This window comes from Ciceribacter lividus (assembly GCF_003337715.1).
Lineage (GTDB): Bacteria > Pseudomonadota > Alphaproteobacteria > Rhizobiales > Rhizobiaceae > Allorhizobium > Allorhizobium lividum.
Genome location: NZ_QPIX01000004.1, coordinates 1 through 113,894, shown reverse-complemented (window position 1 = coordinate 113,894; position 113,894 = coordinate 1). Strand labels below are relative to the sequence as shown.

Sequence of the window (113,894 nt, the reverse complement as noted above, 5' to 3'; positions counted from 1 at the left end):
CTTGCGCCGCGAGCGCCAGATCACGGTGCCGGAGCCGACGAGATCACCGTCGTGCCATCCGTCGAGCATCGGGCCACCGGAGAGCACAATCGCCGGAATATTGACGGTGGAAGCGGCCATCAGAGAGGACGGTGTGGTCTTGTCACAACCCGTCGTGAGGACGACCCCGTCAAGCGGATAACCATAGAGGATCTCGACGAGGCCGAGATAGGCGAGGTTGCGATCGAGCGCTGCCGTGGGCCGCTTGCAATTCTCGAACAGGGGGTGAGTCGGAAACTCGATCGGAATACCCCCGGCATCGCGAATGCCGTCGCGGACGCGGCGGGCAAGTTCGAGGTGGTGGCGATTGCAGGGATTGAGATCACTGCCGCTCTGGGCGATCCCGATGATCGGTTTTCCGGACCTCAGTTCCTCCGGCGTGATGCCGTAATTCATGAAGCGCTCGAGGTAGAGCGCCGTCATGTCGGCATGGTCCGGGTTGTCGAACCAATCCTGCGAGCGCAATCTGCGCCGTTCCTTCTTGTCCTCAGTCATGTCTTCTCACCTTATGCCTTGTGTCCGTTCAACCGTTCGAGGTGGAGAAGCAAGGCACTGTGATCCTGCTCTCCACCGCCGGCAGCGACGAATTCGGAAAACTCGCTTCGAACCCGCTCCGTCAGCGGCAGCTCGAGCGAATACTGGTCGGCCATCGACATGACCGCGTCGAGGTCCTTCAGCTGCAGCCGCGAGGGACCGCCTGGTTTGAAGTCGCGGGCGATCATCCGGGCACCGTGCAATTCCAGGATCCGGCTTTCGGCGAACCCTCCGCGTATTGCCTCTCGGAACCTCTCCCGGGAGGCCCCACCAGCCTCGACCAGCACCATCGCCTCGGCCACCGCGCCGATCGTGATCGCGACGATCTGCTGATTGGCGAGCTTGCAGATTTGCCCCGCACCGCTCGGACCGACATGGGTCACCCGACCGAGCGCGGCGAAGACGGCCGCGAGACGCTCAACGACTGCAGCATCCCCGCCGGCCATGATAGCCAAAGTGCCGGCTTCTGCTCCGACGACACCTCCAGAAACGGGTGCATCGAGATGGTGTATCCCGCGCGCCGCAAGCCGCGCCGCGTGGTCTTTCGCGATCGGCGGTGCGATCGAACTCGTGTCGACCAGAACGGTGCCGGGACGAAGGACGTCCGCACAACCGGACGTGAAGAGAACTTCCTCCACCGCCTTGCCGTCGCTCAACATCGTGAACACGACGTCGACGCCGCGCGCAGCATCCGCCGGCGTTGCAGCGACATCTGCGCCTGCCGAACGCAGCGCCTCCGCCTTGGACATGTCCCTGTTCCAGACCGTCACTTTGAAGCCGGCACCAAGCAGGCGCCGAGCCATCGGCGCGCCCATCAGGCCCGTACCGAGAAAAGCGATACTCGGAAGCCCATTGTGGCTGGTATCGATCACAGCTTTCCTACCATCTCGTCTTCGATGTGAACGCGAATGATCTCATCGAACGACTTTTCGGCGACAAAGCCAAGAGCCGTCGCACGCTTGGCCTCGAAGCCCGGCGCCCATCCGGCAACCATCTTCATGATCATCTCGTCCGGCTCACGTCGGATAAGCCGGACCGCCTTCTCGCCGGCAACTCGCCGGAGTGCCTCGATCTGCTCGCCGACGGTCGCACTCAGGCCCGGCATGGAGAGGTTCCGGCGGGGCCCGACCTTTTCGAGATCGATCGTGGCACCATGAACGAGGAATCCCACGGCCGAGCGCGGTGAAGCGTGCCAGTGGCGGACATCCTCGCTGACGGGCAGGACGGCCTCCTGTCCGGCCAGAGGCTCACGCAGAATGCTCGAAAAGAAGCCGGAGGCAGCCTTGTTCGGCTTTCCAGGCCGGATGCATATCGTCGGCAGCCGGATTCCGATTCCGTCAAAAAAGCCGCGACGGCTGTAGTCGGCCAGCAACAGCTCACAGATGGCTTTCTGCGTTCCGTAGCTGGTGAGCGGCGTCGAATGGAAGTCATCGGGAATGGGATAGGGCAAGGGCGCACCGAAGACGGCGATCGACGAGGTGAAGACGACACGCGGCCGATAGCCCTCATCGTTATTGGCCTCCCGAATCGCGTCGAACAGGTAACGGGTGCCGTCGAGATTGATACGATAGCCCTTGTCGAAGTCGAGTTCGGCCTCGCCGGAAACGATCGCCGCCAGATGGAAGATGACGTCAGGCCGCGCAGCTATGAGTCTTCCCGCCGCGCCGGGAGCCGACAGATCGGCGACCTCGGTTACGACCTTGCCGGCGTACCCGGCAGGGGCTTCCGGCGTCACTACGTCCGTCAAGGTCATTGCCTCGATCGGATGACCTCCGAGGCTGCCTGACTCAGCAAGACGGGCCGCGAGCTTGCGCCCAACCATTCCTGCTGCACCGATGATAAGAACGTGCATGAAGACTTCTCCCCCAGGGCGCACCAGATCGCGCATCAAATTATGTTGTAAGGTTGTCTGATAACCTTATATGGTCCGATTGAGAATAGACTATTTGCTCCGCTGAGCCATACCCGAAGATCATGAAGGCCCGAAAATGCACAGCTCCTATACCACTGCCGATCTGCAGGCTGCTCTCCGTGCCCGCATGGGCGATGCCGCGATCCTTACCGAGGCGGCGGAAATGTTGCCCTTTTGCCGCGACTGGCACGGCGACGTCACCAGCAATGCTGTTGCGGTGATACGACCCCGCTCGACTGCCGAGGTGTGCGAAGCGGTCCGCGCCTGTCTGGAATTGGGCCTTTCGATCGTTCCGCAAGGCGGCAATACCGGGCTTGTTCTCGGCGCGATCCCGGATCGACCGGAAAGTCAGGTGATCCTGAGTCTGGAGCGGATGAAGGCCGTGCGCTCCGTCGACCCCGACGACTTCTCTATGGTCGTCGAAGCCGGATGCATCCTTGCCGAGGCGAAAGAGATTGCTGCCTCGAAGGGCATGTTCTTTCCTCTTGCACTCGGAGCACAGGGCAGCTGCCGGATCGGCGGCAACGTCTCGACCAATGCCGGCGGCATAAACGTTCTGCGCTACGGGATGACGCGGGAGCTGGTGCTCGGCCTGGAGGTCGTGCTGCCGGATGGAACGGTCTTCGACGCCCTCTCCACGCTCAGGAAGGACAACCGCGGGATCGATCTCAAGCAATTGTTCATTGGCGCGGAAGGTACGCTCGGCATTGTCACCGCCGTCGCCGTCAAGCTGACGCCCTGTCCTGATAGTGTGGCCACCGCCCTTCTCGGGCTGAACTCGCTGGAAGACGTCATGCAACTGTATCGGCGTGCGCGCCGCGATTGCTGTGATCTCATGTCCGCCTTCGAATTCATGCCTCCCATTGCCTTCACGCTCGCCCGGGAGGCCATGCCCGATCTCGCAATGCCGATCGGCGGAGACTGCCCCGTCTATGTACTGATGGAAATTTCCGGCTCGGGCCTCGTCGACGTGGACGAATTGATGCAACGTTTCCTGGAGAATGTGCTGGAGGACGGACTGGTGATCGACGGCGTCGTCGCCGCTTCCGCCGCCCAGGCGCGCAACCTGTGGCTCTTCCGGGAGGGAATGAATGAAGGTCAGGCGAGACGTGGAATGCATTTACGCACGGATATCTCGGTGCAGCTATCGCGCCTTCCCGACTTCGTGAGGGAAGCCGAGGCTGCCGTCGCGGCCGCCGCACCGGATTGCATCTGCGTGTCATACGGCCATGTCGGCGATGGTAACGTGCATCTGAACGTTATGCCCCCATCGGGATTATCGGCGGCCGAACGATCGGTTCGCATCCACACAGCCAAGAAGGCGATCAACGCCGTGCTCGACCGCTATCACGGCAGCATCAGCGCGGAGCACGGCATCGGCCGGCTGAAGCGCGCCGACTTCGAGGAGCGGCTGCCCGATGTTCAGCGCCACCTGCTGACCGCGATCAAGAAGGCCATTGATCCGGCAATGGTCATGAATCCCAGATGCCAATTGAATTTGGGGGAATTATCGTAGAATAAGCGAGGATTGTTCGGGAGGCAGTGTTTTCCATGGCGATAGACTTCAGCCAGATCAGGCGAAGCGAGCATCTACCGGCGCGGATTGCGACCCATATCGCACGCGAGATCGGTGAGGGCCGCATCAAACCGGGCGACAAGCTGCCAACCGAACACATTCTGGCCAAGGCGTTCGGCGTCAGCCGATCGGTGGTGCGCGAGGCAATCGCGCAGCTGCGCAACGAAGGGCTCGTCGAAACACGGCAGGGCGTCGGCGCCTTCGTGAGGGATATGCATACGCGTCCGGCGATCCGGATCGAACAGGAAGAGCTCGTCGACCGCGAGAGTTTCCGCAGTCTCTTCCAGCTCCGCATGCCACTCGAGATCGAGGCCGCCGGCCTCGCCGCGGTTCACTATGATTCCGAGGATATGAAGCAACTCAACGCTGCGCTCGATCTGATGACCGGAGCCGAAAAATGGACCGAGCAAGGCATTCTCGCTGATCTTGCGTTCCATCGCGCCCTCGCCGCCGCGACCCACAACGAATACTTCCCCCTTTTCATCGGCTTTATCGCCGAGCGGATCAGCCATGCTATCAACGCGGCACGTGCAACGGCCGTGCTCGAGGAGATCGTCGAGGTGACGATTGCCGAACATGTGGTGATCCGCGACGCCGTCGCGCTGCGCGATCCGCTGAAGGCACGCGACGCCATGCGCCAACACCTGCTTGGTGCTGCATCCCGGCTCGATCTCACACTCGAGACCTTCTAGCGGACAGCAGCGGCAGCTTCCCGCAGCAGATCACGCAAGCTCCGCCGTTCTTGACCGTCGGACCGTGCCATGATCGGACCCGGCAACTTTCCCGCCCGGCGCTTCTTTCCACGCTGGACACGAGCAACACAGAGTAATAAAAGATCAGCGGTAATGTTGTCTGACATCCTGACAATACGGCAACGAACCGCTTCGGAGGGCGGTCCGGTGAAACGGGAAGCTGGGGAGGAACAAGAATGAACACTGATCGTATCCTTCATGCGGAGACCATCCTGCCGGAGGAGGCCGATGCTCTGCTGGTTGGTCGCGTTTGGTCGAATGCCGCCGGCGGCCCCTGTCCGGTCCTCGTCTCGAGCGGCCGAATTCTGGATCTGACGTCGCTGGCGGCCACAATGGTGTCACTGCTCGATATCGAGGATCTGGTCGCGAGATTGCGCGAGCCGAAGACCTTCCCCGACCTCGGATCGCTCGACGATTTTCTGTCCGGCCGTGAAGGGGCCCTGCTTGCCCCCGTCGACCTGCAGGCAATCAAGGCCGCCGGCGTAACCTTCGCAGACAGCATGCTGGAGCGGGTGATCGAGGAGCAGGCCAAAGGCGACCCGCTCCGCGCTCAGGAAATCCGCTCGCGCCTGGCTCCGGTTCTCGGAGACAGTCTGCGCGGTCTCGTCGCGGGTTCGCCGCAGGCTGCCAGCGTGAAAGCCCTGCTGCAGGAGATGGGTCTGTGGTCCCAGTATCTCGAGGTCGGTATCGGACCCGATGCCGAAATCTTCACCAAGGCACAGCCAATGTCCGCAGTTGGCTGCGGCGCACTTGTCGGCCTTCACCCGATCTCCTCCTGGAACAATCCGGAACCGGAAGTCGTTCTCGCCGTTCGGACCGACGGGCGGATCGTCGGTGCGACCCTCGGGAATGACGTCAACCTGCGCGATGTCGAGGGACGGTCGGCACTCCTGCTGGGGAAGGCCAAGGACAACAATGCCTCGTGTGCGATCGGGCCGTTCATCCGCCTGTTCGATCAGACCTTCACACTCGACGATCTGCGGCGGGTGAAGGTCTCGCTGAACGTGCGGGGCGAAGATGGTTTCGAGATGTCAGGTGAAAGTCCGATGGAGGCAATCAGCCGATCCCCCGAGAACCTGGTGTCCCAGATGCTGAACCGCAGCCATCAGTATCCGGATGGCGCAGTGCTCTTCCTCGGCACGATGTTCGCTCCTGTGAAGGACCGCCATGCCCCGGGCCTCGGGTTTACCCACGAAATCGGCGACCGCGTCGAGATTTCGACGCCGAAACTCGGTCGTTTGGTGAACTGGGTGGAACGCAGCGACGCCTGCCCGGAATGGACCTTCGGCACGACTGCCTTGATCCGCAATCTGGCCGCCCGTGGTCTTCTGGATAAGGTTTGAGGGCCATGCAGAAGATAATCGATACGTTCTACCGCTTCCTGGAAATGCTGCTGATCTTCTTTCTGTCAGCGATGGCGGTGATGGTCTTCGTCAACGTGGTCATGCGGTATGGTTTCAACTCCGGTCTTAACGTCTCTGACGAGCTCTCGCGCTATTTCTTCGTCTGGCTGACCTTCGTTGGCGCGGTGGTGGCATTTCGCGAACACGCCCATGTCGGCGTTGAGACCCTGGTCATGCTGTTCGGCCGCAAGGGCCGGATCATCTGCATGATCCTCTCGAACATCATCATTATCGCGGTATCGGCGATCTTCTTCTGGGGCACGTGGAAACAGGCGCCTATCAATGCCAGCATGACCTCGCCCGTAACCAAACTGCCGATGATCTGGGTCTACGGAATCGGCTTCTTCACCGGCGCCGGCGTCGTTCTGATCGCGCTCGAACGACTGTTCCGCCTGGTGACCGGCCGCGTCACCGAAGAAGAGATCGCCGCCTTTGCAGGCGAGAACACGTCCCTCGAGCATCTGTCGGAGCGCGCCTGATGACCTTGGTCGTGTTCATTGTCTCGCTGCTCGGCGCCATGGCGGTCGGCGTCCCGGTGGCCTTCGCATTGATGTTCTGCGGCGTCGTGCTGATGTGGTTCATGGGCATGTTCAACACCCAGATCATCGCCCAGAACATGATCGCCGGCGCGGACACCTTCACCCTGCTCGCCATCCCCTTCTTCATTCTCGCGGGCGAGCTGATGAATGCCGGCGGCCTGTCGCGGCGCATCATCGATTTTGCCATTGCCTGCGTCGGTCACATCCGCGGCGGTCTCGGCATTGTCGCGATCATGGCCGCAGTCATCATGGCCAGTATTTCGGGCTCCGCGGCCGCCGATACGGCAGCGCTCGCCGCCATCCTCATTCCGATGATGGCCAAGGCCGGCTACAACGTGCCGCGCTCCGCCGGCCTCATTGCCGCCGGCGGCGTCATCGCCCCGGTCATCCCGCCGTCGATGGCCTTCATCGTCTTCGGCGTCTCCGCCAACGTGTCGATCACCCAACTGTTCATGGCCGGTATCGTGCCGGGCCTGATGATGGGCAGCGCGCTGATCGCCACTTGGCTCATCGTGGTGCGCAAAGACAAGGTCGAGGCCCTGCCGCGCGCTCCGATGAAGGAACGTGTTCGTGCCACCGGCCGGGCACTCTGGGCGCTGGGCATGCCGGTCATCATTCTCGGAGGCATCAAGGCCGGCGTCGTTACCCCGACGGAAGCGGCCGTCGTCGCGGCAGCCTACGCCCTGTTCGTGGGCATGTTCATCTACCGGGAACTGTCACCCAGGGAACTACCGCATGTCATCCTTCAGGCAGCCAAGACGACAGCTGTCATCATGTTCCTGGTGTGCGCGGCGCTCGTCTCGGCATGGCTGATCACAGCGGCGAATATTCCCGCTGAAATTACTGGCTACATCGAGCCCCTCATCAACCGTCCGACCTTGTTGATGATCGTCATCATGCTCGTGGTACTGGTCGTCGGGACGGCGCTCGACCTGACCCCCACGATCCTGATCCTGACACCCGTGCTGATGCCGATCATCAAGCAGGCGGGGATCGACCCGGTCTATTTCGGCGTCCTGTTCATCATGAATACCTGCATCGGCCTGCTGACCCCGCCCGTTGGAGTGGTGCTGAACGTCGTCAGCGGCGTCGGCCGCGTGCCGCTCGGCAAGGTGACGGTGGGCGTAGCGCCCTTCCTGGTTGCGCAGGTCGCCGTTCTCTTCGCCCTGGTCCTGTTTCCGGATCTGGTCCTCGTACCTGCTCGCTGGCTGCACTGACAGCGACCTGAACCTGCAACTTCATCCAACTCAATGGGAGGAATCCATGAGAAATCTGCTGCTGACCACGACTGCCATCGTCTTTGCATGCTCTGCCGCCGTGCCGGCGTTCGCCGAATACAATGACCGCAATATTCGTGTTTCCAACGGGATCAATGCCGACCACCCGGTCGGCAACGGCGTCGAAGCGATGCAGAAGTGCCTCGACGAGAAGTCCGGCGGCAAGCTGAAGCTGACGGCCTTCTGGGGCGGCGCGCTCGGTGGCGATCTGCAGGCGACACAGGCGTTGCGTTCCGGCGTGCAGGAAGCGGTCGTGACCTCTTCGTCGCCCCTCGTCGGCATCGTTCCCGCGCTCGGCGTCTTCGATCTTCCGTTCCTCTTCACCAGCAACGAGGAAGCGGACGCCGTGATGGACGGCGAATTCGGCCAGTTCCTCAATGAAAAGCTCGAAGCGGCAGGCCTCGTGAACCTGGCGTACTGGGAGAACGGCTTCCGCAATCTTTCGAACTCAAAGAAGCCGGTGACCAAGTGGGAAGACCTGGAGGGCATGAAGGTCCGCGTCATGCAGAACGACATCTTCCTCGATACCTTCCAGAATTTCGGTGCCAATGCTACACCCATGGCGTTCGGCGAAGTCTTCTCCGCGCTCGAGACTAAGGCCATCGATGCACAGGAGAATCCGTACGTTACGATCGACACGTCGAAGTTCTACGAAGTGCAGAACTACGTCAGCGAGACCAAGCACGCCTACACGCCCTTCCTGTTCCTCTTCTCGAAGGCAATCTTTGATACCTACACGCCGGACGAGCAATCGGCCCTTCGCGAATGTGCGGTTGTTGGCCGCGACGTGGAGCGGAAGGTCATCCGCGAACTGAACCAGAAGTCACTCGAGAAGATCAAGACAGCCGGCGTCGAGGTCAACACACTGTCCCCCGAAGAGTATGCCCGCATGCTCGAGAAGTCGCAGGTCGTCTATGAAAAGCACAAGGACGAGATCGGCGCCGACGTCGTCGATCGTGTCCAGAGCATCCTGGCGGATATGCGCAAGAAGTAAGTAAGAACCTCCTCCCTGGAGTATGGACCCGCGTGAAGCCCTCGTTGAGGGTGCACGCGGGTTTTCTCATTCGGGGATAGCAGGAAGAACAGCGTCCCGCTTCTTGAGCTGTCGCTCGCGGAAGAAGATGAAGAGACCGGAGGCGACAATCAGCCCCGCGCCGATCATCATGCTCATACGGGGCACGTCGCCGAAGAACATCCATCCGAAAACAACAGCCCAGAGAAGCAGCGTATACTGAAGCGGCGCGACCGTCGCAGCGTCGGAGATCTTGAGGGCGCGATTGACGAGCATGTGCGCCGCCATGGCAACGATACCCAACAGGCCGAGCAAGAGAAGATCGCGAACCGAGGAGACCGGCGCCCAGTCGAATGGGGAGAATGCGAGACCGGCGAGGCCCGCGCCCACGATCTGGAAAAAGACGAGCGCACGGTCGCGAGTCTTGCGGAGGCCGCGCCCCGACAGCATCATGAACGCGAAGGCGGCGCTGCCGACGATCGAGATGAGTGCAGGCAGTGTGAACATCGCCCGTGATGGCTCCAGCGCGATGATGACGCCGAAGAAGCCGATCGCGATCGCGCTCCAGCGCCGCCATCCCACTTTCTCGCCCAGCAGTAGCGGCGAGGCCGCCGCGACATAGATCGGAGCGGCCAGCCAGTAGGTCATCACGTCGGCCAGCGGCAGATACATGACGGCGTAGTAGAAGCAGAGAATCTCGACGGTCGAGAAAACCACCCGAAGGATTTGCATGGATGGCCGCTCGATCTTCGACGGCGACGGGATGCCATCCTTCCAAAGGAAGGGCGAGAGGACGAGAAGAGCCGCAATGCTGCGGATAAGCACCACCTGACCAAGGCCATAGCTGGAGAGAAGCCACTTGCCCATGGCATCGTTCAGACCGAACAGAAGCATGCCGAGCAACATGACCAGGGGCCCGGCGATGGCAGGCATGCGGGTGGCGGACGAAAGGGTGGGGGGCGTTGACATTCTATCCTCTGCTGTGTCGGTGCCGGAACAGCGTTTCAGATACTCGCCGCATCTGATCGGCGGCGTGTGACTGTGAAGGCTCGGTCGAGCTCCGGGTGAAGCTCCGTTCCAAGTCCGGAACCGGGAGGAACGGTAATCATCCCGTTGCGGACCTCGGGAAGGGCAGTGACCAGATCCCGGTACCAGGTACGATAGAATGCTCGAACACTTTCCTGCACGAGCGCATTTGGTGCGTTGAGAGACAAATGCGTCGACGCGCACAACACCACCGGTCCCGTGCAGTCATGCGGGGCAACGGGCAGATGCCAGGCTTCCGCCATGGCAGCGATCTTGCGGGCTTCCGACAACCCGCCGCACCAGCTGACATCGAGCATGACGACACCCGCCGCGCCGGTTTCGAGAAGGTCGCGAAAGGCCCAGCGGGAGCCGAGCGTCTCCGAGGCCGAGATCGGTGCAGGCGACACGGCAGCATAGCGCGCCAGACTGGAGAGGCTATCCATCTTGATCGGATCCTCATGCCAGAACGTCTGAAAAGGCGTGAGCGCCTTCGCGATCTGGATCGCCGGCAGGAGCTGCCACATCGAATGGAATTCGACCATGATGTCCATCCGGTCGCCGACGGCCGCTCGGATCTTTTCGAAGGGTTTCAATGCCAGTTTCAGATCCGGCGCCGAGATGTACTGGCCGCGCATCTTCTCTGCAGCTGCATCGAACGGCCATATCTTCATGGCGGTAATTCCCTCCTCCAGCAGGGAGTGGGCAAGCTCGTCGGCGCGATGCAGGAAGCCGTTCAGATCGTCATAGTCGCGCCCCTCGGAAAGGCCGTAATTCACGGTCGTCTGCCCGGTCGTCTTCTTGATGTACTCGGTTCCGGCGCAGGTATTGTAGGTCCGGATCTCCCGTCTGGTGAAGCCGCCGAGCAACTGCGCGATCGGCTGACCTGTCGCCTTGCCGAATATATCCCAGAGCGCGATGTCGAAGGCGGAGTTGCCCCGCACCTCGGCGCCCGAGGAGCGAAAGCCGAGATACCCGACGAGATCTGCTGCAAGCCGGTCGATCTCCAGCGGGTCACGACCGATTACCCGGGGCGCAATGTACTCGTGCACATGGGCTTCGACTGTCCCGGCGCCGAAAAAAGTCTCGCCCAGACCGGTTATGCCCTCATCCGTATGCACCAGAAGCCAGAGAAGATTGGCGCGTTCGGCGACGCGCACGGTTTCGAGCGCCGTAATTCTCATAAGGTTTCCTCAGATCAATCCGGCAACCAGAAGGGCCTTTGTGCTGTCGTCGAAGTGCCGGTTCATCAGATCGACGGCCGCGTTTGGATCGCCAGCGGCAATGGCCTCCGCCAGTTCCACATGCAGGCGCGGCACGGCGCGGCGATCCTCGTCGCGTGCACGGCTGCGCCAGCCGATGGGCCAGGTTTCACGCATCACCTCGCGGAAGGCTCCGATGATCAGGGAAAAGACCGGATTGCGTGACGCCTGGGCGATTGCGAGATGGAACGCAATATCGTGTTCCATGACGGCGGAAGGCTGGTCGAAATCCCGCTCCATAGACCAGGCATGGTGCAGAATTTCGCGAGCCTCCGCGTCGGTACGGCGCAGCGACGCCAGTGCAACTGTGCGACCTTCGATAGTTCGGCGAGCATCATAGATGTGCTGTACCCCGATCTGATCGGTGATGACGCCATGCGCCATCATCATCGCCATCGTCTCGTCGTCGAGTTGCGCGACGGTCGGACGCTTCCCTGCTCCGAGATCGACCAGACGAAGGGCCGCAAGAGAGCGAAGCGCCTCTCGCACAACCGTACGGGAGACATGAAGTTCTCTGGTAAGCACGGATTCTGCCGGAAGGCGATCGCCGGGTTTCAATGCATTCTCACGGATGAATCGGGTGATCGCCGTCATCGCGACAGCAACAAAGTCACCGGACGATGCCGCAGCCGGTGGCAAGGTGATGTCTTGATCCAAGTGTGTCTCCTACGTTTTCCAAAACCTATAATACAGGTTTTGGAAAACGTAGCCCGCTTCGACAAAAAAGTCAGTGATTTCCGATTACGCTCTTCCTGGCGAGAATGGGGAATACGGCCAGTCCGTCCTCCTCACCACGGGGAAAGCCTCCGTCGCGGTGGCGTTTCTCGGCAGCCTTATAGCCAGCCGGACTGATTCCGATATATCGCTTGAACATGCGGGAGAAATAATAGAAGTCGGCATAGCCGACATATTCGGCAGCCTTCTTGACCGAGCCTCCGGCGGCAAGCACGCCCATCGCCCGCTCCATCCGCTTGAACTCCTGATATTTGTGCGGTGTCAGCCCGACCTGCCTGCGGAACTCTCGACGGAAGTAGTCCTGGTTGTAGCCGATGGAAGCAAGCGCGCTTTCGACTATACCGTCGTTCAGCGGATCGGCTGCGATCTGGCTCGCCGCCACCATCACACTGAGCGATAGCGCGTCGGGATTGTTGGCCGCGGCCTGCGACGGCCGGCGCCACCCCAGGAATGCGGCCTCGATGAATTCGATCAGCAAGACCATGAAGAGATGATGCTGCGCGAGGTTTGTCGAAGACGGAGGCGCCGTTTCCCGGTAGTGCCGCACGAGAGGCTCGAGCATCGACCAGTGTGGCATCTCTACAGAATGACGCAGATCCATCTGCGCGATTAGGTCCATTCGTCCGAAGACATCCAGCGTGAAATGTTGGGCGACACCGGTGTACAGATCGCTGGAAAGCGTTCGCCCGATGAACCGATTCCCGGCTTCGATCAGCATCGCCCTGCCGGGAGAAAGTATCACCTTCTCGCCGCCGATCTCGTATTCGGCAGTGCCCGTAAGGCAAATGACAAGGTCGTGCACGCTGTTGCACTTGTCGATCCTCCAAGTCGGCGAGTGCTGCATCTTGATCGTCGAGCGCGTCAACGTCAGGCTGAGCGCATTGACCGAAATTCCACCAAGAGCGTTGCCTTCGATTTTGTCCATCTTTTTGTCCGGAACCATCTATTCTCAGAGACGAAGCACCAGACAATAGTACCCGCATAGCCCTAAAACGCCATCTGATTCAGGCTGAAACATGGGAGGAGTGGGCAATATCGGGGAACTGCTGGGCATGGGAGCCGGTGCTTTCCCGATTTGGCTCGAACTGGCGATGTACAATACGGGATATCTGTTTTTCGGCACTGCGACCACCGCAGCATCCGCTGACTCTCTGATAATCGGAGCGGCACTATGAGCGGCGAACACCGCCTCATGGGCCTCCTCTACCTCGCGCCGTATATCGCGGGACTCCTCGTCTTCACCGCAATACCCTTTGCCGCCTCCTTCTATCTGAGCTTTACCAATTACAGCCTGATCGGAGAGCCGGCTTTTGTCGGGCTGAAAAACTACTGGAAGCTCTTCAGCGCGGATAGGACGTTCCAGAAGTCATTGAGTGTCACACTTTTCTATGTCTTCACGACTGTGCCGCTCAAATTGGCCTTCGCTCTCTTCATTGCCGTCATTCTCAACTACAAGCTGAGGTTCATAAACTTCTTCCGCACGGCCTTTTACGTTCCGTCGATCCTCGGCGGGTCGATTGCCGTGGCCGTCCTCTGGCGCTACATCTTCTCAGACGTCGGCTTGGCCAACATGGCCTTGCAGACCGTCGGACTGGAACCTGTCAACTGGTTCGGCGATCCGGAAAACGCGCTCTTCACGATCACGCTGCTACGGCTCTGGCAGTTCGGCTCGGCCATGGTGATTTTCCTGGCGGCCCTGCAAAGCATCGATCCGGCTCTCTACGAGGCGGCGGCAATCGACGGCGCAGGGCGCTGGAAGTCCTTCGTCCACATCACCCTCCCGCTCGTCACGCCTGTTATCTTCTTCAATCTGATCATGCAGATGGTCCAGGCCTTCCAGGAGTTCAACGGGCCTTACATCATCACGCAGGGCGGCCCCCTAAAGGCGACCTATCTGCTGCCGCTCTATATCTACGAAGAGGCCTTCAAGCGGTTCGAAATGGGCTATGCCTCGGCGATCGCCTGGGTGCTCTTCTCCATCATCATGGTCCTGGCGCTGATCGCCTTCTGGTCCTCACGCCACTGGGTCTATTACGCCGGCGACAAGAGGAGCTGACCATGGTCGAACACACGTTGCCCACAGTGATCGACCGTGACGCCGACCTGGAGCGGTCGACGGCACGGGAGAACCGCCGCCATACAGTCGTTGCGGCGCTGCGCTACGGTCTGCTTCTGATAGTCGGCCTGATAATGCTTTATCCGCTGATCTGGCTGGTCGGCGCCTCTTTCAAGACGAATTCGGAGATCTTCGCCAACCCGGGCTTCATCCCGCAATCCCCGACCGTCAGCGGCTACGTGGAAGGCTGGAAGACGTCGACACCATATACGTTCGGTCGCTTCTTCCTGAACACTTTCTGGATCGTGATTCCGAAGGTCATCGGGACGGCGCTCTCCTGTACGGCCGTCGCCTACGGCTTCGCGCGCTTCGAATTCCCCGGCAAAAAGACACTGTTCGCCTCGCTCATCGGGACCCTCCTGTTGCCGAACGTGGTCACCCGCATTCCACAGTACGTACTTTTTCGCGACCTCGGCTGGCTCGATACGTTCCTGCCGCTGTGGGTACCATCGGCCTTTGCCGGCGACGCGTTCTTCGTGTTCATGTTGGTACAGTTCCTGAGAGCGATTCCTCGCGACATGGAGGAGGCCGCGCGCGTGGACGGGGCGACCAGCTGGCAGACGCTGGTCTTCATCGTGGTTCCGTTGCTGGCTCCCGCCCTCGTGTCCGTCTGCCTCTTTCAGTTCATGTGGACGATGAACGACTTTCTGGGACCGCTCGTCTACGTCTCGTCAGTCGAGAAATATCCGATCTCGCTGGCACTCAAGCTGTCGATCGACACCACCGAAGCGTTCCAATGGAACCGCGTTCTGTCGATGTCCGTACTCGCGATCACGCCCGCCCTCGTGGTGTTCTTCCTCGCCCAGAAATACTTCATCCAAGGCATCTCGACCGGCGGCATCAAGGGGTAGGATATGGCCAGACTGGAACTCAGGAATCTTGAAAAAAACTATGGTGCGGTGAAAGCTGTGCACGGCATCAATCTCGCCGTCGAGGACGGCGAATTCATGGTTCTGGTCGGCCCCTCCGGCTGCGCCAAATCAACGACCCTACGCATGATAGCAGGGCTCGAACGGGTGACCGGCGGCGAAATCAGGATTGCCGACCAACTCATCAACGATAGACCACCGGGAGAGCGCGGGATCGCGATGGTCTTCCAGAACTATGCGCTTTACCCGCACATGCGTGTGCGCAGGAATCTTTCCTTCGGCCTGCGCCTCAAACGCCGCCCGCGGTCGGAAATTGAGGCGGCGACAAACGAGGTCTCAAACATTCTGGAGATCGGCGAACTGCTCGACCGACTACCGAAGCAGCTTTCCGGTGGACAGGCGCAACGTGTCGCCGTCGGGCGCGCGCTGATCAAGAAGCCACGCGTCTTCCTCTTCGACGAACCACTCTCCAATCTCGATGCGAAGCTGCGCGCCTCCATGCGGGTCCGGATCACCGACCTGCACAAGCAACTGAAGGCCGAGGGGGAACAATCGACGGCCGTCTACGTCACGCACGATCAGACGGAAGCCATGACCATGGGCGACCGCATCTGCGTGATGAAGGAAGGGCGGATCATGCAGGTCGCCGACCCGGTGAACCTGTACAACCACCCTGCCAACGCCTTCGTCGCTGGCTTCATCGGTTCGCCGGAAATGAACCTGGTTGACGCCGATCTCTCCAGCAACGGCGAACTCCGGATCGGAACCCAGACGATCAGGCTCGATGACAGCTTTCGTGGTCGGATCCGCGAGGGCGTGACGGAGGTGACATTCGGCATTCGCCCGCAGCATCTCGCGATCGTCAGACAAGACGAGCAGAATGCTCTCGCCGGTAAAGTCTCCCATATCGAGTTCATGGGGCACGAAATCTACGTCTACGCGGACGTCGAGGGACATGGGTTCATCGTTGCCACTCCCGCGGCGGGCTTCGACCGGCACCATCTCTCGGACGGGCGTATCCGGATCAGGTCACAAGCGGGTGCTGCCCATATCTTCGATCGGCTTACGGGCGAGAATATCTCACTGGCGAACCGGACGTGAACGCAACGACACTTCAGGGAGGAACGAGAATGAAACTGGTCCTGAACACGATCGCCGCACTACTCGCGGCAACAAGCCTGAACAGCCTTTCGGCGGCCGAACTGCGCATGTCGTGGTGGGGCGGAGACAGCCGCCACAAGGCGACACAGGAAGCTCTGAAGGTATGTGGCGAAAAGTACGGGCATACCATCGCGCCGGAGTTCACCGGCTGGGACGGACATCTTGAGAAAGTCACAACCCAGATCGCCGGCGGCACTGAGGCCGACATCATGCAGATCAACTGGCCGTGGTTGCCGTTGTTTTCGATCAACGGTGATGGCTTTGCGGACCTCAGGGAATATGCCGACATCATAGATCTCGGACAATGGACGGAGTCGGACCTTCAGGGCGGCACCATAAATGGGAAACTGAACGGACTTCCGGTGTCCACCACCGGCCGTGTCTTCCTGTTCAACACGACCACCTTCGAAAAGGTCGGCCTTCCCATACCCAAGACCTGGGACGACCTATTCGCCTCGGCCAAGGTGCTGAAGGAGAAGATCGGCCCCGACACCCATCCGATGAATGCCGTGAAGGAGACGGCCATCCTGCTCGTCTCCCTGCAGGCGACCCAGAACACCGGCAAGGACATGATCGATCCGGAAACCAAGAAGGTCGCTTGGAGCGAGGCCGAGCTGGCAGCCGCCATCGGCTTCTATGGCAGAATGGTCAGCGAAGGCGTCGTCATGTCACAGAAGGACCTCGCCGGCGAAGGCAATCTCAATCTCTTCGAGAGCCCCAAATGGGCCGATGGCCGGATCGCCGGCTCCTATGAATGGGACTCCACCTATTCGAAGTATGCCGATCCCCTGCAAGAGGGACAGAAACTCGTTCCGGTGCCGCATCTGAAAGATGCCGATGCCGTCAGCGAGGGGGTGTACCGCAAGCCGTCGATGGTATTTTCGATTTCCCGAAACTCGAAAGATCCGAAGGCGGCGGCGCAGATCCTGAACTGCCTTCTGAACGAACCAGAGGCCATCAAGATTCTCGGTACCAGCCGCGGGCTCCCGGCGAGCAAAATCGCCGCGGAAACGGTCGCCGGCTCGGTGGAGCCGGAACTCGCGACAGCACACAGGATCATCATGGCAGCTACGGGGCCGGCGGTCTCCCCGCTGAACGAGGATCCGAAAATCCGTAACATCTTCCTCGATACGCTGGAGGAATATTCCTACGGGCAGCTCGATTCCACAGCTGCAGCCAAACAGATCATCACCGGGATCGACGAAGTCCTTGCAGAGCTCTGATCCCGAACTCCGCGTGCCGCTTTCAAGGACGGCACGCCCCAACGGAACGACCCTAAATGCCCTCGATCGTGTTACTGGCCGCAACGGCCCGGACGGCCACCATCGCCGTCGAACCGACACTGTACCGCTACCATCTACCCCAACCGTTCGACTGGCGGCTCACGTTCGACAACGGGAAGACGGCGTCGGGCGGTGTCACGGAGACTATCGTCTTCACGCTCGTCGATCTTGAACCGAGCACCGGCTACGCTCTTACGATTGGCGACACGAGGTTCGCTTTCATGACGGAGGCCGAAAGCAAGCTGGTCTCGATCAGTGACTTCGGTGCCGAACCCGCCCGTGACGACAACACGGCATTCATACAGGCGGCTATTGATGCCTTGCCCCACGATGCCACGTTGCGCATCCCCCGCGGCACCTGGCTCAGCGGCCCGTTGTTCCTGAAGAGCCACATGACGCTTTTGCTAGAGGACGGCGCGGTGCTGTCGGCTCATTCCGACCGTTCCCAGTATCCTGTTCTGCCCGCGTATGACGATACCGGCCGCGTACTCGGGACCTGGGAAGGTGTGGCGGAGCAATGCTATGCAAGCCTGCTCACGGCACTTGGCTGCGAGAGACTGACGATCACGGGAGCCGGCGTCGTCGACGGCGGCGGCGACCGCGGCGACTGGTGGACCTGGGCGAAGGAGACGAGAAACGGCGCCCGCCGGCCTCGCACGATTTTCGTCTCCAACGGACGCGACATTCGCCTGACCGGTCTCACCGTGCGCAATTCGCCGTCCTGGACCATCCACCCGGTTCTTTGCCGAAACGTGCTCATGGCAGGTCTCGCGATCGAGAATGATCCAGATTCACCAAATACCGACGGACTCAACCCGGAATGCTGTCGAAATGTCACGCTCTCGGGCATTCGCTTTTCGGTCGGCGACGACTGCATCGCGATCAAAGCCGGAAAACGTGCCCCCCGAGGCGGGCTCGACCAGCCGTGCGAGAACATTCGCGTTCAGAACTGTCTGATGGAGCGCGGACATGGCGGCGTCGTCATCGGCAGCGAAATGAGCGGTTCGGTTCGTGACGTCATGATATCGCGTTGCGTCATGCAGCGCACCGATCGAGGTCTGCGAATCAAGACCCGCCGCGGGCGTGGTGGAGAAGTGCGCGCCGTTTGTCTCGAAGATTGCGAGATGGACCACGTCGCGACACCGATTGTCGTGAATGCGTTCTATTTCTGTGACCCCGACGGATGCTCCGATTGGGTACAATCGCGAGCCCCGCGGCCTGTTGACGAAGGCACACCGCATATTGCGGAAATCTCGGTTCGACGTCTTACCGCAACCAATACGCATATTGCCGCGGCCGCGCTCTACGGTTTGCCGGAAGCACCGATCAGGAATGTCTCGGTGAAGGACTTTGCCGTTACCTATGCACCCGACGCGGTCGCTGCGGTCCCCGTGATGGCCTGCGGGGTGAACCCCGTACGGCACGCCGGCATTCTGGCGGAGAACGCTGAATTCGGCGGTGTGCCGGACTTCACCGTTCTCGATCCCTGCCAAGCCGAGTGGCTCTGAGCAATGCTGAGCACTTATTTTGACAGCTATGCGCGCGATTACGCCTATTACAAGGGAGGAGCCTGGTGCTACGAGGACGGATGTCTCTATCGCGGACTGTCTGCGCTCCACGATGCGACCGGCGACGGACGCTGGCTTGATCATCTGGTTCGGCTGGTCAACGGCCAGATCGACCCCACGGGCGAAATACGCGGCTATGCCGCGGAAGAGTACAACATCGACAACCTGTTGCCGGGACGTGCGTTGCTTTACCTCGACCGGCACACGCACGATCCGCGCTACCGCGCCGCGACGGAACATCTCGCCATTCAGCTCGAAGAGCATCCGCGCATTGCCGTCGGATGCTACTGGCACAAATTGCGCTACCCGCATCAGGTCTGGCTCGATGGCCTCTACATGACGCTGCCGTTCAAGGTGGAGCTTGGCCGAGCGACAGACAGGCCAGCGCTTGTTGCCGACGCCACACGGCAGATGCTGACCGCACTCACGCTCACCTTTGACGAAAAAAGCCGTCTTTATCGTCACGGCTATGACGAACGCCGTCAGCAACCCTGGGCCGACAAAGATACCGGCCTTTCCCCGACGCATTGGGCACGCGCGATAGGCTGGATGGCGATGGCGCTGGTCGATCTCGTCGAATGCCTGCCAGCCGGTAGCGAGCGCGATACGCTCGCAAGCCACCTTCGCGAACTCTCGGTCCGTCTCAAGCAACTACGCACGCCGGACGGGCGATGGCTTCAGGTGATCGATCAGCCAGATCTTCCCGATAACTATGCCGAAAGCTCGGCAACGGCCATGTTCGCATATGCCTATCTCAAGGCGGCACGGTTGGGCGTGGCAGGTGTCGACCCGGAGATTGGACAAGCCGCGTTCCGGTCGCTGCAGGAAAACGCATTGCGTCCCGACGGAAAGGACCGGATTGTACTCTGGGATGTCTGCTGCGTGGCAGGACTGGGGGGGCTCGGAGGAGTCTATCGTGACGGAACACCCGCCTACTACCTGTCGGAACCCTTGCAGCCCGACGACGTGAAGGGCGTCGGACCGTTGATGATGGCTGAGGCCGAGCGCCTCCGCCTTTCGCAGGCGGCGCTCGCCGACAGACGATAGAGCCGACGACGTCGATCCCTCTGATCTGACCGCCTGCACCACTTCTCGCCAATCCGGGGCGATAGCAGAGACTTGGCGATCATGCGCGCATGCCAGCGAGAGAAACGCCGTTGTGTGAGCGGATGCGAGATGCCAGTATTTCCGCCGAGAGTGCCGACGCAGGACGTCCGGTAAATAGCTCGAGGAGGGGAATTTTGACAGTCAACGCCTTTCGAACCGCCGGGCACCATCTGCTGAACAGGTTTCTGTCCAATCTCGTGGCAGCTGCGATCCTCGTCATACCGGCGAACGCGTTCGGCGGGGCTTCGGACAAGTCGCTTGTCCTCGGCATGACAATCGAGCCGACGGGCCTTGATCCGACGATCGCAGCGCCAGTTGCGATCGGGCAAGTCACATGGCAGAACCTCTTCGAGGGCCTCGTCACCATCGACCAGGACGGCGACATCAAGCCGCAACTAGCAAAGAGTTGGAGCATCTCCTCTGATGGCCTTACCTATACCTTCAAGCTACAACGCGACGTAACCTTTCATGACGGCGAAGCATTCGATTCCGCGGTCGCCAAGGCGTCTCTGGAACGTGCCCGCGGTGCAGACTCGGTCAACCCGCAGAAGCGCTTCTTCGCGTCGATTGCAGGGATCGAAACGCCAGACGCAGAAACGCTCGTCCTCAAGCTCAGGGAACCTGCCGGGAGTCTGCTCTATTGGCTCGCATGGCCGTCATCGGTGATCGTGGGCACCAGGAGCGCGGAAAGCGACAAAACAACGCCGGTCGGGACAGGTCCCTTCCGATTCGTCCGGTGGGTGAAAGGCGACAAGGTCGAACTCGCTGCCAATCCGGATTACTGGAACAAGGAGGTATCGGTCGGACTTCAGAAAGTGACCTTCCGCTTCATATCCGACCCGCAGGCACAGGCGGCGGCACTGAAGTCCGGCGATGTCGACGCGTTTCCGGAGTTCGCCGCGCCGGAGCTCGTCGGAAGCTTCAAGGACGACCCGAACCTGACGACCGTCATCGGCAACACGGAACTCAAGGTCGTCGCAGGCATGAACAACGCGCGCAAGCCGTTCGACGACAAGCGAGTCCGCCAGGCCCTGATGATGGCAGTTGATCGCAAGACGCTGATCGATGGAGCATGGTCGGGCTTCGGAACTCCGATCGGCAGCCACTATACGCCCAATGATCGCGGGTTCGTCGACTTGACCGGCATCCATCCTTACGATCCCGAAAAGGCGAAGGCACTGCTGGCGGAAGCAGGCTATCCGGACGGCTTCACTTTTATGATGAAGGCACCGCAGATGGCCTATGCCAGCCGCAGTGCCGAGATAATGCAGGCCATGTTTGCGGAGATCGGAGTCACGATGACCATCGAGACAACCGAATTCCCGGCGAAGTGGGTGCAGGAGGTCTTCAAGAATGCGGACTATGATATAACGATCGTCGCTCATGCCGAGCCGACGGACATCGACATCTACGGTCGCGATTCCTACTACTTCAACTACAAGAATCCGATGCTGAACGACCTCATAAGGAAGGCCGAGCATACGGCTGACCCGGCAACGAGAGACGCGCTTTATGGCGAGGCTCAAAAGATCCTCGCGGAAGACGTACCGGCCCTCTATCTCTTCGTGATGCCGAAGCTCGGTGTCTGGAAAAAGAAGCTTGAAGGGCTTTGGGCGAACGAGCCTATCCCTTCAAACGTATTGACGAACGTCCATTGGAAAGAGTGAACGCCATCCCCGGCAGGACTGATGTCCGGCACTGCAGCACGGCCCGTTGCAGGGCCGGCGACGCAGCGGAGCGGCGACGGCGTTCGGCTACCTGCGAATGCGGGAGATATCTGCGATGATGGCCTTGCTGGCACGCCGCATGGCAGCCTTGTTCCTGACGCTTCTTGCCGTGTCGGCGCTTGTTTTTCTCGTCATGGACGTGCTGCCGGGCGATCCGGCAGCGATCATGCTCGGCACGTCGGCAAGCCCGGATACGCTTGCCGCCCTGCGTCATGAACTCGGGCTCAATCAGCCGCTCGTGTTTCGCTATTTTTCATGGATCGCGAATGCGCTTCATGGCGATTTCGGCACGTCATACGTCTATGGCGTTCCAGTCTCCCAGTTGCTTGTCGAACGTCTTGCAGTGACCCTTCCACTTACGGTCATAGCGGTGACGCTCTCCCTTGCGATCTCGGTGCCGCTCGGAACCCTCTCGGCGGCGCGGCACAATTCCGTGCTCGATCACGTCGTCGGCGTCATCTCGCAGCTCTTCATCGCCGTTCCGGGTTTCTGGGTCGCACTCCTGCTCATTCTTCTCTTCTCCGTCGGCCTTGGACTGATGCCGGCGGGCGGCTTCCCGGGATGGGAGAGCGGCTTCTGGGCGGCGCTGAAGTCGCTTGTCTTGCCGGCCGTCGCGCTCGCGCTGCCACAGGCCGGCGTCCTGACACGGGTAACCCGCTCGGCCGTGCTCGAAGTGCTGAACGAGGATTTCGTCCGCACCGCGCGGGCGAAGGGTCTGCCGCGAAGAGTTGCGCTCTGGCGGCATGCCGTTCCAAACGCCCTGATCCCCGTCGTCACGGTTCTCGGCCTGCAACTTACCTTCCTCATTGCCGGAGCGATCCTCGTCGAGAATGTCTTCAACCTCCCGGGGTTGGGCAGGCTCGCCTACCAATCGCTGATGCAGAGGGACATCCTCGTTATGCAGGATGTCGTCCTGTTGTTTGCCGGCCTCGTCGTCATCATGAGTTTCGTGGTCGATCTTTCCTATCTCTTCCTTGATCCACGATTGAGGCAGGTAAGCACATGACGTATCCTGGCGAGAGCGAGGCGGCGATGGCCGCTGAGCCGGCGACCCGCCGGCTGCCGGGACGAGGCGCGGGAGTTATTGCTGGCGGGGCTGTGACCAGCACTCTCGTCGCCGTCGCGCTGATCTCACTGGTCTGGACGCCGCTCCCCTCGGGCAAGATGCAGATCGCGCACAAGCTGCAGCCGCCGCTATCCTATGGTCTGCTCGGGACCGACCAATACGGGCGCGATGTCCTGTCCATGCTGATGGCCGGCGCATGGAACTCGCTGTCGATCGCTGCCGCGGCCGTCGCCCTCGGCGCGTCGATCGGGACTGTGATCGGGATGTTTGCCGCCGCCAGACGTGGTCTTCCGGACGCATTCGTCATGCGCGCGGCGGACGTGGTCTTTGCTGTTCCGCCGATCCTGTCGGCGATGATGCTCGGCGCGTTTCTCGGCGCGGGACGGACGACGGCGGTGATTGCCATCGCTGTGTTCATGGTCCCCGTCTTCGCACGTGTCGCCGCCGGTGCGGCACGGCAGATCTGGTCGCGCAACTATGTTCTTGCCGCACGCGGCGCAGGCAAGGGCGATTTGCGCATTACCATCGAGCATGTGTTTCCCAATATCGCGAGCCAGATCATCGTACACGCGACGATCCAGCTCGGTCTCGCAATCCTGACCGAGGCGGGTTTGAGCTTCCTCGGGCTCGGGACACCGCCGCCCGCGCCGACCTGGGGCCGCATGCTCGCCGATGCGCAGACCTATCTCGAAACCGCTCCATGGCTCGCCATTCTGCCCGGAAGTGCGATCGCCGCGGCCGTCCTTGGCTTCAACATGCTGGGCGATGGACTGCGCGACCTGTTCGATCCGCGGACCGAGGGCCGCCCATGAAGGGCGAAACTCTGCTTGCTGTCGACGGGTTGACCGTGTCGCTCCACGGAAGCGATGGCGCGGCATCCTCGATATTGCGCGACGTATCGTTCGACCTGCGCGAGGGCGAGACACTCGGAATTGTCGGAGAATCCGGCTCCGGAAAGTCTCTGCTTGCCCTTGCGATCATGGGCCTGCTGCCGACGACGGCCACGCCGGACGGTCGCATCACCTTCGAGCAACAGAACCTGCTGACGCTCTCGGACGACGAGATGTGCCATGTCCGCGGAAACAGGATCGGCATGATCTTCCAGGAGCCGGCAACCGCCCTCAATCCGGCGATGACGATCGGCGACCAGGTTGCGGAGGGGCTCGTCTGGCACAGGAGAATGAGCTGGCGGGCTGCCCGTGCCGAGGCACTCCGACTGCTCGACCGGGTGCGGATTCCGGATGCCCACCGCCGAGCAGGAACATATCCGCACGAAATGTCCGGCGGGCAGCGCCAGCGCGTCGGCATCGCGATCGCCCTCGCGCTGGAACCGGCCTTGCTCATCGCGGACGAACCCACGACGGCTTTGGACGTCACCGTGCAGGCGGAGATTCTCGACGTTCTCGATGAACTCGTCAGAGACCAGGGTATGGCTCTCATCTTCGTCAGCCACGATCTCGGCGTCGTCGCCAATACCTGCGAGCGCATGATCGTCATGTATGCAGGACGGATCATGGAGGAGGGAGCGACACGCGCGGTTCTCGCCGATCCGGCCAATCCGTACACACGCAGTCTTCTGCACGCCGTGCCGCGTCGTCTCGAAAGAGGACAGCGCCTCGCTACCATTCCGGGAGCGGCGCCGCACCTCACGCATCTTCCGCGCGGTTGCGCCTTTTCCGATCGTTGCCCGGAGCGTGAAGTGCGTTGCCGTGAGGTGGACCCGCCCTGGATCTCGCTGCCAGAGGGAAGAGGGAGCCGCTGCATCCATGACCCAAGCCGGGAAACGTCCCGATGAAAGCCCCGCTTCTCGACGTGCAAGAACTGACGCGTGACTACGTCTCACACACCGTGTTCTCGTCGCCACATCGCCATCGTGCACTCGACTCTGTGTCGATCCGTATGGAGCCCGCGAGCATTTTCGGCCTGGTCGGTGAATCCGGTTCCGGAAAATCGACGCTCGCGCGCATCGTTGCGGCGCTCGACCGGCCGACGTCCGGCAAGGTCATGTTCGACGGTGACGACCTTTTCGCACTACCCGCCCGGCAATTAATGCGCCGGCGTAGCGCGTTCCAGATGGTATTCCAGGACCCGTTCGGGTCCCTCGACCCACGCCAGAGGATAGGCAGGACCGTGGCCGAGCCGCTCCATGCCTTGCCGGCACATCTCGGTCGTCGGCAGATTGAGGACAGGGTAGCCGAAGTATTGGAGAGTGTCGGACTGTCCGTCGACCATACGCGCCGCTACCCGCATGAGTTTTCCGGTGGGCAACGCCAGCGCATCGCGATAGCTCGCGCACTGGTAACCGAGCCGAAGCTGGTCATCGCGGACGAGCCGGTCTCCGCGCTCGACCTCTCGGTTCAGGCTCAGATACTCAATCTCATTATGGATTTGCGCGAGCGCCGTGGCGTTGCATTCCTCTTCATCAGCCACAATCTTGCAGCAGTCGATTGCATCGCTGACACCGTGGGCGTGATGTACGGTGGCCGGATCGTGGAAACGGGACCGGCCGACGAGGTCTTTCGAACGCCGCTCCATCCATACTCGCAGGCCCTGGCGGCGGCCGAGCCGAGTGTCCAAGTGCAGCATCGGCAGAAGCCGCAGGTGCGGCTGCCGCGCAGAGTGCCGGCAGGAGAAAACGATTGCGCGTTTCGATCGAGGTGCCCGCTCGCCATCGAACGATGCGCGACGGAACGTCCGGAATTGCGTCCGGTATCAGCCGGACGCTCTGTCGCCTGCCATCGCCCGAGCCTCGACAGGACCTGATGCTGAACCGGCGGCATCCGCAATGGCAGGGGCCGCCAGCAGCCTGATCATCAGCCGGCAGCCTTCAGGCGGCCCTTCGCGACGAGACGTGCGCGGATCGATTCGACGTCTGCCCGCGGTGTCGCCGCAAACAGCGTCTTCGTATACTCATGCTGTGGGTCGGAGAACACTGCGTCGCGCGTGCCGTACTCGACGGCCTCACCGAAATACATCACCATGACCTCGTCAGCGATATAACGAACCACCGAAAGGTCGTGGCTGATGAAGACGTAGGTCAGCCCGAACTCGTCCTGCAGGTCGGCGAGCAGGTTCAGAACCTGAGCCTGGACCGAGAGATCGAGCGCCGACACCGGTTCGTCGAGCACCAGCAGCTTCGGATTGAGCATCAAGGCGCGGGCGATAGCGATGCGCTGGCGCTGGCCGCCGGAGAACATGTGCGGATACCGATTGTAGTGCTCCGGTCCGAGACCCACCTTGATCAGCATCTCGGTGGCGCGCTCCCGTCGCTCCGCTGCCGACATGCCGGTATTGATCTGCAGGGGTTCACCGAGGACGTCACCGATCTTCTGGCGCGGATTGAGCGATCCGTAGGGGTTCTGAAAGACGATTTGCACCTTCCGGCGCATCTCGGGGGTCAGATGCCCCGGACGGGTGTCGACCTTGTTTCCGTCGATAAGGAGTTCGCCCGAAGTCGGTTCGTCGATGAAGGTGAGGATGCGGGCGAGAGTCGACTTGCCGCACCCGCTTTCACCGACAATCGCCAGCGTCTTTCCGGCCTCCAGCGAGAAGGACACACCCTTCACGGCATGAACGATCTTCTCCGGTTTGAAGAGGCCGGTCGGCACATGATAGTCGCGCTTGATGTCGCGGATCTCGAGCATCGGCCTGGTCTTTTCCTGCGTGGCGCTCATGCGTCTTCTCCCGCGGCTTCCGCTCCGGTCATGAAGTCGGAGACCGTCGTCAGGCGGTCACCGGTTGCGTTTTCCGGCAGCGCGGACAGCAACGCTTTGGTGTAGTTGCTCTTCGGCGACTCGAAGAGCGACAGGACGTCGGCTTCTTCCATCTTCCGTCCCTTGTATTGGACAATTACCCGATCGGCCGTCTCCGCCACCACGCCCATGTCGTGGGTGATCATGATGAGGCCCATCCCGTTCTTCGCCTGCAGCGACATCAGGAGGTCGAGAATCTGCTTCTGGATGGTGACGTCGAGCGCTGTGGTCGGCTCGTCGGCGATCAGAAGCTTCGGATTACAGGCGATTGCCATGGCGATCATCACGCGCTGGCACTGACCACCGGACATCTGGTGCGGGAAATGGCCGAGCCGTTCTTCCGGATTGGGAAGGCCGACCTGGCGGAGAAGTTCCACCGCTCGCGTTCGGCGCGTCTTCCTGTCCATTCCCATATGCACGCGAAGAACTTCCTCGATCTGGAAGCCGACCGTGAAGCAGGGGTTGAGGCTTGCGACCGGCTCCTGGAAGATCATCGCGATGTCCTTGCCGATCAGCTCACGACGAGCGGCCGGCGAGAGATTCCGGATGTCGCGCCCCTCAAACAGCATGCGATCGGCAGTGATCTTCGCCGTCCATGGCAGAAGCCCCATCACCGCCAGCATGGAGACGGACTTCCCCGAGCCGGATTCACCGACGATCGCCAGCACTTCACCGGCATCGACCGAGAGCGAAACGCCATCGACGGCCTTGAACCACCCCGTCGCCGTTTCGAACTCGACCGTCAGATTCTGGATTTCGAGCAGGGCCATGTCACGACCTCTTCATCTTCGGATCGAGTGCATCGCGCAGGCCGTCGCCCATCAGGTTGATGGCCAGCACGGTGATGAGGATTGCAAGACCGGGGAAGGTGACGACCCACCAGGCCCGGAGGATAAATTCGCGCGCTTCGGCAAGCATCGTGCCCCATTCGGGGGCCGGCGGCTGGGCGCCCATGCCGAGGAAACCGAGTGCGGCCGCGTCAAGGATGGCGTTCGAAAACGACAACGTCGCCTGGACGATCAACGGCGCCATGCAGTTCGGCAGGATCGTCTTGAACATCAGGCGAAGCGGGCTCGCACCAGCGAGGCGGGCAGCTGTGACGTAGTCGCGCGTCTTTTCCGACATCACGGCTGCTCGTGTCAGGCGCACGAAGTGCGGCTGCAGGACGAGTGCGATGGCAATCATGCCGTTGGTCAGGCCTGGGCCAAGGATCGCGACGAGAACAAGTGCAAGCAGCAGCGACGGAAAGGCCAGGATGATGTCCATCAGGCGCATAATCGCCGTGTCGAGCCAGCCGCCGTAGTAGCCGGCGATGACCCCAATCGCGATGCCCGTCGTCAGCGACAGCGTGGTAACGAAGACGCCGATGAAGAGCGAATACTGCGAGCCGTAGATCAGGCGCGAAAGGATGTCGCGACCAACGGGATCGGTGCCGAGCGGATAGCTCCAGTTGCCGCCTTCGAGCCAAGCCGGGGGCAGCAGAACCGCGTCGCGATACTGCTCGAAGGGGGAATGCGGAGCGATGACGCCGGCAAAGACGGCGATCAGCACGAGAGCGACGAAAACGACAAGGCCGATGACTGCGCCGCGGTTTTCGGAAAAGTAGAACCAAAACTCGGCCAGCATCTGGCGGCGCAACTGAGCGCTCGAAATCGGCTGGCTGTTTGTTGTCTCTGCCATGGGATTTTATCCTTCTAGTGGCGGATGCGCGGGTTGATCAGGCCGTAGAGCAGATCGACGATCAGGTTCACGACCATGATGATGCCGGCGATCAGGAGGAGGCCTCCCTGGATGACCGGGTAGTCACGGCGGAAGACGCTGTCGACCATCCACTTGCCGATGCCCGGCCAGGAGAAGATCGTCTCGGTAAGGATGGCGCCGGCGAGCATCACGCCGATCTGGAGGCCGATCGTGGTGATGACCGGGATCATCGCGTTGCGCAGCGCATGCAGACCGACGACGCGCATCGGAGACAGACCCTTGGCCCGGGCGGTCCGGATGTAATCTTCCGACAGGACTTCGAGCATGGCGGAGCGCGTCTGACGGGCGATGACGGCGAGCGGAATGGTCGCCAGCACGATCGACGGCAGGACCAGATGGCTGACCGCCGAGGCGAAGGCGCCCTTCTGGCCCGACAGCAGGCTGTCGATCAACATGAAGCCGGTGACCGGCGGGAAGAAGAACATCAGCGAGATGCGACCGGATACCGGGGTCCATTGCAGGATACCGGAGAAGAGGATGATCAGTAGCAGGCCCCACCAGAAGATCGGCATGGAGTAACCGACGAGGGCGATGCCCATCATGGTCTGGTCGAAGAAGGAGCCGCGCTTGATGGCCGCGATGATGCCGGCCGGGACGCCGATCGCGATTGCGATCAGGATCGCACAGAGCGAAAGCTCGACGGTTGCCGGGAAGAGCGCGAAAAACTGGTCGATGATCGGGCTTTTCGACACGATCGAGGTGCCGAAATCACCCGTCAGCACGCCGCCGAGATAGTCGAAATACTGGACCACGATCGGCCGATCGAGGCCAAGCTGCGCACTGATCTGAGCGTGGCGTTCGGGCGACATGACACGCTCGCCAGAAAGCAGCGCGACGGGATCACCGGGAAGAAGCCGGATGAAGGCGAAGGCAATGATCGAGACGCCGATGAAGGTCGGGATCAAGACGGCGAGCCGTCGCAGGAGAAAGCCAAACATTTGTGAGACCCGTTGTTTTTTGAGAGGTCGAACCGCGGCCCCATGGCCGTCTCAGTTTGCCCGGACCGCTTCAGCGGAGCCTTCGAGCATGACGCGAGATCGATCCCGCATCAACGACAAACGCCGCGGGCCAAGGCCCGCGGCGAAACAGTGACGGTTCCGATTACTCGGCGATGTCGACGTTTTCGAAGGTGAAGTCGCCGAGCGGGCTCTGAACGAAGCCGGAGACTTCCTTGCGCATCGGAACGACCGAGAGCGAGTGGTCGATCGTGGCCCAAGGCGCTTCGCGCTTGAACACGAGCTGCGCTTCTTCGTAGAGCTTGGTGCGCTCAGCCTGGTCCGACGTGACCTTGGCTTTCTTCACCAGGGCGTTGAACTCTTCGTTGCACCACTGGGCACGGTTGTTGCCGCCGACGGCTTCGCAGCCGAGCAGGGTGTCGAGGAAGTTGTCCGGGTCGCCGTTGTCGCCGGTCCAGCCGAGCATGACGGCACCGTCACGATCCTTGGCCTTCGAACGGTCGAGGTATTCGGCCCATTCGTAGGACACGATCTCGACCTTCACGCCGATCTTGGCGAAGTCGTCCTGCATGATTTCAGCGGCGCGACGTGCGTTCAGCATGTAGGGACGCGAAACCGGCATCGCCCAGATCTTCATCGACAGATCCTTGACGCCGGCGGCTTCGAGTTCCTTCTTCGCCGCGTCGAGGTCGTAGGAGTCGTCCTGGGTGGCCTGGTTGTAGGACCACATCGTCGGCGGGATCGGATTCTTCGCCGGCGTTGCCATACCCTGGAAGACGGCATCAACGATGGCTTCCTTGTTGATCGCCTTGTTGAGCGCCTTGCGAACTTCGACCTTGTCGAACGGGGCCTGGGTCGTGTTGTAGGCGAGGTAGGCGACGTTCAGGCCTTCCTGCTCCATGACGGTGAGGGTCGGATCAGCCTTCATCGACTCGACATCGGCAGCGTTCGGGAACGGCATCAGGTGGCATTCGCCGGCCTTCAGCTTCTGATAGCGAACCGCAGCATCCGTGGTGATCGCGAAGACGAGGTCGTCGATCTTGGGTGCGCCACCCCAATAGTCGGCGTTCTTCTTGTAGCGGATGACGGCGTCCTGCTGGTAGCCGACGAAGACGAACGGTCCGGTTCCAACCGGCATCTGGTTCAGCTGTTCCTTCTTGCCTTCGGCTTCGAGCTTGTCGGCGTATTCCTTCGAAACGATCGAGGCGAAAGGCATCGCGAGATTGGCGATGAACGGTGCTTCCGGACGATTCAGGACGAACTTGACGGTCAGGTCATCGACCTTCTCGATTGACTTGATCAGTTCCGGGAAGCCCATGCCTGCAGCATACTCCCAGGAGGTACCTGCGACGTACTGGTTCCACGGATGGTCAGCCTTGATCTGGCGCTCCAGCGAGAAGATGACGTCGTCCGCGTTGAGATCACGCGACGGCGTGAAGAATTCGGTCGTGTGGAACTTCACGCCCGGACGCAGCTTGAAGGTGTACTCGGTGCCATCAGCGTTGACTTCGTAGCTTTCGGCCAGACCGGCCTCGGCTTCCGTCGTGCCCGGCTTGAACTCCATTAGGCGGCTGTAGACCGGATGGGCAGAGGCGTCGAAGGTGGTGCCGGCAGTATACATGCCGGGGTCGAAACCTTCCGGCGAACCTTCCGAACAGTAGACGAAGGTCTTGGCGCTCGCGGCGCCGGCGAAGAAAGTCGCCGAAAGCAGTGCAGCAGCGATACCCAGTTTATACTTCATAGTGTGTCTCCCAATTGAAGAGGGCCGGACCGCCGGCCCGGGTTGTTTCAACGGCTCGCGGTTCCGGCCGAAAGTTGGCCGCATTCTCCGAACTCTCTACACACACGCGTTCGCCACCTCGCCACGAGAAAACCCGAGGCGGTCCCTTTCACGATCGAAGCAAAACCGTTGGTCGGCTGCTCTGATCGAAGAAACTGAGAGGGGGAGAATTTTGTTCGGGTCGAGCCGATCGTCATTCGTGTTTTCTTGAATTGGCACGATTTTAGTATTTTTCTACCACCAAAGCGGTATGGGGCGCAGCATAACGATTACAAACCACTTGTCGAGCCAGTGACACGAACTTGCCCTAAAAATGTGTCTGAAAGGGCGAATGAGGCGTTTCTTGGCGATTTTGAGGTCGTTTTTTGGACGATACCGCCCGTTACAGGCCCGAAACTCGCTGGAGTCATGGGGCTGGCCTTCCCGATGCGGGTGTCCTAAGTCGTGTACCGGGAGATCGGGAATGTACACGCTTGAGAGCACAGAAACCTTTGAACAGGAAATCAAGAAAAGCCGGTTCCAGGCTGTCTCCGGTCCGGTCGCCACCGAGGCGGCGGCGAGGGATTTCATCGAAACCTGTTCAGAACACTCCGCCGGGCACAACTGCTGGGCATGGCGTATCGGCTCGATATACAGGTTCAGCGACGACGGTGAGCCGAGTGGAACGGCTGGAAGGCCGATTCTGCAAGCGATCGACGGACAGTCGCTGGACCATGTGGCTGTCGTCGTCAGTCGATGGTTCGGCGGCATCCTGCTCGGCAGCGGGGGTCTGATCCGCGCTTATGGTGGAACTGCAGCGACCTGCCTTCGAGCGGCGCAGAAAATCCTTGTCGTTCCGCGAGTACCCGCACAGGTGCGGGTCGGCTTTGCCGACCTGGCGCTCGTCAAGGCGCGCCTGCTTGCCGTGCCCAATCTCCGGATTGAAGAGGAGACCTTCACGGCTGAAGGTGCCGAACTCGCGCTCGCACTTCCGGCGCACGAAATCGCGGAGGTAAGCAGACTGGTTGCCGACCTTACAAGTGGCCGGTCGATGCTTCTCACATCGACCTAGGCAATAGCGGGCGCGACAACGCCGCTATTGCAGCAATCGGGCCATGCCTTCGCTCATGTGCCCCTCGCCTCCGACAACCGCCGCTTCTTCCGCCGAAAGCGGATCGCTCAGTCCGGTCGCAACCACCGAAACCCTGAACTTTCCGGCAAGGCTCTGGTCGAAGATCGCGCCGACGACGATGTTGGCGTCGTGGTAGACCTCATCGCGAATGCGGGTAGCGGCCTCGTCCACTTCGAACAGGGTCATGTCCGTTCCGCCGGAGATCGAGATCAACACGCCGCGGGCGCCCTTCATCGAGACTTCGTCGAGCAGCGGGTTCGATATTGCCGCCTCCGCCGCCTTCATCGCGCGAGCCTCCCCGGAGGCTTCGCCCGTTCCCATCATGGCGCGTCCCATGTCGCGCATCACCGTCTTGACGTCGGCGAAATCGAGATTGATCAGGCCCTCTTTGACGATCAGGTCCGTGATACATCCCACGCCGGAATAGAGCACCCGGTCAGCCATCGAGAAGGCGTCTGCAAAGGTCGTCTTGGCGTCTGCGACGCGGAAGAGATTCTGATTGGGAATGACGATGACGGTATCGGTGCTTTCCCTCAGGCGTTCGATGCCCTCTTCCGCAGCCTGCATGCGGCGCCGGCCCTCGAACGTGAAGGGCTTGGTGACGACCCCGACCGTCAGAATGCCCGCCCGACGTGCCGCTTCCGCGATCACGGGTGCAGCACCGGTTCCGGTGCCGCCGCCCATACCCGCCGTAACAAAGCACATATGCGTGCCGGCAAGGTGATCCATGATCTCGTCGATCGACTCCTCGGCTGCGGCACGGCCGACGTCGGGCAAGGATCCGGCTCCGAGCCCCTGAGTCACGGTCGCACCCAGCTGGATGATCCGTGCGGCCTTGGACATCGTCAACGCTTGGGCATCCGTATTGGCGACGATGAATTCCGCGCCCTCCAGCCCCTCGGCAATCATGTTGTTGACTGCGTTGCCGCCGCCGCCGCCGACACCGATGACCGCTATCTTGGGCCGCATTTCGGTAATCTCCGGTTTCCTGTTGTCCGTCATGCTCGTCTCCCGGAGCCGTTGAAGCCGCTCAGCGCGAGGCGCAGGCGGCTGGAATTGGTACTGGCCGGCCTCCGGCCGGCACGATGCGAATCACCGCGCAAAGTTTAGCATTCGAAAAACGGCATGATGCAGGCAAAGCTGAATGTCCATGGCATTCGACGAAGTTGCGCGGTCTGCGGCCGGGGTTCGGACCGTCGTCGGCAGCGGGCAATGATGGAAACGTCAGTTCGCTGCACTAGTGCAGCGTTTCGCCTTCCGCCTCGTCGCGCAGGATGCGAAAGGCATCGTACAGCGCCTCCACGAGGATATCGGTCAGTTCATCGCCCTTGTTTTCGGCGATGAGGACTTGCACGTCGCGGTCCTGGCGATGGAAGAAGTGATCGGCTTCGTTCGACATATCATTGTCCCCTCAAAGGCCGGTCGACATCCCGGCTGATCCTTCGTCCGTAAGAGAATTCGCTTGCGCAAAGCTTGAGCCGAGCGGAAAGCTACACGTCGGAAAGAGCACTCAGGACTGCGCTGACAGGTACGAATCACCGACCGCCGGTATGGAAGGCCTATGAGGCGCCGGAATGACGGAAGCTGCAACGAGTGGGAGGACACAGGTGGAAATCATTCGCTGCGGATCACGAGCCTCCACCGTACCCTCGCCGGCCTATTTCACCGGTGCGGTCCGTCAGGACCCGATCATCGATGCTCCAGAACCGGCCCGCTTGCGTGCGCTCCACGTCACCTTCGAGCCCGGCGCGCGTACCGCCTGGCATACTCATCCGCTTGGCCAGACGCTCATCATCACTGCCGGACGCGGATGGGTGGCGGCCTGGGGAAAACCACGACGCGAGGTGCAGGCAGGTGACGTCATCTGGTTCGCTCCCGGCGAAAAGCACTGGCACGGCGCGACCTCCACGACGGCAGTCTCCCACATCGCCATCCAGGAGGCTCTGAACGGAGTAGCGGTCGAATGGCTGGAGCAGGTGAACGACGCCGACTATGAAGGTTGATCAGCGGTGAGCCGGAAGCCTAGACCACTCCGCCGTGCGCGGGAACAGATCTGGAGAAACAAATGACCGACGCCTTCGCGACCTATCCCAGCCTTGCCGGCAAGACGGTGCTTGTGACCGGTGGTGCCTCTGGCATCGGCGCCGAAATCGTTCGCGCTTTCGCAGCCCAGGGCTGTCGCGTCGGTTTCATCGATCTCGACGCGCAAGCCAGCGCCAGCTTGGCGTCAGAAGCGGGCCAGATCGACTACGAGATTTGTGATTTGAGGGACGTCGCCGCACTCAAGGTCGCCTGCGCGGCGCTCCGCGGACGTCTCGGTCCGGCGTCTGTCCTCGTCAACAATGCCGCCCGCGACGACCGGCACGACTGGCGCGATCTTACCCCTGAGTACTGGGACGACCGGATGAATACCAATCTGCGCCACCAGTTCTTCGCCATTCAGGCAGTTGCGCCGGACATGATCGCTCTCGGCGGCGGCTCCATCATCAACCTGGGCTCCAACAGCTGGTGGGAAGCCGCAGACGGCTTTCCGGCCTATGCGACGGCCAAAGCAGCAGTGCACGGACTGACACGCACGATGGCCCGCGAGCTCGGTCAATATCGCATCCGCGTCAATGCCGTCGTTCCCGGCTGGATCATGACCGATCGTCAGAAGGAGCTTTGGGCGACGCCCGAAAAGCTTGAGGCACATCGACGCCGGCAGTGCCTTCCGGATCTGATCGATCCGGTCTACGTCGCGCGCATGGTTCTCTTTCTCGCCTCCGACGATGCGCGCATGTGCACCGCCGGCAGCTACATGGTCGAAGCGGGCTCCATTTGAGAGGCCGCCATGCGATCATATTCCGGCGTCGTGACATCCGTCGGCGCCGGCGACTTTGATCGTGAAGTCCGGCTGCCCCTTGATGGTGTTGCTCACCGTGCAGATTTCCTCTTCGGCAAGACGAGCGATTTCGTCTCTCGTCGCTTCATCGAAGTCCCCGGCAATCCTGAACACGACGTCAAAGCGCGCGATGCGCGAGGGTTCGTCCGATGCCTTTGAGCCTGTGACGTGCACGGTGACACTCGTGAGGCGATCCAGCACACCGAGCCTGCTCGCCGCGATGCGGGCACTCATCGCCAGACATGCCGACAGCGAAGCGTAGAGCAGGTCGAGCGGGTTGAAACCCGCCTCCTCGGCTCCGGTTCTGATGTCGATCACCCCACCCGTCTCCGACACGACGTGTGGAAAGCCAGTGCGCCCCATAGTGGCCGTCGCGCCCGTGGGCCGTACCTTGATCTTCGGGGCGCTGCTCATCCTGTTACACCTTCCAGCTTGCTCAGGTCGTCAGGAAATCTATAGCAGGCGTCCGAGCCATAAGGCATCGCCTCTTTCGCCCGGAACTTTTAGCTCCGCGAAGCCTGCGCGCGTCCAGAAGCGGGTACCTCTGATATTCGCAGGACTGACACCGACGTGTGCCGCGCGCACGCCATACGCCGCCGCCGCGGCAACCCAGGCCTCCAGGAGCGCAAGTCCGACGCCCTGGCCTTGCAGCCTCGGCAGGACGTTCAGGTGCAGGTGTGCAGGATAGTCTTCGCACACAACGGCGGGATCTGCCTTTGGGTGATGGAGGAGATGGGCCAGACACTGGTCCGGGGTCCAGTCAGAGCGACAGGACTCGTCGGGATCGACGTATCTTCGCCGCAAAGGGGGCCACCAGTTCCGTTCGAGGCGGTTTTCCCACGATCGGGTGTCGTCAACGCCGACGACATAGCCGCCGATGCCTTCCTGGTCTGTAACGACAAAGGCCAGATGCGGCTCCAGGAGAAGGTACGGCGCCGCGTAGATATGGCCGATCAACTGCGGATCCGAATAGAGCCCCGATGCATCACGGCCTGAATCGCCGGTGGCGAGACAGATGCCGTAAACCGCATCGAGATCGTCCTCGCGGGCCGGACGGATGAACACCAGAACCTCTCTCCAAAGAAACGACGTCAGAAGAGCGTCCGACGCTAGATTACCTTCCGCCGCGCCTCAAGGACGATTTCGATGCAAGGCCGTGCCGGCTGCGACGTCCAACCCACTCGCTGACAAAGGCGGCGCCGGTGGAGACCCCCGCCGCGTCTTCGTTCAGCCGGCCGGCGTCAAGGTGACGGAAGTGCCGGTGGCTGCAAGATTGAGCCCGAGTTGCCCGGTGAGACTGATCGTCTGCAAGTGGATCGAGCCCGACGTTCCGCCGACCAGGATATTGGCGCCGACGCCCGCGCCGAGCGTCGCCTCGGCCGTGGCACCCTGGTAGAGGCCGCCGAGCGAGCCCAGATGGTATCCGGCTGTGGGGGCAAAGACTGCCCAGACCAGTCGGCTGCGTGTCGTGAAACCGACATCGATGCCCATTTTCCGCACGACACCGACATAGCGGTCGAGCGGTTCACTGCCGATTGCGGACGTGAACGCGCATTCCACGGCCTTGGCGGACCCTAAGACATAACCGACACCGCCACCGATCGTGCAATCAAGATAACCGATCCGAACACCCCCATTTGCCCCGCTCTCGCGGAAGGTCGGCGCCGGCTCGACCCGTGTGATCGCGTCAGCGGAAATTGCCGATCCTGCACTCGTAGCGAGCGTCAGCGCGGCAAGTGCCGCGGCAAGAATCTTCTGCATCCCTGTTACTCCTCTTGTTGGCCTCGATGCCCGCAAGCGGGTCTCTGCCCGAAGCGTCCGGACAGTGTTGGGGAACGCGTATGGCGAAAGAATGATCCGCTACGCCGCGTCGCGGCGATACACGAAATAGTGAGGCCGAGACCGTAATCCTCCGGCCGGACATGCCCCGTCAAACGCGCAGACCCGGCGCCTCCTGCCCGGTGCGTTCGACGTATTCGGCATACCCGCCGCCATATTGGTGGATGCCGTCCGGTGTGAGTTCCAGCACGCGATTGGAAAGCGCTGACAGAAAGCGACGATCGTGAGAGACGAACAGCATGGTGCCCTCGTAAGCCGAGAGTGCTTTGATCAGCATCTCCTTCGTATCGAGATCGAGGTGGTTGGTCGGCTCGTCGAGAACGAGGAAGTTCGGCGGGTCGAACAGCATGGCGGCCATCACCAGCCGTGCCTTCTCGCCGCCAGAGAGCACCCGGCAACGCTTCTCTATGTCATCACCTGAAAAGCCGAAACAGCCGGCGAGCGCCCGGAGCGGTGCTTGCCCGGCCTTTGGAAAGCGCTCCTCCAGCCATTGCAGTATGGTGCTCTCGCCGGCGAGCAGGTCCATGGCGTGCTGGGCGAAATAGCCGAGCTTGACGCCGGCCCCGAGCGAGACGTTCCCCTTGTCCGGCACGGCATTGCCGGTGACCAGCTTGAGCAAGGTCGACTTGCCGGCACCGTTGATGCCCATAATGCACCAGCGTTCGCGCCGCCGTACCATGAAATCAAAACCGTCATAGATCGTCCGGCTGCCGTAGGCCTTGTGGACGTTCTTGAGATTGACCACGTCTTCGCCGGAGCGTGGCGCCGGCAGGAATTCAAAGGCGACCGTCTGTCGCCGGCGTGGCGGTTCGACGCGGTCGATCTTTTCAAGCTTTTTCACCCGGCTCTGAACCTGCGAGGCGTGAGAGGCGCGGGCTTTGAACCGCTCGATGAACTTGATCTCCTTGGCCAGCATCGCCTGCTGGCGCTCGAACTGGGCTTGCTGCTGCTTCTCGTTCAGCGCCCGCTGTTCTTCGTAGAAGCCGTAATCGCCGGTATAGGTCGTCAGCGTGCCACCGTCGATCTCGATGATCTTGGTGACGATCCGGTTCATGAACTCCCGGTCATGGGATGTCATCAACAGCGCGCCGTCATAGCCTTTCAGGAATTCCTCCAGCCAGATCAGGCTTTCGATATCGAGATGGTTGCTCGGCTCGTCGAGCAGCATGACGTCCGGGCGCATCAGAAGGATACGGGCAAGCGCCACACGCATCTTCCAGCCGCCCGACAGATTGGCGACGTCGCCGTCCATCATTTCCTGGCTGAAGCTCAGTCCCGCCAGAACCTCGCGGGCGCGTCCCTCGAGCGCATAACCGTCGAGTTCCTCGTAACGCGCCTGCACCTCGCCGTAGCGTTCGATGATCGCGCCCATTTCATCCATACGGTCCGGATCCGACATCGCCGCCTCCAGCAGACGCAACTCCGCCGCCACGACGCTGACCGGCCCTGCCCCTTCCATCACTTCGGCAACGGCCGATCGTCCGGTCATCTCGCCGACATCCTGGTCGAAATAGCCGATCGTCACGCCCTTCTCGACGGAGACCTGCCCCTCGTCGGGCAGTTCCTCGCCGGTGATCATCCGAAAGAGCGTCGTCTTCCCCGCCCCGTTCGGCCCGACGAGCCCGATCTTCTCGCCACGGTTCAGCGCTGCCGAGGCTTCGATGTAGAGGATGCGGTGGCTATTGGACTTGCTGATATTGTCGATACGGATCATGGAGAAGACGGCCTGGTTGGTTGCGGGCACCCGTATGGCATGGGCAGGCGCAACTGTCACGCAGACGGACGCAACCTGATCGCCGTCCTGGCTGAGGCATGGGGCCGGGTCCTCGACCACGTCTTGCGTATACGCCAAGACAAGCGCAGCGTCGGAGAGTCCTAGGAGAGCGAACCAGAAGCGGAATGCAGCTTTGCAGAATCCAGCCTACTCGGATTCCTAATGGCGGAGAGGGTGGGATTCGAACCCACGATACGGTTGCCCGTATGCCGCATTTCGAGTGCGGTGCTTTCGACCACTCAGCCACCTCTCCGGTCACATTGGTCGGCGCGATTTGTGCGCGGGCTGTCTCATAGCGGCGAAAGTCCGGGCTGACAAGGGTGAATATCAAATCGCCCAGAGCTTTTGTCTTGACAGTTTTTTGCGCCTCACGTATGCGAGCGGTGAATTAGGCATGGGCTAACTGTGCCTTGATTTCTCTCGCCCTACGGGCAGGGTTTCGCCGGCTGGCATGAAAGGTTCTTCCGGAACCGAACAAGCCCGCTCCATCCGACTGGCAAAAAGACGGCCGTCCCGCAAGGGCAGAGCCGGAACGAACATGAAAGGACAAAAAATGTTCGCAGTCATCAAGACCGGCGGTAAGCAGTACCGCGTTGCAGCCAATGACGTGCTGACCATCGAAAAGCTGGAAGCCGCCGCTGGCGACAAGATCGAATTCACCGAAGTCCTCGTGATCGGCGAAGGCGCCGACGCCAAGATCGGTGCTCCCTTCGTGAAGGGTGCCAGCGTCAAGGCGGAAGTTGTCGAACATAACCGCGGCAAGAAGGTCATCGCCTTCAAGAAGCGCCGTCGCCAGAACTCCAAGCGTTCGCGCGGCCATCGTCAGCACCATACGGTCGTCCGTATCACGGACATCGTTGCGGCTTAACGGTTCACGGGTACTTAAGGTTTAAAGGAGAAGTCCAATGGCACACAAAAAAGCTGGCGGTTCCTCGCGCAACGGTCGCGATTCTGAATCCAAGCGCCTTGGCGTGAAGAAGTTCGGCGGCGAAGTCGTCATTCCGGGCAACATTATCGTTCGTCAGCGTGGCACGCAGTGGCATCCCGGCGCCAACGTCGGCATGGGCAAGGATCACACCCTCTTTGCACTCGCCGCCGGTAATGTCGCCTACCGTACGAAGGCCAATGGCCGCGTGTACGTGTCGGTCATGCCGAAAACGGCAGAAGCAGCGGAATAAGCCGGTAACGCTCTAAAACAGCCGGCGTCGCATCGACCCGGCTGGACGTAACAGGTTCAGAAAAAGCCAAAAAGGGGAGATGGGGCGCCACCCAACTCCCCTTTTCTTTTGCGCTTTTTAAACTCCAAGGAGGACTGAACCATGCAAAGTGAGCTGTTACGGGACGACCAGTGCCGGTCGCCCAAGGACCGGCTGAGACCGGATCGGTTAAGGAGCGATTGCCCCGTCCTGTTGTCGCAGAGGCTCGTCATGCGCGCGCCCCATGAAGAAGACATCGACGCCCTTTCCCATCTCGCCAACAACGCCGCCGTCGCGACCATGGTGTCGCGTATGCCCCATCCATACACGGCAAAAGACGCCGCCGACTTCGTGCGACGCTCCAATCTCGGCGAGATCGGCAAGTGCGTCTATGCGATTACGAAAACGGAAAACGGCACGTTCCTGGGCTGCTGCGGGCTGGAGCCGCATCAGAACGATCCCGAGACGCTCGAGATCGGCTACTGGCTCGGCCAGCCTTACTGGAACCAGGGCTACGCAACCGAGGCGGCACATGCGCTCATCGATATGGCCTTCCGTACCCGAGAGATCCGCTTCATAGACGCCCGCTGCCGTGTAACCAACATCGGCTCCCGGCGCGTGATCCAGAAATGCGGCTTCCAGTTTCAGGGTTCGGGAATGGTTGGAAGTCTGGCGCTCGGCGGCATGGTACCGGTCGAGTGGTACCGGCTGGATCGCAAGACCTGGATGTCTCTGAAGAGCTGGGGGGAAATGCGATGAACGCGCTGCTCCCCAGAGAAACGTCCTCGCTTCCCGGCCCCTGCCCTGTCGTTCGGACCGGACGGCTGGTGCTGCGCCCGCACAAGATGAGCGATGCCCCCGCGATCGCCGAATCCCTTGGCGATTTTCAGGTCGCACGCATGCTGGCGCGGGTCCCCGTACCGTTCGACCTGCAGGACGCCACCGACTGGCTGAACCGCACCAGAGCCGTTGCGACACCCGACTGGTCATTCGCCGTCACCACGGGCGATGATGTCCATATCGGAACGGTTGCCATTGAACTCCGAAATGGGCGGTGGCATCTCGGCTACTGGCTGAACCGCTATTTCTGGGGAAGAGGCATCATGAGCGAGGCGGTTGCGGCCGGGATTGACCGCTTCTATCGGCGCATGCCCGAGGCGATCATCCATTCCGGTGCGTTCGCGGACAATACGGCATCGCTCAAAATTCAGGAAAAGCTCGGCTTCTCGATCATGCGCTGTGACGACCTCTATAGCCGCGCACGGGGAGCGATGGCACCGCATATCGAAACCATGCTTATCCCGCCGAGTTTCCGTCGCCCGGCATGATTGTAAGCTGGCGGGCCGAAGCCCTTGCCGGACGGCCGTGCGCCGTCCGGCGACATCGGGCCGAAGCAGAAAGCGATCATCCCCCTCCGGCCGGATCGAATTTCGTGCCAACGACAATGCCAAACTGAATGTTGTAAGTCGCGAAGTTCGCGATACTCTTTGACCTTCGGGCAAACGGCCTATATCGATGGCCCGCAAAATCCGCCCATTCCGACAGTTGAGCCATGGCAGTGCGATGAAATTTCTCGACGAAGCAAAAGTCTACATTCGATCCGGTGACGGCGGCGCCGGCAGCGTCTCCTTCCGGCGTGAAAAGTTCATCGAATTCGGCGGTCCGGACGGCGGCGACGGCGGGCGTGGCGGCGACGTCTGGGTGGAGGCGGTGAACGGTCTCAACACGCTGATCGACTTCCGCTTCCAGCAGCATTTCAAGGCGAAGACGGGGCAGCACGGAATGGGCCGCAACCGGACCGGAGCCAACGGCGGCGACGTTACCCTGAAGGTGCCGGTCGGAACGCAGATCTTCGAGGAAGACAACGAGACGCTGATCGTCGACATGGTGCGCGAAGGTCAGCGCTTCCGGCTGGCCGCCGGCGGTAACGGCGGCTTCGGCAACGCGCATTTCAAGTCGTCGACCAACCAGGCACCGAACTGGGCCAATCCGGGCCTCGAGGGTGAAGAAAAGACGATATGGCTGCGGTTGAAGCTCATTGCCGACGTCGGTCTCGTGGGATTGCCGAACGCCGGCAAGTCCACATTCCTGGCAACCTGCACCCGCGCGCGGCCGAAAATCGCCAACTATCCATTCACGACACTTCATCCGAACCTCGGCGTGGCCACCGTCGACGGCCGGGAATTCGTTCTCGCCGACATTCCGGGCCTGATCGAGGGCGCGCATGAGGGCGTCGGCATCGGCGACCGTTTCCTCGGTCATGTGGAACGTACCCGCGTGCTCCTGCATCTTGTGTCCGCTCAGGAGGAGAACGTCGGCAAGGCCTACAAGACGGTGAAGCACGAGCTCGAAGCCTATGGCGGCGGCCTCGTCGAGAAACCGGAGATCGTCGCACTTTCGCAGATCGACGTGCTCGATGATGCGGAGCTGAAGAAGAAGGCGGCGGCACTCAAACGCGCCTCGGGCAAGACTCCATTGCTGCTTTCGGCCGTGACCGGCAAGGGGATGACCGAAGCGCTGCGGGCGCTCAGGGACGTCGTCACCGAAGGCGACGACGTGGAAACCGAAATCCCCGAACGCCCTCAGAAGAAGCGCAAGCACGACGCGGCAACCGAGGACGAAGAGCAATGACCGTCCACGAGCGATCACTTTCGCATTATCGGCGTGTCGTCATCAAGATCGGCTCGGCCTTGCTCGTCGATCGTAAGAGCGGTCTCAAATCCCCATGGCTGGACGCGATTTGCCAGGACATCGCCGACCTGAAGGCGAAGGGAGTGGACGTACTCGTCGTCTCTTCCGGCGCCATCGCGCTCGGCCGGACCGTTCTCGATCTGCCGTCCGGCGCATTGAAGCTCGAGGAGAGCCAGGCAGCCGCGGCCGTGGGACAGATTTCTCTCGCACGCGCCTGGTCGGAGAGCCTGTCGCACTTCTCGATCGTAGCCGGTCAGATCCTGCTGACGCTCGGCGACACCGAGGAGCGACGGCGCTATCTCAACGCCCGCGCGACGATCAATCAACTCCTGAAGATCGGCGCAGTCCCGATCATCAACGAGAACGATACCGTTGCGACCACCGAAATCCGCTATGGCGACAACGATCGGCTGGCCGCCCGCGTCGCCACCATGGCAGGCGCCGATCTCCTGATCCTGCTCTCCGACATCGACGGCCTATACACGGCACCGCCGCATCTGGACGCGAATGCTCGCTTTCTCGAGGCGGTTGCGGAGATCACTCCGGAGATCGAGGCGATGGCCGGTGGGGCCGCCTCCGAACTCTCACGCGGCGGCATGCGCACGAAGATCGACGCCGGCAAGATCGCCACGGCTGCTGGCTGCGCGATGATCATCGCATCCGGCAAGACCGACAATCCGATCCGCGCGATCGTCGAGGGTGCACGTCATTCCTGGTTCGCCCCCTCACCAGCGCCGGTGACGGCGCGCAAGACCTGGATCGCCGGACATCTTCAAGCTGCGGGCGAGCTGCACGTCGATGCGGGCGCGCAGACGGCGCTTCGCGCCGGCAAGAGCCTTCTCCCCGCAGGCGTGCGAAAGGTCGTCGGCCAGTTCAGCCGGGGCGATACCGTGAGCGTTATCGGAGAACAGGGTCGGGAAATCGCTCGCGGACTGGTTTCCTACGACGCCGACGAAGCGCGCAGGATCACCGGACGAAAATCCGGCGAGATCGAAGCGATTCTCGGCTATGCCGGTCGCGCTGCCATGATTCACCGGGACGACCTGGTGATCACCGGCGTGACGCGCAAGAAGGTCGAAGGCTCCATGGATAACAAGGATAAGGCCAATGCTTGACGCCGTCGCCACATCTGGGGATGTTCAAGCACTGATGCTCGATATCGGCGCGCGGGCGAAAGCCGCGGCGCGGCCACTTGCGATCGCAACGACAGAGCAGAAGAACCGCGCACTGCACGCCATGGCGCAGGCAATCGTCGAAGGCACGCAGACGATTCTCGCCGCCAACGCCATCGATGTCGAGAACGGCATAGCCTCGGGCCTGACAGGTTCCTTCATGGATCGCCTGACACTTGATTCCAGCCGGATCGCGGCGATCGCCCAAGGCATCCGCGAAATCGCAGCGCTCAAGGATCCGGTGGGCGAGGTCATCGCCGGGTGGGATCGTCCCAACGGTCTTCATATCGAACGCGTACGGACACCTCTCGGCGTGATTGGTGTGATTTACGAAAGCCGCCCGAACGTTACGGCCGATGCCGGAGCGCTCTGCCTCAAGGCCGGCAATGCCGTAATCCTCAGGGGTGGCTCCGATTCGGCCCATTCGTCACGAGCCATCCATGCCTGCCTCGCTGCAGGCCTCCGCTCGGCGGGTCTTCCGGAAGATGCGATCCAGCTGGTACCGGTCACCGATCGTGCGGCAGTCGGCGCCATGCTCACAGGTCTCGGCGGCTCTATCGACGTCATCGTTCCGCGAGGTGGCAAGAGCCTCGTGGCGCGTGTCCAGTCGGAAGCCCGCGTGCCCGTTTTCGCGCATCTGGAAGGCCTCTGCCATGTCTACGTCGATCGCTCCGCCGATCTGGAGATGGCCAAGAAGGTTGTGCTCAACTCGAAGATGCGGCGCACCGGTATCTGCGGCGCGGCGGAAACCCTCCTGATCGACCGAGCTGCCGCCGGCACCCACCTTGTGCCCATTCTGCAAGCGCTGGCGCAGGCGGGCTGCGAACTTCACGCCTCGCCGGATGTGCAGGCGGTCTTTCCCGAAGCCAAACCTGCCACGGAAGAGGACTGGCGGACGGAATACCTCGACGCTGTGATCGCTGTCACGCTTGTCGACGGTGTGGACGGAGCTATCGATCATATTGCGAGATATTCTTCCAACCACACGGAAGCCATCCTCGCCGAAGATCCGGCGGCAGTTGAGCGGTTCTTCAACGAAGTTGATTCGGCTATCCTCTTGCATAATGCCTCTACCCAGTTCGCCGATGGCGGCGAATTCGGCATGGGAGCGGAGATCGGGATCGCCACGGGCAAGATGCATGCTCGCGGGCCGGTCGGCGTGGAACAGCTGACGTCGTTCAAGTACCGGGTGCAAGGCAACGGACAGGTCAGGCCCTGACGTGGGGGACGAAACGATCGCCCATCGATACCGCTTCATGCCGCATGTCGAGCGCGGCATGATCGTCGGCCTGTTTGGCGGATCCTTCAATCCTCCGCACGAAGGCCATGTCCTGGTGGCAGAGATTGCACTTCGACGTCTCGGTCTCGATCAGCTCTGGTGGATCGTCACTCCAGGCAATCCTTTGAAAAGTCACGTAGAGCTTGCCCCCCTCACACGCCGGCTGGAACTCTGCGAGGCGCTTGTCCACGATGCCCGCATCAAGGTCACGGCTTTCGAACAGGCGCTCGGCACGACCTACACGGCCGAAACTCTGGCCTTCGTGAAGCGGCACAATCCGCATGCTCATTTCGTCTGGATAATGGGCGCCGACAATCTCAAGAGCTTTCATCACTGGCAACATTGGCGCCGGATCGCCACCACCTTTCCGATCGCCGTCATCGACCGGCCCGGGTCAACCCTTTCCCACCTGTCCTCGAAGATGGCCCGCACTTACGCTCGTAGCCGCATCGACGAGGACGATGCGGCCGTGCTCTGGCAGAAGAGGCCACCTGCCTGGACGTTCATCCACGGGCCACGTTCATCCCTCAGCTCTACGGCATTGCGGGAAACCGCCAAGGGCTAGGATTTGCGCCGCAACCCTTGAAAGATTGCCGATTTGATGCCACCTTTTGAGTGCATCCGCTGAGTCTGGCGGACACCGTGCTGTTCTTCAAGGAAAGGAAAAACTCTGACAACAGTACACACCAAGGGACGCACGCCGGTCGTCGTCCCACAAAGCGCGGAACGTGGCGCCTATGCCGCAGCCCGGGCTCTTGAGCTGGTCCTCACAAGCCTTGAGGACTCGAAAGCAGAAGATATCGTCACCATCAACATTGCCGGAAAATCGGCGCTCGGCGATTACATGGTGGTCGCCTCAGGGCGATCGACCCGACACGTCGTAGCGATCTGCGAACACCTCATTTCCGACCTCAAGGATGAAGGATTGGGAAGCCCGCGGGTCGAGGGGCTCGACGCGGGGGACTGGGTGCTCATAGACACCGGTGACGTCATCGTGCACGTCTTTCGTCCTGAAATCCGTGAGTTCTACAACATCGAAAAGATGTGGGCGGCTCCGGAGATCGAGGAAGGCAAGCTGCACTGACAGGCGGATAGCGCCGGCGTCCGCCGTATCGGCAAGAGTGGCAACGGCCAACGTTGCCACCAATGGTCTTTGTGACCGATCAATGGAATAGAGACCATGCGCATTGGCATCTTTGCCGTCGGACGGTTGAAAGCCGGCCCTGAAAAGGAACTTGCTTCCCGTTATCTTGAGCGCTTCGCCAAGGCAGGTCCTGCAACCGGGCTTGAGTTCACCCGCACCACCGAGATTGCAGAAAGCCGCGCGACGAACGCCGCAACGCGCAAGCGCGAGGAGGCCGTGGAGCTCGGCAAGGCGCTGCCTGCGGGCTCAGTGCTGATCGTTCTCGATGAACACGGCAAGGCACTCGACAGCGAGCAGTTCGCGGACTTGCTGGGTAGCTACAGAGATCGTGGGCAGAGGGACATGGCGATCCTGATCGGCGGAGCCGATGGCGTCGACCATGATCTTCGCGACAAGGCTCATACCGTGCTCAATCTCGGCCGCATGACGTGGCCTCATCAGCTCGTTCGCATCCTGATCGCCGAGCAGCTCTACCGCGCTGTCACGATTCTCTCCGGGCATCCCTACCACCGAGCCTGACGAGCCGACCGGAGGGGCGATAAACGGCCCGCAGTTGCGCCTTTGCGCATCGAGGCAAATCAGCATATTTTCCGGGCAACACCGGGACAGCGATTTGCAGGACAACAAACCCCACTCGACGTTCATACATCTGGCTGGAAGGCAACGTACGCGTCTTCCAGCGTGCGTCGTCGCGTTGCTTCTTGCCCTTAGCCCTTTTCGCGATGACGGTTGCGCACTCGCACAGGACGCAGGTACCCCCCCGGTCTCGACATCCGCCGGTAATGCGTCAGAAGCGGCACCCGACCTTGTCTTGCGCCAGAAGCGCGATGAGGTCAGTCGGGAGTTGCGCGACCTATCCCGGACCATCCATCTTTCGGAAGAGAAAGCTGCCGAACTTGAAGCCGACATCGCCGCGCTCAAGAAGGATGCAGTGGACTTGCGATCAGCGTTGATCGAATCCGCGGAGCGCCGCAAGGATCTGGAAAAGAAGATCAACGAGAGTGAGGCGAAACTCGCCGGGTTCGGCGTTCGGGAAGACGAAATTCGTCGCTCGTTTCGCGAGCGGCGCGCGGTCCTCGCCGAAGTTCTTGCGGCTCTGCAACGAATGGGGCGGAATCCGCCCCCCGCGCTGCTCGTCAGTCCCGAGGATGCCCTTGCCTCGGTACGAACCGCGATCCTCCTGGGCGCTGTCGTTCCGGGCATCCGCAAGGAAACGGAGGAACTGGCGGCGGATCTGCAGGAACTGGCAGATCTCAGAACAAAGATCGGCACGGAAAAGGAAGCGCTGGTTACCACCATGGCCAGCCGGCAGGAGGAGGAACGCCGGATGGACCTGCTCCTGATCGCGAACGAACGGCTTTCGCGCTCCCGGGCAGACGAACTGGCGACGGAACGCCAACGTTCCGAACAATTGGCTGAGAAGGCCTCCAATCTCGAACAACTCATCGCCTCGCTCGAGGGCGAGATCACCTCCGTCCGCGAGGCCGCCGATAAGGCAAGACAGGAGGAGGAACGTCGCCGCCTACAGACGGAAGAACAGCGGCAAAGAGCGAGAGAGCTCGCCGAAAGCCTGCCTGACAAAAACCGTATTGCCCCGGCATATCCCTTCTCCGAACTGAAGAGCAAACTCGAGCTGCCGGCGGCGGGCGAAATCCTGCGCCGTTTCGGGGATCCGGATGGGACCGGCCACTCAGCGATGGGCATGACGATCGCCGCAGCCCCGGGATCGCTGGTGACTGCGCCATCGGACGGCTGGGTCGTGTTTGCCGGCGAGTTCAGGAGCTACGGGCAGATGATCATCCTGAATACGGGCGACGGCTATCACGTCGTCCTGTCCGGGATGGACGAGGTCAGTACCAGTCAAGGCAAGTTCGTCCTCTCCGGCGAACCCATCGGAACGATGGGCGAGAAGAGACTGGCGAGCGCCACGGCATTGACGCTGGAAACCGATCGCCCGACGCTTTACATTGAATTCAGGAAAGACGGAAAACCTGTTGATTCCCGTCCCTGGTGGACTGGTCAGGACTCTGGAAAGGCACAGAATGGTACGTAGGGTTTCACTTCTTCTCGTCGGCGCGTTGATGGGCGCGACGGCGATGGGCGTCATTTATTCGGCCGGTGTTCCCGCGCAGGCCGCCGGGCCCTCCACCTACAAGGAACTGGCGATTTTCGGCGACGTCTTCGAGCGCGTCCGCGCGCAATACGTGACGCCGCCGGATGAAGAGAAGCTGGTCGAAAACGCCATTAACGGCATGCTGAGCTCGCTGGACCCGCATTCGAGTTACATGAATGCCAAGGACGCGGCCGACATGCAGACCCAGACGAAGGGCGAGTTCGGCGGTATCGGCATCGAAGTCACCATGGAAGATGAGCTCGTCAAGGTCATCACGCCGATCGACGATACGCCGGGTGCACGTGCCGGCATTCTGGCCGGCGATTTTATCTCCGAAATCAACGGCGAACCGGTGCGTGGTTTGAAGCTCGAGGAAGCCGTCGAAAAGATGCGGGGGGCGGTTAATACGCCGATCAAGCTGACGATCTTGCGCAAGGGTGCGGACAAGCCTCTCGAGTTCAACATCGTTCGCGAGGTCATCGCGGTCAAGGCCGTCAAGTCGCGTGTCGAGGGAGACGTCGGCTATCTTCGGGTGATCTCTTTCACGGAGAAGACCTATGACGACCTCGAGGCGGCCATCACGAAGATCAAGAAGGAAGTTCCGGCCGACAAGCTGAAGGGCTATGTTCTGGACCTTCGGCTGAATCCCGGTGGCCTTCTGGATCAGGCGATCTACGTCTCCGACGCATTCCTTGAAAAGGGTGAGGTGGTCTCGACCCGCAGCCGCAATGCGGACGACACGCGCCGCTTCAATGCGAGCGCGGGCGACCTCACCGACGGCAAGCCGGTCATCGTTCTCGTGAACGGCGGCTCCGCATCAGCATCGGAGATCGTGGCTGGCGCGTTGCAAGATCTGAAGCGCGCTACCGTTCTCGGAACCCGCTCGTTCGGCAAGGGCTCCGTGCAGACGATCATTCCGATGGGTGAAAAGGGAGCCCTGCGCCTGACGACTGCGCTCTATTACACCCCGTCGGGCAAATCGATCCAGGGCACCGGCATCGAACCCGATATCAAGGTCGAACAGCCCCTGCCGGAAGATCTGAAGGGACGCGTTCGGGCGGAAGGCGAATCGGCCCTGCCTGGACATATCCAGGGACAAAACGAGACGGACGAAGGCTCCGGCTCCTTCGCCTATGTGCCGCCGGAAGCGAAAGACGACGTTCAGCTGAACTATGCTCTGGATCTGCTGCGCGGCAAGAAGACGGACCCGTCCTTCCCGGCCGATCCCGAAAAGGCGGTCGTTGCCAAGTAAATGAACGGGCGCCGGGGTCTTCCGGCGCCCGTTTTGTTGCCGCTTGAGGGGACGGAAGAAGGCATTGGGGGCTGACCTGCACAAGCCGCTGGGACAGGGCGAACGGCGCCGTCCTCGCAGGATCATGCATATTTCGTGGCGAGCGGCTGCGAGCCTCGCAGCCGTGACGGTCGTTTTTGGTCTCTCTCTGTTCTCGGCCCTGACTCCGCTCCCCTTGCGTGGGTTGCCGCCGAACCAGCAGCCGGCCCAATCGTCCGATCTCGATACGAAGAACGAAGCCGCATCGCAGGTATCATCGGCCGCTGGGATGAGCGCGACGCGACCGGCCGCGGGCGCCAACGTCGAGCGGACGGTGACTGACAATGGAACGGTTGTCACAAAATACAGCCCGAAGGCACGCGGCGGCAGCGGACCGCTGTTGATCGATACCCCCCGCGTCGGACAAGATCCGCGCATGGCGGCGACGCCGAACGAGCTCCTCCTCGAAGACAGCCCCCAGGGCCGGCTGCCGACGATCGGTCCCGACGGGCTGCGGCCGGTCGACCAGTATGCCCGGCCATGGTCCGGAGCCCGGGGCACGCGGATCGCGATTGTCGTCGGAGGTCTGGGCCTCAGCCAGACGGGCACACAGCGGGCTATTCGTGAGCTTCCGGGGGAGATTACGCTCGCATTTGCTGCGACGGGTAACAGTCTCCAGCGATGGATGCAGGAGGCACGGCGAGATGGTCACGAGATTCTGCTGCAGATTCCCCTCGAGCCCTTCGATTACCCGAGCAACGACCCCGGACCCGGCACACTTTTGACGACGGCAAAGCCAGCGGCCAACATGGCCTATCTTCACGAGGCAATGGCGAGCATCACCAACTATACGGGAATAATGAACTACATGGGCGGCAGATTCCTCGCGGACGCCAATTCACTCGAACCCGTGATGCGTGACATAGGCGAGCGTGGCTTGCTGTTCTTCGACGACGGATCATCCGCCCGCTCGTTGAGCGGTCAGATAGCAAAGGCAATCGGAATGCCTCAGGCTTTCGCCGATGCGCAGATCGATGGACAACTTGATCAGCAGGCGATCCTGCGCCGTCTGGATGAACTGGAGCGCATTGCGCTGCGGAAGGGAAGTGCAATCGGCGTCGGCTCGGCCTTCGACGAAACAATTGACGCTGTTCGCCAATGGAGCGAAGAAGCATCGCGGCGCGGCGTCGAGATCGTTGCGATCTCGGCGCTGGCGGAAAACATCCAGCCATGAAGGATCGACATGTCCCGTGTGAGTGAACGGAAAGTCCAGGCCGAAGATCTGCCTTATCGCCCCTGCGTCGGCGTCATGGTTCTTAATGGAGAGGGACTCGTGTGGGTGGGACGACGGATTCCGGCGGAGAACTCCGAGTTTGACGGTTCACTGAAGCTCTGGCAAATGCCGCAGGGAGGAATCGACGACGGCGAGGATGCCCTGAGCGCAGCGATGAGGGAGCTTTACGAGGAGACAGGAATGCAGTCCGTATCCCTGTTGGCGGAAGCCAGCCGCTGGATCAACTACGACCTGCCGCCACACCTGGTCGGGATTGCACTCAAAGGAAAATACCGCGGCCAGACACAGCGCTGGTTCGCCTTCCGTTTCGAGGGAAATGAGAGCGAGATCGCGATTAATCCACCGCCCGGCGGCCATCACCCTGAATTCGACGCGTGGGAATGGAAGCCCATGCACGAACTACCGGACCTGATCGTTCCCTTCAAAAAAGAGGTCTACGATCAGGTCATCGCGGAATTTCGCCATCTGGCTGGCTGAGAGATGACGTCCGCATGATTGCGGGCGTCTCTCGATGTTACTACTCAGCCGAGTCGGCCGAATCCGAGTTCAGGAGTCCGTAGCGCTCCTCTCCAAGCTTGCCCAGAAGATCCAGCTGGGTCTCGAGGAAGTCGATATGACCTTCCTCATCGGCGAGGAGTTCCTCGAAGAGCGCCATGGTGACGTAGTCGCCGGCCTGATGACAGATCTCACGAGACTTTTTGTAGGAAGTGCGCGCGTCATACTCGCCAGCAAGATCGGACTCCAGCACTTCCTTGACGGTTTGCCCGATCCTTAGCGGAGCCACCGACTGCAGGTTCGGATGGCCTTCGAGGAAAATGATACGGGCAACCAACTTGTCCGCATGATGCATCTCCTCGATGGATTCGGTACGCTCCTTCTTGGCAAGCTTCGTATAACCCCAGTCTTCGAGGAGACGGTAGTGAAGCCAATACTGGTTGACTGCGCCGAGTTCGAGTAAGAGGGCTTCGTTAAGCCGCTCGATGACTCCCTTGTCGCCTTTCAAGATCAGCTCTCCTTCTTTCTTCGTGGAAAGTCTTCAGGCGCGCTATGAAATCAACAACCTCGGCCTGTGTCGATTGGCGGCGGGCATGATATTCCTCGGTTGTATTGATAATCAGATCAACAACCGTCGGAAAACAGCCACAGCAGCGCCCCCGCTTGGCCATCGCGTGATAGACCTTTGCAGGCACGATGAGCTGCCAGCAATCCTCATCGAGGAGCTGATTGATGACGTCCTTGATTTCGGTGTCGGTGATGTAGTTGCAGCTGCAAACAAGCATGATGCGGCCTGTCCGGAAATCTGTACTCGTACTTCTCTTCTGCTAAAGAAGAGATTTTGTGTCAAGAAAATTTCGAGTACACGCAACAATTGCCACGTGAGTTAATGGAAGTTGCGACCTTTCGGCATCGCGTCCCGCGCGGCCCCGGTGGATGGAGACATGCCTCTAGGGTGTTCAGGCTTGCCGAACATCTGTTGGATCATCAAGCGGGAAGTCGCGCCGGCATTGACCAGCCCGCTATGGCGGTCGCCTTCCAGCAGACCGAGAGCGGACGACCAATCCTCGATCTCCTCCGCAACCACATGAATGACCCCGTCGGCCTTCTGTAATCGTCCATGGATCTTTATGAAACGGGCCCCCATGACCACCGGTCGAAAACGCTCGAAGGTCCTCGACCAGACAATGATATTGGCAATTCCTGTCTCGTCCTCGATGGTCATGAAGATAATGCCGTTCGCCGAGCCGGGACGCTGGCGCACCAGCACAAGCCCGGCGATGGTAATTTTCCGTCCGTTCTCCACGACCTCCAGATCTCGGCATCGACGTATTTGGAGCGCGTCCAGTTGCTCGCGAAGAAACGAAACAGGGTGCGCCTTCAGGGAGAGGGAGAGATAGCGGTAGTCGTTGACCACCTGTTCGCTGTCCCGCATCTGCGGAAGCGGTGTTTCAGGCTCCACCTGAAGGTCGCCGTGATCGGTAAAGAGTGGCAGATGTTCAACGGCGCTTCCTTCGTCAAGGGCCTTTGCCGCCCACAAGGCAGCCCGGCGGTCGAGCTGGATCGAGCGAAAGACATCCGCATCCGCGAGCCGTTCGATGACGGAACGCGGAAGACCGGTCCGCAGCCAGAGATCCCGGACGGAAACGTAACCGTTGCCCCGGCAAGCGAGGAGCCGGTCGACATTCTTCCGCGTCAGCCCCTTGACCTGCCGGAATCCGAGCCGCACCGCCTTCCGCGCCAGAATCACGTCTTGCATCGAAATGTGCCGAGGGTGGATGCAATCACGCTCGAAGGCGCCGTCCTCCAACGTCGCATCCCATTCGGACTCATTGATATCGACCGGTCGTACGACGACCCCATGATCCCGGGCATCCCGAACCAATTGCGCCGGAGCGTAAAATCCCATCGGTTGTGAATTGAGAATGGCGACACAAAAGATATCCGGATAATACGCCTTCAGCCAGCAGGACGCGTAAACCAGCAGGGCGAAGGATGCGGCATGGCTCTCCGGGAAACCATACTCGCCGAACCCCTCGATCTGCCGGAAACAACTCTCGGCGAACTCGGCATCGTAACCATTGTTCACCATGCCCTCGACCATCTTCTTCCGGAAGGTATGGATTGTTCCGGTCCTTTTGAACGTCGCCATCGCCCGCCTGAGACGGTCTGCCTCACCTGGCGTGAAGCCTGCAGCGGTAATGGCGATCTGCATGACCTGTTCCTGAAAGAGCGGAACGCCGAGCGTTCGTTCCAGTACCCCCTCCAGTTCAAGGCTCGGATACGTAACCGGTCGGCCGGCCCGTTTGTCCTCCCGCCGTTTCAAATAGGGATGCACCATGTTGCCCTGAATGGGACCGGGCCGAACGATCGCCACCTCGATCACCAGATCGTAGAAATTCACAGGCCTGAGGCGCGGCAGCATGCTCATCTGGGCCCGGCTCTCGATCTGGAAAACACCGATCGTGTCGGCGCGGCAAATCATGTCATAAACCGCCGGCCGATGGTCCCGGCACAGATCGGCAAGTGTAATACGTTTTCCGTAATGGCTTTCCAGCAGCTTGAAGGCTCTGGCAAGGCAGGTCAGCATGCCAAGCGCCAGAATATCGATCTTGAGGATGCCCAGCGTATCCAGATCATCCTTGTCCCATTCGACCATGTAACGGCCGTCCATCGCCGTTTTCATGATCGGGACCACCTCGTCCAGCCTGTCACGCGTTATGACGAAGCCACCAACGTGCTGGGTCAGGTGACGCGGAAATCCGATGAGTTTGGAAGCATAGGTGAGGACACGTTGCGTCGTCAGATTGCTCATATCCAGGCCCGCCGCCCTGGCCTCGCGCTCGGAAAGATCCGCGGCTGACCATCCCCAGACGGTGCTCGCGAGTGCCGATTGCACATCCTCCGACAGCCCGAAAGCTTTGGCGACCTCACGGCCTGCCGAGCGCGCACGATAACAACTCACCGCCGCCGCCAGCCCGGCATGCTCGCGCCCGTATCGCTCATAGATATGCTGAATGACGATCTCCCGCTTCTCATGCTCGAAATCGACGTCGATATCCGGGGGTTCGTCGCGTTCTGTCGAGATGAACCGCTCGAAGAGTAGCGTTGTCTCCTTCGGATCGACTTCGGTAATGCCGAGACAGTAGCAAACGACGGAGTTGGCCGCCGAACCCCGTCCCTGGCAGAGAATGCCTTCGCTCCGGGCAAATTCGATTATATTGCGGACCGTGAGGAAATAGGGCTCGTATTGCTTCTCGCAAATGAGGGCCAGTTCATAGTCGATCTGCTTTGATACCTTTTCGGGTACCCCTTCGGGGTAACGTCTTGCCGCACCGGAGCGAGCCAATCTCTCAAGCGTTTCAGACGGTGTTTCACCGGCAAGGCTCTCGTCGGGATACTGGTAGCGCAATTCGTCCAGAGAAAAAGAGAGCCGGCTAAAGAATTGCTCGGTATTGGCGATCGCCTGCGGATAATGCCTGAGGAGCTGGGCCATTTCCGCCCCGGTCTTCAGATGCCGTTCCGCATTCGGAGCCAGACGGAAACCGGCTTCGGTGATGGGAATATGGGTGCGGATGGCGGTAACGATATCGGCGAGCGGCCGGCGTGTCGCCTCGTGATAAAGCGGCTCGTTGCTGGCAATCAGGGCAAGCCCCGCCTCTTCGGCCATGGAAGCGAGCACGGCAAAGGTGATCCGATCAAGACCATCATAACGCGGGACAAGTGCCAGGAATGCCCGGTTGCCGAACCGGGAAGCCAGCCGGCGGAGCAGTCCCGGCAAGTGTCCTTCGTAGGTGACATGCTCAACCTTCGGCACCACCGCGATCAGCAAATCCTCTTCCCACGCGTGCAGATCCGCCTCATGGAGAATGCAAACGCCTTTTTCCCCCTTGAGATTGCCGGCACTGAGCAACCGGCAGAGATTGCCCCATCCGTGACGGTTTTGCGGATAGGCGAGAATATCCGGGGTGTCGTCAGCGAAGACAAGCCGTGCCCCCGGCTGGAACCGGAAGCCCGTTTCCTTGGCCTGGGCATGCATCCGTACCACACCGGCAACAGTGTTTCGATCTGCAACACCGAGACCCGGAAGACAAAGCCTGCTGGCCGCCTCCACGAGTTCCTCCGGATGAGACGCCCCTTCCAGAAAGGAAAAATTCGTCCGTGTTCCAATCTCGAAAAAGGCGGGCGCAGCTGTCATGCGAAAACTCCGTGCATGAACCAGCGCGGCATCTCGACATTCGAGACATAGGCGCCCTCACGAAACAGCCAGTAGCGATGCCCGTCATCGTCCTCGACCTGGAAATAGTTTCGCGCTGGAGCCTCTTCACCATCGATCCACCATTCCATGGCGAGTTTCTCCGGACCTTCGGCCCGCCGGACACGATGAAGACATCGCCGCCAACGGAAACTCATGGGCGCCCCTTCCGGTGCCTCGGCCGTCGCCTCGATGATTTCCGGAACCTTCAGGAGCCGGATCGGTCGTCTTGCTTGGACCGGCCGGTTCGCCCCGGATTCTCTCTGCCCATTTTCCGGAGAGACGACTTCCATAAGATCACTGACCGGCAGGAGAAGCGATGCTCGTTCCGGGACATGGCTTTCCTGCAAGACAGGCCGTGCAAGACAATCCGGGCCGAAACGGGCGACTGCCTGATCGACAAAGACTGCCAACGCGGTTTCGACGGCAGCACTGCCGATAAAATCCGACTGCATGCGATCGAGCGTCTCTGCCTGCAACACATTGAGCCGCAGGATTTCGAAACCGTATCCCGTATCCAGTTCGTCATGCAGGGCGACGAGACGTTCGGAAAAGAGACAGGCGATGCGTATTGGATCGCGTAGAGGGACGGAACTGCCCACACCTATCCGGAAAACCTTTCCGTCGACCCTAAAAAGGAGCACTTCAAAGCGGCGCCCGCCTTGGCAACGTGCCTCGAGTTCCAATTTCAGCGTCACAGCCATCCGCTGGATGAGTTGAAGGATGGCCTCCTCACATTGAAGGGGTTCGGCAAGACGCCGCTCAACGGAGAGCTCCGCAACCGGCCGACGGGGTGAGATCGGCTCATCCTCCCGCCCGAACATCTGGTCGAGGCGACGCAATGGCAAGGAACCAAATCGACGTGCAAGAGGCGCCCGCGGAGCGGCAAGCAGATCACCGATCCGTTTGAGTCCCATCTTGCAAAGGGCCAGTACCGTCTCCTCCGGCAGTCGGCATGCAGCTATCGGAAAGGAAGCCGGAACGGATTTGGCATCCCCCTCGGAGATCGTGCCATTGCTGCCAAAGCGCGCCGTTGCCCAGGATAATCCGGGAGTGGAGGAAATCGCCCCACGGACATCAAGTCCCATTTGGAACAGGCGCTTCAGGATATCCTCAAGCAGCAGCTTTTCGCCGCCCAAAAGATGGGAGCAGCCGGTGATATCGAGGAAGAGGCCTTCTCTGCCCTCGATGGCGACCAGCGGTGTATAACGATCGCACCAGTCGGAGATTCCTTCCAGGAACCGGCGATCGGCGGCCTCATCGGCGGTAACGGCATCAAGAGAGGGACAAATCGCCCGCGCTTCCGCCAGACTTTGTCCCGACTTTAGTCCAATGGTTGCGGCAATCTCATCGACAGCAGTCAACCGCATGGCATTCTTCATCCGTCCCGTACAAACGAGAGGTGGATGGTCAGGACGCCCGGCCGAACGCCACGACGGCCCCCAACGACGACGTGCAATCCTGTCGGTCGGCAGATGGGGAAAGAACAGAGCCAGAATTCGTCTGCTCGTTGGCTGCTGGAGCAGGGAGGACGGTGGCGAGGGAAAACAGACGCTCATAGGGGTTCCACTCCAGATGGATATCGACAGGGGCCGGAAGTCGGCTCTTTTCCAGGGTGACCTGGAAGACGGGATTGGCGATGCCGCCGCCGAGCGCCGAACCGTCGGGAAGAATACGGGATTGCGCCGAAGATGGGCGGATGCGCGCACGAAAGACAGTGCTGCCGGCCTCCTCCTCCCCTCCCTGCCGCAGCAGCAACAGAGGCCGGCCTGCGGAACGTGCCTTGAGACTGAGGCGGCGGCTTTCCGTCAGGCCGAAACGACGAGGATTGCCGCAAACTTCCAGAATGACGGCACAGAAGACACCGCTTGCGAGGCCCGCCTCCGCGAGCCAGAGTCCATCCTCGATGCGCCTTGGTCTGGCATACAGGAGATACTGCGGATCAAGTCCGTAATCCTGAAGACCGGCAGCATGGGGCAGCCCCACCTCCCTGGCCACAGTCTCATCACCAATCCAGAGAATGCGAACCGGCCCGGAACCGGAAGAGGAGTGCGCCAGAAGACAAGCGGAAAGAGCCATCACGAAACCGCTTGCCGCTCCGGCATCTCCCAACCGACCACTGCGAATTTCGGTCACCGCATCAAGCGGTATTCCGCCTTCCATCGGCCCATCCAGTGCCTGAAGGCCGATCGACAATACCTTTGTCTCGTCTCGTTCGGATGCCCGTCCTCCAAATCCGGACGCCTCTGGTTCCCTGCGAGCAACATCCAGATCGACCTCGGTTCGTCCCTCGATGTGAGCAATGGTCTGACGCAGGGCAAAAAGCGTCTCCCGCGTCACAGCTTTCTCAGCCATGACGTCCAACTCCGTTATTTGTTCTCCATATGTTCTCTATGGATTCCAGAGCTTCAGCAAAGAGTCAACCGTATTTCATGAGAATTTATTCCTTGCCCGGATTTCCCCTCGAAAAGCTCCGGCAAAGGTCCTATATGACGGGATAGACAAGGAGTCCCGATGGCCCGGATGGATCAGACCGAAGATTGGCGCGAGCGCCACGCACCGACGATCAGCACGTTTGAATCACTGGCGATCGAGGCCTATAGCCATCTGCCAGAAGAATTCCGCGCACTCACCGACAATCTGATCATCGAGATCGCCGACTTTCCGACCGACGAAGTCTTCGAGGACATGGCGCTCGAAACACCTTTCGACCTTCTGGGCCTCTTCGAAGGCCGTGGTATTTCCGAGCGTTTCACCATGGAAACCGGCGAGATGCCGAATCGCATCATGCTCTACCGCCGTCCGATTCTCGACTATTGGGCGGAAAACGACGAAACCCTAGGCGACATCATCACCCATGTATTGATCCACGAGATCGGACATCACTTCGGCCTGAGTGACGACGACATGGCCCGCATCGAGGAAAGCGCCGAAGACACCGCAGCCGGCGGCTGAAGAGGAAAAATTTCAAGGAAAAGCAACGGCGTCACGCGCGCCGTTGCATTTTTTTATTGTTCACCGAGCTTCATGCTCGGATCATAATCCTTGCCGTGCACCGTCTTCACCACCGCCTGCCCGCAATACATCTGGTTCGTCGCGGTATTGAAGGAGAGGCTCGGAGCGCCGTGCAGCTCCCAGCCCTTGTTCAACGCATCGGTGACGCGGTGACAAAACGATGCATCATCCGGCCCGGTGAGGAAACGATAAAGTTTCATGCTAAATTGCCTTTCCTGTCTTGGATAGTCCTTACCTTCGTCAACAACCGTCGAGCCTGCTCGAGATGCAGTCGCTCGATCATTCGGCCGCCGCTGTTGACGACGTTGAGCCCAGCCGCTGCCGGATCGGCGAAGACCTCGACAATTGCCTGCGCGTCCGCAATCTCTTCCGCACTCGGACCGAAATTCCGGTTCGCCGGAGCAATCTGCGCGGGATGGATCAGCATCTTTCCATCGAAGCCCATGGAACGCCCTTGCCGGCATTCGGCTTCGAAGGCGGCAATATCCCTGAAATCGTTGCTGACGCTGTCGATCACGTCGAGCCCGAACGCCCGTGCCGCCAAGACGACCTGCATCAGCCAGGGGGCGAGAAAGGTCCGTCCGGGCTCGGCCGGCACGCCGGTCGCCTTGCGAAGGTCGTTGAGGCCGACAACCAGACAGTCAAGCCGCGCCCCGTCGGCCCGACCGGTTCGTGCGATCGCAGCAGCATTGAGCACGCCGAGCGGTGTTTCCATCATGGCCCAAATGCGCAAATGCTCCGGTGCATCAGCCTCGGTCAGCAGATCGGCTACCTGTTCCACGTCCTGCGGACCGTCGACCTTCGGTAACAGCACTGCGTCCGGACGACAAGCGATGACGGCCGCCATGTCGTCGGCGGCGAATCCGGTATCGTGCCCGTTGATCCGGATGACGCACTCCTTGCCATGCAGATCCGACACGTCCGCAAAGAAACGCCGGAGATTCTCGCGCGCTTCCCCCTTCTTCTCCGGAGCGACGGAATCTTCGAGGTCGAAGATCACGACGTCGCAATCGAGATCCGGAACTTTGGCGAGCGCCCGCGGATTAATGGCGGGAACGCTCAAGACGGAACGGCGCAACCGGACCGGAAGATTGGCAAGGGACGACGAGCTCATGGGCGCACTTGTGCCAAGCTTTGTCGGAGCATGCAAGACGATCGAACGTCGTAAAACCTTGCAATTCGGGGGCAGAAGGACCACCTTACCTCGGAAAGGACTTCGACCATGCAAAACCTTCGCACCATTGGCCTTGCTCTCGCCGGCATTTGCGTTTTCGCCGCCGCCGCCGTCTTCACGATTTCGCTTACGCTGGTCGCCGGAGCGATCCTGACCGTTTCTCTCGCCGTACGTATGCTTTCGACGCGAGCAAAACCGGCGCCGCTCTATGCCAAGGCCAAGCATCGCGAGATGCATGTATGGAATGACGGCCGCGGCACCATCATCGATCTTTGAGTGCCGGCTCCGTATATCGTTCGGGCAGACGTAATCCTCAACCGCCTGATTCCGGTAGAACGCTGCTGCCGTGAGATTCTCCTTCAATTTCTCTCGCTTTTCCTCTATTGGCAGGAAGCCCCGCAGGAATGTTGAAGATCACAGGCAGGAATGATGGAAAAGTTCGTTAAGCTCACCGGTGTCGCCGCACCGCTTCCAGTCGTCAATATCGACACCGACATGATCATCCCGAAGGATTATCTGAAGACGATCAAGCGCACCGGCCTCGGCAAGGGACTTTTCGCAGAAGCCCGTTACAAGGAAGACGGCTCCGAGAACCCGGATTTCGTCCTCAACAAGCCCGCCTATCGCAACACGCAGATCCTGGTCGCCGGAGACAATTTCGGCTGCGGCTCTTCTCGCGAGCACGCCCCTTGGGCTCTGCTCGATTTCGGCATCCGCTGCGTGATTTCAACCAGTTTCGCCGACATCTTCTACAACAACTGCTTCAAGAACGGCATCCTGCCGATCGTCGTCAGCCCGGAAAATCTGGAAAAGCTGATGGACGACGCGAGCCGCGGTTCGAATGCGGTCCTGACTGTCGACCTGGAAAACCAGGAGATCACCGGCCCGGACGGTGGAACAATCAAGTTCGACATTGATCCGTTCAAGCGCCATTGCCTGCTGAACGGCCTCGATGACATCGGCCTTACTCTTGAAAAGGCCGCAAGCATCGCGAATTTCGAAAAGGCAAATGCTGTTGCTCATCCCTGGGCATAAGCTGTCTTCATAATTTCGATGAAGGCGGCCCTACGGTCGCCTTCATCGCTTGTGGCCCAAGGCGTACCGCTTGCGGCCTTGCCGCGCTTGAAATGGCGGTCTGCCGCCGATAAAACGCCGCAACTCATTTGAAGCAGGGGTTTCCCATGACAGTGCGCAAGCTTTTCCTCCTCCCCGGTGACGGCATCGGCCCCGAGGCCATGGCCGAGGTCCGCAAGATCATCGCCTATATGAACTCGGAAGTGAAAGCCGGCTTCGAGACCGACGAGGGCCTCGTCGGCGGCTGCGCCTACGACGCGCACGGCGTTGCGATCTCCGAAGACGACATGGCCAAGGCCATGGCCGCAGACGCCGTACTCTTCGGCGCCGTCGGCGGTCCGAAGTGGGACGCCGTTCCCTATGACGTCCGCCCGGAGGCCGGCCTTCTTCGTCTTCGCAAGGATCTGGAACTCTTCGCCAATCTTCGTCCGGCGATCTGTTATCCCGCGCTCGCCTCGGCATCGTCGCTGAAGCCGGAGCTGGTCGAGGGGCTCGACATCCTGATCGTGCGCGAGCTCACGGGTGGCGTGTATTTCGGCGAGCCGAAGACCATCACCGACCTCGGCAACGGTCAGAAACGCGCAATCGACACACAGGTCTACGACACCTACGAGATCGAGCGTATCGCATCGGTCGCGTTCGAGCTTGCCCGCACCCGTAAGAATGCCGTCTGCTCCATGGAAAAGCGGAACGTCATGAAGTCGGGCGTGCTCTGGAACCAGGTCGTTACCGAAGTTCACAAGACGAAGTATCCGGACGTCAGGCTCGAGCACATGCTGGCCGATGCCGGCGGCATGCAGCTGGTGCGCAACCCGAAACAGTTCGACGTCATTGTCACGGACAATCTCTTCGGCGACATGCTCTCCGACGTCGCGGCCATGCTTACCGGCTCGCTTGGCATGCTTCCCTCGGCATCGCTCGGTGCACCTGACGCGAAGACCGGCAAGCGCAAGGCCCTTTACGAGCCGGTTCACGGCTCCGCGCCCGATATCGCCGGAAAGGGCATTGCGAACCCGATCGCGATGATTGCATCTTTCGCGATGTGCCTTCGCTACTCGTTCAACATGATCAAGGAAGCCGACACGCTTGAAAAGGCGATCGCAAACGTCCTTGAAAAAGGCATCCGGACGGGCGACATCATGGCGGAAGGTTGCCGGCAGGTCGGGACCTCGGAAATGGGCGATACCATTCTCGCCGAGTTCAAGGCACTTTCTGCCTAAAGGACCGAACAACCGAGCCCGCGCAAAGGAGCGCGGGCATTCTGGTTGCGTGGTAGACTTTTGCCGGGTGGCTGCACGCCACCCCGCACGGCAAGAAGCCAGAAGGATCGAGGACGGAGCGTGGCAAACGGCCGCCAAGTTAGAACGATTGAGAAAGTCAATGCGGGCGCAATCGCGGCTTGGCTGAAAGCCCGTCACGAGAGGAATACGCTTCCTGCTTCTTCGTCCTACTGGCGGATTTTCCTGTTCGTTACAGCCAATCTCGTCCTGCTTGCGTTTCTGGTCTTCGATGTTCCCGCGGCCGCGACGGCCGGAGACGCAGCAAGCGCCATTCGGTCGGTCAGTCGCGCCGTCACCGACATCGGCAAATCCGGCTGGATTCTTTTCGGGTCCGCCTTCGTCTTCCTCGCCGCGTTCACGGCATCCAGCAAGATCGAAAGTGCCAGGCGACGCTTTCAAGCGCTCTACACAAGCCAGATTGCTCTTTATCTCTTCGCAACCGTCGCGCTATCCGGACTTTCGGCGAATCTGATCAAGCGCGCGATTGGCCGCGCCCGACCGATCCAGTTCGAAGAGTGGGGTGCATTCGCCTTCTCGCCCTTTGCCGGAAACGCCCGCTTCGAAAGCTTCCCTTCGGGCCATGCAACCACCATAGGCGCGCTGTTCATGGCTCTTGCGCTGCTTCTTCCGCGCTATCGTGTCGTTCTTGCCATGCTGGCGGTCTGGCTCGGCATGACGCGAGTCATGGTAGGAGCACATTATCCCAGCGACGTAACCGCTGGATTAGCGTTCGGAGCGTGGTTTTCGCTGTTCATCGCGATCGCTTTTTCTCGCTATGGCATCGTCTTCAAAACCGCTCCGAACGGGCTACCGGTGCCGCGTCTCTCTCTGCTTCGCAACGTCTGGCCGGGTTTTCGCGCACGACGATCACGCTGAGGACTCCGCTCCCTCTCATACTTTCACAAGTGCGTGAGAAGAGGCATTTCCACTCAACGACATGCATCGATTTGGTGACGAACCCGTAGAATGGGTGCGCGATGCGCAGCTCCGTCCGATTCTCCGTGGAAACAGAGAGAAAATTTTCCTGAACCATGGAACCAGCGCCCTGCTTACCCGTTCATCAAGGGCCGTCAGTGCTCGTGCCCCGCATGGCCATCCAGTTTTGGAGACGCAAATGAACGCCATGTCCGTTGACAGACACATTATCCGCTTTGCGATGGCTCAGCCCTATCTCGAACGCGAGGAGGAAATTGATCTCGCCAAGAGATGGAAAGATGGCCAGGACCGGGAGGCCCGCAATCGCATTGCCTACGCGCATATGCGCCTGGTCATCGCCATGGCGACGAAATTCCGTGGCTTCGGTCTTCCGCTCAACGATCTGATCCAGGAAGGATACATAGGCCTTCTCGAAGCGGCGGCCCGGTTCGACCCGGCGCGGGAGGTTCGCTTTTCCACCTATGCCGGATGGTGGATCCGCGCCTCGATGCAAGACTACATTCTCCGCAACTGGTCGATCGTCAGGGGCGGAACGAGTTCGTCCCAGAAAGCGCTCTTCTTTAATCTTCGCAGGCTGCGTGCGAAGCTCGCGCAAACCGACAATCACCTGACCGACCAGGCCATCCATCAGCAGATCGCCACTGCTCTCGGCGTCAGCATCGCGGATGTCCAATCGATGGACGCCCGTCTGGCCGGCAGTGACGCCTCCCTGCAGACACCCGTTATGGGCAGACACGGACAGGGCGTCGAGCAACTTGAAATGCTGGAAAGCGACGAGCTCCCGCCCGACGAGCAGGTCAGCGGCAAGATCGATGGAGAGCGCCGGTCGAAATGGCTCAAGTGCGCGATGGAGCGACTGAATGACCGGGAAACCCGGATCATACGGGCACGCCGCCTATCCGAAGACGGTGCCACACTTGAGGAACTGGGCGCCGAACTCGGCATATCGAAGGAGCGGGTACGTCAGATCGAAACCCGGGCAATGGAAAAGCTGAAGACGGCGCTAACCACCTGCGGCCCCAAATCGGGGGAACTGCGCGAGCTCGCCACCTGACAAAAGTTCACCGATCGGCGAGCGCTACTCGGAAATGATCTTGACCCGACTTCCGGGAGTCACAGTCGAACCAGAATTGAGCGCGTTGATCAATTTGAACAGCTCGAGCTTCCTTTCTGTGCCCATCATCCGCGCCGCGAGCGAACCAACCGTATCGCCTTGCGCGACCGTCACAACCCGAACACGCAACGGCTTCAGAGAGGCAGCCTCCTGCCGGGTAATCCGGCGAAAACTCGACCGAAGCTTTTCCGCCGTCGGCTCAAGGGCCGGGCTACCCTTCGGCACTGCCGTGAGGAAGCGGAAGATCTGCGGACCGATCCGGATGACGGTGACATCGAAATCCCACCGTTCCGCCGAGGCCCGTGCAGTGGCCGCTTCGAGGCCGTTGACGTTGGTCGCTCGAATGGTTTCGGGAAGAAGCCCTGTGACCCATCCGCTAGAAATGTAGTTGGAAAGGCTGCGGTGATCGTTGTCGGCGATCCCGTCGAATCGAATTGCCACGTCGCCCGGTCCGGTCGCCAAGACGGCTTCGACCTTGTTGTCGATCTGAAAGCCGTCCGGAACATCGAAACGAATACCGAGCCCGGTGTGAAGGAACGTCTGTCCACGGACATAGCCCTCCTGCGGGCTGTCACCATAAAGCAGGCCGTCGATTCCCTGCAGGTAATAGTCACGCCCCGTCTCGCCGTGAGTTCCTTCGGGACCGAAAGCGCGCGCGTGGCGTCGAGCCAACTCGACCCGCTGAGGGGCATTGGGGTGGCTCGACAAGAAGTCGAGACTCTGGTCCGAATAAGGGTCAACCGACGTGAAATGGCTGTAGGCCGCCATGGAATCGAGAAAGCGAGCCGCCGCGTAGGGATCGTACCCCGCCTCCCCCAGTGTTCGCACGCCGATCACGTCCGCCTGCAGCTCCTGCTGGCGCGAGAAGGCCGCGAGCCGAAGTTTCCCACGGGCCAATGCCTGCTTGCCGGCGAGATCGCTCGAAAGAACCTCGGCCACGACGCGGCTTGCGATCACCTCCGCCTCTTCGCGTCGTTGGCGCTCGATTCCATGATTGGCTGTGACGTGAGCCATCTCATGCGACAAGACGGCTGCGACCTCCGATGCGTCGTTGGCAAGCGCAAGGAGACCGCGGGTCACATAGAGATAGCCGCCAGGCAACGCAAAGGCGTTGATTGCCGGAGAATTGAGAATCGTGATTCGGTAGGACTGGTTGGGATTCTCCGAAACGGCGGTAAGCGCGCCCGCAATACGCGCGACCAGCTTTTCGGTTTTCTCGTCATGATACTCGCCGCCATAGCTCGCGACGATCCGCGGATGTTCGCGCGCGCCCATCTGGGCACGCGGGTCGCCCTTCTGAACCTCTTCGACGATCTGCGGGTTACTCGACGGAGAGACGTCCGCGACGTAAGCCTGTTCGAATAGCGATTGGCACGACGACAAGAGCGCGGTCAACGAAACGGCTGCGAGCAGATGCAACGACCGCCGCAATCCCCGCGTGCTCGCAAAAGGACCGGGCGCCAACATATGTCTGTCCGTCGGAGCTGGCATTCTGCCCAGGCTACCTTCCTTCAATACGAAGGGCCAGCACCAATGCGTGCCGCCCTCGATAAACATTACCGGCTGCGTGTTCTTCGTGTCTTCGATATGCCCGAAACAACATCATTCAACCAGTAACCGCAACACAACATATAGGAAAGGGAGCCTTCTCCGGTAAGACGATACCGAGGCATGTACGCGGAAAATGCATCATCCGAGTTGCGAATGCCACTGGGGCACGTCCAAATTATGGCGACGACACCGAGATGCAACACTTCAAGTCAACCACCGAGAAACGTCCTGATGCCTTCGATGTCGCCACGATCAAAGAACACATCGACCGGACCGGAGAAGGAGATTCTTCCCTGATCCACGAAGAGCACATGCTCCGCAAGACGTGCCACCTCATCCGCGTCATGGGTGATGACCATCACCGTGTTGCGCGTTTCGCGATGTAGCTCTTCGAGAAGGTCTGCCATGGCCGATCGCAATCCCGGATCCAGGGCTGCGAAGGGCTCGTCCAACAACAGCAGCGGTTTGCGCCGCACAAGCGCTCTCGCAAACGCAGCGCGCTGACGCTCCCCACCGGAGAGCGTCGAGGGAAGACGGCACTCAAAGCCCGCGAGCCCAACGCGCTTCAGTGCCGTCGAGACCATCGCACGCTCGTCGGCGCCGAGGTGAAGACCCGGGTTGATGCCAAGACCGACATTCGTGAACAAATCGAGATGGGCAAAGAGATTGTTGTCCTGAAACACCAAGGAAACCGGACGATCGGCCGGCGGAAGGCCGCTGACGTCCCTCCCTTCGATCAGTAGCCGACCTTGATCCAATGTTTCGAATCCGGCGATGAGGTTGAGCAGAGTCGACTTTCCGGAGCCGGAGGGTCCAGCGACTGCGGTGATCGCTCCCTTGGGAATTCGGCAATCGAACCAAAAGTTCTGTGCCCCGAGTTGGAGCCGGACATCCTCCAGGACAACGGCATCAGATTCGTCCGGCATTCTCGACGTCATCCTTCCGGGGCGGTTTGCCGGTGGTGCCGGCGAGGGTTAAGAGCAGGCAAATCAGGCCGAGAACCAGAGCGAGCCCGTCCGCATCGTTGGTCCGGTAGTGCCCCATGCGACTGTAGATCAGCCACGGCAAGGTCGTTACTTTTTCCGAGCCGAACAAGGCCACGGCTCCGAGGTCGCCGAGCGAAAGCGCCATGGCGAAGGAGAGAGCTGTCAGTAATGGCTTCTTGAGCGGTGGCCAGTCGACGAGCCACAACTTCGAGAATCCGCCGATGCCCAGGCTAAGGACCAGACGCTCCGTTGCCGCGCGATGGTTTGCCAGAGCCGGCTTCACGACTCGCATGACGAAGGGTAAGGCCATCAACGCATTGATCCCAACAACGACCGCCGGTGCGAAGCTCGCGATGTCGCCCATCGATCTTAGCGCCATGAACCAACCCGTCGCGAGTACAATGGTCGGGACGAGTAGTACGAGGGACGACACACCGGCCAGCAATACTGAGACACCGTTCATCACCGGAGCAGGGCGCCGCAGAAGACCGATCACCGTCTGTGCATGGATTGTCGCCAGCGCGAGCGCGAGTGCCGTCAGTGCCGAGCCGAGCGCGATTGCCATGCTTGTCACCGCAGCCCGCAGAAACGCCTCCTCGCTGAGAAGCCTGAGGAGGTCGGCCTTCAGGCCGGAGAGAACGACCGAGCCGAGCGGGAGACCGAGGAACAACATAGCGGCGGTAAGCACCGCCCCGTCTGAAAGACGCGCCGTAAGGCTCGCGCTGTCGAACCGTCGCGGCGGACGGCCAAGCGTCTGCCCGTGTTCCTCCGGCGCCGGAAAAAGGGCCATCGCCACCAGAACCAGGGCCGTAACGGCGATCTGCAGGAAGGCCAACGAAACCGCCCGCTCCGGATCGAAATCGAACCGCAGAGCCTGGTAGATCGCCACTTCGAGGGTCGTGGCGGCGGGACCTCCCCCGAGAATGAGGACAAGCGTGAAGCTGGTGGCGCAAAGCATGAAAACGAGGCCGGCGATGCCGGGGATGAGCGGGCGGAGCGCAGGCCATTCGATGAAACGGAAGACCGCTCGTGGCTTCATGCCAAGCGTCGCACTCATCAACCAATATTCGGACGGCAAGCGCTCCAGTCCGGCAAGCATCAGGCGTGCGGCGAGCGGCAGATTGAAGAAGACATGCGCGAGCAAGATGCCGCCGAGACCATAAATGCTGACCGGCTCCGCCTTGCCAAGGAAGAGCAGTCCGTCGTTGACCAGTCCCTGTCGACCCCAGATGCCGATCAGTCCGAGCGCGCCGATCAGCACCGGAAGTCCCATCGGCACAGCCATAAGCCGGACAAGCCACAGCCGTCCGGGAAAGCGCGTTTGGCGGGCGAGCGATCTTGCAACCGGAATGGCCAGCATTACCGAGAGTACCGTCGAGAGCGCTGCCTGCAACAAGGTAAAGCGCAGCACGGACAGGAGTAGCCGATCTGAGAAAAGCACCGCCAAGCCGCCGCTCCCGCCGTAGCGGAGCAGCGACAGGATCGCGACGCCGACAAACGCCCCTATGGCTGCAAGGCTGAATGCCCCGCCAAGAAAACCCGTCAGACTTTGTCGTCGTATCAACATCTCGCTACTCGAGCGTCATTGCCGTGAGCCATTCGTCGATCCAGGCCTTCCGGTTGGCCGCGACCTCCTCCGGCGACATCAGGAATGTCCTGGAGGGATTGACGAGCTTTCCGAATGCCTCCGGCAGCGGTTCCGAGGTCGGCGCGGCGGGCATCATCCAGTTGTTGGTCGGGATGGTGTCCTGAAAACCGGGTGTCAGCACGAACTTCAGGAAGTCTCTCGCGAGGTCCTTTTGGGGCGCATTCTTGAGCATGCCGGCGACTTCAATCTGGATATAGTGGCCTTCGGAGAAGGCGGCAGCCTGGTAGCGGTCGGTTTCCTCGGCGATCATGTGGTAGGCGGGTGATGTCGTGTAGGACAGCACCATCGGCACCTCGCCCTTGGTGAAAAGTCCATAGGCCTCCGACCAGCCGGGTGTCACGGTCAAGACGCGCCGCTTCAATTTCTGCCAGGCGGCCGGCGCGTCATCACCGTAGACAGACTTCACCCAGAGCAGAAAACCGAGCCCCGGCGTCGACGTGCGGGGATCCTCGATCACGATCTTCTGCGAAGGATCCCCTTCCACGAGTTCCTTCATGCTCTTTGGCGGGGTCTTCAGCGCCTGCGTGTCGTACACGACGGCAAAATGACCATAATCGTACGGGATGAAGGTATCGTCGGAGAAGCCGCCGGGAACCTTGACTGCTGACGTGTCGACGCCGTGGACGTCGAAAAACCCGGTCTGCTTTGCCTCGGCAACGAGATTGGTATCGAGCCCCAGGATGATGTCGGCCTTGCTCGTATCTCCTTCGAGCTTCAGGCGCGTGAGCAGAGCCACACCATCGGCGACCCCAACAAAGTCCACCTTGCACTCGCAGGTCTTTTCAAAAGCCTCCTTGACCTTTGGCCCCGGCCCCCACTCGGAGATGAAGCTCTCGTAGGTGTAGATCGTCAACGTCTTGTCCGCAGCCGACACGGGAACAGTCGACAGCATGACGATTGCGGCCGCCGCAGCCAGAGCTCGGCCGGGAAAAACAGATATCGTGGCTCGCATAAGCGCCCCTCCTTTGAATTGGTCTTCCGGGAAAAGGGCGTCTGTTACGCGTCTAATCCCTCCGCCGGTCCTAGCCGGATCAGGTTCCGCGGGTTGGTGTTCACCTCTCAGCCTCCGGTTCCTGACGACCCCTTGGCACCCCGTTAGAGCAAGGCAGAAATAGCGCGACGTTTTGCGCCACGCAAGCATGGGACGGCTTGCGACCAGAACGCCTGGCTTCAACGGGACGGTGACGCTTGCCCTTTCCGCCTTTTTCATGCCACAGCAATCGGCTTATCAACCGATCGGCAAGTTGCTTGGCCCTATTATCCGGCCACCTGGTGCGCGGAAGAGCCTGACCCATGACCAATGCAGAGCCACTAGAACAGTCTGGAACCGCGGCGGCGAGTTACGAGATCGGCTTCAAACGACAGATTACGATTGCCGTAGCGTCGTTCTGGGAATCGCCGGTTCGCAATCGTATCGTTCTCGTCGCGGCAGCCTTGCTGGCAATCATCCTGCTGACCGCCTACGGCCAGATTCTTCTGAACAGATGGAACGCGCCTTTCTACAATTCGCTGGAACGCCGGGATTTGCCGGAATTCGTCGTGCAGCTGAAGAATTTTGCATTCATCGCCGGCTTCCTTCTTCTGCTCAACGTCGTGCAGACCTGGCTCAATCAGATGGCTGCGCTCTACATGCGAGAAGGTCTGTCGCGCGACGTTGTCGACCAGTGGCTGACAGACCGGCGAGCGTATCGGCTTTCGCTTTCCAGTCCTCTCGGCGTCAATCCCGATCAGCGGTTGCATGAGGATGCGCGCAAGCTTTCCGAGATGACCACTTCGCTCACGATTGGCCTCGTCCAGGCGACGATCTTGCTGATCAGTTTCATCGGCGTGCTCTGGCAACTATCGAGTGGCTTCGTCTTTCATTTCGGCGATACAAGCTTCTCGATCCCCGGCTACATGGTCTGGGGAGCGATCGTCTATGCCAGCATTGCGTCGCTGGCCAGCAACCTTGTCGGTTTTCGGCTGACACGCATCAATGCCGAACGGTACGCCCGTGAAGCCGACCTGCGCTTCTCGCTGATGCGCACCAACGAGAATCTCGAAGCGATAGCACTTGCGCGCGGCGACGAAACCCAGCGCCAGCGCATCCACACCAAGATCGACGATGTCATAGGCCTGATCCGCCAACTCGCGATAGCTCTCACCAACCTCACCTGGGTTACCGCGGGCTTCGGCTGGCTCGCCCTGGTCGTCCCGACGTTGATCGCGTCTCCGGCCTATTTTGCCGGAACCATGAGCTTCGGAGAATTGATGATGTCGGCGGCCGCCTTCAATCAGGTCCACTCGGCCCTGCGCTGGTACGTCAACAATTTCGACTCCATTGCGGACTGGAAGGCGACGCTCCTGCGCGTCATGAGCTTCAGGGCTGCGCTCGTTGACATGGATGACTACCATCCCGAAGGCAGCGAGGTCCTGCTTGAGCGTGGCGCGACGGAACAGCTCGCGTTCAAGAACGTGACGATCTGCGCGAAACCGAATGGCAACAGCTGCGATCACGCCTTTCGTTTGCGCGAACCGGATCCAGTCATCGGAGTCGGCGAAAGGGTGATGATCAACGGCGACCAGGGCATTAACCGGAAGCTGCTCTTCGATGCGCTTGCCGGGCTTTGGCCTTGGGGTAGCGGGGCGATCGAGCTGCCTGCGCAGGAGATCCTCTTCGTCCCACAGCTGGACTATCTTCCGGAAGGATCACTGCGCGATGCCTTGCTCTTCCCGGTGTCGGCGCCCTCCTTCTCCGACGAGGAGATCGCAGCAGCACTAACCCGGGTCGGGCTTGGCGATCTCACGCAATCCCTTGACGAACATGCCCGATGGGATCGCAGGCTCGAAAAGGACGAGCAGATATCGCTCGCATTCGCCAGTCTGCTGCTGCGATGCCCGCAATGGATCGTCTTCAACGATGTTCTCGAAGGTTTGGAACCGGAAACGGTCGAACGGCTATCGTCGGTAATGCGCGAGTTCCAGAACGCCACCCTCATCTATATCGGGCGATCCGGCGCCTTCTACGACGCAATGTCTCCGAGACTGCTGCACCTGGAGGCGCTCCCGCAAACTGGCCGGTGACCTTCAGCCTTCGAGTTCTTCGCGCAGTATCTCCAGTTCGAGCCACTCTTCTTCCATTCGCGCGAGGTCGGCTCGCAGCTTCTCCAGCTCCTTCGCCAGCATGTTGAACGCTGCCGGGTCCCGCGAGAACAAGCCTGGATCTGCCATTTTCGCTTCCCGGGCGGCGATTTCTCCCTCGGCTTTCGCAATCTCCTTCGGCAGGTTCTCCAGCGCGAACTTCTGCTTGTAAGAGAGCTTGGCCTTGCCCTTCGATGCTGGCCCCTCCGGCGACTTTTCACCGCCTTCCTGAACTTTCCCTTTGTCTGTCCTTGCAGCGCGACGACGTTCGTCCTCGGCGCCTTTTCTTTGCGCCAGCATATCGGAATAGCCGCCGGCATACTCGATCCAGCGACCGTCCGGCAGCTCTGGGTCGGCCGGAGCAATCGTCGAGGTAACCGTGCGGTCCAGGAAGTCACGGTCGTGGCTGACGAGGATAACCGTACCGGGATAACCGGCGACGATCTCTTGCAACAGATCAAGCGTTTCGATGTCGAGATCGTTCGTCGGCTCGTCGAGGATCAGCAGGTTTGACGGCTTTGCCATGATGCGCGCCAGCATCAACCGTGCCCGCTCGCCGCCAGACAGATTGCGGATCGGGGTGCGCGCCTGCTCGGGCTGAAACAGAAAATCCTTCATGTAACCGGTGACGTGCCGCTGCTCGCCGTTGACGAGAAGATTCTCGCCCCGACCGTCGGTGAGATAGTGGGCCAGCGTGTCGTCGGGATCGAGGTCCTCGCGTTTCTGGTCGAGCACAGCAATCTCGAGGTTGGTTCCGAGCTTGACGGTTCCGCCGTCCGGTTCCAGCTGCCCCGTCAGCATCTTGAGCAGTGTCGTCTTGCCTGCGCCGTTCGGCCCGACGAGGCCGATACAATCGCCACGGTGAACGCGGATCGAAAACGGGGCGACGATCGTGCGTCCACCATACGCTTTCGTGATCCGTTCCGCCTCGATGACCAGCTTCCCGGATTCGCGCGCATCGGCGAGGCTCGCCTGCACGGTCCCCTGCGGTCCTCTGTGGCCGCGATAGTCGGCGCGCATTGCCTGCAACTGCCCGAGACGACGCATATTGCGCTTACGCCGCGCCGTAACGCCGTAACGGAGCCAGTGCTCTTCTCTCTCGATCGCCTTGCCGAGCTTGTGCTGTTCGATCTCTTCCTCCTCGAGGACCTTGTCACGCCACTCCTCGAAATGACCGAAGCCCCGGTTGAGACGACGCGCAATGCCGCGGTCGAGCCAGACCGTCGCGGTCGAAACCTTCTCGAGAAAGCGGCGGTCGTGAGAGATCAGAACGAGCGCGCTGCGGCTCTTCTGAAGCTCACCTTCGAGCCACTCGATGGTCGGCAGGTCGAGATGGTTTGTCGGCTCGTCGAGCAGCAGAATATCCGGTTCAGGTGCAAGAACACGTGCCAGCGCTGCCCTGCGTGCTTCGCCGCCCGAAAGGCTCCTGGGATCCTCCTGCCCGGTCAGACCGAGGTGCTCCAGAAGATAGGCGACGCGGTAGGGGTCATCTCCCGGCCCCAGTCCGGCTTCCGCATAGGACTGGACGGTCTCGTATCCGTCGAAATCGGGCGCCTGTTCGAGATAACGGACAGTCGCGCCCGGATGTCGGAACAACTCACCGGACTGCGGCTCAACAAGTCCGGCGGCGATCTTCATCAAAGTCGATTTACCCGATCCATTGCGGCCGACGAGGCAGATGCGATCGCTCGGCTCTACCTGAAGGTTCGCGCCGGAAAGCAACGGCGTGCCGCCGAAGGACAGGAAGATGTTGTCGAGTTTGAGGATAGGAGGCGCCAATGGTTCATGCTCCAGTCAGGTCAAAGGGGCGGGCAAGAAGCATTGCTTCCCCGCTGTCGAGCGACAAGATAATCGCACCCTCGGCGACGTTCGAGATGGTACGCGTCGACCCGAGCGGCAGGGAGAAGTCTTCAAGCGGATAGCGCGCGTTGTGGATCGACAGGCCTGAAAGGGGTGACAGCCCGACGACCGAAAACAGCGAACCTCGCGGCAGATCCACCGTCGCCCTTCCGGGAAGCAGTGGATAGGCCTCTTCCTCGCCTGAGGTCAGGAGCGTTTCGTATCCTTCCTTGGTGAGTTGCAGTCCCTGCAGGAGATGCATGAGTGCATGATCCGAGCGCTCCCCCCCGAGCGCACCGGCGAGGATCAGCCGGTCGGCGCCGCGTCGGATCGCTTCGCCTATCGCGATCGCACCGTCAGTTTCCGCCTTCTGAGCCGGATATGGGAGCCGGTCGACATTCGGCCAGGCTTCTCCCAGAGCTTCCGGCGAAGAATCGAAGTCACCAACCCATAGCTCCGGCACGATACCGAGCATGGACGCGTGACGCATTCCGCCGTCGGCGGCGATGAAACGCCCACCCGAGACGGCCGACTTCAACCGCTCGGTCAGGACCAGGTGCCCCCCGAGGAGGATGGTAAAGGTAGTCTTCGTCATGCGCCCGCCATAGCGCATCTCGTCAGGAAAAGGAAAGAATATCGGTGGCCACACCGACTTGCCTTCATGGTACGGGAGGGAAGCTGCAAAGCCGTGTTCAGGCCAGAGTAATGCTGGATTTCCGTTGACTGGCAGGGTACCTGAGCGTATCTAGCCACACTCGTGGTGATTTGGCCGGCCGGCTTGCAGCCACGTTAAACAAATCGCTAAAGGGCCGAGGCGAGCTCCGAAGGACTTTCCGAGGACCAATGGCGATCTGCAAGATCGCCGGCAGTTTTTGTATGTGTGGCTGCAACTGCACCGCAAGGAAGGTCGAGTTCGAACATGCCGATCAAGATTCCCGATACGTTGCCTGCCTTCGAGACTCTCGTGCACGAGGGCGTGCGCGTGATGACCGAAACGGTTGCGATCCGCCAGGACATTCGCCCCCTGCAGATCGGCCTTCTGAACCTCATGCCGAACAAGATCAAGACCGAGGTGCAGATGGCGCGGTTGGTCGGCGCCTCGCCGCTTCAGGTGGAGCTGTCCCTCGTCCGTATCGGCGGGCACAAGGCGAAGAATACGCCGGAGGAGCATCTGCTTGCCTTCTACCAGACATGGGAGGAGGTCCGCGACCGCAAGTTCGACGGTTTCATCATCACCGGTGCGCCGATTGAAACTCTGCCTTTCGAGGAGGTCACCTACTGGGACGAGTTGCGGCAGATTCTCGACTGGACGACGACCAACGTCCATTCGACGCTGAATGTCTGCTGGGGCGCGATGGCGGCCATCTACCACTTCCACGGCGTGCCGAAGTACCTCCTGAGCGAGAAGGCTTTCGGGATCTACCGCCACCATATTCTGAATCCGTCCTCCGTGTACCTGAACGGCTTTTCCGACGACTTCCAGATTCCGGTCTCGCGCTGGACTGAAGTGCGCCGGGCCGACATAGAGAAGGTGCCAGGGCTCGAGATCCTGATGGAGTCGGACGAGATGGGTGTCTGCCTAGTGCACGAGAAGACGGCAAACCGCCTCTACATGTTCAACCATGTGGAATATGACTCAACGTCTTTGGCCGACGAATACAATCGCGACGTGGCAGCTGGCGTGGCGATCAAGGTGCCGCACAACTACTTTCCCGACGACGATCCGGCGAAGAAACCGTTGAACCGCTGGCGCAGCCATGCGCATCTCTTCTTTGGGAACTGGATCAACGAGATCTACCAGACGACGCCCTACGAACTGAATGCCATCGGCCTCGACCGATCGGCCTGATCAGGGCTGTGGCCCAAGCCCCTTTCCTGGGAAACAGCGGCGGGCTGAAGACCACTCAGCGTGAGCTGTTGCGGAAATGAACGGCAATTCGAGCGGAGGAACCATGGAACGCGAACTCTTCGGGCAGACGGCGGCGGGTGACCCGGTCTACAGGGTGACTCTCGAGGGCGGCGGGCTGACGATGAAGGTGATGACCTGGGGAGCGGTGATCCAGGATCTGCGCCTTGAAGGACATAGCCATCCGCTCGTCCTCGGCTTCGAAACCTTCGACGACTACCCGCGCCATTCCCCCTATTTCGGCGCCACGCCCGGGCGATGCGCCAATCGTATCGCCAACGGATGCCTCACACTGGACGGCAAAGAATACCAGCTTGAACGCAACGAAAACGGCACCGGGCACCTTCACGGCGGCAGCGACGGTATCGCCAAACGCAACTGGGACATCGTCAGCCTGGCGCCCGATCGTGTCGAACTGGCAATCGTGGATCCGGACGGCCGTGCCGGCTATCCCGGAAACTGCTCGATCACGGCGACCTATGCCCTTCGAGAGCACGGCGTTCTGTCCGTTGTCTACACATCGACCACCGACCGTCCGACGCTCGCAAACGTCTGCCAGCATTCGTATTTCAACCTCGATGGTCGAGAAGATGCCCTCGGCCACGACCTGATGCTCGCCGCCGACGCCTATCTGCCGGTCGATGACCGACTGATCCCGACCGGAGAAATTCGTCCGGTCGACGGCACGCCGTTCGACTTCCGGACAATGTCACCGATGGACCGCCAGCTGGATGGACAGCGTGTTCTCTACGATCGCAACTTCTGCCTTTCGCCCTCACGTGTCGAAAAGCGCACAGTAGCGATTGCTCGCAGCATTACCTCTGGTGTTGCCATGGAAGTACGGACGACGGAGCCGGGCGTTCAATTCTATGCCAGCGCAAAGCTCAATGTTCCCGTCGCAGGGCTCGAGGGTCGCCGGTATGGTCCGTTCGCCGGATTCTGCCTGGAAACCCAGACGTGGCCGGACGCAATCAACCACCCGAATTTTCCGAGCGCCGTTCTGCGTCCGGGCGAACTCCTGCGACAAGAGACGGATTACGTTTTCTCAAAGGCATGAAGCCAGAGAAGACCGAGTGCACCGACAGGTGTACGCGCCAAGTGCGCCCTCCGGCAATTCTCCTGAGGGAAATGCCGGAGCCCGTAAACGGCGGGCGACGACCAGCCGCAAAGCGGCTATTCCATCTCCGATGGCCTGGCCTGATCTCATTTATTTCGGAGAATTGGAGCGGGTGAGGCGATTCGAACGCCCGACCCCAACCTTGGCAAGGTTGTGCTCTACCCCTGAGCTACACCCGCTCATATCCGCGATCCGGGGGTAGTCGATGGATCGTGGGTCATCCGTGTTGCGGCGACGGGCGCTATATGGCCTAACCGTTTTTCAAATGCAACAGGGAAATGACGAAATCGTCCAGAATTTTTTCAACTTGTTGGGAAACAAGGGAAAACGCCCGCCTGAGCGATAACGTCTGTGATTGCCAACGCAAGTCGCCGACCGTATCAATCAATCATTCTGCCGGACAACCCGGCCCCCCGAACGCTTTTCCCGAGAGACAGTCATGACGAATACCCCAAAAGCCGCCAGTGACCTCTTCCAGCTGCTCGATGAGCTGAAGATCGGCCATAAGACCAAATATCATCCGCCCGTGTTCACGGTCGCGGAATCGGTCGCGCTTCGCGATGAGATTCCCGGCGGCCACACCAAGAACCTCTTCGTCAAGGACAAGAAGGATCGGTATTTTCTTCTGACCGTCGAGGAGAACGCCGTCGTGGACCTGAAGACGGTACACACGATCCTCGGCGCCTCAGGTCGCGTCTCGTTCGGCAGACCGGAAAAGCTCATGGAATACCTCGGCGTCATCCCGGGTGCGGTAACCGTCTTCGGGGCGATCAACGATACCGGCCACAACGTCACGTTTGTGCTCGATTCCGATCTCATGAAAGAAGACATCGTCAACGGTCACCCCCTGTCGAACGACGCTACGACATCGGTGGCTCGTGACGACTTGCTGCGCTTTCTTGAAGCAACCGGACATACACCGCTTGTCTTGAAAGTAACGGCCTGACATACGATCTTAGCGACACACCGAAGGCCCCAGGCGGCCATCAACGGCGGAGTATTCTGATGAGCGACAACAGCAATCCCTATAGCGGTTTTGGTGGCCAGATGACGGGCCATGCTCATTTGGGAGATACCCCGCCGCGAAGCCACATCAGGGACACGACGACCGCGGGCTTTGCGAAGGACGTTCTTGACGAATCCCGCAAGCAGCCTGTGCTGGTCGACTTCTGGGCACCGTGGTGCGGGCCCTGCCGTCAACTGGCGCCGGTAATCGAGAAGGTAGTCAACGAATCGAACGGCCGCGTCAAACTGGTAAAGCTCAACATCGACGACCATCCGGCCATTCCCGGGCAGCTCGGCATTCAGTCGATCCCGGCCGTCGTCGCCTTCGTCAACGGTCAACCGGTCGACGGGTTCATGGGCGCCATTCCCGAGAGCCAGGTCCGGCAGTTCATCGACAAGCTGGCCGGCCCTGAAGGCAACACCGGCGAAGCCGAGCTGACGGCGGCGCTCGACGAGGCCGACGGTCTCGTCGCCGCAGGAAACTTCGAAGGAGCCGCACAGCTTTTCGGAGCCGTGATGCAAGCCGATCCCGAAAACGTGCGTGCGATAGCGGGCATCGCGGAATGCATGCTTGGCACCGGTCAGCACGAGCGCGCGTCGCAGCTCGTTGCCAATCTTCCCGAGCCCCTTGCCAAGGCGCCGGAACTGCAGGCTGTGACCAGGAAGCTGGAGCAGATCAGCGAGGCTCGCAAGCTCGGAGATCCGCAAGCGCTCGAGCACGAACTGTCTCTCGACCCGGACAATCACGAAGCCCGCATGAAGCTTGCCAAGATCCTGAACGTGCAGGGGCGGCGCGAGGAAGCGGCGGAGCACCTGTTGATGATCATGCGTCGCGACCGGGCTTTCGATGATGATGGCGCCCGTCGCCAGCTCTTGCAGTTCTTTGATGTATGGGGTGCAAAGGACCCGGTGACAGCCATGGCCCGAAGGAAGCTTTCGTCGATCCTCTTTTCCTGACGATCGATCAAGCGCTTCTTGAGTTCGCTTCGGCACGAACCACATATTGAAAGGTATGGGCGGCTTTTCGGCCCGTACCGGGAGTGCATTGATGAAAGTTGGCAATGCGAGATATCTGACGGAAAAGGACTTGCCGGCAGTCCTGCCAGTCTTCCCCTTGAGCGGCGTTTTGTTGCTGCCCGGCGGACAATTGCCGCTCAACATCTTCGAGCCGCGCTACCTTGAGATGTTCGACGAGGCGCTGGCGGGTAACCGCTTGATCGGCGTCGTCCAACCAGCATTCCAGGGAACGTTCGCGAGCGAACCCGTGTCGGGACCGGCGCTCTGTAAGGTCGGTTGTATTGGCCGAATTACTTCCTTCGGGGAGACGGGCGATGGACGCTACATCACGTCGCTCGGCGGCGTATGTCGCTTCCGGCTGATGGAGGAGATCGCAAGTCATCGCCCCTACCGCAGCTTTCGGATTGCGCCCTTTTTTGCCGACCTTTCCGATGCGGACGAAGAGGCGACGATCGATCGCAACGCACTTCTCGCCGCCTTTCGCGCCTACCTCGAGGCGAACAAACTGGAAGCCGACTGGGAAAGCGTCGAGCGTGCAAGCAACACGACGCTCGTGACCTCCCTGTCGATGATGTCGCCCTTCGGCCCGGCAGAAAAGCAAGCGCTCCTCGAGGCTCCGGACATGCGCAGCCGTGCCGAAACGCTGATTGCGATCACCGAGATCGCTCTTGCGCGCGAGTTTGGCGACCCCGACACGATTCTCCAGTAGGGCGACCGGTATGGATAGCCGAACGAGCACAGTCGATCCGAAGCTTCTGGAGCTTCTCGTCTGTCCGCTGACACAAACCCACCTGACCTATGACCGACAGAAAAACGAACTGGTTTCGGAAAAGGCGAAGCTCGCCTATCCGGTTCGCGACGGCGTCGCGATCATGCTCGTATCCGAAGCGCGCAGGCTCGAAGACTGACGACGCGACCGATTAAAGCGGCTGGCCCGCCAGAAGTCGCGGTTGCTCGGCGCCCCCTCCGGTTCCGGCCGCTTCACGAATGAAGTACGATTTCAGTCCCGGAAGCCGATCGACAAGGCCCAATCCGAAATCGCGCATGGCTCGAATAGGTGACACGTCGTTCGAGAACAGGCGGTTCAGCACGTCCGTCGTCACACCCATGCGGAAGGTGTCGAAGCGCCGCCACTCCTGGTAACGTTCGAGTACGTTGAGATCGCCGATATCAAGGCCGATACGGTCCGCCTCGACCACTGTCTGGGCAAGCGCTGCCACGTCCTTGAAGCCGAGATTCAGACCCTGACCCGAGATCGGATGAATGCCATGGGCAGCATCGCCTGCGAGCGCAAGGCGCGGTGCGACGAAGGCACGTGCCAATGTCAGTCCAAGCGGGAAGGCACGTCGGTCGCCTACCGCCCGTATAGAGCCCAGCTTGAAACCGAAACGACGTTCCAGTTCTTCCTCGAACACGAGATCGTCGGCAGAAACGAGCCGGTCGGCCTCTTCCGTGCGCTCCGTCCACACGAGGGACGAGCGATTGCCTTTCAACGGCAGGATGGCGAAGGGTCCGGCGGGAAGGAAATGCTCTTCGGCGCAGCCACCATGCGGCCGCTCATGCTCGACGGTCGTGACGATGCCAGACTGGCCGTAGTCCCAGGTGATTGTCTTGATTCCGGCCATGTCTCTCAGTTTTGAGCGCACGCCGTCGCAAGCAACGACGAGTCGGGCGGACAGCACCGTCCCATCGGAGAGCGTCAACGCTGCGGCAGCCGGACCATTTTCGAATCCTGTGGCGCGCAACCCATGCCGAATGGCGACACCAGCCTTGGCGCAGGCGTCCCTCAGTGCACCCACCATGGCCACATTCGGTATCATATAGGCAAACGGTCGCCCTTCCTCGACCGCACCGTCAAACGTGAGGAAAACCGGTCGGACGGGGTCGGACGTCTTTGAATCGGTCACGATCATCCTGGTGATCGGCTGCGCCTCCGGCTCGATGCGATCCCATATCCCGAAAACTTCCAGCATGCGGATGGCCGCCGCAATGATCGCCGAGGCACGGGGGTCCTTCTTCCAGGCGTCTTCCGGGGCGGCCTCGACGACCTCCACGGACAGATGCGGCGCGGCCTGCTTGACCGCCAGCGCCACCGAAAGCCCGACATATCCGCCGCCGACGACCAACATATCCAACATCACGCACTCCATTAGCACTTGTGTGTGGCAAGGCACCTATATAGATCAGCCTTGAACTTCTTCCTACATGCGAGGCCTTCATAACATGTCGCAGCAGAACGAAGAACCCAGTGCGATGGACGGTCTCATCAAGACCCTCGATATCGAGAAGCTGGAGGAGAACCTCTTTCGCGGAAGCAGCCCGCAGAACGGTTGGCAACGCGTCTTCGGTGGGCAGGTCATTGCCCAGGCATTGATGGCGGCGCAGCGCTGCGTCGAGGATGACCGTCTCGTCCATTCCCTCCACGCCTATTTCATGCGTCCCGGGGACCCATCCGTGCCGATCATTTATCAGGTCGAGCGCATTCGTGACGGCGCAAGCTTCACAACCCGCCGCGTTGTCGCGGTCCAGCACGGCAAAGCGATCTTCTCGATGTCGGCCTCCTTCCAGCTGGAGGAACCCGGTTTCGACCATCAGGTGGCGATGCCAGAAGTTCCTCCACCGGAACAACTGATCGGCGAAAAGGAGTTTAAGGAAATCTTCCTCGCGGATGCGCCCGAGAACGTGCGGCGGTATTGGGGGCGTAACCGTCCGATCGAGATCAGACCGGTTTCGCTCATCCACTATGTCTCCAAGGAAAAGCTGGAACCAACCGCACACATCTGGGTTCGTGCAGTGGGAGCGGTGCCCGACGATCATCGTTACCAAGCGGCCATCCTCGCCTATCTTTCCGATATGACGTTGCTGGATACCTCGCTCTACGCGCACGGCACGTCAATTTTTGATCCCAACCTCCAGGTTGCGAGCCTCGACCACGCAATGTGGTTTCATCGTCCCTGCGACCTCGGAGACTGGATGCTTTACACGCAGGACAGCCCCAGTGCTTCGGGCGCAAGAGGCATGACACGCGGGAGCCTCTATTCGCGGTCTGGTCAGCTGATCGCCTCGGTTGCGCAAGAGGGTCTGATCCGCAATCGTGCAAATGATGAAAACGAAGGCAAAAAATAGAATCTGCCTATATTTTTATCAGATGAATATCCTTTTCGTGCCGCTTTATTGAACGGGCACACTATAGCTTTTACATTTCAATAACTTATATGGCACCCAGAATCTGGCACGCCCTTTGAATGTCTCACGCTGGTCGCTGATCAAATCACGTCGCCAGCGGCAAGGAGAGTCGGCTCCGAGCCGAGGACAAACAAAGGATGGGACGCCAGATGAAAATTGTAATGGCCATTATCAAGCCGTTCAAACTGGACGAGGTGCGCGAAGCCCTCACAGCCGTCGGCATACAAGGCCTCACCGTAACCGAGGTGAAGGGCTACGGCCGCCAGAAGGGCCACACCGAAATCTACCGCGGCACAGAGTATGCCGTCAGCTTTCTGCCCAAGCTCAAGATCGAAATCGCCGTAGCGTCGGAGCTCGCGGACAAGGCAGTCGAGGCTATCGCGTCCGCTGCCAAGACGGGTCAGATCGGGGATGGCAAGATCTTCGTATACTCGATCGACCAGGCCGTGCGCATTCGTACCGGCGAAACCAATTCCGAAGCCCTGTAAGAAATGGCCGCTAGGGGAGTCTTTCTGATGTCATTTGCCAAATTTTCTTCCACTTGCGCCCGTATCGGCGCCGCTTCGGCCGCCCTGCTGGCGCCGGTCGTGGCCTTCGCGCAGGAGGCTGCGCCTGCGGTCGCCGAAGCCGCCGCTGCAGCGCCCGTTCCGAACAAGGGCGACACGACCTTCATGTTCCTCAGCACCATCCTCGTGCTGTTCATGACCATCCCGGGTCTCGCTCTCTTCTATGGCGGCCTTGTTCGCACCAAGAACATGCTGTCGGTCCTTATGCAGACGACGGTTATCGCCTGCACCGTGATGATCATCTGGGTCGTCTATGGCTACTCGTTCGCATTCGGCGGCGGCACAAATCCGTTCTTCGGCGGCACCGCCAAGATGTTCCTGGCCGGTATCACACCGGACAGCACGGCTGCGACCTTCTCTGATGCCGTCATTCCGGAATACATCTTCATGCTGTTCCAGATGACCTTCGCAGCCATCACACCCGGCCTGATCATCGGCGCTTACGCTGAGCGCATCAAGTTCGGCGCTTCGGTTCTGTTCTGCGCACTTTGGGTTACTTTCGTCTACTTCCCGGTCGCTCACATGGTCTGGGACGCCAACGGCCTTCTCTTCAGCTGGGGCGCTCTCGACTTCGCTGGCGGCACGGTCGTTCACATCAACGCCGGTATTGCAGGCCTGATCGGTGCGATCATGGTTGGCAAGCGCATTGGCTTCGGCAAAGACATGATGGCTCCGCATTCGCTGACGCTTTCCATGGTTGGCGCTGCCATGCTGTGGTTCGGCTGGTTCGGCTTCAACGCCGGTTCCAACCTCGAAGCTTCTGGCGGCGCAATGCTCGCAACCGTCAACACCTTCGTTGCCACCGCCGCAGCAACCCTCTCCTGGTCGCTGGTTGAAAAGATCGTCCGCGGCAAGGCTTCCGTCCTCGGCGCGATCTCCGGCATGGTTGCTGGTCTCGTTGCCGTTACGCCGGCTGCAGGTATTGCCGGTCCGATGGGCTCCATCATTCTCGGCTTGCTCGTTTCCCCGCTTTGCTTCTTCTTCGTCTCTGTCGTGAAGAACAAGTTCGGCTACGACGATACGGCTGACGTCTTCGGCGTTCACGGAATCGGTGGCATGTTCGGCGCTATCGGCACCGGCGTACTGGCTTCGGCAAGCCTCGGCGGCATCGGCTATGCTGAAGGCGTCACCATGGGCGCTCAGGTCATCGTTCAGATCAAGGCTGTTCTCGTCACCATCGCATGGACCGGTATCGGCTCGATCATCCTCTACAAGATCACCGACCTGATCATCGGCCTGCGTGTTGCTCCGGAAGCAGAGCGCGAAGGTCTCGACCTCGCATCGCACGGCGAAGCCGCGTACCACAGCTGAGCCCAAAGCCACGCCGGTCCCAAGCCGGCGTGGACCCCACCCAAACGGTCGCGCCCGCGGCCGTCGAAGCCCAGGCACCAAGCCTGGGCTTTTCTTTTTTGTCACCTCTCCTCTGCCCGGCGGCGGCCAGTGCCTGCGGATGGTTAATAGGCCATTAACTGTACCTCGCTTACTGTGCGGCGAAGGGCGAGAGCGCCAGAAAGCCATCGTTCGCAGCGCATGTGTGAACGATTCTCGAAACGGGCAGGCAGGACATGAACAGAGGTAACTCGGTGATGATGGGAGACCATGGCGATCGTTCCGCCTTGACGGCGTTCCTTCTCCGGCAGCTTCTCACACTGGCCGGTTTCGCGCTTTTTGTGCTGCTGATGCTCGCGGTCGCGGCATTGGCGACGTGGAACGTCTCGGACCCGAGTTTCTCCTACGCAACGGCCAACGAACCGACGAACATTCTCGGCCGCGGCGGTGCCGCCTTCGCGGACCTCATGTTGCAGTTTCTGGGGCTCGCGAGCGTCATTGCATTGCTTCCCGTGCTTGCCTGGTCGCTGGCACTCATCACCAGCCGCCCACTCCATCGTTTCCCTGCCCGTCTTGGCGCCTGGGCGATCGGCTCACTCCTCTCGTCGGCCGTCATTGGCTGCTTCCCGCCGCCACTGACATGGCCGATCCCCAACGGAATCGGCGGCGTCCTCGGCGACGCCATTCTTCGCTTTCCCGGGCTTTTTATCGGCAGCTATCCCACCGGGACGGCCTCCATGGTCGTCAGCGCAATACTGGCCGTTCCTGCAGCCTGGTCATTGCTCTTCGCCGCGGGCCTGGTCGGCAGGACCACCGACGATGAAGAGGGACTTACACCGGCCAGGGCACCTGCAAAGTCCACGCGGATCGAACCGGCATTCGAGGACGAGACTGATGAGGATGACGGGGGCTGGCTGGCCCTCGGAGCGATTGCCCACAGCTGGTATACGGCCCGCGCCCGCGTGCGACGCCTCCTGGGTCTCAAGCCGTCCGAGCACAACCGCAATCGCTTCGATCAACCCTACGACTTCAACGAGGATGAATTCGGCCCGCTGACCGAACCGACACGGGCAAAGGGCGGCGCCGGAATCCGCAGGGAACCGTCGATGGACACGACGTCGCCAGCTGGTCTTGGGCGGCAACGATCCGTCGTCGCACCGCCTCCGATGATGGGCGATCACTCCGATCTTGGCCTCGATGACGATCCGCCATTCGATCTGGACGACGCCCGTCCTGCAGGTGTCCTGCCGGATGATGACGGTGACGACTGGATCAAGGCGCCTTCCGGCGATGCAAGGTCCCCCTCCAGCGGGCGGGTCTCCCCGCGTATTGCCGCACCTCCCGCGCGTCCGAAGCCCAGCGCACGCGTCGAGAGAGAAGCACAGGCCTCTTTCATTCGCCCCGAAGGCTTCCAGCTCCCGTCCGTGCATCTTCTCGCGGAGCCGAAGAACGTCGGCCGCGCAGCGATGCTATCGGCCGACGCACTGGAACAGAATGCCCGCATGCTGGAAGGCGTCCTGGAGGACTTTGGCATCAGGGGCGACATCATCCACGTCAGACCGGGACCTGTCGTTACCCTGTATGAGCTGGAACCCGCCCCCGGCATCAAGTCTTCGCGTGTGATCGGCCTTGCCGACGACATCGCCCGCTCGATGAGCGCTATCGCGGCTCGTGTTGCCGTTGTTCCAGGCCGCAACGCCATCGGCATCGAACTGCCGAACCAGACGCGCGAAACGGTCTATCTGCGCGAACTTATCGCCAGTCACGATTTCGAGGCCAGCAAGGCGAAGCTGGCGATGACCCTTGGCAAGACCATCGGTGGCGAGCCGGTGATCGCAGACCTTGCCAAGATGCCGCACCTTCTGGTGGCCGGTACGACCGGCTCCGGCAAGTCGGTGGCCATCAATACGATGATCCTGTCGCTGCTCTACCGGCTTCCGCCGGAGAAGTGCCGCCTGATCATGATCGACCCGAAAATGCTGGAGCTTTCCGTCTACGACGGAATTCCTCATCTCCTGTCGCCGGTCGTCACCGATCCCAAGAAGGCGGTCGTGGCTCTGAAATGGACCGTTCGGGAGATGGAAGAACGGTACAAGAAGATGTCGAAAATCGGCGTGCGCAACATCGACGGCTTCAATAGCCGCGTCGAACAGGCGCTCGCCAAGGGCGAGGTCCTGACGCGCACTGTACAGACTGGCTTTGACCGGCAGACGGGCGAGGCGATCTACGAAACGGAAGAGTTCGACCTCCAGCCAATCCCCTACATCGTCGTCATCATCGACGAGATGGCAGACCTCATGATGGTCGCCGGCAAGGACATCGAAGGCGCGGTTCAGCGCCTTGCCCAGATGGCGCGAGCGGCCGGCATTCATGTCATCATGGCGACGCAGCGGCCGTCCGTCGACGTCATTACCGGTACAATCAAGGCGAACTTCCCGACACGTATCTCGTTCCAGGTGACCTCGAAGATCGACAGCCGCACCATTCTCGGTGAACAGGGAGCGGAGCAACTGCTCGGCATGGGCGACATGCTCTACATGGCCGGCGGCGGACGGATCCAGCGTGTTCATGGCCCCTTCGTCTCCGATAACGAAGTCGAGGAGATCGTCGCTTACCTGAAGACGCAGGGCGCGCCGCAGTATCTCGACGCGATCACCGCCGACGAGGAGGATGAGGACGATGCCGGACACGGCGGGACCTCCAACCTTGCCGACTCCGACGATCCCTATGACCAGGCTGTGGCGATCGTGCTCCGCGACGGAAAAGCGTCGACATCGTATATCCAGCGACGCCTCGGGATCGGTTACAACCGTGCGGCGTCGTTGATCGAGCGCATGGAGCAGGAAGGCATCATCGGACCTGCGAACCACGCCGGAAAACGCGAAATTCTCGTGCCTACGGAGGCCGACATCATCGAGCGCTAGTGGCGGCCTTTGCCGCCCGACGCCGGCGTCCGAAACCATCCGCCGGCTCGACCGGTATCGTCATGATGGCGCCGCGTTTCTCGGCCATGCAGGGACAAATCAAGGAGTATCCAATGATTCACGTGAAAACCGAGCGCAGGGCGTTTCTCGTCGGCGCAGCCGCGCTGCTCACGGCCGCCGCCCTGCCCCTGCCCGCTCTTGCCGTTACCAACGCCTCGGACGCCGCACAGAAGATCGCCGACCATTTTTCGTCGGTTAAGACAATGATGGGCGAGTTCGTGCAATTCGGCCCACGCGGCGAACAGACGGGCGGAAAATTCTTCATTGAGCGCCCGGGAAAGCTGCGCTTCAACTACGAGAAGCCTTCGCCGATGCGGGTAATCTCGGATGGCAAGAACGTCGTCATCGGCAACACCAAGCTGAAGACCTGGGATCTGTACCCCTTGTCGAAGACGCCGCTCAGCCTGCTCCTGTCCAACAGGATCGATCTCGGGCACCAGATGGTCCGCGACGTCAAGGAAGAATCAGATCTGACCACGATCGTCCTCGGCGACAGGACGGTGTTCGGCGACTCGACCATAACCCTCATGTTCGATCCAAAGACCTTCGACCTGCGTCAGTGGACGATCACGGATGCTCAGGCGAAGGATACCACCGTGATGATCTTCAATGTGAAGACCGGGACGGCATTCGATCCGAGCGTCTTTGAAATTCCCTACAGCGACGTTCACAGCCAGAAACGCTGACATCACCGGATTGTCTGTGGAGAAGAGCGGTGGCGCCCGCTGGCGCCTCCGGCTTTCGGCTATTCACGACGGATAGAACGTCCTAGTTCTTCATCCAGGTTCGTTGGGCGCTTACCGTCCCCGAGAAGGAGAAAATCGCCGTGGCTCTTTCGATCACCACGTGGAACATCAACTCGGTGCGGCTGCGGTTGCCAATTGTCGTGCAATTCCTCGAGCAGTTCACACCCGACATCCTGTGCCTCCAGGAAATCAAATGTCAAAACGAGGAGTTCCCGGCAGACGCACTGCGGGAGCTTGGATACGGCAACATCATCCTCCACGGCCAAAAGGGCTATCACGGCGTCGCCATCGTTTCGAAACTGCCGCTCAGCGAGGATCATCGCCAAGACTATTGTGGAATGGGCGACGCTCGCCACATCTCGGCGATTTTCGAATGGGCTGGCAGACGTATCCGGCTGCACAATTTCTATGTCCCGGCGGGAGGCGACGAACCGGATCCGACTGCCAATCCCAAGTTTGCGCACAAGTTGAGTTTCGTCGACGAGATGAAAGCCTTGCGAGCCAATGCGGAGCCTGGCGTTTCATCGATCCTGGTCGGAGATCTCAACATCGCGCCATTCGAGAACGACGTCTGGTCTCATAGACAAATGCTGAAGATCGTCAGCCATACACCGGTCGAGACGGAAGGGCTTCTGGAAGTCATCGGTCGCGGAGGATGGCTCGATCTGATGCGTCAGGCCATAGATCCCTCCCAGAAGCTCTATACGTGGTGGAGCTATCGGGCGAAAGACTGGGCGGCGGCCGACCGCGGGCGCCGACTGGATCATATCTGGTCATCTCCCGATCTCGGAGAGTACCTCGACAGGATCGAGGTCCTGAAAGAGGCCCGCGGATGGGAAAGGCCGTCCGATCATGTTCCCGTGACGGCTCATTTCTCGGCCTGAGGAACTTTCTATTCGAAGCGTGGCGCTATTGCAGCGCTTCCCTCGACCAGCGACCGCAGCGACCGCCGGATACGCTCCTGCACGACTACGGCCATCGCGGGATACTCTTCGAGCAAGCGATGGAACATGGCTCGGGTGATTCTGATCACCTCGCAATCGTCCAGCGCAATCGCCGTGTACTTCCGCTCGACCATGGTCACGAGTGCCAGTTCCGAGAGCATGGTTCCCCTCTCGGCCACCGCCTCGACCTTCGGCTTCCCACCTCGCCCGAAAGTAGACAACTCCAATCGCCCTCTCGAGACAACGTAAGCGCACTCGGCCGGAGACCTTTCGCGGAACAAGGCCTGTCCCGCTGCAACCGTGCGATGCTCGGCACCGAAGGCGATCAGCCGCAGTTGGTCCTTGTCCAGCCCTTCAAACAAGGGCACATATGAGAGCAGTTCGATGTCGTCGCTCAGCGCCATTGCGGCCTTTCCGAATCAAGGGACGATCTTGTAGCCGCCGTTCTCCGTCACCAGGATCTCGGCATTCGAAGGATCGTGCTCAATCTTCTGTCGCAGTCGGTAAACGTGGGTTTCAAGCGTATGAGTGGTTACGCCGGAGTTGTAGCCCCAAACCTCTTCCAGAAGCACGTCACGAGTGACCACCTTCTGGCCCGCCCGGTAGAGATAACGGATGATCGCCGCTTCCTTTTCGGTCAAGCGGATTTTCTTGCCGTCCTCCGTGGTCAACAGCTTCTGGCTCGGTTTGAACAAATAGGGGCCGACGGTGAAGGTGGCGTCTTCGCTGTGCTCATGCTGACGAAGCTGGGCACGGATGCGCGCAAGCAGTACGGCAAAACGGAACGGCTTGGTCACATAATCGTTGGCACCGGCCTCCAGGCCCAGAATTGTGTCCGAATCGGTATCATGTCCGGTAAGCATGATGACCGGCGCCTTGAATCCGTTCTTGCGCAGCAACTTCACCGCCTCTCGCCCGTCCATGTCGGGAAGTCCGACATCCATGATGAGAAGATCGACCTGTGCGCTGCGAGCCGTCTGGATGCCTTTGGCCGCAGTCTCCTCCTGAAGAAGAGAAAATTCTTCATACAGCGACAATTGCTCGATGAGCGTCTGCCGCAGGTCTTCGTCGTCGTCCACAAGAAGAATTGTCCGCGCCGTCATGATCTCGCCTCTTGTCGTTGCGCCCGCTTTCCGGACCGGATCGAAAATCCGGGTTTCGGCAGCACCGAACGCTTTGTTATCGTTTCCGCTGCTATGAATACAACGAGTCACAGGCAAGGCAAAATCTCGTGAAGTCGCCCCTTCGGAAGCAGTCTGCCGGCCGGGGTCAACCGGTCGTGCTTCGCACCGCACCCGGTGATCACTCGCGGGCGGTCCTGCAGTTCGGTGTCCTTCGGTTGCCCGCGGCCTTGGGTCGCGCCGGCACGGTTCTCTGCAAGAAGGAAGGTGATGGAGGGTCTCCCCGCGCGGCGATGCGGCTGCTGGGTGGTTACATCCGGGGCGATCGTATCAGGAATCTCGTCACGCCGTTACCGATGACGCGAACGAAAGCGGGCATGCTGTGGTGCGACGAGCCGGGACACCCTGCCTATAACCGGCCGGTTTCCGCGCCCTTTGCAGCCAGCCATGAACGGCTGATGCGCGACGATTCGCTCTACGACATATGCCTGATCATGGACTGGAACGTCACTTCACGTCGACGAGGCAGGGGCTCGGCGATCTTCTTCCATCTGGCGCGCCCGGGTTACACGCCGACCGAGGGCTGTATCGCGATCGCCCGAAGAGACATGCTGCGCCTCATCCGCCATTTCCGTTGCGGCACACGTATTCACATTCTGTGAACCTTCACGCAGCAGGATATCTCAGGCGAGCGACCGCGGTACAACGAACCGCTCCAGATATCCGCGCCCCTCGCCGACCTGGTTCCAACCCTCGGCATCGAAAAGGATGCATGCGAGCGCTCCCGTTGGGAACTTGTCACGCAGGCGCGCTAGAGCATCCCCTTCGCCGTTGCTTGCGAGCCGAAGCGCAATATCCTGGAGACCAGGATTGTGGGCCAGCACGAGTACATCCCGGTATTTGGGGTCGAGGTCTCTCAAGAGAGCGAGAATGCGCTCCGCAGGCGCCTCGTACAACGTCTCGAGAATGCGTATCTCGGTTGTCTTTGTCAGCCGACTCTCGATGAAAGCCCATGTCTCTCGCGTTCGCCGAGCGCCGGAGACGAGCACAACGTCTGGCCTCAAACGCTTCTTCACCATGTAATCCGCGACGAGCGAGGCTGCCTTTCGGCCACGCTTTGCCAATGGGCGCTCATGATCCTCGGCATCGTCCGGCCAGTCCGACTTGGCGTGGCGCAACAGCAAGAGTCGGCGCCGTGTATTGGCCGCGTCTTTGCCGTTGTGCTCACCCATCGCCGCTGCTCCATTCCACCATGGCCGACGGCGCAGCATGCCACAGGAGTCAAAGGTTGCGAAAAGCAAAATGCCGCCCCGTTCGGAGCGGCATCGAGTAACGCCATGCGACGGTATTGTTATTTCCAGTCGCGGACGTCGACGAAGTGACCGGCGATGGCCGCGGCCGCAGCCATGGCCGGAGAGACGAGATGCGTCCGGCCCTTATACCCCTGACGACCCTCGAAATTGCGGTTCGAGGTCGAGGCGCAACGTTCACCCGGCTTCAGACGGTCATCGTTCATAGCAAGGCACATGGAACAACCCGGCTCGCGCCATTCGAAGCCGGCATCCTTGAAGATCTTGTCCAGACCCTCTGCCTCAGCCTGTTCCTTAACGAGCCCGGAGCCCGGCACCACCATCGCGGAAACCGACGAAGCGACCTTCTTGCCTTCCACGACCTTCGCGGCCGCCCGCAAGTCCTCGATGCGGCCATTGGTGCACGAGCCGATGAACACGCGGTCGATGGCGATGTCGGTCATCTTGGTGCCCGGCTTCAGGCCCATGTAGTCCAGCGCCCGCCACTTCGAGACGCGCTTGTTCTCGTCGGCGATCTCGTCCGGGTTCGGCACGACGCCCTCGATCGACACGACGTCTTCCGGAGAGGAGCCCCAGGAGACGATCGGCGGCAGGTTGGCGGCGTCGAGCACGACGACCTTGTCGAAATGCGCGCCCTCGTCGGTGTGCAGCGTCTTCCAGTAGGCGACCGCCTGGTCCCAGGCCTCGCCCTTCGGCGCGCGCGGCTTGTCCTTGATATATTCGAAGGTCTTTTCGTCCGGGGCGATGAGGCCGGCACGCGCGCCGCCCTCGATCGTCATGTTGCAGACGGTCATGCGGCCTTCCATCGACAGGTCCCGGATGGCCTCACCGGCGAACTCGATGACATGACCCGTTCCGCCAGCCGTGCCGATCTCGCCGATGATGGCGAGGATGATGTCTTTGGCGGTGACGCCTTCCGGCAACTTGCCGTCGACGCGCACCAGCATGTTCTTCGCCTTTTTCTGGATCAGCGTCTGGGTTGCCAGCACATGCTCGACCTCGGACGTGCCGATACCGTGCGCAAGCGAACCAAAGGCGCCGTGCGTCGATGTGTGGCTGTCACCGCAAACGATCGTCATCCCGGGCAGAGTGAAACCCTGTTCTGGTCCGACGATGTGGACGATACCCTGGCGCTTGTCTTTCTCGGAATAGTACTCGACGTCGAAATCGGCAGCGTTCTTGGCAAGCGCCTCGACCTGGATCCGGCTCTCTTCGTTCTTGATCCCCTCAGCGCGATCAGGGGTCGTCGGCACGTTATGGTCAACGACTGCAAGCGTCTTCTGCGGCGCATGCACGGCACGGCCAGCCATGCGGAGACCTTCGAAGGCCTGTGGGCTCGTAACCTCATGGACCAGATGGCGATCGATGTAGATCAGACAGGTGCCATCGTCCTGCTGGTCGACCAGATGGTCGTCCCAGATCTTGTCGTAAAGGGTGCGGGGTGCGCTCATGATATCAACTTCCGTGAGTGAATGGAACGGGATCTTGGCGGGCGGAAATCGCCTGCAGCTCGAAAGTCGGCCGATCAGGATAGGCGGCAGTTGAGCGCCCCGGAGACGCGCGCGAAAAAACGTGCCGGCAGCCGTTTGCGGTCCTGCAGCACGAAAATATGAGGCGCGAGACATCCGAACTTAGATTCCATGGCCGGGCTCATACCAGTTTTCGCGAAAACCGGCAATCAAATTGGTTCCGGCACTCGCGCCCTATCGACGAACTGATCAACGCGCCGAATACCTCTTCCGCATCCTTCCTTCAAAACTGCGAAGGAGAAGGGACAGTCCGACTGTCAGCAACAGATAGATGTAGGCGACGATCGAATAGGTTTCGAAGAAGCGAAAGGAGCCGGATGCGTACACTTTACCCATCTGAGTAATGTCGGCGACGCCGAGGACGGAGACCAGCGACGAATCCTTGACCATTGCGACGAAGTCGTTCGACAGCGGCGGAAAGACCACGCGGATCGCCTGGGGAAAGACCACCAGGCGAAAGCGCTGGTAACGACTGAGACCGAGCGCCATCGCCGCCTCTATCTGTCCCTTTTCGATCGACTGGAATCCGGCACGGAAGATCTCCGCTATGAAGGCAGAATAGCCGATAGACAGTGCGACGATCGCCCGCCACATCAGCGAAACGTCCCGCACGACCAGCGGTTCGATGAACCCCGCTGCAGCAAGCGGTGACGTCATCAAGTTGTAGAGCGCGACAAACCCGGGTGCGCCCACAAAGGCGATGTAGAACAGCAGCACCAGGATAGGAACGCCACGGATGACTTCGACATAGAAACGTGCGATCTGGCGCAGGATGCGGCTCTGTGCCATGCCGAGCAGGGCGATCATGAGCCCCAACACGACGGCCAGCGCGAAGCCGACAAGCGTGACGAAGATCGTCACGCCGAGTCCGGCCGCGACGATTCTGAAGACCTGCGTGTAAAGCTCGTTGACGACGATGATCGTGGCGATGGCAATGGCCGCCGTAACAAAGGCGACCAACCACCACGGCCGATCGCCTTTGTCACTCGTACCGGGTAGAGTTTGAAAGCCCATCAGAAGAGCGCCCCGCCCAAGGAAGGAAGGGGCGTGGTCATTCGCCCATCTTGTAGTCGAGGAACCATTTCTTGTTCAGCGTTTCGAACGTGCCATCTGCCTTCAAGGCCGCAATGGCCGCATTGACCGGGACGACGAGGTCGGACCCTTTGGGGAAGATGAAGCCGAAGTCCTCTGTACCGAGCGGCTCTCCAACAATCTTCAGACTGCCGTTCGAGGCGGCGACGTAACCTTCACCCGCGGTGCTATCGGTCAGGACAAGGTCGACGTCACCGGCCTTTAGTGCCTGAACGGTTGCGCCGAACGTCTCGAACAGCTTGATCCGCGGGTTCTGTTCGTTGCCGTCGAGAATCTCATAGACCGCCGTGTAGAACGGGCTGGTACCGGGCTGCGCACCGACGAGGCCGCTTTCGAGCGCTGCAAAACTCTTTGCGTCGCTGAACCTCGCCTCGTCTCCTCGTACCAGCATAAGCTGCTGCGAACGCATGTAAGGGTCCGAAAAATCGACCTTCTCCTTGCGGTCGTCCTTGATGGTGATGCCGGTCATGCCGATCTGGTATTGTCCGTCCGAAACGGACTGAATCATCGCGTCCCAAGAGGTGTTCTGATACTCGATTTTGAAATTCAGCCGCTTGGCGATCTCGTTCATCGCATCGTATTCCCAGCCGATCGCCTCCCCACTCTTGGGATCGACAAACTGCAGCGGGGGATAGGCATTCTCCGTCACAACCACAACGGTCTTGCCGCCGAGATCCGGCAAATCGGCAGAGAAAGAGAAGGGCGCGAGGACAAGAAGGGACAAACCGGCAAGGACGGCGCGGCGAATGAACATTGTGGTCTCCTGAATTGTGGCAACGGCAGAGTGTCACAATTTCTTCTGCCGTTGCAAGGGAGGAACCACCCAGTATCCGGGGAGTTGCGCAACATCGGTGCTCCGAGAGGCACGACGCCACGAAACGGCTCTGCGGTCCTGCTGTCGAGACGGCGGACCGCAGCTCCTCTCGGAAAATATCAGCTCAGAATTCTCTTCAGTGGCTTGAAATACCGAACAATGAGCATGTCGAACGCGAGCACCGTAATCAGCACAGCCCCAGTCAGCGGAAAGAGCAACGATACCGCAAACATAATGACCATACCCACCTTCCATACCGGCGTTGTGTCCGGCACGTTCGGGGCGACCAAACGGCGGGCACCGTTCGGTCGCCGCTTCCACCACATGACCACGCCACTGACGGAAAGGAAGATCACCGAGAGGCAATAGAGCGTTACCAGGGTGATGTTCCAGGTGCCCATGTCACCTTCGTGAAAGGCTATGCCGATCGCCATAGCCTTTCCCGCCAGTCCGTAATCCTTGAAGGCGACGTCCGCGAGCACATTTCCGCTGTAGCGGTCGATGTGCACCGTCCGGTCGGAAGTCGGATCGCCGCCGTCATTGCTCATGGTATCGTGTGAGATCGTCCAGACACCCGTTTCGCCAGACGGGAACGCAAGTTCGAAACGATGGTCGAAGCCAAGCTGACGGGCGAAGGCAACAACGCTGCCGAAGTCTACGGGTTCGCCCTGGACTATGCCCGGAATGCCGGATTGCGAACCGGAGGCCGGCATCCGGGCTTTCTCCAGCGTCCAGGGCACCTCTTTGATGCCGCCGTGGTTCATACTGGCGTGAGTGACGTCTGACAACGGAACATTATCCCATTTTTCCGCCGGGAACGTGCTCCACGCCTGCGTGAACTTCTCACCCCAAACACCTGCCCATGTGAGGCCCGAGAGGAGGAAGACAAGTAGGATCAGGGAAGCATAGAACCCGACAGTCTGGTGCAGCGATTTCCAAAGCTGCCGACCGCTCGCCGATAGTCTCGGCACCAGCACGGACGAGAGGCCTCCACCATTACGCGGCCACCAGAGATAGAGCCCGGTGATGATCAAGACGACACCGAAACCGGCCGCGACTTCAATGAACCGATCGCCGATGTCACCGATCAGAAGCGTGCCGTGAATCGTATCAGCAAGGTCGTAAAGGCCGTGGCGTCGCTCCCAGCTTCCGAGCACCGCAGCGGAATAGGGATCCACCGCTACCATCGTGGAAGCATCGCCGAGATTGACACGAAAGATCGCAGCCTGCTCCGACGTGCGTGGTGCGATGTATTGCACGAGCGCGCCACCCGGAACCGCCGAAAGTGCGGCTTCGGCCTGCTGGACCATCGGAGCTTCGACTCCGCTGGGGCTGACCGCATATACCTTTTCGCCGTCACGTCCGACAAGGACGGCGGACCACAGCATGACGAGACCGGTAACAGCGAGCATGATCAGGAAGGGAGCCACGTAGAGCCCGGCATAGAAGTGCCAGCGCCACGCGGTAAAGTAGAAACGCTGGGCAAGGGAAGAGGATTTCTGAACCGCCGGTGTTTCGACGAGAATGGACATGAGTTACCTCAAAGAAGAAGAGTGCCTGGAGGCTCCGCCAGCGCTACACACGAGCGGGCAGAGAATGGATGGACGGCTCATAGCGCCAGGATCTCACACACTGAGGCCATCTTGGGCCGCAGCAGATAAGCAATCTGAAGGAAGATCGTTCGAGGCTGTGAACACGTACCCGGCGAGCGAACGCGGAGTCCGCGCGGCCGGGTTCAGGCGACGGTCGGGAAAGGAGGCGCTCTCGGCGCGGCGTTCGGTGAGAAATGCCGGAAGCTCGCAACGGCAACACGAACGGTTGGAAGAATGTCGAGGACATCGGGCAGGCGTCTGCCGATTGCATCCTCCGGCTGCGGAAGGAGCATACCCGCCGCGAGGCGACAGGCTTCGCAACCGCCACCGGCCATTTGGCCGTTGTCACCACCAGCCTTACCGTCACCGGGAAGGCAGAGCGCCGGCCAACTGCCGTCGGGCAAGGTGAAGGCTGCTATCTCGCTCGCGGAAAGGCTGGAGGTGGCAACTGCGGGTGCGCGATGAACGAAGCCAATGAAGACAAGCGTGACCACGCACAAAACACGCGTCGCCATCTGCCATGTCGTTGTTCTACGTCGCATCGCCTCCCCCGGGTAGCCGAGAGAATGTACAGCAGCCACCGTGGTGCGCAAGCGGCGATTCGCCATTCCGGAACGTCGTTGGCGAACGGGCGAAACAAAAAAGGCGGCTCGAAAGCCGCCTTTCCAAACCCGCTGTGGGAAATCCTATTCTGCTGCGCCTTCGGCGGCAGCGGCCTTTTCAGCGGCTTCTGCGGCTGCCTTTTCGGCAGCGAGAGCCTGGGCTGCTGCGACCTTTTCAGCTTCGATGCGTGCCTTTTCCTCGGCGATCGCAGCGCGCTCGTTTTCGTTGAGCTTGCGGGCGCGGGTGCCGGTGTTCTCGACGATGCGAGCCGACTTGCCGCGACGATCGCGCAGGTAGTAGAGCTTGGCGCGACGGACCTTACCACGGCGCACGACTTCGACGCTTTCAACGAGCGGCGAGTAGACCGGGAATACGCGCTCGACGCCTTCGCCGTAGGAGATCTTGCGAACCGTGAAGCTCTCGTTGATGCCGGCGCCCGAACGAGCGATGCACACGCCTTCATAGGCCTGAACGCGGGTACGGTTGCCTTCCTTGACGGTGACGTTGACGCGGAGCGTGTCGCCCGGGGAGAATTCCGGGAGCTTGCGCTTGGCTTCGATCTTGGCGGCCTGTTCGGCTTCCAGCTGCTGAATGATGTTCATCTGTCTAACCTCGATTTCTTCTGAAACAGCCAGAGCGCTCGACCGTGATCCCTTGGCCATGCCTCGGGATATTGACCCGTATGGGTCGGAGCGGATACGCAGTTCTTTGTTGTGGCAGACGGGCAAAAGCCCATTTCCGCGCGTGCCAATACACGAAACGAAGCGGCTTGTCACCCCCTCCCGCCTCTTTTGTCCCCGTCGCGCAAGCTTGCCGACAACGGTCAGAACGAATATGCATGCCGTGCATCTGGAGGGGTGAGATCATGACCTTGGCCGTCATTGTGCTTCTGTTTGTCGCCGGTTTCCTGTCGGGCGTGGTCAATGCCATCGCGGGTGGTGGCACTTTCCTGACCTTTGGAGCCATGACGCTTGCCGGTCTTCCTCCGATCGCCGCCAACGCCACCTCGTCGATTACCCAGTTTCCGGGCTATATCACCTCGACTCTTGCATACCTGCGCGAACTGAAGGCGATCGGCAAGGGCACGGTCGTCCTGGCACTCGTGTCGGCGGCCGGCTCCCTAGGCGGCGCTCTGTTCCTCGTATCTCTCTCCAATCCTGCCTTTCGCGCCATGGTTCCCTGGCTGCTGGTCGCGGCGACCGCGGTCTTCGCCGTCGGGCCGAAACTGCGGCCCAAGAATGCGGGAGAAAGCCATCCCGCGAGCCCGCTCGGTCTCGGGCTGCAGACGGCGACCTCCTTCTACGGAGGTTTCTTCGGCGCCGGCATGGGCATCATGATGCTCGCCTCACTGGGACTTGCCAGCGGTGGCGACTATCACCGTCTCAACGCGCTGAAGAACTTCCTCTCGATCGTCATCGCCGCGGTTGCGATTGCCGTCTTCACATCCGCCGGTGCCATTTCCTGGCTGCACGCCGCCATCATGGTGCCGGCCGTTGCGCTAGGAGGCTACGCCGGCGTCGGCATCGCCAGGCGTGCGCCACAGGCCCTGCTGCGCTGGATCGTCGTGGCCCTCGGGCTGGCTCTAGCAGCCTACTATTTCTTCACCGGCTGAGACCCGGTGTTGCCGCTCAAGAGGTCCGCACGTCTCTCCTTTGTGAGAGCAAGCGCCTGTTCGTGACGCCACTTCTCGATCGCGCCGTGATTGCCCGACGTCAGCACCACGGGAATCTCTCGCCCCTCGAAGATCTGCGGGCGGGTATATTGTGGATGTTCCAAGAGACCGCCTTCGAAGCTCTCGTGGACCCCGGAAAGTTCGTTGCCCATGACCCCCGGCAGGATGCGGACAACAGCATCGAGGACGACAAGCGCCGCCGGCTCCCCTCCCGAGAGGATATAGTCGCCGATCGAGACTTCCTCGAGATCGCGGGCTTCGATGACGCGTTGATCGACACCTTCAAAACGGCCGCAGACGATTACCACACCCTCGCCGGACGCGAGTTGCCGCACCCGTTGCTGCGTCAGTGGCTTGCCCCTGGGGCTCATCAACAGCCTCGGCCGGTCGTCCTTCGCCACGTCATCGATCGCTCGCGCCAGTACGTCCGGTTTGAGCACCATGCCGGCGCCGCCGCCAGCCGGCGTATCATCAACCGTCCGATGTCTGTCAGCGGCGAAGTCGCGAATCTGAACGGTCTCCATCGTCCACTGACCGCGCTCGAGTGCGCGACCCGCAAGCGAGAAACCCAGATGGCCGGGAAACATTTCGGGGTAGAGGGTAAGGATCGTCGCTCGGAAGCCCATGTCCGGCCGTTTACCTCTCGTCGGGACTTTTGGAACTCTGTCCGTCCCTGCGCGGTGGCTTGCCCTCCTCCTCGAGGCCTGCCGCGATGGGGTCGATCAGCAGACGGCCGCTTTCGAGATCTATCTCAAGCACAGCCGTCTCCGAGAACGGGATGAGGACGGGTCGTTTGCCAGGCCCCTTGATTTCCAGCAGATCCCCCGCCCCGAAGTCGAACACAGCGGACACTGACCCGTAGTGCTTACCGGCACCGTCATAGACATCGAGGCCTTCGAGATCAGCATAGTAGAACTCGTCGTCCTCGAGCTCGCCATCAGGAAGTGCGTCCCGCTCGATGTAAAGCTCGAGTCCGTTCAGCGCCTCGGCTGCATTGCGATCATTCACGCCACGGAAGCGCACGATCGCCACGTTCTTCGCCTCGCGAATTTCGAGAATCTCGAAGACCCGACCGTCAAGGCTCCGCAGGTTGCCATAATCGCCGAGCGCCATCGGATCGGCCGTATACGCCTTGACGCGAACCTCTCCCCGGAGCCCCTGGGCGGCGCCCACAGTAGCCATCAGAACAGGATTCCTAAGGGTCGTCATGAGTACTGGCCATCCGAGATCTTCATTATGCTGTCTTTTAGGACGAAGCACGGTGAAAGGAAATGAAAAACGGGCGGCAAGATGCTGCCGCCCGTCGGATTCGCAGGGAATGGAAATTACTCCGCGGCGCTTGCTTCGGCAGCAGCGGCAGCGGCCTCGGCGGCCTTCATTTCCTTTTCCTTGATGCGCTCCAGGGCCTTCTTGCCCGGCTTTGCCTTTTCCGGATTGTTGCGGGCGTCGCGAGCGGCGAGGCCGGCTTCAGCCATGAAACGCAGAACGCGGTCGGTCGGCTGGGCGCCCTTGGCAACCCATTCCTTGATGCGTTCGACGTTCAGTTCGATGCGCTTCTCGCTGTCCTTCGGAAGCATCGGGTTCCATGCGCCGACCTTCTCAAGAAAACGACCGTCGCGGGGCGAGCGGGCGTCGGCAACGACGATCTGGTAGTACGGACGCTTCTTGGAACCACCACGGGCGAGACGAATTTTCAGTGCCATTTCTTTACTCCTTGGGCTTTTCTGGTCCGCCTGATGTCAGGCGGTCTTTTCCGAATTGCTGCCGATGTCGGCGGCGATTGCTTCATGATGCCGGATAACTTCCCTGATGATGAAATTCAGGAACTTTTCTGCGAAATCCGGATCCAGATGGGCGTCCTGCGCCAAGCGACGAAGACGTTCGATCTGGTATTCCTCGCGCGCCGGATCGGCCGGCGGCAAATCGTATTGGGCCTTGAGAACGCCGACCGCCTTCGTGCAACGAAACCGTTCGGCGAGCATGTGCACGAGAGCAGCGTCGATATTGTCGATCGACTGACGGTAGCTCGCGAGCTGTTCCTTGACGTGCGGAGCGATCATGGTGTGCCTTGCCTCACTTCTTCTTCGGCAACCCGGGAAGACCCGGGAACCCACCACCGAGACCCGGCAACTTTCCGCCCAGTCCAGGCAATCCGCCGCCACCAAGCCCCGGAAGTGCACCCGGCTTGCCCCCCGCCGCTTCCGCCTGCTTGGCAAGTGCTTCGATCTGCTTCGGATCCATGCTGGACAGATCCGGCATCCCGCCCATGCCACCAAGGCCCATCTTGCCGGCGAGGCCGCCCATCATCTGCTTCATCATGCCGCCGCCCTTCTTGCCGCCCATCATTTTCATCATGTCGGCCATCTGGCGGTGCATTTTCAGGAGCTTGTTGATCTCGGCGGCGTCCGTGCCGGAGCCGGCGGCGATACGCTTCTTGCGGGAATGCTTGAGAATGTCGGGATTGGCCCGCTCGGCCTTGGTCATCGACTGGATGATGGCGATCTGGCGGCCGAACAGCTTGTCGTTCAGCCCGGCGGCGGCCATCTTGTCCTTCATGCCGGCCATGCCGGGCATAAGACCCATGATGCCGCCCATGCCGCCCATCTTCTGCATCTGCTTCAGCTGTTCGGCGAGGTCGTTCAGGTCGAACTTGCCCTTGGCCATCTTCTCGGCCATGGCCTTCGCCTTCTCGGCATCGATCGTCTCAGCCGCCCTCTCGACCAGCGAAACGATGTCGCCCATGCCGAGAATGCGGTCGGCGATGCGCCGCGGATGAAACTCTTCGAGTTCCGTCATCTTTTCGCCGACACCGATCAACTTGATCGGTTTGCCCGTGACCGCGCGCATCGAAAGCGCCGCACCACCGCGACCGTCGCCGTCCATGCGGGTGAGCACGAGGCCGGTGATGCCGACACGCTCATCGAAATTGCGCGCGAGATTGACGGCGTCCTGACCAGTCAGCGCATCGGCGACGAGCAGGATCTCGTGCGGCTTCGACCTGGCCTTGATTTCGGCCATCTCGATCATCAGCGGCTCGTCGATATGCGTCCGGCCGGCCGTGTCGAGGATGACCACGTCATGGCCGCCGAGCTTTGCGGCCTGCACGGCGCGCGAGGCGATATCGGTCGGCGACTGGCCGGCGATGATCGGCAAAACGTCAATGCCGGTCTGCACGCCGAGCTGACGCAGTTGCTCCTGGGCAGCCGGACGACGCGTGTCGAGCGAGGCCATCAGGACCTTCTTCTTCTCGCGGTCGGTCAAGCGCTTGGCGATCTTGCCGGTGGTTGTCGTCTTGCCCGAACCCTGCAGACCGACCATCATCACGACAACCGGCGCCGGCGCATTGAGATCGATCGAAACGCCCTCGGAGCCCAGCATCTCAACGAGTTCGTCATGGACGATCTTGACGACCATCTGCCCGGGCTTGATCGACTTCAGGACGGCAGCGCCGACGGCCTTTTCCCGCACCCGGTCGGTGAACGAGCGCACAACCTCAAGGGCGACGTCGGCTTCCAGAAGCGCACGGCGTACCTCGCGCAGCGCGGCGGAAACATCGGCTTCCGACAAGGCGCCACGGCCCGTCAGTCCATTCAGAATGGAACCAAGGCGGTCCTGGAGGTTTTCAAACATCGGCTCTTCCTTATCGTTTCGGATCCCCGAAACGTTGGTCTTTTCTCCGCCGAAAACAAGACGCAAAACCAAAAAGCACCCGAGGGCGCAACGCGCTGTCGGGTGTTGACCTCCGGGATCTCTTTATACCTTGGCGGGTCCCGGTCGGCGGCTCGGAGTCTCTATCTCGTCGCAGATTTGCAGGCGGTAAACAGGAAAACCGCGCCGGAGTCAAGTATTTCAGCCACTTCTTGACGAATGCACCCGTCGATCTGCCCACGAGCCCCCTTCGGGGCACCCCGGACAGCCACCATTCATGCCCCGTAAGGCTCCGACCGAGCATGAAGCACACTGGTAATTCCGGTGCTTTTCCGCCATATAAACGACGACAACTATCGAAAGTGACAGCATGACGGCAGCGACGGTCGAATTCGCGAAGATGAACGGGCTTGGCAACAAGATCCTGGTCGTCGACATGCGCGGCCGTGCCGACCGGGTCTCGCCGGGGGCGGCCGTCAGCCTCGCCGGTAACCCGGAAACGGCGTTCGACCAGATCATGGCGATCCACGATCCGAAGCTGTCTGGCACCGACGCCTATATCGATATCCTGAACTGCGACGGCACGCGAGCGCAGGCCTGCGGTAACGGAACGCGCTGCGTCGTGCAGGCGCTTGCAGCCGAGACAGGACGCAAGACCTTCACATTTCAGACCATCGCCGGGATCCTGAATGCCGTCGAGCATGAGGACGGTACCATTTCGGTCGATATGGGCGAACCCGTCTTCGAGTGGAACCGCATTCCACTTGCCGAAGAATTTCACGACACCAGCCGCATCGAATTGCAGATCGGCCCAATCGACGCTCCGATCCTGCATTCACCCTCGGCCGTTTCGATGGGCAATCCGCACGCGATCTTCTGGGTCGACCGCGATCCGATGACCTTCGATCTCGACCGTTTCGGTCCGCTTCTCGAAAATCATCCAATGTTTCCTGAAAAGGCGAACATCACACTGGCGCAGGTGACCGCACCCGACGCAATGACGACCCGCACCTGGGAACGCGGAGCGGGCCTAACGCTCGCCTGTGGTTCAGCCGCATGCGCGGCGGCCGTCAGCGGCGCACGCACCGGCCGGACCGGCCGCAGGGTGACTGTTACCGTCGCGTCCAGCCCGAACCGGCAGGCCCTTACGATCGAATGGCGCGAACGCGACAACCGTGTGGTCATGACCGGCCCCGCCGAATGGGAATGGTCCGGCACGCTCGATCCGGCGACCGGCGCCTGGCAGCGCAGCACACCGTCGGAAAGCGGAGCATCCGCCTCGTGAGCGGGATCGAGGTCATTACCTTCGGCTGCCGACTCAACACCTATGAGTCCGAAGTGATGAAGGCTGAAGCGGCCAAAGCCGGCCTCAGCGATGCGATTCTCATCAACACCTGTGCGGTTACCGGCGAAGCTGTCCGGCAGGCGCGCCAGGCGATCCGCCGCGCGCGCCGCGAGAATCCGAACACCCGGATTGTGGTGACCGGTTGCGCCGCTCAGACCGATGCCCAGAGCTTTGCCGCAATGCCCGAGGTCGATGCCGTCCTTGGCAATGAGGAGAAACTCAAAGCTGAATATTACCGGAGGATTCCGGATTTCGGGGTCGAAGGCGAGGAAAAGATCCGCGTCAACGACATCATGAGCATTTCGGAAACTGCGCCGCAAATGGTCGCGCATATCGATGGCCACGTCCGCGGCTTTCTGCAGGTTCAGACCGGCTGCGACCACCGTTGCACATTCTGCATCATACCCTACGGCCGCGGCAACTCCCGTTCTGTCCCGATGGGTGCAGTCGTCGAGCAGGCCCGCAGGCTTGCTGAAAACGGCTATCGCGAAGTGGTGCTGACCGGCGTCGACGCGACCAGCTATGGTGCCGATCTTCCCGGCGGGCCGAGTCTTGGCCTGCTTGCAAAAACGCTCCTGAAGCAAGTGCCGGAGATCCGGCGGCTACGCCTGTCCTCGATCGACAGTATCGAAGTCGACAGCCATTTGTTCGATCTCATCGCGGATGAGCCGCGCTTCATGCCGCACCTTCATCTCTCGCTGCAGCATGGAGATGACCTGATCCTCAAGCGGATGAAGCGTCGCCACGGCCGTTCGGACGCAGTCAACTTCGCGAGAAAGGTCCGGGCACTGCGGCCGGACATTGCGTTCGGCGCGGACATGATAGCCGGCTTTCCGACGGAGACGGAGGAAATGTTCGGGAACGCCGTGGGCCTTGCCGAGGAGATCGGCATCGCACACCTCCACGTCTTCCCTTACAGTCCGCGCCCGGGCACGCCGGCGGCGCGCATGACGCAGGTCGATCGCACGCTGGTGAAGGAGAGAGCGGCACGCTTGCGCGAAAGCGCCCAGAAGCTTCATACCGCACATCTGTCGTCAATGGTCGGAACGCGTCAGACGATCCTTGTCGAAAACAACGGCATGGGCCATACGGAAAACTTCTCGCTGGTCGAGGCCTCCGGGCTTGCGCCACGCGACCTTGTGACCGTCACGATCACCGGCCACAATGGCAAGAACCTGGAAATGCAATTGGCTAGCCGCTCGGCTGCCTGATCTCGAACGGATTGTTCATGGCGCTCGGCTTCATCAAGAAGGTCTTCACTTTCGGCAAGGACAAGCCGGCGAGCACGGCACCCGCCGAGCACGGTGCTCCGACCCAAGAAGAGCCGTTGTTCCGCACCGCGGAAGACCAGGCCGTTGCCGATCTGACGCCCGAAGACACGGCGAAGACCCCACCGCCCGAGCTGGAAGAGGCTTCTCCCCTGCCCGCCGACCGTGACGCGGCACCGGAAGTGCCCTCGGATACGGAAGCTAGAACGGAACAGGAAGACGCCGAGGCGATGCCTCCGGTTGGAGAAAAGGAACAGGCGAGTCTCGCCGAACCTGCTCTTCCGAAGGGATTTGCGCTAGGTACGGCTGCGCCGGAGGACGTGCCGGAGGAGCCTGTTCAAAAGCGCTCCTGGTTCCAGCGTCTGCGCGCCGGATTGTTCCGCACGTCTTCGCAGCTGACCGGACAGATCACCGCCCTCTTCACCAAGCGCAAGCTCGATGAGGACACGCTTCAGGACCTCGAGGACCTGCTCATCCAGGCCGACCTCGGTGTCGAGACGGCAATGCGCATCGCCGACACGCTCTCTTCCGAGCGCTACGGCAAGGATGTCACCGGCGAAGACGTCGCCCGCATCATGGCAAACGAGATTACCAAGGTTCTGAAACCCGTTGCACGACCGCTCGAACTGGACCTCAGCCATAAGCCGCACGTCATCCTGGTCGTCGGCGTCAACGGCACCGGCAAGACCACCACGATCGGTAAGCTGGCGGCGAAACTCTCGGGTTCCGGCCTGAAGGTCATGCTGGCGGCCGGCGACACCTTTCGTGCCGCGGCGATCGAACAGCTGAAGATCTGGGCCGATCGTACCGGGTCAACCTTTGTCGGCACGAAACTCGGAGCGGACGCGGCGGGTCTCGCCTATGACGCCTTCGAGCGTGCCAAGGCCGAAAGCTCGGACGTCCTGATCATCGATACCGCCGGTCGTCTGCAGAACAAGACGGAACTGATGGCGGAGCTCGAGAAGATTGTCCGCGTGCTCGGCAAGCTCGACCCTGATGCACCGCATACGGTACTCCAGACGCTGGATGCGACCACGGGTCAGAACGCGATGGCTCAGGTCGAGATCTTCCGTAACGTCGCCGGCGTCAATGGATTGGTGATGACGAAGCTCGACGGCACTGCCCGCGGCGGCATCCTCGTCGCGATCGCTGCCAAGCACAAGCTGCCGGTGTATTTCATCGGTGTCGGCGAGGGTATCGATGACCTCGAACCGTTCGAGGCGGACGATTTCGCCAAGGCGATTGCAGGAGTAAACGCATGAGCAAGCAACAGCGCTTTCGCTGGTTCACAAATGGTTTCTCGCGCCTGAAGCAAGACCCTGTACGAGGAACGGTCATTGCCCAGGTCGAAGCGCAGTTTGAATCCGAGAAACCAACGGAGGAAGAGAAGCACCATCCACTTCTCAAACTGGCGCTGGAATTGGGCCCATTGCTCATCTTCTTCTTCGGTAACCTTCGTGGCGAATGGCTTGCAAAGACGTTCCCGGTGCTTGCTACCGTGGGGGGTCCGCTCTTCATCGCAACCGCGTTGTTCATGGCCGCGACGGTTGCGTCTCTGATCGTTTCCAAGATCGTCTTTCGTCACCTGCCGGTCATGCCGTTCGTCTCGGGTATCGTCGTACTGGTCTTCGGATCGCTCTCCATCTGGCTGCAGGACGAGACTTTCATCAAGATGAAGCCGACGATCGTGAATACGCTCTTCGGCGCTGTCCTGCTCGGCGGGCTTTTCTTCGGCAAGTCACTGCTCGGCTATGTCTTCAACGCGGCCTTCCAACTCGATGACATCGGCTGGCGAAAGCTGACGCTGCGCTGGGGTGTCTTCTTTCTATTTCTGGCCGTCCTGAACGAAGTGGTGTGGCGCAACTTCTCCGACGAGGCTTGGGTCAATTTCAAGGTCTGGGGCACGATGCCGATCACGATCCTCTTCACGCTCGCACAGATGCCGCTGATCATGCGTCACACACTCGAGGAACAGACGGAGGAGACGAAGTGACGATCACCGCGATCGATCCGCAGGATCGCCACAAAGCGACCCGCCTCTGGCTGTCCGCCATCGGCCTGATCGTCGTTGCACAGATCGGCATCCTTCACCTGATGGGCAGGATACCTATCTGCGAATGCGGCTATATCAAGCTCTTCGAGCCCGGTGTGAACACCGCAGGAAACTCGCAGCATATTGCGGACTGGTACACACCGTCGCACATCATTCACGGCTTCCTGTTTTATCTTCTCGCTTTCGTCCTCTTTAGACGACGGCCATTGTCCATGCGACTTGCGTTTGCGACCCTGATCGAGGCCGCATGGGAATTGGTGGAAAATTCCCCGCTCGTCATCGACCGATATCGCACGGCGACCATGGCGATCGGCTATCAGGGCGACAGCATCTTGAACTCCACCATGGACACCCTGTTCATGGTCGTCGGCTTCCTCTTCGCCGCACGCGCGCCCGTGTGGCTGACAGTCTCGATCGCTGTGTTCCTGGAGATCTACGTCGGATGGCTGATCCGTGACAACCTGACGCTGAACGTGCTGATGCTGCTGTGGCCTATCGAAGCCATCAAGGTGTGGCAGGCCGGCCTTTGATTCAGCCTTTTGCCAGCGCCTTCTCTATCGCCGGATAGAGCCCCTTCTCGAGCGAGAGCGCGTCGAAGGGACCGACGCGCTTGTAGACAATCGTCCCGTCGGCGTCGACAAGGTACGACTCCGGAATGCCGTAAACACCCCAGTCGATAGCCGCCTTGCCGTTGGGGTCGACGCCGATCGCGCTGTAGGGATTTCCGAGTTCGCCGAGGAACTTCAGCGCATTCTCGCTGGTGTCCTTGTAGTTGATGGCGACGACCGTAAGCCGCGGATCCTTTGCGAGATCCTTGAGGATGGGATGCTCCTGCCGGCAAGGAACGCACCAGGACGCGAAGACATTGACCAGTGTCAGCTTGCCCGCAACGACCTTGGAAGTCAGTGCCGGCACCTGCGCGCCTTCGAGCACGGGCAAGTCAAGATCGGGCGCCTTTGTGCCGATCAGGGCGGAGGGAATTTCCGTCGTGCTCTTGCCGTTGAAATCCTGATCATAGAGCATCTTGCCGGCAGTGCCGGCAATGACCAGAAAGACGGTCAGCGGCACGATCGCCAAGGCGTAGCGGCCAATGCCTCGACCAGCCTTTTCGGGGGATTCGCTCAATCTCTCACTCATGCCTGCTGATCACTCGCACCCGTCGCCGAGCGGCGGCGGACACCCGCCGCTTCCAGCGCTTTCAGTTCCCGCTGCCGTGCACGGCCATCCAGCCAGACCCAACCGATCAGAGCCAGGATGACCAAACCGCTCACGCCATACGACACATAGATATAAAAGTCGTGGCTCATTGCGAGGTCTCCCGGCCCGCCATACGTGCGGCGAGTCGTCGCTGGACGGCGATCCGACGGCGCCAGATCTCGTTGCGCATGGCCGCGATATGCAGTGTGAAAAAGAGAAGGGTAAAGGCGATCGCCATCACGAGTAGCGGGCGAAGGAACTCGACGTCGATCGTCGGGCCGCCCATGCGCATCACGCTAGCCGGCTGGTGCAACGTGTTCCACCACTCGACCGAGAACTTGATGATCGGGATGTTCACGAATCCGACGAGAATGAGAACTGCACTGAGCCGCGCAGCCTTGGAGGGTTCATCCACGGCACGGTTGAGTGCGATCAGCCCGAGATACATCAGGAACAGCACGAAAACCGAGGTGAGCCGGGCATCCCAGACCCACCACGTACCCCACATGGGCTTACCCCAGAGGGAGCCGGTGAGAAGAGCGATGAACGTGAATGCCGCACCAAGCGGCGCTGCGGATTTGTGGGACACGTCGGCCAGCGGATGACGCCAAACGAGCGTTCCGATGGCGGAAATCGCCATGACGGTGTAGCACATCATCGAGAGCCAGGCGGCAGGCACATGCACATACATGATGCGCACCGTCATGCCCTGCTGATAATCGCCCTCGGTCGTGAAACTCAGATAGAGGCCAACCACGAAGAACAGCGCGGTCAAGACCGCGAGCCACGGAATCACGCGCCTGGCAAGTGCGAGAAAACGGGTGGGGTTTGCAAGGTCGGTGATCTTGGAGATGGTAAGGCTCGCTTGGTTCATAGAACACTTCTAACCTGACTGCCGTTTTGCTGCAATTGATACCAATCAATCCGAGGCGTTGCGCAAGGCGACGGCAGCGGCCACAGGGCCGATCACGGCAAAGAAGAGCACGATCGCGATCAGAAACAGAAAGGGCGGCATAAATGGGGCGGGGTCCTCGACCGCCGCATAGGACGCACTGACGCCGAAGATCAACACGGGAATGGCAAGCGGAAGTACGAGGATGGACACGAGCAGGCCACCGCGCGGAAGCGCCACGGCCACAGCTGCACCTGCCGCACCGATAAACGTGATGGCGGGCGAACCGACGAGCAGGGTCAGCATCACCGCCCCGATCGCGATCTCGTTCATGTTCATGAAAAGGCCAAGCAGGGGCGAGGCAATGACGAGCGGCAGGCTCGTCGCAGTCCAATGCGCCAGACACTTGACGATGACCGTTAAGACCAGTGGCGACTCCTGCATCAGCATCAGATCCAGCGACCCGTCGTCCCGCTCGGCCTGGAAAAGGCGGTCGAGCCCGAGCAATGCTGACAAAAGGGCGCCGATCCAGACGATGGCGGGTCCGATACGCGAAAGCAGGTTGAGATCAGGTCCGACACCGAACGGGATGACGGCAACGACGGTCATGAAGAACAGGACGCCGATCAACGCGCCACCACCGGCCCTGACGGAAAGCTTGAGGTCACGTAGGAAGAGCGCCATCATTGCCAAACACCTCCGGGGGCGCCGGAGAACCCCGTCATCTTCAGTTCGCAGGCGGCGTTGAGGCCAAGCGGTTGGTGCGTCGCTGCGATCGCGATCCCGCCGGCTGCAAGATGATCGTGGACCAGACCGGCAAACATACGGTCAGCGCTTGCGTCCAGGGCCGCGGTCGGTTCGTCGAGAATCCAGACCGGACGGTAGGCCACCAGCAGCTTCGCCATCGCGAAGCGCCGTTGCTGGCCGGCCGAAAGGTAGCCGAAGGGAAGATGCGTGATGCCCTCGAGGCCCACCGCATGGGCAGCATCCTCTACGGACGCGCCATTACCCCCGCTGAAGTCACCGAGGAATTGCTTCCAGAAGACGAGGTTCTCCGACACCGTCAGCTCATGCTTCATCGCATTGCGGTGGCCGAGATAGTGGCTCGCCTCGCGAGCAGGGCGGCTTTCGTGATCTCCGGCGGCGACAAAATCCACACGGCCTCGCTCGGGTCTCAGCAAACCGGCGAGCACCCTGAGGAGCGTCGATTTTCCCGAACCGTTCCGTCCCGTCAGCACCAGTGCTTCGCCCGCGCCCAGCGTGAAGGAGATGTCTTCGAAAATGAAGTCTTCGCCGCGCTTGGCGGAGAGATTTTCGGCACTCAGCCGCATGTTCCAGCCTTCCAGCGGAGGCCCTTCGGGCCCTGAAAAAAATTTGTAGAAATTCGCCATTCGTTGGTCTGGTACCCTTCTTAGAAATTATCTATAAGACCTGCAACCACGCCAGCGGCCGGCGTGTAGTTCATCCTTGTGCCGAACTTGAAGATTGCCAGGAGCGGTTTTCTCGGGCGGACAGCGGAAATGGTCGCACCCGCATCCTGATGTGCATGAAGTGCATAGGCGTCCGCACGAATGTGTTGGCTATCAGAATAAGCGGGGTTCATATCCGTGTCCAAATCACTCGACAGTTTCAATTGCCGATCCACGATTACCGTGAATGGCAAGGATTACGTCTATTACAGCCTTCCCAAGGCGGAAGCGAACGGCCTCGCAGGCGTCTCGAAGCTCCCTTACTCGATGAAGGTGCTTCTTGAGAACCTGCTGCGCAACGAGGACGGACGTTCAGTCACCAAAGCCGACATCGAAAGTGTCGCCGCCTGGCTCGCCAACAAGGGTCTGACTGAAGCCGAGATCGCTTACCGCCCGGCCCGTGTCCTGATGCAGGACTTCACCGGCGTTCCGGCGGTCGTCGACCTCGCCGCGATGCGTGACGGCATCAAGGCGCTCGGCGGCGATCCGGAGAAGATCAATCCCCTCGTTCCGGTCGACCTTGTCATCGACCACTCGGTTATCGTCGACGAATTCGGCACGCCCCAGGCATTCGCCCGCAACGTCGAGCTCGAATACCAGCGCAACGGGGAGCGCTACCGCTTCCTGAAATGGGGCCAGCAGGCCTTCAAGAATTTCCGCGTCGTTCCTCCGGGCACGGGCATCTGTCACCAGGTGAATTTTGAGTATCTCGGTCAGACCGTCTGGACGAAGGAAGAGGACGGAGAGACGATCGCCTATCCGGACACCTGCGTCGGGACGGATAGCCACACCACGATGATCAACGGTCTCGGCGTGCTGGGCTGGGGCGTCGGTGGTATCGAAGCCGAAGCCGCCATGCTCGGCCAGCCGGTCTCCATGCTTCTGCCTGAGGTCATCGGCTTCAAGCTGACCGGCACGCTGAAGGAAGGTGTCACCGCCACCGACCTCGTGCTGACCGTCGTGCAGATGCTGCGCAAGAAGGGTGTCGTCTCGAAGTTCGTGGAGTTCTTCGGCCCCGGCCTCGACACGCTGCCCGTCGCCGATCGCGCGACCATTGGCAACATGGGCCCGGAATACGGCGCGACCTGCGGCTTCTTCCCGGTCGACTCGGCAACGGTCGGTTATCTCGACATGTCCGGCCGCAGCAAGGATCGTATCGCCCTCGTCGAAGCCTATTCGAAGGCACAGGGCATGTGGCGCGAAGGTGACGGTTCCGATCTCGTCTTCACCGACACACTCGAACTCGACCTTGGTGACGTCGTACCGTCCATGGCCGGCCCGAAGCGTCCGGAAGGCCGCCTGCCGCTCGAAACCATCGCCCCGAACTTCGCAACCGCCCTCGAAGGCGACTACAAGAAGCCGGGCCAGCTCGCCACGCGCTATCAGGTCGAAGGCGAGAACTTCGATCTCGGCCATGGCGACGTCTGCATCGCCGCCATCACCTCCTGCACCAACACGTCGAACCCGAGCGTCCTGATCGCCGCCGGCCTTCTCGCCCGCAACGCCGTTGCCAAGGGCCTGAAGACCAAGCCGTGGGTCAAGACCTCGCTCGCACCAGGATCGCAGGTCGTCGGCGAATACCTTGCCAAGTCCGGCCTGCAGAAGGAACTCGACGCGCTCGGATTCAACCTCGTCGGCTTCGGCTGCACAACCTGCATCGGCAACTCCGGTCCGCTACCGCCGGCGATCTCGAAGACGATCAACGACAAGGGCCTGATCACTGCGGGCGTTTTGTCGGGCAACCGTAACTTCGAAGGCCGCATTTCGCCCGACGTTCAGGCGAACTATCTCGCCTCTCCGCCGCTCGTTGTCGCCTACGCGCTCGCTGGTTCGGTCCAGAAAGACCTGACCAAGGAACCGCTCGGCGAGGACAAGGACGGCAATCCGGTCTACCTCAAGGATATCTGGCCGACCTCTGCCGAGGTGCAGGAGTTCATCCACAAATACGTCACCCGCGAACTCTTCGAATCGAAGTATGCCGACGTATTCAAGGGCGACGCCAACTGGCAGGCCGTGCAGGTTTCGGAAGGCCAGACCTATGCCTGGGACGACAAGTCGACCTACGTTCAGAACCCGCCCTACTTCATCGGCATGAAGAAAACCGGCGAGGGCCTGCACGACATCAAGGGCGCCCGCGTCCTCGGCCTGTTCGGCGACAAGATCACTACCGACCACATCTCCCCGGCCGGTTCGATCAAGGCCGCCTCGCCGGCTGGTGCATATCTGCTCGACAACGGTGTCCAGGTCGCGGACTTCAACCAGTACGGCACGCGCCGCGGCAACCATGAAGTCATGATGCGCGGCACCTTCGCCAACATCCGCATCCGCAACCACATGCTCGGCCCGAACGGCAAGGAAGGTGGCTACACCATCCACTATCCGTCGAAGGAAGAGATGTCGATCTACGACGCGGCCATGAAGTACAAGGACGAGGGCGTTCCGCTCGTCATCTTCGCCGGCGTCGAATACGGCAACGGCTCGTCCCGCGACTGGGCCGCGAAGGGCACCAACTTGCTCGGCGTCAAGGCCGTGATCGCCCAGTCCTTTGAGCGTATCCACCGCTCGAACCTGGTCGGCATGGGCGTCGTTCCCTTCACCTTCGAAGACGGCACGACCTGGGCTTCGCTCAACCTCAAGGGCGACGAAACGGTCACCATCGACGGTCTCGAAGGCGACATCAAACCGCGCGAAACCAAGATCGCCAAGATCACCTATGCCGATGGTTCGGTGAAGGAAGTTCCGCTGCTTTGCCGCATCGATACGCTCGACGAGGTCACTTACATGGAGAACGGCGGCATCCTGCAGACCGTTCTGCGCGATCTCGCCGCCTGACCGCCAAGCCGCTTAAGATTACACGCCGCCGGGACATAGTTCCCGGCGGCTTATACATTGCGAGGCCGGTGCATTTGTTATGATGCACCGGCCTCGTTTGTCATTGGGTGATTGCAACACCGCGATGACGATGCGCAAAGCGGTTGGCCCTAGGCGGCCTGAACTTACGTTCGTAAGAAAGCATAACCCTTTGCGCATTTCGAGGCTTTGTCGAACCGTTGAGAGAGCTTCGCGCTCGCGTATAAGGGAGACAGCAGCCTCATGGCCTATACTAACCGTTTTATCGGCATCGACATATCGAAATCCTCCTTCGACATCTGTGTGCTTCCCGAGGCGCGCTCGGCAAGCTTTTCTAATGATGCCTGTGGGATCGCCGGCTTCCTTGCCTTCGTCGCTCGGCAGGATAACGTCGAGCGCCTTGTTATCGAACCGACTGGCGGCTATGAGCGCCCCGTCGTGGAGGCGCTGCTGGCGGCTCGCCTACCAGTGGCGAAAGTGAATGCCAAACAGATCAGGCAGTTCGCACGCGCCTGCGGCCAGCTCTCCAAGACCGACAGGATCGACGCCTTCATTCTGGCAGATTACGCCAGACGTATGGAAACCAAGGTGCTCACTCTATCTTCGCCAGCACAGACAGCGCTGGTCGATCTGGTCTCGCGCTACAGGCAGTTGTCGCACATGATCGTGCAGGAAAAGAACAGGCGCGAGAAGCTCCGTACCCGCGGCGATGCCCAAGCCAGGGCGTGGATCGAGGAAACTCTGGCATTCCTCCTGCAACAGCGTCAGTCCGTCATCGAGGCCATGGACGCCTGCCTGAAGTCAGACAAGGACCTGGCGGACAAGGCACAAATCCTCACTTCGCTCAAAGGCATCGGATTGCGGACCGCATGCGCCCTGATTGCCGGGCTTCCCGAACTCGGGCTGTTAAACAAAGGCCAGGTCGCAAAGCTGGTCGGCGTTGCGCCAATCAACCGCGACAGTGGACTGATGCGGGGTAAGCGGATGATCACAGGTGGAAGAAAACCGGTACGGGACGCGCTCTATATCGCTGCATTACCGGCGATCCGCTTCGACCCAGCCATGAAAGCCGTGTTCGACCGGTGTCAGTACCGGAGCAATACTCCCCAATAGTGCCGTTTGAATCTTCCCCAGGTGCTGCGGCCGCTGGTCTTCCGGGGCGCGCCCCGGAAGACCAG

At 60.7% G+C, this 113,894-nt stretch carries 112 protein-coding genes, 2 tRNA genes, 1 pseudogene and 2 riboswitches (1 of these 117 running past the window's edge); of the genes and pseudogenes, 62 read left to right on the top strand and 53 right to left on the bottom strand.

From position 1 onward, the window contains the following. The 3 genes in view from DFR48_RS08930 to denD are tightly spaced (at most 11 nt apart) and all read right to left on the bottom strand, a layout consistent with a single transcriptional unit that may run on beyond the window. Positions 1-534, bottom strand: partial view of an IlvD/Edd family dehydratase gene (locus tag DFR48_RS08930; protein ID WP_114362813.1) — the 5' end (the start) only. 1,251 nt of this gene lie to the left of the window's left edge; only the first 534 of its 1,785 coding nucleotides appear in the window; the start codon lies at positions 532-534; the stop codon falls past the left edge of the window. Positions 535-545: 11 nt separating this feature from the next. Beyond that, complete coding sequence (locus tag DFR48_RS08925) at positions 546-1,445, bottom strand: NAD(P)-dependent oxidoreductase (RefSeq protein ID WP_280956418.1); 900 nt, start codon at positions 1,443-1,445, stop codon at positions 546-548. Beyond that, complete coding sequence (denD, locus tag DFR48_RS08920; RefSeq protein ID WP_114362812.1) at positions 1,442-2,425, bottom strand: D-erythronate dehydrogenase; 984 nt, start codon at positions 2,423-2,425, stop codon at positions 1,442-1,444. Before denD ends, DFR48_RS08925 begins: the two co-directional genes overlap by 4 nt. Before the next feature lie 136 nt (positions 2,426-2,561). Here denD and DFR48_RS08915 point away from each other — a divergent pair, with 136 nt between their 5' ends. From DFR48_RS08915 to DFR48_RS08890, 6 genes are all read left to right on the top strand, one after another. Continuing rightward, on the top strand, positions 2,562-4,001 hold the full coding sequence (locus DFR48_RS08915) for an FAD-binding oxidoreductase (RefSeq protein ID WP_114362811.1): 1,440 nt from the start codon (positions 2,562-2,564) through the stop codon (positions 3,999-4,001). A 35-nt stretch (positions 4,002-4,036) separates the two neighbouring features. Next, a complete protein-coding gene (locus tag DFR48_RS08910) occupies positions 4,037-4,753 on the top strand; it encodes a FadR/GntR family transcriptional regulator (RefSeq protein WP_114362810.1) in 717 nt (238 codons plus the stop codon). Between the two features lie 236 nt (positions 4,754-4,989). Further along, positions 4,990-6,156, top strand: coding sequence for a fumarylacetoacetate hydrolase family protein (locus DFR48_RS08905; protein WP_114362809.1), 1,167 nt, complete (start codon positions 4,990-4,992; stop codon positions 6,154-6,156). 5 nt (positions 6,157-6,161) lie between these two features. After that, complete coding sequence (locus tag DFR48_RS08900) at positions 6,162-6,695, top strand: TRAP transporter small permease (protein ID WP_114362808.1); 534 nt, start codon at positions 6,162-6,164, stop codon at positions 6,693-6,695. Next, on the top strand, positions 6,695-7,972 hold the full coding sequence (locus DFR48_RS08895) for a TRAP transporter large permease (RefSeq protein WP_114362807.1): 1,278 nt from the start codon (positions 6,695-6,697) through the stop codon (positions 7,970-7,972). The genes DFR48_RS08900 and DFR48_RS08895 overlap by 1 nt, the downstream gene beginning before the upstream one ends. A 46-nt stretch (positions 7,973-8,018) precedes the next feature. Next, positions 8,019-9,026, top strand: coding sequence for a TRAP transporter substrate-binding protein (locus DFR48_RS08890; RefSeq protein WP_114362806.1), 1,008 nt, complete (start codon positions 8,019-8,021; stop codon positions 9,024-9,026). Positions 9,027-9,092: 66 nt separating this feature from the next. Here the strand turns inward: DFR48_RS08890 and DFR48_RS08885 are convergent, their stop codons facing one another. The 4 genes from DFR48_RS08885 to DFR48_RS08870 all read right to left on the bottom strand — a co-directional run bounded on the left by DFR48_RS08885 (position 9,093) and on the right by DFR48_RS08870 (position 12,989). Further along, the gene (locus DFR48_RS08885) at positions 9,093-10,013 is read right to left on the bottom strand and encodes a DMT family transporter (RefSeq protein ID WP_210205976.1); all 921 of its coding nucleotides are present in this window, start codon (positions 10,011-10,013) and stop codon (positions 9,093-9,095) included. A 35-nt stretch (positions 10,014-10,048) separates the two neighbouring features. Beyond that, positions 10,049-11,251 carry a mandelate racemase/muconate lactonizing enzyme family protein gene (locus DFR48_RS08880; protein ID WP_114362805.1) on the bottom strand — a complete coding sequence of 401 codons (1,203 nt, stop codon included), beginning with the start codon at positions 11,249-11,251 and terminating at the stop codon, positions 10,049-10,051. Between the two features lie 9 nt (positions 11,252-11,260). Next, entirely contained in the window at positions 11,261-11,923 is a 663-nt protein-coding gene (locus DFR48_RS08875) for a FadR/GntR family transcriptional regulator (protein WP_114362999.1), read from the bottom strand. 133 nt (positions 11,924-12,056) lie between these two features. Further along, a complete protein-coding gene (locus DFR48_RS08870; RefSeq protein ID WP_114362998.1) occupies positions 12,057-12,989 on the bottom strand; it encodes an AraC family transcriptional regulator in 933 nt (310 codons plus the stop codon). Between the two features lie 246 nt (positions 12,990-13,235). Here DFR48_RS08870 and DFR48_RS08865 point away from each other — a divergent pair, with 246 nt between their 5' ends. The 11 genes from DFR48_RS08865 to DFR48_RS08815 all read left to right on the top strand — a co-directional run bounded on the left by DFR48_RS08865 (position 13,236) and on the right by DFR48_RS08815 (position 25,724). Next, the gene (locus tag DFR48_RS08865; RefSeq protein ID WP_114362804.1) at positions 13,236-14,120 is read left to right on the top strand and encodes a carbohydrate ABC transporter permease; all 885 of its coding nucleotides are present in this window, start codon (positions 13,236-13,238) and stop codon (positions 14,118-14,120) included. A 2-nt stretch (positions 14,121-14,122) separates the two neighbouring features. Further along, positions 14,123-15,031, top strand: coding sequence for a carbohydrate ABC transporter permease (locus tag DFR48_RS08860; protein ID WP_114362803.1), 909 nt, complete (start codon positions 14,123-14,125; stop codon positions 15,029-15,031). A 3-nt stretch (positions 15,032-15,034) separates the two neighbouring features. Beyond that, positions 15,035-16,150, top strand: coding sequence for an ABC transporter ATP-binding protein (locus DFR48_RS08855; RefSeq protein ID WP_114362802.1), 1,116 nt, complete (start codon positions 15,035-15,037; stop codon positions 16,148-16,150). 29 nt (positions 16,151-16,179) lie between these two features. Beyond that, positions 16,180-17,433, top strand: a complete 1,254-nt coding sequence (locus DFR48_RS08850; protein ID WP_114362801.1) for an ABC transporter substrate-binding protein — start codon at positions 16,180-16,182, stop codon at positions 17,431-17,433. A gap of 56 nt (positions 17,434-17,489) precedes the next feature. Then, positions 17,490-19,001, top strand: a complete 1,512-nt coding sequence (gene pglA / locus DFR48_RS08845) for a polygalacturonase PglA (protein WP_114362800.1) — start codon at positions 17,490-17,492, stop codon at positions 18,999-19,001. 3 nt (positions 19,002-19,004) lie between these two features. Next, complete coding sequence (locus tag DFR48_RS08840; RefSeq protein WP_114362799.1) at positions 19,005-20,108, top strand: glycoside hydrolase family 88/105 protein; 1,104 nt, start codon at positions 19,005-19,007, stop codon at positions 20,106-20,108. A 257-nt stretch (positions 20,109-20,365) separates the two neighbouring features. Continuing rightward, positions 20,366-21,835, top strand: a complete 1,470-nt coding sequence (locus DFR48_RS08835) for an ABC transporter substrate-binding protein (RefSeq protein WP_245415573.1) — start codon at positions 20,366-20,368, stop codon at positions 21,833-21,835. Between the two features lie 115 nt (positions 21,836-21,950). After that, complete coding sequence (locus DFR48_RS08830) at positions 21,951-22,901, top strand: ABC transporter permease (RefSeq protein ID WP_114362797.1); 951 nt, start codon at positions 21,951-21,953, stop codon at positions 22,899-22,901. Continuing rightward, entirely contained in the window at positions 22,898-23,773 is an 876-nt protein-coding gene (locus DFR48_RS08825; protein ID WP_425359243.1) for an ABC transporter permease, read from the top strand. The genes DFR48_RS08830 and DFR48_RS08825 overlap by 4 nt, the downstream gene beginning before the upstream one ends. Next, positions 23,770-24,756 carry an ABC transporter ATP-binding protein gene (locus tag DFR48_RS08820; protein ID WP_114362796.1) on the top strand — a complete coding sequence of 329 codons (987 nt, stop codon included), beginning with the start codon at positions 23,770-23,772 and terminating at the stop codon, positions 24,754-24,756. Before DFR48_RS08825 ends, DFR48_RS08820 begins: the two co-directional genes overlap by 4 nt. Beyond that, positions 24,753-25,724, top strand: coding sequence for an oligopeptide/dipeptide ABC transporter ATP-binding protein (locus tag DFR48_RS08815; protein ID WP_114362795.1), 972 nt, complete (start codon positions 24,753-24,755; stop codon positions 25,722-25,724). The genes DFR48_RS08820 and DFR48_RS08815 overlap by 4 nt, the downstream gene beginning before the upstream one ends. A gap of 50 nt (positions 25,725-25,774) precedes the next feature. Here DFR48_RS08815 and DFR48_RS08810 read toward each other — a convergent pair whose 3' ends face one another. The 5 genes from DFR48_RS08810 to DFR48_RS08790 all read right to left on the bottom strand — a co-directional run bounded on the left by DFR48_RS08810 (position 25,775) and on the right by DFR48_RS08790 (position 31,171). Next, the gene (locus tag DFR48_RS08810; RefSeq protein ID WP_114362794.1) at positions 25,775-26,635 is read right to left on the bottom strand and encodes a dipeptide ABC transporter ATP-binding protein; all 861 of its coding nucleotides are present in this window, start codon (positions 26,633-26,635) and stop codon (positions 25,775-25,777) included. Next, positions 26,632-27,483, bottom strand: a complete 852-nt coding sequence (locus DFR48_RS08805) for an ABC transporter ATP-binding protein (protein ID WP_114362793.1) — start codon at positions 27,481-27,483, stop codon at positions 26,632-26,634. The genes DFR48_RS08810 and DFR48_RS08805 overlap by 4 nt, the downstream gene beginning before the upstream one ends. Position 27,484: 1 nt before the next feature. Continuing rightward, entirely contained in the window at positions 27,485-28,393 is a 909-nt protein-coding gene (locus DFR48_RS08800) for an ABC transporter permease subunit (protein WP_114362792.1), read from the bottom strand. A 14-nt stretch (positions 28,394-28,407) separates the two neighbouring features. Next, on the bottom strand, positions 28,408-29,412 hold the full coding sequence (locus tag DFR48_RS08795) for an ABC transporter permease subunit (RefSeq protein ID WP_114362791.1): 1,005 nt from the start codon (positions 29,410-29,412) through the stop codon (positions 28,408-28,410). Positions 29,413-29,575: 163 nt separating this feature from the next. Next, positions 29,576-31,171: an ABC transporter substrate-binding protein gene (locus DFR48_RS08790; RefSeq protein WP_114362790.1), complete on the bottom strand. Its 1,596-nt coding sequence runs from the start codon at positions 31,169-31,171 to the stop codon at positions 29,576-29,578. Between the two features lie 502 nt (positions 31,172-31,673). Here DFR48_RS08790 and DFR48_RS08785 point away from each other — a divergent pair. Further along, a complete protein-coding gene (locus tag DFR48_RS08785; RefSeq protein ID WP_114362789.1) occupies positions 31,674-32,261 on the top strand; it encodes an IMPACT family protein in 588 nt (195 codons plus the stop codon). Positions 32,262-32,285: 24 nt separating this feature from the next. On the opposite strand, the gene ftsZ is transcribed toward DFR48_RS08785, so the two are convergent. After that, on the bottom strand, positions 32,286-33,323 hold the full coding sequence (gene ftsZ, locus DFR48_RS08780) for a cell division protein FtsZ (RefSeq protein WP_114362788.1): 1,038 nt from the start codon (positions 33,321-33,323) through the stop codon (positions 32,286-32,288). A gap of 235 nt (positions 33,324-33,558) precedes the next feature. Next, positions 33,559-33,720, bottom strand: coding sequence for a hypothetical protein (locus DFR48_RS21925; RefSeq protein ID WP_170141835.1), 162 nt, complete (start codon positions 33,718-33,720; stop codon positions 33,559-33,561). 208 nt (positions 33,721-33,928) lie between these two features. Between DFR48_RS21925 and DFR48_RS08775 the strand changes: the two genes are divergently transcribed. Further along, positions 33,929-34,324 carry a (R)-mandelonitrile lyase gene (locus tag DFR48_RS08775; RefSeq protein ID WP_114362787.1) on the top strand — a complete coding sequence of 132 codons (396 nt, stop codon included), beginning with the start codon at positions 33,929-33,931 and terminating at the stop codon, positions 34,322-34,324. Between the two features lie 62 nt (positions 34,325-34,386). Continuing rightward, positions 34,387-35,142, top strand: coding sequence for an SDR family NAD(P)-dependent oxidoreductase (locus DFR48_RS08770; protein WP_114362786.1), 756 nt, complete (start codon positions 34,387-34,389; stop codon positions 35,140-35,142). A 15-nt stretch (positions 35,143-35,157) separates the two neighbouring features. Here the strand turns inward: DFR48_RS08770 and DFR48_RS08765 are convergent, their stop codons facing one another. From DFR48_RS08765 to DFR48_RS08745, 5 genes are all read right to left on the bottom strand, one after another. After that, positions 35,158-35,616: an OsmC family protein gene (locus tag DFR48_RS08765; RefSeq protein ID WP_114362785.1), complete on the bottom strand. Its 459-nt coding sequence runs from the start codon at positions 35,614-35,616 to the stop codon at positions 35,158-35,160. 39 nt (positions 35,617-35,655) lie between these two features. Continuing rightward, a complete protein-coding gene (locus DFR48_RS08760; protein WP_245415560.1) occupies positions 35,656-36,267 on the bottom strand; it encodes a GNAT family N-acetyltransferase in 612 nt (203 codons plus the stop codon). Between the two features lie 162 nt (positions 36,268-36,429). Beyond that, entirely contained in the window at positions 36,430-36,963 is a 534-nt protein-coding gene (locus DFR48_RS08755) for a DUF992 domain-containing protein (protein WP_114362783.1), read from the bottom strand. Positions 36,964-37,132: 169 nt separating this feature from the next. Further along, positions 37,133-38,755, bottom strand: coding sequence for a ribosomal protection-like ABC-F family protein (abc-f, locus tag DFR48_RS08750; RefSeq protein WP_114362996.1), 1,623 nt, complete (start codon positions 38,753-38,755; stop codon positions 37,133-37,135). A 223-nt stretch (positions 38,756-38,978) separates the two neighbouring features. Beyond that, positions 38,979-39,068: transfer RNA gene (locus DFR48_RS08745), tRNA-Ser, on the bottom strand. Between the two features lie 300 nt (positions 39,069-39,368). Between DFR48_RS08745 and rplU the strand changes: the two genes are divergently transcribed. From rplU to DFR48_RS08675, 14 genes are all read left to right on the top strand, one after another. After that, positions 39,369-39,683, top strand: coding sequence for a 50S ribosomal protein L21 (gene rplU / locus DFR48_RS08740; protein ID WP_114362782.1), 315 nt, complete (start codon positions 39,369-39,371; stop codon positions 39,681-39,683). Positions 39,684-39,720: 37 nt separating this feature from the next. Continuing rightward, positions 39,721-39,993 (top strand): 50S ribosomal protein L27, encoded by a 273-nt coding sequence (rpmA, locus tag DFR48_RS08735; RefSeq protein ID WP_112690668.1) that lies wholly within the window; start codon positions 39,721-39,723, stop codon positions 39,991-39,993. A 141-nt stretch (positions 39,994-40,134) separates the two neighbouring features. Beyond that, on the top strand, positions 40,135-40,770 hold the full coding sequence (locus tag DFR48_RS08730) for a GNAT family N-acetyltransferase (RefSeq protein WP_114362781.1): 636 nt from the start codon (positions 40,135-40,137) through the stop codon (positions 40,768-40,770). Beyond that, positions 40,767-41,339 (top strand): GNAT family N-acetyltransferase, encoded by a 573-nt coding sequence (locus DFR48_RS08725; RefSeq protein ID WP_114362780.1) that lies wholly within the window; start codon positions 40,767-40,769, stop codon positions 41,337-41,339. Before DFR48_RS08730 ends, DFR48_RS08725 begins: the two co-directional genes overlap by 4 nt. Before the next feature lie 235 nt (positions 41,340-41,574). Next, positions 41,575-42,642, top strand: coding sequence for a GTPase ObgE (gene obgE / locus DFR48_RS08720; RefSeq protein ID WP_114362779.1), 1,068 nt, complete (start codon positions 41,575-41,577; stop codon positions 42,640-42,642). Further along, positions 42,639-43,817: a glutamate 5-kinase gene (proB, locus tag DFR48_RS08715; RefSeq protein WP_114362778.1), complete on the top strand. Its 1,179-nt coding sequence runs from the start codon at positions 42,639-42,641 to the stop codon at positions 43,815-43,817. The genes obgE and proB overlap by 4 nt, the downstream gene beginning before the upstream one ends. Next, positions 43,810-45,093: a glutamate-5-semialdehyde dehydrogenase gene (locus DFR48_RS08710; RefSeq protein WP_114362777.1), complete on the top strand. Its 1,284-nt coding sequence runs from the start codon at positions 43,810-43,812 to the stop codon at positions 45,091-45,093. The genes proB and DFR48_RS08710 overlap by 8 nt, the downstream gene beginning before the upstream one ends. A gap of 37 nt (positions 45,094-45,130) precedes the next feature. After that, positions 45,131-45,718, top strand: a complete 588-nt coding sequence (locus DFR48_RS08705; protein ID WP_114362995.1) for a nicotinate-nucleotide adenylyltransferase — start codon at positions 45,131-45,133, stop codon at positions 45,716-45,718. 105 nt (positions 45,719-45,823) lie between these two features. Then, a complete protein-coding gene (gene rsfS, locus DFR48_RS08700) occupies positions 45,824-46,237 on the top strand; it encodes a ribosome silencing factor (RefSeq protein ID WP_114362776.1) in 414 nt (137 codons plus the stop codon). 96 nt (positions 46,238-46,333) lie between these two features. After that, positions 46,334-46,816, top strand: coding sequence for a 23S rRNA (pseudouridine(1915)-N(3))-methyltransferase RlmH (gene rlmH, locus DFR48_RS08695; protein ID WP_114362775.1), 483 nt, complete (start codon positions 46,334-46,336; stop codon positions 46,814-46,816). A gap of 130 nt (positions 46,817-46,946) precedes the next feature. Then, a complete protein-coding gene (locus DFR48_RS08690; RefSeq protein ID WP_425359246.1) occupies positions 46,947-48,350 on the top strand; it encodes a murein hydrolase activator EnvC family protein in 1,404 nt (467 codons plus the stop codon). After that, positions 48,340-49,662: a S41 family peptidase gene (locus tag DFR48_RS08685; RefSeq protein WP_114362773.1), complete on the top strand. Its 1,323-nt coding sequence runs from the start codon at positions 48,340-48,342 to the stop codon at positions 49,660-49,662. The genes DFR48_RS08690 and DFR48_RS08685 overlap by 11 nt, the downstream gene beginning before the upstream one ends. A 64-nt stretch (positions 49,663-49,726) precedes the next feature. After that, complete coding sequence (locus DFR48_RS08680) at positions 49,727-50,914, top strand: divergent polysaccharide deacetylase family protein (protein WP_245415559.1); 1,188 nt, start codon at positions 49,727-49,729, stop codon at positions 50,912-50,914. 9 nt (positions 50,915-50,923) lie between these two features. Continuing rightward, a complete protein-coding gene (locus DFR48_RS08675; RefSeq protein WP_114362772.1) occupies positions 50,924-51,451 on the top strand; it encodes an RNA pyrophosphohydrolase in 528 nt (175 codons plus the stop codon). Positions 51,452-51,491: 40 nt separating this feature from the next. Here the strand turns inward: DFR48_RS08675 and bfr are convergent, their stop codons facing one another. From bfr to DFR48_RS22180, 5 genes are all read right to left on the bottom strand, one after another. After that, complete coding sequence (bfr, locus tag DFR48_RS08670; protein WP_114362771.1) at positions 51,492-51,977, bottom strand: bacterioferritin; 486 nt, start codon at positions 51,975-51,977, stop codon at positions 51,492-51,494. Further along, positions 51,943-52,254, bottom strand: coding sequence for a (2Fe-2S)-binding protein (locus DFR48_RS08665; RefSeq protein WP_112690657.1), 312 nt, complete (start codon positions 52,252-52,254; stop codon positions 51,943-51,945). Before DFR48_RS08665 ends, bfr begins: the two co-directional genes overlap by 35 nt. 101 nt (positions 52,255-52,355) lie before the next feature. Then, the gene (locus DFR48_RS08660) at positions 52,356-55,667 is read right to left on the bottom strand and encodes an error-prone DNA polymerase (protein ID WP_114362770.1); all 3,312 of its coding nucleotides are present in this window, start codon (positions 55,665-55,667) and stop codon (positions 52,356-52,358) included. Further along, positions 55,664-57,184, bottom strand: coding sequence for a Y-family DNA polymerase (locus tag DFR48_RS08655; protein ID WP_280956422.1), 1,521 nt, complete (start codon positions 57,182-57,184; stop codon positions 55,664-55,666). The genes DFR48_RS08660 and DFR48_RS08655 overlap by 4 nt, the downstream gene beginning before the upstream one ends. After that, entirely contained in the window at positions 57,135-58,064 is a 930-nt protein-coding gene (locus DFR48_RS22180; protein WP_342634914.1) for an ImuA family protein, read from the bottom strand. The genes DFR48_RS08655 and DFR48_RS22180 overlap by 50 nt, the downstream gene beginning before the upstream one ends. Before the next feature lie 174 nt (positions 58,065-58,238). Between DFR48_RS22180 and DFR48_RS08645 the strand changes: the two genes are divergently transcribed. After that, positions 58,239-58,679 (top strand): metallopeptidase family protein, encoded by a 441-nt coding sequence (locus tag DFR48_RS08645; RefSeq protein WP_114362767.1) that lies wholly within the window; start codon positions 58,239-58,241, stop codon positions 58,677-58,679. A gap of 53 nt (positions 58,680-58,732) precedes the next feature. Here the strand turns inward: DFR48_RS08645 and DFR48_RS08640 are convergent, their stop codons facing one another. Further along, positions 58,733-58,939 (bottom strand): DUF1737 domain-containing protein, encoded by a 207-nt coding sequence (locus DFR48_RS08640; RefSeq protein WP_112690652.1) that lies wholly within the window; start codon positions 58,937-58,939, stop codon positions 58,733-58,735. Next, a complete protein-coding gene (locus DFR48_RS08635) occupies positions 58,936-59,853 on the bottom strand; it encodes an HpcH/HpaI aldolase/citrate lyase family protein (protein ID WP_114362766.1) in 918 nt (305 codons plus the stop codon). The genes DFR48_RS08640 and DFR48_RS08635 overlap by 4 nt, the downstream gene beginning before the upstream one ends. A 108-nt stretch (positions 59,854-59,961) precedes the next feature. Here DFR48_RS08635 and DFR48_RS08630 point away from each other — a divergent pair, with 108 nt between their 5' ends. The 5 genes from DFR48_RS08630 to DFR48_RS08610 all read left to right on the top strand — a co-directional run bounded on the left by DFR48_RS08630 (position 59,962) and on the right by DFR48_RS08610 (position 64,257). Continuing rightward, positions 59,962-60,189, top strand: a complete 228-nt coding sequence (locus DFR48_RS08630) for a hypothetical protein (protein ID WP_114362765.1) — start codon at positions 59,962-59,964, stop codon at positions 60,187-60,189. Between the two features lie 153 nt (positions 60,190-60,342). Next, entirely contained in the window at positions 60,343-60,948 is a 606-nt protein-coding gene (gene leuD / locus DFR48_RS08625) for a 3-isopropylmalate dehydratase small subunit (protein ID WP_114362993.1), read from the top strand. A gap of 146 nt (positions 60,949-61,094) precedes the next feature. Then, positions 61,095-62,207: a 3-isopropylmalate dehydrogenase gene (gene leuB, locus DFR48_RS08620; protein ID WP_114362764.1), complete on the top strand. Its 1,113-nt coding sequence runs from the start codon at positions 61,095-61,097 to the stop codon at positions 62,205-62,207. Between the two features lie 120 nt (positions 62,208-62,327). Then, positions 62,328-63,143: a lipid A 1-phosphatase LpxE gene (gene lpxE / locus DFR48_RS08615; protein ID WP_245415556.1), complete on the top strand. Its 816-nt coding sequence runs from the start codon at positions 62,328-62,330 to the stop codon at positions 63,141-63,143. A gap of 238 nt (positions 63,144-63,381) precedes the next feature. Next, complete coding sequence (locus DFR48_RS08610; RefSeq protein WP_114362763.1) at positions 63,382-64,257, top strand: RNA polymerase factor sigma-32; 876 nt, start codon at positions 63,382-63,384, stop codon at positions 64,255-64,257. A gap of 24 nt (positions 64,258-64,281) precedes the next feature. Here DFR48_RS08610 and DFR48_RS08605 read toward each other — a convergent pair whose 3' ends face one another. The 4 genes from DFR48_RS08605 to thiB all read right to left on the bottom strand — a co-directional run bounded on the left by DFR48_RS08605 (position 64,282) and on the right by thiB (position 69,394). After that, complete coding sequence (locus DFR48_RS08605) at positions 64,282-65,784, bottom strand: M48 family metalloprotease (RefSeq protein ID WP_114362762.1); 1,503 nt, start codon at positions 65,782-65,784, stop codon at positions 64,282-64,284. Between the two features lie 293 nt (positions 65,785-66,077). Continuing rightward, positions 66,078-66,794, bottom strand: a complete 717-nt coding sequence (locus DFR48_RS08600; protein ID WP_114362761.1) for a thiamine ABC transporter ATP-binding protein — start codon at positions 66,792-66,794, stop codon at positions 66,078-66,080. Beyond that, positions 66,778-68,421, bottom strand: a complete 1,644-nt coding sequence (thiP, locus tag DFR48_RS08595; protein ID WP_114362760.1) for a thiamine/thiamine pyrophosphate ABC transporter permease ThiP — start codon at positions 68,419-68,421, stop codon at positions 66,778-66,780. The genes DFR48_RS08600 and thiP overlap by 17 nt, the downstream gene beginning before the upstream one ends. 4 nt (positions 68,422-68,425) lie before the next feature. After that, a complete protein-coding gene (thiB, locus tag DFR48_RS08590; protein WP_245415571.1) occupies positions 68,426-69,394 on the bottom strand; it encodes a thiamine ABC transporter substrate binding subunit in 969 nt (322 codons plus the stop codon). Positions 69,395-69,493: 99 nt separating this feature from the next. Next, positions 69,494-69,607: riboswitch (TPP riboswitch) on the bottom strand. A gap of 188 nt (positions 69,608-69,795) precedes the next feature. Between thiB and DFR48_RS08585 the strand changes: the two genes are divergently transcribed. After that, positions 69,796-71,565 carry an ABC transporter ATP-binding protein/permease gene (locus DFR48_RS08585; protein WP_114362758.1) on the top strand — a complete coding sequence of 590 codons (1,770 nt, stop codon included), beginning with the start codon at positions 69,796-69,798 and terminating at the stop codon, positions 71,563-71,565. Between the two features lie 3 nt (positions 71,566-71,568). Here the strand turns inward: DFR48_RS08585 and DFR48_RS08580 are convergent, their stop codons facing one another. Continuing rightward, on the bottom strand, positions 71,569-73,401 hold the full coding sequence (locus tag DFR48_RS08580) for an ABC-F family ATP-binding cassette domain-containing protein (protein ID WP_114362757.1): 1,833 nt from the start codon (positions 73,399-73,401) through the stop codon (positions 71,569-71,571). Between the two features lie 4 nt (positions 73,402-73,405). Further along, positions 73,406-74,056 carry a thiamine diphosphokinase gene (locus DFR48_RS08575; protein ID WP_114362991.1) on the bottom strand — a complete coding sequence of 217 codons (651 nt, stop codon included), beginning with the start codon at positions 74,054-74,056 and terminating at the stop codon, positions 73,406-73,408. A 152-nt stretch (positions 74,057-74,208) separates the two neighbouring features. Beyond that, a riboswitch (SAM riboswitch) is annotated at positions 74,209-74,286 on the top strand. 94 nt (positions 74,287-74,380) lie between these two features. Between DFR48_RS08575 and metA the strand changes: the two genes are divergently transcribed. Beyond that, entirely contained in the window at positions 74,381-75,310 is a 930-nt protein-coding gene (gene metA, locus DFR48_RS08570) for a homoserine O-acetyltransferase MetA (RefSeq protein ID WP_114362756.1), read from the top strand. A gap of 103 nt (positions 75,311-75,413) precedes the next feature. Beyond that, the gene (locus DFR48_RS08565) at positions 75,414-76,424 is read left to right on the top strand and encodes an aldose epimerase family protein (protein ID WP_114362755.1); all 1,011 of its coding nucleotides are present in this window, start codon (positions 75,414-75,416) and stop codon (positions 76,422-76,424) included. A 164-nt stretch (positions 76,425-76,588) separates the two neighbouring features. Here DFR48_RS08565 and DFR48_RS08560 read toward each other — a convergent pair. Continuing rightward, positions 76,589-76,663 (bottom strand) — tRNA-Gly (locus tag DFR48_RS08560). A gap of 260 nt (positions 76,664-76,923) precedes the next feature. On the opposite strand from DFR48_RS08560, the gene DFR48_RS08555 reads away from it, so the two are divergent. From DFR48_RS08555 to DFR48_RS08540, 4 genes are all read left to right on the top strand, one after another. After that, positions 76,924-77,430, top strand: a complete 507-nt coding sequence (locus DFR48_RS08555; protein ID WP_112690640.1) for a prolyl-tRNA synthetase associated domain-containing protein — start codon at positions 76,924-76,926, stop codon at positions 77,428-77,430. A 59-nt stretch (positions 77,431-77,489) separates the two neighbouring features. After that, a complete protein-coding gene (gene trxA, locus DFR48_RS08550; protein WP_114362754.1) occupies positions 77,490-78,446 on the top strand; it encodes a thioredoxin in 957 nt (318 codons plus the stop codon). A gap of 91 nt (positions 78,447-78,537) precedes the next feature. Continuing rightward, positions 78,538-79,215 (top strand): LON peptidase substrate-binding domain-containing protein, encoded by a 678-nt coding sequence (locus DFR48_RS08545; RefSeq protein WP_114362753.1) that lies wholly within the window; start codon positions 78,538-78,540, stop codon positions 79,213-79,215. A 10-nt stretch (positions 79,216-79,225) separates the two neighbouring features. Continuing rightward, entirely contained in the window at positions 79,226-79,414 is a 189-nt protein-coding gene (locus DFR48_RS08540; protein ID WP_112690637.1) for a Trm112 family protein, read from the top strand. 12 nt (positions 79,415-79,426) lie between these two features. Here the strand turns inward: DFR48_RS08540 and DFR48_RS08535 are convergent, their stop codons facing one another. Continuing rightward, the gene (locus DFR48_RS08535) at positions 79,427-80,644 is read right to left on the bottom strand and encodes a ubiquinone biosynthesis hydroxylase (protein ID WP_114362752.1); all 1,218 of its coding nucleotides are present in this window, start codon (positions 80,642-80,644) and stop codon (positions 79,427-79,429) included. Between the two features lie 85 nt (positions 80,645-80,729). Between DFR48_RS08535 and tesB the strand changes: the two genes are divergently transcribed. From tesB to DFR48_RS08505, 6 genes are all read left to right on the top strand, one after another. Then, positions 80,730-81,632, top strand: a complete 903-nt coding sequence (tesB, locus tag DFR48_RS08530) for an acyl-CoA thioesterase II (protein ID WP_114362751.1) — start codon at positions 80,730-80,732, stop codon at positions 81,630-81,632. A gap of 197 nt (positions 81,633-81,829) precedes the next feature. Beyond that, a complete protein-coding gene (locus DFR48_RS08525; RefSeq protein ID WP_162699073.1) occupies positions 81,830-82,180 on the top strand; it encodes a P-II family nitrogen regulator in 351 nt (116 codons plus the stop codon). Positions 82,181-82,207: 27 nt separating this feature from the next. After that, positions 82,208-83,569 carry an ammonium transporter gene (locus DFR48_RS08520; RefSeq protein ID WP_114362750.1) on the top strand — a complete coding sequence of 454 codons (1,362 nt, stop codon included), beginning with the start codon at positions 82,208-82,210 and terminating at the stop codon, positions 83,567-83,569. 254 nt (positions 83,570-83,823) lie between these two features. Beyond that, complete coding sequence (locus DFR48_RS08515) at positions 83,824-86,511, top strand: FtsK/SpoIIIE family DNA translocase (RefSeq protein WP_114362749.1); 2,688 nt, start codon at positions 83,824-83,826, stop codon at positions 86,509-86,511. Positions 86,512-86,624: 113 nt separating this feature from the next. Next, positions 86,625-87,257, top strand: coding sequence for an outer membrane lipoprotein carrier protein LolA (locus DFR48_RS08510; RefSeq protein ID WP_245415555.1), 633 nt, complete (start codon positions 86,625-86,627; stop codon positions 87,255-87,257). A gap of 140 nt (positions 87,258-87,397) precedes the next feature. Beyond that, the gene (locus tag DFR48_RS08505) at positions 87,398-88,201 is read left to right on the top strand and encodes an exodeoxyribonuclease III (RefSeq protein ID WP_114362748.1); all 804 of its coding nucleotides are present in this window, start codon (positions 87,398-87,400) and stop codon (positions 88,199-88,201) included. Between the two features lie 8 nt (positions 88,202-88,209). On the opposite strand, the gene DFR48_RS08500 is transcribed toward DFR48_RS08505, so the two are convergent. Both DFR48_RS08500 and DFR48_RS08495 read right to left on the bottom strand, forming a co-directional pair. Then, positions 88,210-88,665, bottom strand: a complete 456-nt coding sequence (locus DFR48_RS08500) for a cyclic nucleotide-binding domain-containing protein (RefSeq protein ID WP_114362747.1) — start codon at positions 88,663-88,665, stop codon at positions 88,210-88,212. 15 nt (positions 88,666-88,680) lie between these two features. Next, a complete protein-coding gene (locus DFR48_RS08495; RefSeq protein ID WP_114362746.1) occupies positions 88,681-89,364 on the bottom strand; it encodes a response regulator transcription factor in 684 nt (227 codons plus the stop codon). A 176-nt stretch (positions 89,365-89,540) separates the two neighbouring features. Here DFR48_RS08495 and DFR48_RS08490 point away from each other — a divergent pair, with 176 nt between their 5' ends. Next, complete coding sequence (locus DFR48_RS08490) at positions 89,541-90,044, top strand: L,D-transpeptidase family protein (RefSeq protein ID WP_170141833.1); 504 nt, start codon at positions 89,541-89,543, stop codon at positions 90,042-90,044. Between the two features lie 21 nt (positions 90,045-90,065). Here the strand turns inward: DFR48_RS08490 and DFR48_RS08485 are convergent, their stop codons facing one another. The 7 genes from DFR48_RS08485 to rplS form a co-directional block, all read right to left on the bottom strand. After that, positions 90,066-90,614 (bottom strand): SixA phosphatase family protein, encoded by a 549-nt coding sequence (locus DFR48_RS08485; protein WP_114362744.1) that lies wholly within the window; start codon positions 90,612-90,614, stop codon positions 90,066-90,068. Between the two features lie 119 nt (positions 90,615-90,733). Next, positions 90,734-92,143 carry a 3-isopropylmalate dehydratase large subunit gene (leuC, locus tag DFR48_RS08480; protein WP_114362743.1) on the bottom strand — a complete coding sequence of 470 codons (1,410 nt, stop codon included), beginning with the start codon at positions 92,141-92,143 and terminating at the stop codon, positions 90,734-90,736. Between the two features lie 267 nt (positions 92,144-92,410). Continuing rightward, the gene (locus DFR48_RS08470; RefSeq protein ID WP_114362741.1) at positions 92,411-93,235 is read right to left on the bottom strand and encodes an amino acid ABC transporter permease; all 825 of its coding nucleotides are present in this window, start codon (positions 93,233-93,235) and stop codon (positions 92,411-92,413) included. Positions 93,236-93,272: 37 nt separating this feature from the next. Next, a complete protein-coding gene (locus tag DFR48_RS08465) occupies positions 93,273-94,067 on the bottom strand; it encodes a transporter substrate-binding domain-containing protein (RefSeq protein WP_114362740.1) in 795 nt (264 codons plus the stop codon). 179 nt (positions 94,068-94,246) lie between these two features. Beyond that, entirely contained in the window at positions 94,247-95,659 is a 1,413-nt protein-coding gene (locus DFR48_RS08460; protein ID WP_114362739.1) for a PepSY-associated TM helix domain-containing protein, read from the bottom strand. 203 nt (positions 95,660-95,862) lie between these two features. Then, a complete protein-coding gene (locus tag DFR48_RS08455; protein ID WP_147273518.1) occupies positions 95,863-96,261 on the bottom strand; it encodes a hypothetical protein in 399 nt (132 codons plus the stop codon). A 144-nt stretch (positions 96,262-96,405) separates the two neighbouring features. Further along, positions 96,406-96,924 (bottom strand): 50S ribosomal protein L19, encoded by a 519-nt coding sequence (gene rplS / locus DFR48_RS08450; RefSeq protein WP_112690622.1) that lies wholly within the window; start codon positions 96,922-96,924, stop codon positions 96,406-96,408. A 263-nt stretch (positions 96,925-97,187) separates the two neighbouring features. Here rplS and DFR48_RS08445 point away from each other — a divergent pair, with 263 nt between their 5' ends. Further along, positions 97,188-97,934, top strand: a complete 747-nt coding sequence (locus tag DFR48_RS08445) for a sulfite exporter TauE/SafE family protein (RefSeq protein ID WP_114362737.1) — start codon at positions 97,188-97,190, stop codon at positions 97,932-97,934. Here the strand turns inward: DFR48_RS08445 and trmD are convergent. The 5 genes from trmD to ffh form a co-directional block, all read right to left on the bottom strand. Beyond that, positions 97,916-98,620, bottom strand: coding sequence for a tRNA (guanosine(37)-N1)-methyltransferase TrmD (gene trmD / locus DFR48_RS08440; RefSeq protein WP_114362736.1), 705 nt, complete (start codon positions 98,618-98,620; stop codon positions 97,916-97,918). The genes DFR48_RS08445 and trmD overlap by 19 nt on opposite strands. 10 nt (positions 98,621-98,630) lie before the next feature. Beyond that, entirely contained in the window at positions 98,631-99,203 is a 573-nt protein-coding gene (gene rimM, locus DFR48_RS08435; protein ID WP_114362735.1) for a ribosome maturation factor RimM, read from the bottom strand. Between the two features lie 116 nt (positions 99,204-99,319). Continuing rightward, complete coding sequence (gene rpsP / locus DFR48_RS08430; protein WP_112690618.1) at positions 99,320-99,697, bottom strand: 30S ribosomal protein S16; 378 nt, start codon at positions 99,695-99,697, stop codon at positions 99,320-99,322. 36 nt (positions 99,698-99,733) lie between these two features. Next, complete coding sequence (locus DFR48_RS08425; RefSeq protein WP_112690617.1) at positions 99,734-100,054, bottom strand: chorismate mutase; 321 nt, start codon at positions 100,052-100,054, stop codon at positions 99,734-99,736. A 13-nt stretch (positions 100,055-100,067) separates the two neighbouring features. Beyond that, positions 100,068-101,624 carry a signal recognition particle protein gene (gene ffh, locus DFR48_RS08420; RefSeq protein ID WP_114362734.1) on the bottom strand — a complete coding sequence of 519 codons (1,557 nt, stop codon included), beginning with the start codon at positions 101,622-101,624 and terminating at the stop codon, positions 100,068-100,070. 388 nt (positions 101,625-102,012) lie between these two features. Between ffh and dapF the strand changes: the two genes are divergently transcribed. The 5 genes from dapF to DFR48_RS08395 are packed head-to-tail and all read left to right on the top strand — an operon-like array spanning position 102,013 to position 106,838. Further along, positions 102,013-102,927: a diaminopimelate epimerase gene (gene dapF, locus DFR48_RS08415; RefSeq protein ID WP_114362733.1), complete on the top strand. Its 915-nt coding sequence runs from the start codon at positions 102,013-102,015 to the stop codon at positions 102,925-102,927. Next, complete coding sequence (gene mtaB / locus DFR48_RS08410; RefSeq protein ID WP_114362732.1) at positions 102,924-104,198, top strand: tRNA (N(6)-L-threonylcarbamoyladenosine(37)-C(2))-methylthiotransferase MtaB; 1,275 nt, start codon at positions 102,924-102,926, stop codon at positions 104,196-104,198. Before dapF ends, mtaB begins: the two co-directional genes overlap by 4 nt. Positions 104,199-104,215: 17 nt before the next feature. Next, entirely contained in the window at positions 104,216-105,517 is a 1,302-nt protein-coding gene (gene ftsY, locus DFR48_RS08405; RefSeq protein ID WP_114362731.1) for a signal recognition particle-docking protein FtsY, read from the top strand. After that, entirely contained in the window at positions 105,514-106,248 is a 735-nt protein-coding gene (locus tag DFR48_RS08400; RefSeq protein ID WP_114362730.1) for a septation protein A, read from the top strand. Before ftsY ends, DFR48_RS08400 begins: the two co-directional genes overlap by 4 nt. Positions 106,249-106,259: 11 nt before the next feature. Then, the gene (locus tag DFR48_RS08395; protein ID WP_245415570.1) at positions 106,260-106,838 is read left to right on the top strand and encodes a DUF2585 domain-containing protein; all 579 of its coding nucleotides are present in this window, start codon (positions 106,260-106,262) and stop codon (positions 106,836-106,838) included. A gap of 1 nt (position 106,839) precedes the next feature. On the opposite strand, the gene DFR48_RS08390 is transcribed toward DFR48_RS08395, so the two are convergent. The 5 genes from DFR48_RS08390 to ccmA are packed head-to-tail and all read right to left on the bottom strand — an operon-like array spanning position 106,840 to position 109,728. Further along, positions 106,840-107,445: a DsbE family thiol:disulfide interchange protein gene (locus DFR48_RS08390; protein ID WP_114362728.1), complete on the bottom strand. Its 606-nt coding sequence runs from the start codon at positions 107,443-107,445 to the stop codon at positions 106,840-106,842. Continuing rightward, positions 107,442-107,615, bottom strand: coding sequence for a heme exporter protein CcmD (gene ccmD, locus DFR48_RS08385; protein ID WP_114362727.1), 174 nt, complete (start codon positions 107,613-107,615; stop codon positions 107,442-107,444). The genes DFR48_RS08390 and ccmD overlap by 4 nt, the downstream gene beginning before the upstream one ends. Beyond that, positions 107,612-108,379: a heme ABC transporter permease gene (locus DFR48_RS08380; protein WP_114362726.1), complete on the bottom strand. Its 768-nt coding sequence runs from the start codon at positions 108,377-108,379 to the stop codon at positions 107,612-107,614. Before DFR48_RS08380 ends, ccmD begins: the two co-directional genes overlap by 4 nt. Before the next feature lie 45 nt (positions 108,380-108,424). Then, entirely contained in the window at positions 108,425-109,084 is a 660-nt protein-coding gene (ccmB, locus tag DFR48_RS08375; protein ID WP_114362725.1) for a heme exporter protein CcmB, read from the bottom strand. Continuing rightward, entirely contained in the window at positions 109,081-109,728 is a 648-nt protein-coding gene (ccmA, locus tag DFR48_RS08370) for a heme ABC exporter ATP-binding protein CcmA (protein WP_114362989.1), read from the bottom strand. The genes ccmB and ccmA overlap by 4 nt, the downstream gene beginning before the upstream one ends. A gap of 276 nt (positions 109,729-110,004) precedes the next feature. Here ccmA and acnA point away from each other — a divergent pair, with 276 nt between their 5' ends. Together acnA and DFR48_RS08360 are read left to right on the top strand one after the other, a co-directional pair. Continuing rightward, a complete protein-coding gene (gene acnA, locus DFR48_RS08365; protein ID WP_114362724.1) occupies positions 110,005-112,698 on the top strand; it encodes an aconitate hydratase AcnA in 2,694 nt (897 codons plus the stop codon). Between the two features lie 261 nt (positions 112,699-112,959). After that, a pseudogene (locus tag DFR48_RS08360) lies at positions 112,960-113,799 on the top strand (IS110 family RNA-guided transposase); the annotation flags it as partial. Positions 113,800-113,894: the final 95 nt, after the last annotated feature.

Coding starts and splice junctions, on each gene's coding strand:
- denD (WP_114362812.1), bottom strand. CDS start 2,425: ATGCACGTTCTTATCATCGGTGCAGCAGGAATGGTTGGGCGCAAGCTC.
- DFR48_RS08915 (WP_114362811.1), top strand. CDS start 2,562: ATGCACAGCTCCTATACCACTGCCGATCTGCAGGCTGCTCTCCGTGCC.
- DFR48_RS08910 (WP_114362810.1), top strand. CDS start 4,037: ATGGCGATAGACTTCAGCCAGATCAGGCGAAGCGAGCATCTACCGGCG.
- DFR48_RS08905 (WP_114362809.1), top strand. CDS start 4,990: ATGAACACTGATCGTATCCTTCATGCGGAGACCATCCTGCCGGAGGAG.
- DFR48_RS08900 (WP_114362808.1), top strand. CDS start 6,162: ATGCAGAAGATAATCGATACGTTCTACCGCTTCCTGGAAATGCTGCTG.
- DFR48_RS08895 (WP_114362807.1), top strand. CDS start 6,695: ATGACCTTGGTCGTGTTCATTGTCTCGCTGCTCGGCGCCATGGCGGTC.
- DFR48_RS08890 (WP_114362806.1), top strand. CDS start 8,019: ATGAGAAATCTGCTGCTGACCACGACTGCCATCGTCTTTGCATGCTCT.
- DFR48_RS08885 (WP_210205976.1), bottom strand. CDS start 10,013: ATGTCAACGCCCCCCACCCTTTCGTCCGCCACCCGCATGCCTGCCATC.
- DFR48_RS08880 (WP_114362805.1), bottom strand. CDS start 11,251: ATGAGAATTACGGCGCTCGAAACCGTGCGCGTCGCCGAACGCGCCAAT.
- DFR48_RS08875 (WP_114362999.1), bottom strand. CDS start 11,923: ATGACGGCGATCACCCGATTCATCCGTGAGAATGCATTGAAACCCGGC.
- DFR48_RS08870 (WP_114362998.1), bottom strand. CDS start 12,989: ATGGACAAAATCGAAGGCAACGCTCTTGGTGGAATTTCGGTCAATGCG.
- DFR48_RS08865 (WP_114362804.1), top strand. CDS start 13,236: ATGAGCGGCGAACACCGCCTCATGGGCCTCCTCTACCTCGCGCCGTAT.
- DFR48_RS08860 (WP_114362803.1), top strand. CDS start 14,123: ATGGTCGAACACACGTTGCCCACAGTGATCGACCGTGACGCCGACCTG.
- DFR48_RS08855 (WP_114362802.1), top strand. CDS start 15,035: ATGGCCAGACTGGAACTCAGGAATCTTGAAAAAAACTATGGTGCGGTG.
- DFR48_RS08850 (WP_114362801.1), top strand. CDS start 16,180: ATGAAACTGGTCCTGAACACGATCGCCGCACTACTCGCGGCAACAAGC.
- pglA (WP_114362800.1), top strand. CDS start 17,490: ATGCCCTCGATCGTGTTACTGGCCGCAACGGCCCGGACGGCCACCATC.
- DFR48_RS08840 (WP_114362799.1), top strand. CDS start 19,005: ATGCTGAGCACTTATTTTGACAGCTATGCGCGCGATTACGCCTATTAC.
- DFR48_RS08830 (WP_114362797.1), top strand. CDS start 21,951: ATGATGGCCTTGCTGGCACGCCGCATGGCAGCCTTGTTCCTGACGCTT.
- DFR48_RS08825 (WP_425359243.1), top strand. CDS start 22,898: ATGACGTATCCTGGCGAGAGCGAGGCGGCGATGGCCGCTGAGCCGGCG.
- DFR48_RS08820 (WP_114362796.1), top strand. CDS start 23,770: ATGAAGGGCGAAACTCTGCTTGCTGTCGACGGGTTGACCGTGTCGCTC.
- DFR48_RS08815 (WP_114362795.1), top strand. CDS start 24,753: ATGAAAGCCCCGCTTCTCGACGTGCAAGAACTGACGCGTGACTACGTC.
- DFR48_RS08810 (WP_114362794.1), bottom strand. CDS start 26,635: ATGAGCGCCACGCAGGAAAAGACCAGGCCGATGCTCGAGATCCGCGAC.
- DFR48_RS08805 (WP_114362793.1), bottom strand. CDS start 27,483: ATGGCCCTGCTCGAAATCCAGAATCTGACGGTCGAGTTCGAAACGGCG.
- DFR48_RS08800 (WP_114362792.1), bottom strand. CDS start 28,393: ATGGCAGAGACAACAAACAGCCAGCCGATTTCGAGCGCTCAGTTGCGC.
- DFR48_RS08795 (WP_114362791.1), bottom strand. CDS start 29,412: ATGTTTGGCTTTCTCCTGCGACGGCTCGCCGTCTTGATCCCGACCTTC.
- DFR48_RS08790 (WP_114362790.1), bottom strand. CDS start 31,171: ATGAAGTATAAACTGGGTATCGCTGCTGCACTGCTTTCGGCGACTTTC.
- DFR48_RS08785 (WP_114362789.1), top strand. CDS start 31,674: ATGTACACGCTTGAGAGCACAGAAACCTTTGAACAGGAAATCAAGAAA.
- ftsZ (WP_114362788.1), bottom strand. CDS start 33,323: ATGACGGACAACAGGAAACCGGAGATTACCGAAATGCGGCCCAAGATA.
- DFR48_RS21925 (WP_170141835.1), bottom strand. CDS start 33,720: ATGTCGAACGAAGCCGATCACTTCTTCCATCGCCAGGACCGCGACGTG.
- DFR48_RS08770 (WP_114362786.1), top strand. CDS start 34,387: ATGACCGACGCCTTCGCGACCTATCCCAGCCTTGCCGGCAAGACGGTG.
- DFR48_RS08765 (WP_114362785.1), bottom strand. CDS start 35,616: ATGAGCAGCGCCCCGAAGATCAAGGTACGGCCCACGGGCGCGACGGCC.
- DFR48_RS08755 (WP_114362783.1), bottom strand. CDS start 36,963: ATGCAGAAGATTCTTGCCGCGGCACTTGCCGCGCTGACGCTCGCTACG.
- abc-f (WP_114362996.1), bottom strand. CDS start 38,755: ATGATCCGTATCGACAATATCAGCAAGTCCAATAGCCACCGCATCCTC.
- rplU (WP_114362782.1), top strand. CDS start 39,369: ATGTTCGCAGTCATCAAGACCGGCGGTAAGCAGTACCGCGTTGCAGCC.
- rpmA (WP_112690668.1), top strand. CDS start 39,721: ATGGCACACAAAAAAGCTGGCGGTTCCTCGCGCAACGGTCGCGATTCT.
- DFR48_RS08730 (WP_114362781.1), top strand. CDS start 40,135: ATGCAAAGTGAGCTGTTACGGGACGACCAGTGCCGGTCGCCCAAGGAC.
- DFR48_RS08725 (WP_114362780.1), top strand. CDS start 40,767: ATGAACGCGCTGCTCCCCAGAGAAACGTCCTCGCTTCCCGGCCCCTGC.
- obgE (WP_114362779.1), top strand. CDS start 41,575: ATGAAATTTCTCGACGAAGCAAAAGTCTACATTCGATCCGGTGACGGC.
- proB (WP_114362778.1), top strand. CDS start 42,639: ATGACCGTCCACGAGCGATCACTTTCGCATTATCGGCGTGTCGTCATC.
- DFR48_RS08710 (WP_114362777.1), top strand. CDS start 43,810: ATGCTTGACGCCGTCGCCACATCTGGGGATGTTCAAGCACTGATGCTC.
- DFR48_RS08705 (WP_114362995.1), top strand. CDS start 45,131: ATGCCGCATGTCGAGCGCGGCATGATCGTCGGCCTGTTTGGCGGATCC.
- rlmH (WP_114362775.1), top strand. CDS start 46,334: ATGCGCATTGGCATCTTTGCCGTCGGACGGTTGAAAGCCGGCCCTGAA.
- DFR48_RS08685 (WP_114362773.1), top strand. CDS start 48,340: ATGGTACGTAGGGTTTCACTTCTTCTCGTCGGCGCGTTGATGGGCGCG.
- DFR48_RS08675 (WP_114362772.1), top strand. CDS start 50,924: ATGTCCCGTGTGAGTGAACGGAAAGTCCAGGCCGAAGATCTGCCTTAT.
- DFR48_RS08665 (WP_112690657.1), bottom strand. CDS start 52,254: ATGCTTGTTTGCAGCTGCAACTACATCACCGACACCGAAATCAAGGAC.
- DFR48_RS08660 (WP_114362770.1), bottom strand. CDS start 55,667: ATGACAGCTGCGCCCGCCTTTTTCGAGATTGGAACACGGACGAATTTT.
- DFR48_RS08645 (WP_114362767.1), top strand. CDS start 58,239: ATGGCCCGGATGGATCAGACCGAAGATTGGCGCGAGCGCCACGCACCG.
- DFR48_RS08640 (WP_112690652.1), bottom strand. CDS start 58,939: ATGAAACTTTATCGTTTCCTCACCGGGCCGGATGATGCATCGTTTTGT.
- DFR48_RS08635 (WP_114362766.1), bottom strand. CDS start 59,853: ATGAGCTCGTCGTCCCTTGCCAATCTTCCGGTCCGGTTGCGCCGTTCC.
- DFR48_RS08630 (WP_114362765.1), top strand. CDS start 59,962: ATGCAAAACCTTCGCACCATTGGCCTTGCTCTCGCCGGCATTTGCGTT.
- leuD (WP_114362993.1), top strand. CDS start 60,343: ATGGAAAAGTTCGTTAAGCTCACCGGTGTCGCCGCACCGCTTCCAGTC.
- leuB (WP_114362764.1), top strand. CDS start 61,095: ATGACAGTGCGCAAGCTTTTCCTCCTCCCCGGTGACGGCATCGGCCCC.
- DFR48_RS08610 (WP_114362763.1), top strand. CDS start 63,382: ATGAACGCCATGTCCGTTGACAGACACATTATCCGCTTTGCGATGGCT.
- DFR48_RS08605 (WP_114362762.1), bottom strand. CDS start 65,784: ATGTTGGCGCCCGGTCCTTTTGCGAGCACGCGGGGATTGCGGCGGTCG.
- DFR48_RS08600 (WP_114362761.1), bottom strand. CDS start 66,794: ATGCCGGACGAATCTGATGCCGTTGTCCTGGAGGATGTCCGGCTCCAA.
- thiP (WP_114362760.1), bottom strand. CDS start 68,421: ATGTTGATACGACGACAAAGTCTGACGGGTTTTCTTGGCGGGGCATTC.
- thiB (WP_245415571.1), bottom strand. CDS start 69,394: ATGCTGTCGACTGTTCCCGTGTCGGCTGCGGACAAGACGTTGACGATC.
- DFR48_RS08585 (WP_114362758.1), top strand. CDS start 69,796: ATGACCAATGCAGAGCCACTAGAACAGTCTGGAACCGCGGCGGCGAGT.
- DFR48_RS08575 (WP_114362991.1), bottom strand. CDS start 74,056: ATGACGAAGACTACCTTTACCATCCTCCTCGGGGGGCACCTGGTCCTG.
- metA (WP_114362756.1), top strand. CDS start 74,381: ATGCCGATCAAGATTCCCGATACGTTGCCTGCCTTCGAGACTCTCGTG.
- DFR48_RS08565 (WP_114362755.1), top strand. CDS start 75,414: ATGGAACGCGAACTCTTCGGGCAGACGGCGGCGGGTGACCCGGTCTAC.
- DFR48_RS08555 (WP_112690640.1), top strand. CDS start 76,924: ATGACGAATACCCCAAAAGCCGCCAGTGACCTCTTCCAGCTGCTCGAT.
- trxA (WP_114362754.1), top strand. CDS start 77,490: ATGAGCGACAACAGCAATCCCTATAGCGGTTTTGGTGGCCAGATGACG.
- DFR48_RS08545 (WP_114362753.1), top strand. CDS start 78,538: ATGAAAGTTGGCAATGCGAGATATCTGACGGAAAAGGACTTGCCGGCA.
- DFR48_RS08540 (WP_112690637.1), top strand. CDS start 79,226: ATGGATAGCCGAACGAGCACAGTCGATCCGAAGCTTCTGGAGCTTCTC.
- DFR48_RS08535 (WP_114362752.1), bottom strand. CDS start 80,644: ATGTTGGATATGTTGGTCGTCGGCGGCGGATATGTCGGGCTTTCGGTG.
- tesB (WP_114362751.1), top strand. CDS start 80,730: ATGTCGCAGCAGAACGAAGAACCCAGTGCGATGGACGGTCTCATCAAG.
- DFR48_RS08525 (WP_162699073.1), top strand. CDS start 81,830: ATGGGACGCCAGATGAAAATTGTAATGGCCATTATCAAGCCGTTCAAA.
- DFR48_RS08520 (WP_114362750.1), top strand. CDS start 82,208: ATGTCATTTGCCAAATTTTCTTCCACTTGCGCCCGTATCGGCGCCGCT.
- DFR48_RS08515 (WP_114362749.1), top strand. CDS start 83,824: ATGAACAGAGGTAACTCGGTGATGATGGGAGACCATGGCGATCGTTCC.
- DFR48_RS08510 (WP_245415555.1), top strand. CDS start 86,625: ATGATTCACGTGAAAACCGAGCGCAGGGCGTTTCTCGTCGGCGCAGCC.
- DFR48_RS08500 (WP_114362747.1), bottom strand. CDS start 88,665: ATGGCGCTGAGCGACGACATCGAACTGCTCTCATATGTGCCCTTGTTT.
- DFR48_RS08495 (WP_114362746.1), bottom strand. CDS start 89,364: ATGACGGCGCGGACAATTCTTCTTGTGGACGACGACGAAGACCTGCGG.
- DFR48_RS08485 (WP_114362744.1), bottom strand. CDS start 90,614: ATGGGTGAGCACAACGGCAAAGACGCGGCCAATACACGGCGCCGACTC.
- leuC (WP_114362743.1), bottom strand. CDS start 92,143: ATGAGCGCACCCCGCACCCTTTACGACAAGATCTGGGACGACCATCTG.
- DFR48_RS08470 (WP_114362741.1), bottom strand. CDS start 93,235: ATGGGCTTTCAAACTCTACCCGGTACGAGTGACAAAGGCGATCGGCCG.
- DFR48_RS08465 (WP_114362740.1), bottom strand. CDS start 94,067: ATGTTCATTCGCCGCGCCGTCCTTGCCGGTTTGTCCCTTCTTGTCCTC.
- DFR48_RS08460 (WP_114362739.1), bottom strand. CDS start 95,659: ATGTCCATTCTCGTCGAAACACCGGCGGTTCAGAAATCCTCTTCCCTT.
- DFR48_RS08455 (WP_147273518.1), bottom strand. CDS start 96,261: ATGCGACGTAGAACAACGACATGGCAGATGGCGACGCGTGTTTTGTGC.
- rplS (WP_112690622.1), bottom strand. CDS start 96,924: ATGAACATCATTCAGCAGCTGGAAGCCGAACAGGCCGCCAAGATCGAA.
- DFR48_RS08445 (WP_114362737.1), top strand. CDS start 97,188: ATGACCTTGGCCGTCATTGTGCTTCTGTTTGTCGCCGGTTTCCTGTCG.
- trmD (WP_114362736.1), bottom strand. CDS start 98,620: ATGGGCTTCCGAGCGACGATCCTTACCCTCTACCCCGAAATGTTTCCC.
- rimM (WP_114362735.1), bottom strand. CDS start 99,203: ATGACGACCCTTAGGAATCCTGTTCTGATGGCTACTGTGGGCGCCGCC.
- rpsP (WP_112690618.1), bottom strand. CDS start 99,697: ATGGCACTGAAAATTCGTCTCGCCCGTGGTGGTTCCAAGAAGCGTCCG.
- DFR48_RS08425 (WP_112690617.1), bottom strand. CDS start 100,054: ATGATCGCTCCGCACGTCAAGGAACAGCTCGCGAGCTACCGTCAGTCG.
- ffh (WP_114362734.1), bottom strand. CDS start 101,624: ATGTTTGAAAACCTCCAGGACCGCCTTGGTTCCATTCTGAATGGACTG.
- dapF (WP_114362733.1), top strand. CDS start 102,013: ATGACGGCAGCGACGGTCGAATTCGCGAAGATGAACGGGCTTGGCAAC.
- ftsY (WP_114362731.1), top strand. CDS start 104,216: ATGGCGCTCGGCTTCATCAAGAAGGTCTTCACTTTCGGCAAGGACAAG.
- DFR48_RS08400 (WP_114362730.1), top strand. CDS start 105,514: ATGAGCAAGCAACAGCGCTTTCGCTGGTTCACAAATGGTTTCTCGCGC.
- DFR48_RS08390 (WP_114362728.1), bottom strand. CDS start 107,445: ATGAGTGAGAGATTGAGCGAATCCCCCGAAAAGGCTGGTCGAGGCATT.
- ccmD (WP_114362727.1), bottom strand. CDS start 107,615: ATGAGCCACGACTTTTATATCTATGTGTCGTATGGCGTGAGCGGTTTG.
- DFR48_RS08380 (WP_114362726.1), bottom strand. CDS start 108,379: ATGAACCAAGCGAGCCTTACCATCTCCAAGATCACCGACCTTGCAAAC.
- ccmB (WP_114362725.1), bottom strand. CDS start 109,084: ATGATGGCGCTCTTCCTACGTGACCTCAAGCTTTCCGTCAGGGCCGGT.
- ccmA (WP_114362989.1), bottom strand. CDS start 109,728: ATGCGGCTGAGTGCCGAAAATCTCTCCGCCAAGCGCGGCGAAGACTTC.